The 115343-nt window shown below is 41.4% G+C and carries 109 protein-coding genes, 3 tRNA genes, 1 other RNA gene, 2 pseudogenes and 1 riboswitch (1 of these 116 only partly in view); of the genes and pseudogenes, 64 read left to right on the top strand and 51 right to left on the bottom strand.

The genetic code is table 11. The features are described 5' to 3' along the window. The 5 genes from mreC to C1A47_RS17675 form a co-directional block, all read left to right on the top strand. Positions 1-782, top strand: partial view of a rod shape-determining protein MreC gene (mreC, locus tag C1A47_RS09805; RefSeq protein ID WP_111894840.1) — the 3' portion only. The gene continues 76 nt to the left of window position 1, outside the view; 782 of the gene's 858 nt are visible here — the last part of the coding sequence; its start codon lies off the left edge, out of view; the stop codon is at positions 780-782. Continuing rightward, complete coding sequence (gene mreD / locus C1A47_RS09800; protein WP_111894838.1) at positions 769-1260, top strand: rod shape-determining protein MreD; 492 nt, start codon at positions 769-771, stop codon at positions 1258-1260. The genes mreC and mreD overlap by 14 nt, the downstream gene beginning before the upstream one ends. After that, entirely contained in the window at positions 1248-1814 is a 567-nt protein-coding gene (locus C1A47_RS09795; RefSeq protein WP_111894836.1) for a Maf family nucleotide pyrophosphatase, read from the top strand. Before mreD ends, C1A47_RS09795 begins: the two co-directional genes overlap by 13 nt. A gap of 38 nt (positions 1815-1852) precedes the next feature. Further along, entirely contained in the window at positions 1853-3307 is a 1455-nt protein-coding gene (rng, locus tag C1A47_RS09790; RefSeq protein WP_111894834.1) for a ribonuclease G, read from the top strand. A 126-nt stretch (positions 3308-3433) separates the two neighbouring features. Continuing rightward, a complete protein-coding gene (locus tag C1A47_RS17675) occupies positions 3434-3613 on the top strand; it encodes a PA1571 family protein (RefSeq protein WP_162625932.1) in 180 nt (59 codons plus the stop codon). A 49-nt stretch (positions 3614-3662) separates the two neighbouring features. Here the strand turns inward: C1A47_RS17675 and C1A47_RS09785 are convergent, their stop codons facing one another. Next, a complete protein-coding gene (locus tag C1A47_RS09785; RefSeq protein WP_111894832.1) occupies positions 3663-5060 on the bottom strand; it encodes a WS/DGAT/MGAT family O-acyltransferase in 1398 nt (465 codons plus the stop codon). Between the two features lie 181 nt (positions 5061-5241). Continuing rightward, a complete protein-coding gene (locus C1A47_RS09780) occupies positions 5242-5979 on the bottom strand; it encodes a phosphoadenylyl-sulfate reductase (RefSeq protein WP_111894830.1) in 738 nt (245 codons plus the stop codon). A gap of 491 nt (positions 5980-6470) precedes the next feature. On the opposite strand from C1A47_RS09780, the gene C1A47_RS09775 reads away from it, so the two are divergent. Further along, positions 6471-7664 carry a sugar transporter gene (locus C1A47_RS09775; RefSeq protein ID WP_111894828.1) on the top strand — a complete coding sequence of 398 codons (1194 nt, stop codon included), beginning with the start codon at positions 6471-6473 and terminating at the stop codon, positions 7662-7664. Here the strand turns inward: C1A47_RS09775 and C1A47_RS09770 are convergent. Beyond that, entirely contained in the window at positions 7658-8206 is a 549-nt protein-coding gene (locus C1A47_RS09770; RefSeq protein WP_111894826.1) for a helix-turn-helix domain-containing protein, read from the bottom strand. The genes C1A47_RS09775 and C1A47_RS09770 overlap by 7 nt on opposite strands. A gap of 119 nt (positions 8207-8325) precedes the next feature. Here C1A47_RS09770 and C1A47_RS09765 point away from each other — a divergent pair, with 119 nt between their 5' ends. After that, complete coding sequence (locus C1A47_RS09765; protein WP_111894824.1) at positions 8326-9234, top strand: DMT family transporter; 909 nt, start codon at positions 8326-8328, stop codon at positions 9232-9234. A 494-nt stretch (positions 9235-9728) separates the two neighbouring features. Further along, positions 9729-10316, top strand: a complete 588-nt coding sequence (locus C1A47_RS09760) for a hypothetical protein (RefSeq protein ID WP_111894822.1) — start codon at positions 9729-9731, stop codon at positions 10314-10316. A gap of 79 nt (positions 10317-10395) precedes the next feature. Here C1A47_RS09760 and C1A47_RS09755 read toward each other — a convergent pair. Both C1A47_RS09755 and C1A47_RS09750 read right to left on the bottom strand, forming a co-directional pair. Next, positions 10396-10471, bottom strand: a tRNA-Arg gene (locus tag C1A47_RS09755). Between the two features lie 125 nt (positions 10472-10596). Beyond that, entirely contained in the window at positions 10597-11952 is a 1356-nt protein-coding gene (locus C1A47_RS09750; RefSeq protein ID WP_111894901.1) for an amino acid permease, read from the bottom strand. Positions 11953-12196: 244 nt separating this feature from the next. On the opposite strand from C1A47_RS09750, the gene C1A47_RS09745 reads away from it, so the two are divergent. Next, a complete protein-coding gene (locus C1A47_RS09745; protein ID WP_111894820.1) occupies positions 12197-12538 on the top strand; it encodes a zinc ribbon domain-containing protein YjdM in 342 nt (113 codons plus the stop codon). Between the two features lie 22 nt (positions 12539-12560). Further along, positions 12561-13469, top strand: a complete 909-nt coding sequence (locus tag C1A47_RS09740; RefSeq protein WP_111894900.1) for a polyprenyl synthetase family protein — start codon at positions 12561-12563, stop codon at positions 13467-13469. A 37-nt stretch (positions 13470-13506) separates the two neighbouring features. Here the strand turns inward: C1A47_RS09740 and C1A47_RS09735 are convergent, their stop codons facing one another. The 4 genes and pseudogenes from C1A47_RS09735 to C1A47_RS09720 form a co-directional block, all read right to left on the bottom strand. After that, a complete protein-coding gene (locus C1A47_RS09735) occupies positions 13507-14364 on the bottom strand; it encodes an SPFH domain-containing protein (RefSeq protein WP_111894818.1) in 858 nt (285 codons plus the stop codon). A gap of 2 nt (positions 14365-14366) precedes the next feature. After that, complete coding sequence (locus tag C1A47_RS09730) at positions 14367-14852, bottom strand: NfeD family protein (protein ID WP_111894816.1); 486 nt, start codon at positions 14850-14852, stop codon at positions 14367-14369. Between the two features lie 95 nt (positions 14853-14947). Next, positions 14948-15871: a patatin-like phospholipase family protein gene (locus C1A47_RS09725; protein WP_111894814.1), complete on the bottom strand. Its 924-nt coding sequence runs from the start codon at positions 15869-15871 to the stop codon at positions 14948-14950. 74 nt (positions 15872-15945) lie between these two features. After that, a pseudogene (locus tag C1A47_RS09720) lies at positions 15946-16513 on the bottom strand (1-acyl-sn-glycerol-3-phosphate acyltransferase). A gap of 150 nt (positions 16514-16663) precedes the next feature. Here C1A47_RS09720 and C1A47_RS09715 point away from each other — a divergent pair. The 5 genes from C1A47_RS09715 to C1A47_RS09695 all read left to right on the top strand — a co-directional run bounded on the left by C1A47_RS09715 (position 16664) and on the right by C1A47_RS09695 (position 23503). Then, complete coding sequence (locus C1A47_RS09715) at positions 16664-17887, top strand: MFS transporter (protein WP_111894812.1); 1224 nt, start codon at positions 16664-16666, stop codon at positions 17885-17887. Positions 17888-18126: 239 nt separating this feature from the next. Further along, a complete protein-coding gene (locus tag C1A47_RS09710) occupies positions 18127-19524 on the top strand; it encodes a DcaP family trimeric outer membrane transporter (protein ID WP_111894810.1) in 1398 nt (465 codons plus the stop codon). Positions 19525-19800: 276 nt separating this feature from the next. After that, a complete protein-coding gene (locus C1A47_RS09705; RefSeq protein ID WP_111894808.1) occupies positions 19801-21459 on the top strand; it encodes a phosphoethanolamine transferase in 1659 nt (552 codons plus the stop codon). Between the two features lie 21 nt (positions 21460-21480). Beyond that, positions 21481-22155, top strand: a complete 675-nt coding sequence (locus tag C1A47_RS09700) for a response regulator transcription factor (protein ID WP_111894806.1) — start codon at positions 21481-21483, stop codon at positions 22153-22155. A 13-nt stretch (positions 22156-22168) separates the two neighbouring features. Next, on the top strand, positions 22169-23503 hold the full coding sequence (locus C1A47_RS09695) for an ATP-binding protein (protein WP_171294365.1): 1335 nt from the start codon (positions 22169-22171) through the stop codon (positions 23501-23503). Here the strand turns inward: C1A47_RS09695 and C1A47_RS09690 are convergent. Together C1A47_RS09690 and C1A47_RS09685 are read right to left on the bottom strand one after the other, a co-directional pair. Next, on the bottom strand, positions 23492-24286 hold the full coding sequence (locus tag C1A47_RS09690; protein ID WP_111894804.1) for a hypothetical protein: 795 nt from the start codon (positions 24284-24286) through the stop codon (positions 23492-23494). The two genes, C1A47_RS09695 and C1A47_RS09690, sit on opposite strands and share 12 nt — an antisense overlap. Positions 24287-24446: 160 nt before the next feature. Beyond that, positions 24447-25634: an ammonium transporter gene (locus C1A47_RS09685; protein WP_111894802.1), complete on the bottom strand. Its 1188-nt coding sequence runs from the start codon at positions 25632-25634 to the stop codon at positions 24447-24449. Positions 25635-25911: 277 nt separating this feature from the next. On the opposite strand from C1A47_RS09685, the gene C1A47_RS09680 reads away from it, so the two are divergent. Continuing rightward, a complete protein-coding gene (locus C1A47_RS09680) occupies positions 25912-26271 on the top strand; it encodes a YidH family protein (protein WP_111894800.1) in 360 nt (119 codons plus the stop codon). A gap of 162 nt (positions 26272-26433) precedes the next feature. Here the strand turns inward: C1A47_RS09680 and C1A47_RS09675 are convergent, their stop codons facing one another. Beyond that, entirely contained in the window at positions 26434-27318 is an 885-nt protein-coding gene (locus tag C1A47_RS09675; RefSeq protein ID WP_111894798.1) for a LysR family transcriptional regulator, read from the bottom strand. 99 nt (positions 27319-27417) lie between these two features. On the opposite strand from C1A47_RS09675, the gene C1A47_RS09670 reads away from it, so the two are divergent. From C1A47_RS09670 to C1A47_RS09655, 4 genes are all read left to right on the top strand, one after another. Continuing rightward, entirely contained in the window at positions 27418-28323 is a 906-nt protein-coding gene (locus C1A47_RS09670; protein WP_111894898.1) for an AEC family transporter, read from the top strand. A gap of 341 nt (positions 28324-28664) precedes the next feature. Continuing rightward, positions 28665-30356 carry a sensor domain-containing diguanylate cyclase gene (locus C1A47_RS09665; protein WP_111894796.1) on the top strand — a complete coding sequence of 564 codons (1692 nt, stop codon included), beginning with the start codon at positions 28665-28667 and terminating at the stop codon, positions 30354-30356. Positions 30357-30476: 120 nt separating this feature from the next. Continuing rightward, positions 30477-31499, top strand: a complete 1023-nt coding sequence (locus tag C1A47_RS09660; RefSeq protein ID WP_111894794.1) for a molecular chaperone DnaJ — start codon at positions 30477-30479, stop codon at positions 31497-31499. 126 nt (positions 31500-31625) lie between these two features. Continuing rightward, positions 31626-31991: an endonuclease domain-containing protein gene (locus C1A47_RS09655; RefSeq protein WP_111894792.1), complete on the top strand. Its 366-nt coding sequence runs from the start codon at positions 31626-31628 to the stop codon at positions 31989-31991. 163 nt (positions 31992-32154) lie between these two features. On the opposite strand, the gene C1A47_RS09650 is transcribed toward C1A47_RS09655, so the two are convergent. After that, a complete protein-coding gene (locus tag C1A47_RS09650) occupies positions 32155-33123 on the bottom strand; it encodes a hypothetical protein (RefSeq protein ID WP_162625933.1) in 969 nt (322 codons plus the stop codon). Positions 33124-33189: 66 nt separating this feature from the next. Continuing rightward, on the bottom strand, positions 33190-36096 hold the full coding sequence (locus C1A47_RS09645) for a valine--tRNA ligase (RefSeq protein WP_111894788.1): 2907 nt from the start codon (positions 36094-36096) through the stop codon (positions 33190-33192). 127 nt (positions 36097-36223) lie between these two features. On the opposite strand from C1A47_RS09645, the gene C1A47_RS09640 reads away from it, so the two are divergent. Beyond that, positions 36224-36937 (top strand): hypothetical protein, encoded by a 714-nt coding sequence (locus C1A47_RS09640; RefSeq protein WP_227539764.1) that lies wholly within the window; start codon positions 36224-36226, stop codon positions 36935-36937. 8 nt (positions 36938-36945) lie between these two features. Further along, positions 36946-37749, top strand: coding sequence for an SDR family oxidoreductase (locus C1A47_RS09635; protein ID WP_111894784.1), 804 nt, complete (start codon positions 36946-36948; stop codon positions 37747-37749). 121 nt (positions 37750-37870) lie between these two features. Here C1A47_RS09635 and adeC read toward each other — a convergent pair whose 3' ends face one another. The 6 genes and pseudogenes from adeC to sdsA all read right to left on the bottom strand — a co-directional run bounded on the left by adeC (position 37871) and on the right by sdsA (position 47649). Further along, positions 37871-39325 (bottom strand): AdeC/AdeK/OprM family multidrug efflux complex outer membrane factor, encoded by a 1455-nt coding sequence (gene adeC, locus C1A47_RS09630; RefSeq protein WP_111894782.1) that lies wholly within the window; start codon positions 39323-39325, stop codon positions 37871-37873. Continuing rightward, positions 39325-42504: an efflux RND transporter permease subunit gene (locus tag C1A47_RS09625; RefSeq protein WP_111894780.1), complete on the bottom strand. Its 3180-nt coding sequence runs from the start codon at positions 42502-42504 to the stop codon at positions 39325-39327. Before C1A47_RS09625 ends, adeC begins: the two co-directional genes overlap by 1 nt. A gap of 12 nt (positions 42505-42516) precedes the next feature. Further along, on the bottom strand, positions 42517-43770 hold the full coding sequence (locus tag C1A47_RS09620; protein WP_171294364.1) for an efflux RND transporter periplasmic adaptor subunit: 1254 nt from the start codon (positions 43768-43770) through the stop codon (positions 42517-42519). After that, positions 43757-44409, bottom strand: a pseudogene (locus C1A47_RS09615) (phosphatase PAP2 family protein). Before C1A47_RS09615 ends, C1A47_RS09620 begins: the two are co-directional and overlap by 14 nt. Positions 44410-44617: 208 nt before the next feature. Continuing rightward, the gene (locus tag C1A47_RS09610) at positions 44618-46657 is read right to left on the bottom strand and encodes a site-specific recombinase (RefSeq protein ID WP_111894774.1); all 2040 of its coding nucleotides are present in this window, start codon (positions 46655-46657) and stop codon (positions 44618-44620) included. Between the two features lie 14 nt (positions 46658-46671). After that, positions 46672-47649 (bottom strand): All-trans-nonaprenyl-diphosphate synthase, encoded by a 978-nt coding sequence (gene sdsA / locus C1A47_RS09605; protein WP_111894772.1) that lies wholly within the window; start codon positions 47647-47649, stop codon positions 46672-46674. Positions 47650-47972: 323 nt separating this feature from the next. Here sdsA and rplU point away from each other — a divergent pair, with 323 nt between their 5' ends. The 7 genes from rplU to C1A47_RS09570 all read left to right on the top strand — a co-directional run bounded on the left by rplU (position 47973) and on the right by C1A47_RS09570 (position 53651). Then, positions 47973-48284, top strand: coding sequence for a 50S ribosomal protein L21 (gene rplU / locus C1A47_RS09600; protein ID WP_045792690.1), 312 nt, complete (start codon positions 47973-47975; stop codon positions 48282-48284). Between the two features lie 18 nt (positions 48285-48302). Then, positions 48303-48560 (top strand): 50S ribosomal protein L27, encoded by a 258-nt coding sequence (gene rpmA / locus C1A47_RS09595; RefSeq protein ID WP_004899948.1) that lies wholly within the window; start codon positions 48303-48305, stop codon positions 48558-48560. A 199-nt stretch (positions 48561-48759) separates the two neighbouring features. Further along, positions 48760-49449, top strand: a complete 690-nt coding sequence (lolA, locus tag C1A47_RS09590) for an outer membrane lipoprotein chaperone LolA (RefSeq protein ID WP_111894770.1) — start codon at positions 48760-48762, stop codon at positions 49447-49449. A gap of 170 nt (positions 49450-49619) precedes the next feature. Continuing rightward, entirely contained in the window at positions 49620-50339 is a 720-nt protein-coding gene (locus C1A47_RS09585; protein WP_227539763.1) for an RsiV family protein, read from the top strand. Positions 50340-50444: 105 nt separating this feature from the next. Further along, positions 50445-51716, top strand: coding sequence for a serine--tRNA ligase (gene serS / locus C1A47_RS09580; protein ID WP_111894766.1), 1272 nt, complete (start codon positions 50445-50447; stop codon positions 51714-51716). Positions 51717-51771: 55 nt separating this feature from the next. Continuing rightward, a complete protein-coding gene (gene cysG, locus C1A47_RS09575; protein ID WP_111894764.1) occupies positions 51772-53145 on the top strand; it encodes a siroheme synthase CysG in 1374 nt (457 codons plus the stop codon). Positions 53146-53180: 35 nt separating this feature from the next. Further along, positions 53181-53651, top strand: coding sequence for a tRNA (cytidine(34)-2'-O)-methyltransferase (locus C1A47_RS09570; RefSeq protein WP_111894762.1), 471 nt, complete (start codon positions 53181-53183; stop codon positions 53649-53651). A gap of 16 nt (positions 53652-53667) precedes the next feature. Here C1A47_RS09570 and C1A47_RS09565 read toward each other — a convergent pair whose 3' ends face one another. Beyond that, positions 53668-54048 carry a winged helix-turn-helix transcriptional regulator gene (locus C1A47_RS09565; RefSeq protein ID WP_111894760.1) on the bottom strand — a complete coding sequence of 127 codons (381 nt, stop codon included), beginning with the start codon at positions 54046-54048 and terminating at the stop codon, positions 53668-53670. A 118-nt stretch (positions 54049-54166) separates the two neighbouring features. Between C1A47_RS09565 and C1A47_RS09560 the strand changes: the two genes are divergently transcribed. Then, the gene (locus C1A47_RS09560) at positions 54167-54721 is read left to right on the top strand and encodes a flavodoxin family protein (protein ID WP_413772956.1); all 555 of its coding nucleotides are present in this window, start codon (positions 54167-54169) and stop codon (positions 54719-54721) included. 68 nt (positions 54722-54789) lie between these two features. Here C1A47_RS09560 and C1A47_RS09555 read toward each other — a convergent pair whose 3' ends face one another. The 6 genes from C1A47_RS09555 to rpoD form a co-directional block, all read right to left on the bottom strand. Further along, positions 54790-56196 (bottom strand): APC family permease, encoded by a 1407-nt coding sequence (locus C1A47_RS09555; RefSeq protein ID WP_111894756.1) that lies wholly within the window; start codon positions 56194-56196, stop codon positions 54790-54792. Between the two features lie 244 nt (positions 56197-56440). After that, positions 56441-57625, bottom strand: coding sequence for an iron-containing alcohol dehydrogenase (locus C1A47_RS09550; protein ID WP_111894754.1), 1185 nt, complete (start codon positions 57623-57625; stop codon positions 56441-56443). Positions 57626-57629: 4 nt separating this feature from the next. After that, complete coding sequence (locus C1A47_RS09545) at positions 57630-58133, bottom strand: hypothetical protein (protein ID WP_111894897.1); 504 nt, start codon at positions 58131-58133, stop codon at positions 57630-57632. Positions 58134-58208: 75 nt separating this feature from the next. Beyond that, positions 58209-58877, bottom strand: a complete 669-nt coding sequence (gene lipB / locus C1A47_RS09540) for a lipoyl(octanoyl) transferase LipB (protein WP_111894752.1) — start codon at positions 58875-58877, stop codon at positions 58209-58211. A gap of 58 nt (positions 58878-58935) precedes the next feature. Continuing rightward, a complete protein-coding gene (locus tag C1A47_RS09535) occupies positions 58936-59226 on the bottom strand; it encodes a YbeD family protein (RefSeq protein WP_111894750.1) in 291 nt (96 codons plus the stop codon). A 95-nt stretch (positions 59227-59321) separates the two neighbouring features. Next, a complete protein-coding gene (gene rpoD, locus C1A47_RS09530; RefSeq protein WP_111894748.1) occupies positions 59322-61259 on the bottom strand; it encodes an RNA polymerase sigma factor RpoD in 1938 nt (645 codons plus the stop codon). Positions 61260-61550: 291 nt separating this feature from the next. Here rpoD and C1A47_RS09525 point away from each other — a divergent pair, with 291 nt between their 5' ends. Together C1A47_RS09525 and C1A47_RS09520 are read left to right on the top strand one after the other, a co-directional pair. Then, complete coding sequence (locus C1A47_RS09525; protein WP_111894746.1) at positions 61551-61754, top strand: PA3496 family putative envelope integrity protein; 204 nt, start codon at positions 61551-61553, stop codon at positions 61752-61754. A gap of 69 nt (positions 61755-61823) precedes the next feature. Further along, on the top strand, positions 61824-62348 hold the full coding sequence (locus C1A47_RS09520) for a YecA family protein (protein WP_111894744.1): 525 nt from the start codon (positions 61824-61826) through the stop codon (positions 62346-62348). A gap of 41 nt (positions 62349-62389) precedes the next feature. On the opposite strand, the gene tmpT is transcribed toward C1A47_RS09520, so the two are convergent. After that, a complete protein-coding gene (gene tmpT / locus C1A47_RS09515) occupies positions 62390-63031 on the bottom strand; it encodes a thiopurine S-methyltransferase (protein WP_111894742.1) in 642 nt (213 codons plus the stop codon). A gap of 180 nt (positions 63032-63211) precedes the next feature. Continuing rightward, positions 63212-64144, bottom strand: coding sequence for a rhodanese-related sulfurtransferase (locus C1A47_RS09510; protein ID WP_111894740.1), 933 nt, complete (start codon positions 64142-64144; stop codon positions 63212-63214). A gap of 98 nt (positions 64145-64242) precedes the next feature. Here C1A47_RS09510 and C1A47_RS09505 point away from each other — a divergent pair, with 98 nt between their 5' ends. Further along, the gene (locus C1A47_RS09505) at positions 64243-64725 is read left to right on the top strand and encodes a DUF1289 domain-containing protein (RefSeq protein ID WP_111894738.1); all 483 of its coding nucleotides are present in this window, start codon (positions 64243-64245) and stop codon (positions 64723-64725) included. On the opposite strand, the gene C1A47_RS09500 is transcribed toward C1A47_RS09505, so the two are convergent. After that, on the bottom strand, positions 64722-65273 hold the full coding sequence (locus C1A47_RS09500) for a TetR/AcrR family transcriptional regulator (RefSeq protein WP_111894736.1): 552 nt from the start codon (positions 65271-65273) through the stop codon (positions 64722-64724). The two genes, C1A47_RS09505 and C1A47_RS09500, sit on opposite strands and share 4 nt — an antisense overlap. 86 nt (positions 65274-65359) lie before the next feature. Here C1A47_RS09500 and C1A47_RS09495 point away from each other — a divergent pair, with 86 nt between their 5' ends. Beyond that, positions 65360-65869, top strand: coding sequence for an HPP family protein (locus tag C1A47_RS09495; RefSeq protein ID WP_111894734.1), 510 nt, complete (start codon positions 65360-65362; stop codon positions 65867-65869). 18 nt (positions 65870-65887) lie between these two features. On the opposite strand, the gene ribB is transcribed toward C1A47_RS09495, so the two are convergent. The 9 genes from ribB to C1A47_RS09450 form a co-directional block, all read right to left on the bottom strand. Continuing rightward, entirely contained in the window at positions 65888-66547 is a 660-nt protein-coding gene (gene ribB, locus C1A47_RS09490) for a 3,4-dihydroxy-2-butanone-4-phosphate synthase (protein ID WP_111894732.1), read from the bottom strand. Between the two features lie 96 nt (positions 66548-66643). Further along, positions 66644-66785: riboswitch (FMN riboswitch) on the bottom strand. Between the two features lie 131 nt (positions 66786-66916). Next, positions 66917-67297, bottom strand: coding sequence for an aspartate 1-decarboxylase (panD, locus tag C1A47_RS09485; protein WP_111894730.1), 381 nt, complete (start codon positions 67295-67297; stop codon positions 66917-66919). Between the two features lie 99 nt (positions 67298-67396). Beyond that, complete coding sequence (gene pth / locus C1A47_RS09480; RefSeq protein WP_111894728.1) at positions 67397-67975, bottom strand: aminoacyl-tRNA hydrolase; 579 nt, start codon at positions 67973-67975, stop codon at positions 67397-67399. A 22-nt stretch (positions 67976-67997) separates the two neighbouring features. Beyond that, on the bottom strand, positions 67998-68294 hold the full coding sequence (gene rplY / locus C1A47_RS09475; protein ID WP_111894726.1) for a 50S ribosomal protein L25: 297 nt from the start codon (positions 68292-68294) through the stop codon (positions 67998-68000). Positions 68295-68398: 104 nt separating this feature from the next. Further along, positions 68399-69352, bottom strand: a complete 954-nt coding sequence (locus C1A47_RS09470; protein ID WP_016165799.1) for a ribose-phosphate pyrophosphokinase — start codon at positions 69350-69352, stop codon at positions 68399-68401. 39 nt (positions 69353-69391) lie between these two features. Continuing rightward, positions 69392-69466 (bottom strand) — tRNA-Gln (locus tag C1A47_RS09465). After that, positions 69465-70295, bottom strand: coding sequence for a 4-(cytidine 5'-diphospho)-2-C-methyl-D-erythritol kinase (ispE, locus tag C1A47_RS09460; RefSeq protein ID WP_111894724.1), 831 nt, complete (start codon positions 70293-70295; stop codon positions 69465-69467). Before ispE ends, C1A47_RS09465 begins: the two co-directional genes overlap by 2 nt. A gap of 14 nt (positions 70296-70309) precedes the next feature. Next, a complete protein-coding gene (gene lolB / locus C1A47_RS09455; protein ID WP_111894722.1) occupies positions 70310-70909 on the bottom strand; it encodes a lipoprotein insertase outer membrane protein LolB in 600 nt (199 codons plus the stop codon). After that, a complete protein-coding gene (locus C1A47_RS09450) occupies positions 70893-72599 on the bottom strand; it encodes a tetratricopeptide repeat protein (protein ID WP_111894720.1) in 1707 nt (568 codons plus the stop codon). The genes lolB and C1A47_RS09450 overlap by 17 nt, the downstream gene beginning before the upstream one ends. A gap of 117 nt (positions 72600-72716) precedes the next feature. Between C1A47_RS09450 and hemA the strand changes: the two genes are divergently transcribed. Beyond that, positions 72717-74000, top strand: a complete 1284-nt coding sequence (gene hemA / locus C1A47_RS09445; RefSeq protein ID WP_111894718.1) for a glutamyl-tRNA reductase — start codon at positions 72717-72719, stop codon at positions 73998-74000. A 257-nt stretch (positions 74001-74257) separates the two neighbouring features. Beyond that, positions 74258-74491: a hypothetical protein gene (locus C1A47_RS09440; protein ID WP_111894716.1), complete on the top strand. Its 234-nt coding sequence runs from the start codon at positions 74258-74260 to the stop codon at positions 74489-74491. 39 nt (positions 74492-74530) lie between these two features. Here C1A47_RS09440 and C1A47_RS09435 read toward each other — a convergent pair whose 3' ends face one another. Further along, a complete protein-coding gene (locus C1A47_RS09435) occupies positions 74531-76387 on the bottom strand; it encodes a DNA primase (RefSeq protein ID WP_111894714.1) in 1857 nt (618 codons plus the stop codon). A 112-nt stretch (positions 76388-76499) separates the two neighbouring features. After that, positions 76500-77594 carry an outer membrane protein assembly factor BamD gene (locus tag C1A47_RS09430; RefSeq protein WP_111894712.1) on the bottom strand — a complete coding sequence of 365 codons (1095 nt, stop codon included), beginning with the start codon at positions 77592-77594 and terminating at the stop codon, positions 76500-76502. Between the two features lie 72 nt (positions 77595-77666). Between C1A47_RS09430 and rluD the strand changes: the two genes are divergently transcribed. Genes rluD through C1A47_RS09415 form a run of 3 tightly spaced genes read left to right on the top strand, consistent with a single transcriptional unit; the run spans position 77667 to position 80104 of the window. Then, positions 77667-78719, top strand: a complete 1053-nt coding sequence (gene rluD / locus C1A47_RS09425) for a 23S rRNA pseudouridine(1911/1915/1917) synthase RluD (protein ID WP_111894896.1) — start codon at positions 77667-77669, stop codon at positions 78717-78719. A 39-nt stretch (positions 78720-78758) separates the two neighbouring features. Next, the gene (gene pgeF, locus C1A47_RS09420; RefSeq protein ID WP_111894710.1) at positions 78759-79499 is read left to right on the top strand and encodes a peptidoglycan editing factor PgeF; all 741 of its coding nucleotides are present in this window, start codon (positions 78759-78761) and stop codon (positions 79497-79499) included. 44 nt (positions 79500-79543) lie between these two features. Next, the gene (locus C1A47_RS09415; protein WP_111894708.1) at positions 79544-80104 is read left to right on the top strand and encodes a flavodoxin family protein; all 561 of its coding nucleotides are present in this window, start codon (positions 79544-79546) and stop codon (positions 80102-80104) included. 276 nt (positions 80105-80380) lie between these two features. Here the strand turns inward: C1A47_RS09415 and smpB are convergent, their stop codons facing one another. After that, positions 80381-80857 carry an SsrA-binding protein SmpB gene (gene smpB, locus C1A47_RS09410; protein ID WP_111894706.1) on the bottom strand — a complete coding sequence of 159 codons (477 nt, stop codon included), beginning with the start codon at positions 80855-80857 and terminating at the stop codon, positions 80381-80383. Between the two features lie 145 nt (positions 80858-81002). Between smpB and coaD the strand changes: the two genes are divergently transcribed. From coaD to C1A47_RS09385, 5 genes are all read left to right on the top strand, one after another. Then, positions 81003-81494: a pantetheine-phosphate adenylyltransferase gene (gene coaD / locus C1A47_RS09405; RefSeq protein ID WP_111894704.1), complete on the top strand. Its 492-nt coding sequence runs from the start codon at positions 81003-81005 to the stop codon at positions 81492-81494. Position 81495: 1 nt separating this feature from the next. After that, a complete protein-coding gene (locus C1A47_RS09400) occupies positions 81496-81765 on the top strand; it encodes a YfhL family 4Fe-4S dicluster ferredoxin (protein WP_111894702.1) in 270 nt (89 codons plus the stop codon). Between the two features lie 20 nt (positions 81766-81785). Continuing rightward, positions 81786-82157, top strand: an RNA gene (gene rnpB, locus C1A47_RS09395) — RNase P RNA component class A. 63 nt (positions 82158-82220) lie between these two features. Next, a tRNA-Met gene (locus C1A47_RS09390) sits at positions 82221-82297 on the top strand. Between the two features lie 142 nt (positions 82298-82439). Then, complete coding sequence (locus tag C1A47_RS09385; protein ID WP_111894700.1) at positions 82440-83897, top strand: sensor domain-containing diguanylate cyclase; 1458 nt, start codon at positions 82440-82442, stop codon at positions 83895-83897. On the opposite strand, the gene C1A47_RS09380 is transcribed toward C1A47_RS09385, so the two are convergent. Beyond that, on the bottom strand, positions 83894-84670 hold the full coding sequence (locus C1A47_RS09380; protein ID WP_111894698.1) for a DeoR/GlpR family DNA-binding transcription regulator: 777 nt from the start codon (positions 84668-84670) through the stop codon (positions 83894-83896). The two genes, C1A47_RS09385 and C1A47_RS09380, sit on opposite strands and share 4 nt — an antisense overlap. Positions 84671-84855: 185 nt before the next feature. Between C1A47_RS09380 and C1A47_RS09375 the strand changes: the two genes are divergently transcribed. Continuing rightward, positions 84856-86199, top strand: coding sequence for an aspartate aminotransferase family protein (locus C1A47_RS09375; RefSeq protein ID WP_111894696.1), 1344 nt, complete (start codon positions 84856-84858; stop codon positions 86197-86199). A 154-nt stretch (positions 86200-86353) separates the two neighbouring features. Here the strand turns inward: C1A47_RS09375 and C1A47_RS09370 are convergent, their stop codons facing one another. After that, entirely contained in the window at positions 86354-86746 is a 393-nt protein-coding gene (locus C1A47_RS09370; RefSeq protein WP_111894694.1) for a winged helix-turn-helix transcriptional regulator, read from the bottom strand. A 97-nt stretch (positions 86747-86843) separates the two neighbouring features. Between C1A47_RS09370 and C1A47_RS09365 the strand changes: the two genes are divergently transcribed. Continuing rightward, positions 86844-87857 (top strand): zinc-binding alcohol dehydrogenase family protein, encoded by a 1014-nt coding sequence (locus C1A47_RS09365; protein WP_111894692.1) that lies wholly within the window; start codon positions 86844-86846, stop codon positions 87855-87857. Positions 87858-87865: 8 nt separating this feature from the next. Here the strand turns inward: C1A47_RS09365 and C1A47_RS09360 are convergent, their stop codons facing one another. After that, a complete protein-coding gene (locus C1A47_RS09360; RefSeq protein ID WP_111894690.1) occupies positions 87866-88198 on the bottom strand; it encodes a hypothetical protein in 333 nt (110 codons plus the stop codon). A 198-nt stretch (positions 88199-88396) separates the two neighbouring features. Between C1A47_RS09360 and C1A47_RS09355 the strand changes: the two genes are divergently transcribed. Then, on the top strand, positions 88397-89413 hold the full coding sequence (locus tag C1A47_RS09355) for a T6SS immunity protein Tli4 family protein (RefSeq protein ID WP_111894688.1): 1017 nt from the start codon (positions 88397-88399) through the stop codon (positions 89411-89413). Between the two features lie 92 nt (positions 89414-89505). Here the strand turns inward: C1A47_RS09355 and C1A47_RS09350 are convergent, their stop codons facing one another. Then, positions 89506-90501: an aldo/keto reductase gene (locus tag C1A47_RS09350; RefSeq protein ID WP_111894686.1), complete on the bottom strand. Its 996-nt coding sequence runs from the start codon at positions 90499-90501 to the stop codon at positions 89506-89508. Between the two features lie 101 nt (positions 90502-90602). On the opposite strand from C1A47_RS09350, the gene C1A47_RS09345 reads away from it, so the two are divergent. Continuing rightward, on the top strand, positions 90603-91514 hold the full coding sequence (locus C1A47_RS09345) for a LysR family transcriptional regulator (protein WP_111894684.1): 912 nt from the start codon (positions 90603-90605) through the stop codon (positions 91512-91514). Here C1A47_RS09345 and C1A47_RS09340 read toward each other — a convergent pair. Both C1A47_RS09340 and C1A47_RS09335 read right to left on the bottom strand, forming a co-directional pair. Next, positions 91511-92548, bottom strand: coding sequence for an AraC family transcriptional regulator (locus C1A47_RS09340; protein ID WP_111894895.1), 1038 nt, complete (start codon positions 92546-92548; stop codon positions 91511-91513). The genes C1A47_RS09345 and C1A47_RS09340 overlap by 4 nt on opposite strands. A 242-nt stretch (positions 92549-92790) precedes the next feature. After that, the gene (locus tag C1A47_RS09335; protein ID WP_111894894.1) at positions 92791-93801 is read right to left on the bottom strand and encodes a phosphotransferase enzyme family protein; all 1011 of its coding nucleotides are present in this window, start codon (positions 93799-93801) and stop codon (positions 92791-92793) included. 235 nt (positions 93802-94036) lie between these two features. Between C1A47_RS09335 and eat the strand changes: the two genes are divergently transcribed. Together eat and C1A47_RS09325 are read left to right on the top strand one after the other, a co-directional pair. Continuing rightward, complete coding sequence (eat, locus tag C1A47_RS09330; RefSeq protein WP_111894682.1) at positions 94037-95431, top strand: ethanolamine permease; 1395 nt, start codon at positions 94037-94039, stop codon at positions 95429-95431. A gap of 182 nt (positions 95432-95613) precedes the next feature. After that, positions 95614-96201 carry a DUF4303 domain-containing protein gene (locus C1A47_RS09325; RefSeq protein WP_111894680.1) on the top strand — a complete coding sequence of 196 codons (588 nt, stop codon included), beginning with the start codon at positions 95614-95616 and terminating at the stop codon, positions 96199-96201. Between the two features lie 99 nt (positions 96202-96300). Here the strand turns inward: C1A47_RS09325 and C1A47_RS09320 are convergent, their stop codons facing one another. Further along, positions 96301-97092 (bottom strand): YdcF family protein, encoded by a 792-nt coding sequence (locus C1A47_RS09320; protein ID WP_111894678.1) that lies wholly within the window; start codon positions 97090-97092, stop codon positions 96301-96303. A gap of 142 nt (positions 97093-97234) precedes the next feature. On the opposite strand from C1A47_RS09320, the gene C1A47_RS09315 reads away from it, so the two are divergent. The 9 genes from C1A47_RS09315 (at position 97235) to C1A47_RS09275 (ending at position 108488) form a co-directional block, all read left to right on the top strand. After that, on the top strand, positions 97235-98218 hold the full coding sequence (locus tag C1A47_RS09315; protein ID WP_111894893.1) for a patatin-like phospholipase family protein: 984 nt from the start codon (positions 97235-97237) through the stop codon (positions 98216-98218). A gap of 177 nt (positions 98219-98395) precedes the next feature. Next, entirely contained in the window at positions 98396-98920 is a 525-nt protein-coding gene (locus tag C1A47_RS09310; RefSeq protein ID WP_111894676.1) for an acyl-CoA thioesterase, read from the top strand. Between the two features lie 153 nt (positions 98921-99073). Next, complete coding sequence (locus C1A47_RS09305) at positions 99074-99418, top strand: FKBP-type peptidyl-prolyl cis-trans isomerase (protein WP_171294363.1); 345 nt, start codon at positions 99074-99076, stop codon at positions 99416-99418. 449 nt (positions 99419-99867) lie between these two features. Further along, positions 99868-101862 carry a poly-beta-1,6-N-acetyl-D-glucosamine N-deacetylase PgaB gene (pgaB, locus tag C1A47_RS09300; RefSeq protein WP_111894672.1) on the top strand — a complete coding sequence of 665 codons (1995 nt, stop codon included), beginning with the start codon at positions 99868-99870 and terminating at the stop codon, positions 101860-101862. 13 nt (positions 101863-101875) lie between these two features. Further along, positions 101876-103141, top strand: a complete 1266-nt coding sequence (gene pgaC, locus C1A47_RS09295) for a poly-beta-1,6-N-acetyl-D-glucosamine synthase (protein WP_111894670.1) — start codon at positions 101876-101878, stop codon at positions 103139-103141. Positions 103142-103158: 17 nt separating this feature from the next. Continuing rightward, a complete protein-coding gene (pgaD, locus tag C1A47_RS09290; RefSeq protein ID WP_111894668.1) occupies positions 103159-103572 on the top strand; it encodes a poly-beta-1,6-N-acetyl-D-glucosamine biosynthesis protein PgaD in 414 nt (137 codons plus the stop codon). Positions 103573-103690: 118 nt separating this feature from the next. Beyond that, positions 103691-104812: an acyltransferase family protein gene (locus tag C1A47_RS09285; protein ID WP_111894666.1), complete on the top strand. Its 1122-nt coding sequence runs from the start codon at positions 103691-103693 to the stop codon at positions 104810-104812. A gap of 65 nt (positions 104813-104877) precedes the next feature. Continuing rightward, positions 104878-105465, top strand: a complete 588-nt coding sequence (gene pnuC, locus C1A47_RS09280; protein ID WP_111894664.1) for a nicotinamide riboside transporter PnuC — start codon at positions 104878-104880, stop codon at positions 105463-105465. A 230-nt stretch (positions 105466-105695) separates the two neighbouring features. After that, on the top strand, positions 105696-108488 hold the full coding sequence (locus C1A47_RS09275; RefSeq protein WP_111894662.1) for a M16 family metallopeptidase: 2793 nt from the start codon (positions 105696-105698) through the stop codon (positions 108486-108488). 68 nt (positions 108489-108556) lie between these two features. On the opposite strand, the gene C1A47_RS09270 is transcribed toward C1A47_RS09275, so the two are convergent. Further along, complete coding sequence (locus C1A47_RS09270) at positions 108557-108952, bottom strand: DUF3144 domain-containing protein (RefSeq protein WP_111894660.1); 396 nt, start codon at positions 108950-108952, stop codon at positions 108557-108559. Positions 108953-109056: 104 nt separating this feature from the next. Between C1A47_RS09270 and C1A47_RS09265 the strand changes: the two genes are divergently transcribed. Continuing rightward, entirely contained in the window at positions 109057-109689 is a 633-nt protein-coding gene (locus C1A47_RS09265; RefSeq protein ID WP_111894658.1) for a hypothetical protein, read from the top strand. A 125-nt stretch (positions 109690-109814) separates the two neighbouring features. On the opposite strand, the gene C1A47_RS09260 is transcribed toward C1A47_RS09265, so the two are convergent. Then, the gene (locus C1A47_RS09260; RefSeq protein ID WP_111894656.1) at positions 109815-111239 is read right to left on the bottom strand and encodes a CYTH domain-containing protein; all 1425 of its coding nucleotides are present in this window, start codon (positions 111237-111239) and stop codon (positions 109815-109817) included. A gap of 418 nt (positions 111240-111657) precedes the next feature. On the opposite strand from C1A47_RS09260, the gene C1A47_RS09255 reads away from it, so the two are divergent. The 4 genes from C1A47_RS09255 to C1A47_RS09240 all read left to right on the top strand — a co-directional run bounded on the left by C1A47_RS09255 (position 111658) and on the right by C1A47_RS09240 (position 115286). Beyond that, the gene (locus C1A47_RS09255; protein WP_111894654.1) at positions 111658-112407 is read left to right on the top strand and encodes an OmpW/AlkL family protein; all 750 of its coding nucleotides are present in this window, start codon (positions 111658-111660) and stop codon (positions 112405-112407) included. A gap of 121 nt (positions 112408-112528) precedes the next feature. Continuing rightward, positions 112529-113152, top strand: coding sequence for a thiamine phosphate synthase (gene thiE / locus C1A47_RS09250; RefSeq protein WP_111894652.1), 624 nt, complete (start codon positions 112529-112531; stop codon positions 113150-113152). 26 nt (positions 113153-113178) lie between these two features. After that, positions 113179-114477, top strand: a complete 1299-nt coding sequence (gene hemL, locus C1A47_RS09245; protein ID WP_111894650.1) for a glutamate-1-semialdehyde 2,1-aminomutase — start codon at positions 113179-113181, stop codon at positions 114475-114477. Positions 114478-114641: 164 nt separating this feature from the next. Next, the gene (locus tag C1A47_RS09240; protein WP_111894648.1) at positions 114642-115286 is read left to right on the top strand and encodes an RluA family pseudouridine synthase; all 645 of its coding nucleotides are present in this window, start codon (positions 114642-114644) and stop codon (positions 115284-115286) included. Positions 115287-115343 lie beyond the last annotated feature (57 nt).

Genomic DNA, 115343 nt, shown 5'->3' with positions numbered 1-115343 from the left:
TGCTTTTCTTTGATTGGCGCATGCCTCATGTAGTGCAACCTGCAAGGGATGTCTTGTACGCGGCATATAATCCCATTTATGCCATTGCAAGCTATCCAGTCATGTCGCGAGAGTGGCTGAATCAACAAACCAAGTCTGAAGAACAACTGCGTCGTGAAAATACTGCAATGCGTGCTGAGTTGTTACAAGCACAAGTACGCCTGCAAAAACTCTCTGAACTTTCTGCAGAAAATACCCGTTTGCGTGGTCTGCTTGATACCCCTTTAATTATTGATGGTCGTATGGAAATTGCTGAAGTCATTGGGACCGATGCCGATCCATTACGTCAGATCATTATGATTAACCGCGGTAAAGCAGATCATTTGTATTTGGGGCAAACAGTATTGGATGATCACGGTATCATGGGGCAGATTATTGATGTCTACTCACATAGTGCCCGTGTCTTGTTACTTTCCGATAAAGAAAGCTCGCTGTCGATTCGTATTGAACGGACTGGAATGCGTGCGATTGTGTCGGGGACAGGTGATTCTGGAATCTTGCAAATGCAATATGTTCCAACCAGTGCAGATCTTATGGTGGGTGATCGCGTTTATACTTCAGGTTTGGGTGAACATTTCCCAGCAGGTTATTTAGTGGGAACAGTATCCAAAATTCAGCGCCACAATTCGGGTGAGTTTGCACAGATTAATGTAACTCCAGCAGGACAACTGGCTGGTGGGCATTATGTGGTGGTACTGTTTTCGGACTCGTTAGCGAAGGAGCAGCCTTATGCTAGTCGCTAATTACCGTCCGCAGAAACCCAAAGATCCATTTATCTGGATTGTGATTTCGACATTGCTTGCATCGGTGCTGACGGTTTATCCGTTAGCTTATGATGTTTCGGCATGGCGACCACAGATTATGTTGCTGGTCATGCTATTTTGGGTGCTGTGTCAGCCAACATGGTGTGGAGTCTGGTTTGCATTTGGTTTGGGTATTTTTACTGACCTATTGCTCGATGCACCACTTGGACAAAACGCGCTGATTTATGTCGTGATTACTTTTGCTGCTCGTTATTTTATTCGTGAGCGACGAATTTTATCCTTCCTGAATTTGTGGGTGATTGCATTTCTTGCGATTATTGCCTATGTGGTCTTTATATGGATCACGCAGGTCATGGTTGGGGTGAACTATCCGATCATGCGCCGCTGGCCTCCATTAATCAGCAGTGTTTTTACTTGGCCTGTGTTATATTATCTCTTGAAAAGATGGCGCATTTAATTTTAGCTTCGAGCTCACCTCGTCGCCAAGAGTTGTTGTTACAGCTTGGTTTGACGTTTGAGGTGTTTAGTCCTGAAATTGATGAAAGTGTGCTGCCAGATGAAAATGCTGTGCAGTATGTTGCGCGTTTGGCTCAAGCGAAAGCGTGGGCAGTCTTACAAAAATTTCCCGACGCAACAGTGATTGCCGCAGATACCAGTTTATCGGTCGATGGTGAAATTATTGGAAAACCCGAATCTAAAGCTCATGCTTTTGCTATTTGGCAAAAACTGTCAGGGCGTTGTCATGATGTTTTGACAGGGGTTTGTGTTACAAATGCCAAACAGTCAGTAGATCGGGTTGTCCAGACACAAGTCGAGTTTCAACAGCTCACGCCAAATGATATGGAAAATTATTGGGCAACAGGGGAACCAGTGGGGAAAGCAGGTGCCTATGCCATACAAGGGCAGGCAGCGCAGTATATTCCTCGCATTATCGGCAGTTATACCAATGTGGTTGGACTGCCATTGCATGAGACTATTCAGCTATTACAAGCGGTCGATGCATTAAACTGATCGCTTTACAAAAATTCTTATAATGTTTTGAGTCTATTATGTCAGATGAATTGCTGATTAATGTCACGCCGATGGAATGCCGCGTCGCATTAATTGAAAATGGAACCGTCAACGAACTCTTTGTTGAACGTACAGTCAAACGTGGTTTAGTCGGAAATATTTATAAAGGTAAAGTCGTGCGTGTCCTTCCGGGTATGCAAGCTGCTTTTGTCGATATTGGATTGTCGAGAACAGCATTCTTACATATCAACGATATGGTCTGGCCACGAAATCAACCAACACCCAATGTTTTTGATCTACTTCAACCTGGGCAAATCCTCACCGTTCAGGTGATGAAAGACATGCTCGGCACGAAAGGGGCTCGTCTCAGTACCGACCTCTCGATTCCTTCACGTTATTTGGTACTCATGCCATTTGGGAACCATATCGGGGTTTCTCAGCGTATTGAGTCTGAAGAAGAACGTGATCGTTTGCGTACCTTAATCGAAAAAATCCAGAAAGAACATCAGCTCCCAGGTAGTGTGATTGTACGTACTGCAGCAGAAGGGATTGATGAAGCTTCGATTGCCCAAGATATGAATTATCTGGCAAAGCTTTGGGAATATATTCAGCGTAAGCAAAAAATAATTGCAGTACCTTCACTGATTTTTGAAGAATTACCATTACATCAACGGATTGTGCGTGATCTGGCCTCTGAATCAACCAGTAAGATTTGTATTGATTCACGTGAAATTCATGCCAAGCTCAAAGACTTTATTCAGGAATTTATGCCTGAAATGCAAAGTCGCCTGATTCATTATCCAGGTGAGCGTCCTTTATTTGACTTGTACAATGTCGAAGAAGATATTCAAAAGGCCTTGCAAACACGTGTAGCGCTCAAATCTGGCGGTTATTTGATGATCGACCAGACTGAAGCCATGACCACGATTGATGTGAATACAGGCTCTTATGTCGGTGGTCGTAGCTTAGAAGACACTGTCTTTAAAACCAATATGGAAGCGACTCAAGTCATAGCACGTCAGCTCCGTTTGCGTAATTTGGGTGGCATCATCATTATTGACTTTATCGACATGCAGGAAGCAACGCATCGCGATGAAGTCATGAAACAGTTCGAGCGCATGCTAGAGCGTGATCATGCCAAAACCAAGATTACCCAAGTCTCTGAGCTTGGGCTTGTGGAAATGACGCGTAAACGGACGCGTGAATCATTAGAGCATTTGCTGTGTGAGTCATGTCCAACCTGTCAGGGGCGTGGTTTTGTCAAAACGGCAGAAACCGTATGTTATGAAATCTTCCGTGAAATTTTACGTTATGCACGTGCCTATCAGTCACAAGCGGGATTTACCGTTGTTGCACATCCATCTGTGATTGATAAATTGTTAACAGCGGAAGCGCCAGCAGTGGCCGATTTAGAGCACTTTATTAACCGAATAATCAAATTTCAGGTGGAAAACCTCTATACGCAAGAGCAATACGATATCATTCTTAGTTGATTTTGTAACAGAATTTCGCATAAGCCTTGTTACAACTCACTGTTTACTTTCATTATGCATTTCTCAATACTATACCTAAGCCAGTAGTCAAAGACCTTTTAGTCTGAGCCAGATGGGGAGTTGAAAATGCATATGAGAGAAGACATTAATTTGACAAATCATACCCAACCAAATCCAGAACAGCATCCTGTTAAAAATGATTGTTATATGGTGGACGAGCACGGTAAAGAAGTGCAAATCACCACTTCAATGGTACAAGATATTTGTATTAAATTGCTTGAGCAATGCCGTACAGTAAAAAGCTAAAATAAAAGGGCGATTGAGACGCCCTTTTATTTTGTCTGATTGGTTCTCTTTAACCGACCTGTTTTAAATGTGTTTTATGATGACTGTTTTGAGATGGTTCTAATTCTAGGCAACGCTCGTAATTTTGAATCTCTTGTTCAAGCAACACCAGTAAACTTTGCACTTTCGGTAAAGTATTACGACATGCCACAATTCCCACTTCAAGTTTATTTAAATAACTGGTTAAGGTAATGTTGAGTGCCTGACCATCAAAGACTACCGAAGCAGGGTAAAGAGCTTCGAGTTTCGCACCATTCCAGTATAAAGGCTCACGTGGGCCAGGAACGTTGGAAATCACCAAGTTAAACGCCTGATGCTTTGGCATGAGTCCAGAAATGATATTTAAGCCTGCTGCTGCATAGACAAAAGCGCTATAACCTAGGATTTGCTCTTGGTTCATGCGCTTAAAACGATTTTTTGAATTGCTGACGCTGCGAGAAATGATTTTGGCACGTTCAACTGGATCACTGATATGCGTTGCAAGATTGGCAAGTATCATCGTGATGCGATTGCTGGTATCAGAGTCATCAGAACGGATTGATGTTGGCACCATCGCAATTAACGGTTTTTCAGGCAAGCTATTTAAACTGAGCAAGTATTCCCGAAGTGCGCCTGAACAAACCGATAAAATAACATCATTGAGTGTAATTTGCAGCGCTTTTGCAATGCGACGGAATCGGTCAAGGTTAAAGGATTGAGCTGCAAAGCGGCGTGAAGCACTAACCCGTTGGTTTAGAATACAGGCAGGGGCTTGAAAACTTGAAACATAGTCAGGGTCATGACGACGATCATGTACTGCCTGAGCCAGTTCATGGTAAACACCAGGCACAATGCTCATTTTTTGCTTGAAATGGGTGAATTTCGAGTTGAGTTGGCGAATCGGATTCTTTTTATCTGACTGTGACCGACGTTTTTCAATACACCATGGTGGAACAATGCTATGGATATTCGGATCTTTGGCGAAAGATTTTTCCATCAGACGCATACTGGCTACACCATCCACCATGGCATGATGGATTTTGAAGTACATGGCAAAGCGATTGCCTTCAATCCCTTCAATAATGGTACAAGTCCAAAGCGGCTTGGCACGATCAATTAAAGTGCCATGTTCTTGTGAAATATAGACCAGTAACTCACGGATACGCCCAGGGTGTGGCAGGGCGATATGTCGGAAATGATGATCTAGATCAAAATCTTCATCTTCATCCCAGAACAGACCATTGACCTTGTTGTTAAATGGTGGAACAGGTTTACATTTTGAATTGCGAATATCTGCAACCAAATCTTGAATAAAGGTCGAAGGTGAATTCTTCGGAATCTGGAATAAAAACAGTCCTCCCACATGCATAGGCTGCTGTCTTTTTTCTAAAGATAAAAAAATAAAGTCGATTGGGTGTAATGGTCGCATTACGTTGTGCCTCACTGCCTATGCATCTCTATCAGTATATGACTGATTGCCATTCTATTTTTGCTGACTTTTGTTATAAGTAAAACGATACATGCTGAAAAATCAGTTTATACGCTCGAACTTTCAGTATAGATAAAAAACCACTGCAAAGCAGTGGTGATATGTAAGGATCTACGACAAATTATGGTTTTAAATTGCCTGCATGTAAGCCACATTCTTTGTGGGTGGCTTCTTCCCACCACCAGCGACCTTCACGTTCATGTTGATTTGGAAGAACTGGGCGAGTACATGGTTCACAACCAATCGAGGTAAAGCCACGTTCATGCAGTGAGTTGTATGGAATTTCCATCATGCGGATATAGTTCCAGACATCGGCACTTGACCAGTTCGCAAGCGGATTGTACTTAATCAGTTGCTTACCTGGGCCTGAGAAACCAGCATCGGCTTGAATTACAGGGATTTCATTTCGTGTACCTGGGCTTTGGTCTTTGCGTTGACCTGTGATCCAGCCATCAAGCGTTGCGAGTTTTTTGCGAAGTGGCTGAACCTTGCGAATGCCACAACATTCTTTGTGGTCATCTTGATAGAAACTGAACATGCCTTTTTCTGTGACCAGTTTTTGTACCGCTTCAGCTTCAGGGAAGCAAATTTCAATATCAATTTTATAAAATTTACGAACAGCTTCGAGGAACTGGTAAGTTTCTGGGTGTAGGCGTCCAGTGTCGAGGCTAAACACACGAAATGGCTTACGCAGGCGATAGGCCATGTCAATCAGCACCACATCTTCTGCACCTGAAAAAGAAATGGCAACTTCACCTTGTTGGTTTAAAGCAAGCTCAAGAATTTCACTTGGCGATTTGTCTGTGTATTCAGCAGCAAGTGCATCAATCAGATCAATAGATGGAATGGTGTCGGTCATGGTTATTCCTGGCTGTTGGCTTGGAGGCTCATCAATAAGACAGAGATAAAGTCAAAATGAATTTAAGTAAAGCACAAAATGCGATGATAAATAAAAGGTAAATACTTATAAGTAAAATCGGTTTAATTAATATCATCTTAAATTGAGAAAGCTGTTGCTATGATACCTAAATTCTTAATGCTTCTCGATATTGGATCAGCAATAAAAAAACAGCGTGTTTTCTTTATCATTTTTTAAAATTCGGATGCTGATAAAAAATAGGCTGAGTTATTTTTTTTAAGATAAGTCATGAGTTTATGTGTTTTCTAAGATGGAAAAATCAAGTAGATTGATTCAATTTTTGCTCAATGAAAAGCATTCGGAGTTAAAAGAAAACTAGAACTAAAAACCAAGTGAATTAATCAACTTTTTTATGTAAAAAGCATACTGTATTTTTGACTTAACGCTATAATTAAACAGCAAACTTGGCCCTTAATTTTTTAGCGAATTTTATGTCTATATCTACACAGCCAGCGCAGCAAGGAAGCTGGATTAGTGTTATTGCACTCGCTTTGGCCGCTTTTATTTTTAATACCACTGAATTTGTGCCAGTTGCTCTCTTGAGTGACATTGCACAAAGTTTCAATATGCGGGCTGCAGAAGTCGGCATTATGCTCACCATTTATGCATGGGTTGTGGCTTTAGCGTCACTTCCCATGATGCTGATTACCCGTAATATGGAGCGTAAAGCTTTATTATTATCGATTTTTTTGTTGTTTATGATGAGTCATCTGCTTTCCAGTGTGGCTCATAATTTTGTGATTTTATTGATTAGTCGAATTGGGATTGCTTTTGCGCATGCCATTTTCTGGTCAATTACGGCTTCTCTTGCTGTTCGGGTTGCACCTGTCGGGAAGGGCGTTCAGGCATTGGGTTTACTGTCTACAGGAACCGTGTTGGCATTGGTGCTAGGAATTCCTTTTGGGCGCGTGGTGGGTGAGTTATTTGGTTGGCGCAATACTTTTGCACTGATTGCAGCTTTGGCGCTATTTACCATGTTGGTGCTGGCGACAACACTGCCAAAATTACCGAGTCAAAATTCGGGTTCATTTAGTAGCTTACCTGTGCTCATGAAACGTCCTGCATTGGTGCTTCTGTATTTGGCAACGATTGTGGTGATTACGGCACAATTTACGGCTTATAGCTATATTGAACCCTTTACATTGCATATCGCGCATTTTCAATCGACTCAGACCACAGCAATTTTATTGATTTATGGTGGTTCGGGTATTTTGGCCTCGATTTTATTTAGCCGTTTTAGTCGAAAACTACCACGAACTTTTGTGATGGCATCCAGTTTAGGCATCAGCATTTCCATGTTGCTGCTTTTACCCTTTGCATCTCATGTCATGAGTTTAATGGGCTTAACCGTGTTGTGGGGCATTGCCATTATGAGTTTTGGCTTGTCTTTACAATCACGTGTATTGCAACTGGCATCCGATGCCACGGATGTTGCCATGTCGCTATTTTCAGGACTCTATAATGTCGGAATTGGTGGTGGAGCATTACTCGGTAGTATCATTAGTCTGCATTATGGCTTGCAATCAATTGGCATGGTGGGCGGCTGTCTAGGCTTGCTCGGTTGTATTCTCTGCTTTTTGATGGTGAAGCGTCCTGATTTTATGTCAGCACCTTCAAATCAATAAGCCACAGTACGCGTAAAGAGCAACGGTTCAGTTCCTAAATTGGCATAGCGATAGGGAACTGAACTGGCATAAACAAAGGATGAACCTGCACCGAGTTGGTGTTGTACTTTGTCTAAAGTAAGTGTTAGCGTGCCGTGTACTACATATAACAATTCACTCCAGCCTTGTGGGTCGGCTTCGGCTTCATAGACTTCACCACTTGCTAAAGACCATGTCCAAAGTTCAACTTGCTGCTGCGCGGGCGCGGAGCAGTTGAGTTCTGCAAAACTTTTTCCATTGGCACTTTGCCATGTTTTGACTTGATGAATATGTGGATTTTTTGCCGCTGGTGAACTGACCAATTCTGCAAAAGAAACATCTAAGACACTGGCAATTGCAGCCAGTTTGGTCAGGCTAATGTTCATTTCCCCAGATTCTAAACCTGCAATGGTACGTCGACTGACACTAGCAAGGTCAGCTAATTGTTGCTGACTTAATTGATGCTGTTCGCGTAAGCGTTTCAGGTTGTCACTGACATATTCCAAAATTCCCTGTTGTGTCATGTCATTTTACCGTTGAGCTGTCTGCGAAAAATCGCAGTGTAGCACAGCTGTGCAATATATTGCACAAAAGATAAAATGCTTATATGATGTGCAATATATTGCACACTTTAGATCCTGTCATGTCAAAATCATTCATACAGCGTTATGCGCCTCAATTGTCCTTGATTGTCATCACCATCGTGTGGGGCGGGACTTTTTTAGTGGTACAACATGCATTGACTGCAAGCTCACCGATGTTCTTCGTTGGCTGTCGTTTTGCTGCAGCCGCAAGCATCATGTTGCTATTGTCTTGGAAGTTGCTCAAAGGAATGACTCGACAGGATATGGTCGCAGGAGTTGGTATTGGTTTAATGATCGCGATTGGCTATGGGTCTCAAACGATTGGTTTAAAAACGATTCCCAGTAGTGAGTCGGCATTTTTAACTGCATTGTATGTGCCGATGGTCCCGATTTTACAATTGCTGATTTTTAAGAAATATCCAAAACCTATGATGTGGTGTGCAGCGGCTTTAGCGTTTGTGGGCTTGATGCTTTTAACAGGGAATGGCTTTTCATCCATTCAGTTAAATTCAGGTCAAATCGTCACTTTATTTGGTGCAATCGCGATTGCCATGGAAATTATTTGGATTGGGCATTTTGCAGGGAAGGTCAATGCACAGCGTGTCACCGTGATTCAGCTTGCAATTGCATCATTATGTGCCTTTATCAGTATGCCTGTGATCGGAGAAACGCATATTCCTGCTTTTAGTTGGACATTATGCCTTACGGCTATTGGTATGGGCTTGGCAAGTGCTGCGATTCAACTCACCATGAACTGGGCACAACGTTCAGTGGATTCTGCTCAAGCTGCAATTATTTATGCGGGGGAACCTGTGTGGGCTGGTATATTTGGGCGTTTAGCTGGGGAACGTTTGGGTGTTATGGCATTACTTGGTGGATTGTGTGTGGTGTTCGGCGTAATTTTAAGTGAAATGAAGTGGACTCGTAAAAAGAAAGTGAAAGTGGCTTGTGAGGATCCAAGCATTTAGGATTTATATCTAATTGGATCTAAATACGACTCATAAAGTCACGTGATTGATTCAATTCTTAAGGATGATTTAAAAGAAAGTTAACGTGTTTACATCGCAATGAAAAGTTTATTTTAAGGCCGTTAAGCACACTGAAATTCTTTAGATCATTCTTTTTTGCATCGCGAAAATATCAAGTTATATATCACTTAACTTTTAAAGCATATAGCTTATTTTGGTTTGTAAGTTACTGTGTATTAATAATTTTATTTGTTATAGATCTTTCGGTTTATCGTCCATTGAGTTGACGAAAAAATAAAAATGAATAAAAAATAATCAGGATCTGGCGAATCTATATTTTCTTTTTAGACATTAATAAAACAAATAGAGTTCGCCTTTTAAAACATGCTTATGTGGCTACTTATCTATGGAATTTAGAGTTGTTGCATAGCGAATGTTTTGTCAATTTAACGCTATTGATGAAATGGTTCTATTCACAATACAAGGAGCGTGTGATGAATTTTTCCAAAGTATTGATTGTTGCGGCTAGTGTAATGCTGGCAACATCAGTGACTTATGCAGATGAAGCAATGCATAGTAAACATATGTCGAGTTGGAAAGCTTCAATGCAGAAAAAACATATGATTGCGAGTGCGATGAGTGCAGCACCTAAAAAAGTCAGTGCAATGGCAACTATCGTTTTTATAGATGCTCAGGGTCATATGCAGACTTTGCGTAAAGGACACAATAATTTTACCTGTATGCCAGATAACCCAACAACACCTGGGCCAGACCCGATGTGTATGGATCCAGCTTCATTGGAGTGGGCTAATGCATGGATGATGCACAAGACTCCTCCAAAAGGAAAAATGGGGTTGATGTATATGCTCGCAGGTGGAACAGATGCGAGTAATATTGATCCTTATGCAACTAAACCAACGGCTGGCAATCACTGGATTAAAACGGGCCCACATATCATGATTGTTGGTGCATCTCAAAGCTTTTACGATATGTATCCTAAACATAAACAACCCGATACTTCGGTTCCATATGTGATGTGGTTTGGAACACCTTACGAGCATTTAATGATTCCGATTAAATAGGAGAGGATGCAGTAGATTGATGATATGTATTATTTTTAAGTAATACTGAGCTAAAGCATAGCTCAAGATATGTTGGAAATGGTGCGGTCTGCGGGACTCGAACCCACGTCGGTCGCTTAGGAGGCAACTGCTCTATCCAGTTAAGCTAAGACCGCAACTCAGGCATTACTCTACCGTAAACTTAAATAAAAAAAAAGTTATTGTATGACAATAACTTTTTAAAAATACTCAGAAAATTGGGTTTATTCATTTTCTCAAATCGTGAATAAACCCATTCTCATCAAGATTTTTTCGCTGCAAGCATTTTATAGAGTACAAACATGAGCACGATCCAGATTGGAATCATAATCACCGACTCTTTAAAGCCTTGCATCCACATAATGTAGAGTACAACAGCAATAAACCCTAAAACGATGTAGTTCGTGATTGGGTATAAGAATGATGGATATTTGGTTTTAATCCCTTCAGCAATAACCACTTTTTTGAAGTTCAAGTGAGTCAAGGCAATCATTGCCCAGTTCAGTACCAAAGCACCGACCACGATATACATCAAGTGTCCTAAAGCATCTTCAGGAACAAAGTAGTTCAGCAATACACACGCGAAAATCAACAATGCAGAGAACAACACCGCAGGAATTGGTGTGCCGCTTTTATTGACTTTCAGGAACACTTTTGGCGCATTACCTTGTTCAGCTAGACCAAACAACATACGGCTATTGGCATACATACCACTGTTATACACAGAAAGTGCAGCCGTTAAGATAATGAAGTTTAAAATACTTGCTGCCCAGCCAATACCTAACTGGCTGAAAATCATCACGAATGGGCTTTTATCTAAACCACCAAGTTCCAGTTTATCCCAAGGCACAAGCGATAATAAAATCGTCAGTGAACCGACATAGAAAATCAGAACACGGAAAACCACCTGATTAATGGCTTTCGGAATGGTTTTCTCTGGCTGTTCAGCTTCGGCTGCTGCCATCCCGATCAGTTCAATCCCGCCGAAGGCAAACATAATGAAGGCCAGCATGTAAAATAAGCCATCAAAACCTTTCGGGAAGAAACCGCCATGTGTCCAAAGGTTAGTAATGGTTGAACCTGAGCTTGGATCAGCCGTTACCAATAGCACGATGCCGAAAATAATCATGGCAATCACAGCCGTGACTTTAATGATCGCCAGCCAGAATTCAGATTCTCCATAGAATTTGACATTACCCAAGTTCACAAGGGTAATGACAATAAAGAAGAACAATACTGACACCCACGCAGGGATAAATGGCCACCAATAGTTAATATATTTAGCAACAGCGGTCAGTTCGGACATTGCTACCAGAATATATAAAATCCAGTAATTCCAGCCTGTTAAGAAGCCTGGAAAATTTCCCCAATACTTATACGCAAAGTGACTGAACGAACCTGTTGTTGGTTCATGAACAATCATTTCCCCCAGTTGACGCATAATTAAAAAAGCAATTAAACCACCAATTGCATAGCCTAAAATAATTGATGGCCCAGCAGATTGGATGACTTGTGCGGAGCCTAGAAACAGACCCGTACCAATTGCACCACCCATTGCAATCAGTTGGATATGTCTGTTCTTTAAGCCACGCTGTAATTTCGATGACTCGTTACTCAAAATCGTATGCTCAGTAATCCACAAGATTTTGTATTGTAATAGATTGCTATAATTTAGCCTAGCGTTAAGCGTGACTCATCGATGTGCGACCTTTGTATTATAACTTTTTGAAAAACATCAATATTTTTTGATTAAAAAATGTCCGTTTTGAAGCTTAAGTTGTACATTTTATTAGAGATGTTCAGATATTTTTGAAAAAAATCAACATTCAGGCGATAATGCCTTTTATTTTGAGGTTGATTACATGACCATTCCTGCTTGCCCAAAGTGTCAGTCAGAATATACCTATGCTGATGGTGATTTATTGATCTGTCCAGAATGTTCTTATGAATGGAAAGAAGGCGAAGCAGCGACTGAAAGCAGCGCACAGATTGTAGATGCACATGGTCAACCCTTACAAGATGGTGACAGCGTTACAGTCATCAAAGATTTAAAAGTTAAAGGTTCATCTTCAGTCGTTAAAGTCGGTACAAAAGTTAAAAATATTCGCTTACTTGCCGATGCCACTGATGGTCACAATATTGACTGTAAAATCACAGGGATTGGCGCCATGAAACTTAAATCAGAATTCGTCAAAAAAGCGTAATTTCTATATGTCCGAGGCAGATGTGTCAACACTCGCATCCATATCCGCAGACGTTTTAAAATCTGCACAGCAACAAATTCAGCAAGACCTCACTTTAGCGCTGGATGCTTTTGCATTGCCAGAACCTTTAAAAGGGGCGGTCTATCATGCAGTCATGCTGGGCGGTAAGCGAGTGCGTCCTGCACTGTGTTATGCCACAGCCGCTTTACAGACTCATGCACCATCGGCGGCAGTACGCCGTGCTGCGGTTGCAGTGGAACTGATTCACTGCTATTCATTGGCACATGATGATTTGCCATGTATGGACAATGACTCATTGCGCCGTGGACAGCCAACTTGTCATGTCGCTTTTGGGGAAGATACGGCTTTGCTGGCTGGTGATGTGTTGCAGTCGATGGCGTATGAAGTACTTGGTAGCCGTTTATTCGATACAGGTGTCGTGATTGAGCCAAGTATTGTTTTAAAACAAATGCAGATTTTGGCGACTGCCAGTTCAAAAATGGTCAGTGGTCAAGTGCTTGATTTACAAGCTGAAGGAAAGCGGGTTGATCAGGAAGCACTGGAAAATATTCACCGCAACAAAACAGGTGCTCTGATTCAGGCGGCAATCATGATGGCGGCGGTGACTATTTTTAAAGGTACAGATCCTGCTATTCCTCAATTGCGTCAGTTTGGTCAGGCGATTGGTCTGGCCTTTCAAGTGCAAGATGATATTTTGGATATTACAGCCGATACTGAAGTCTTAGGTAAGACGGCAGGGAAAGATCTTGAAGTTGAGAAATCGACTTACCCTGCATTGTTGGGCTTAGATGCTGCACAAGCCTATGCACAGCAACTCCATGACCAAGCCCTAAAAGCCTTAAGCCATTTTGGTGAAGATGCTCAGCAACTCTATGCAATTACCCAGTTTTTACTGGCAAGAGCACATTAAAAAAGCGGCATCAGCCGCTTTTTTATTTTCTAAGTGATTATCTTAGGTCACGTCCCATAATCCCGCGGATGGTGTTGAGTACATCGGCAGGAAGCACCACAGTTTTGGCATTATTGGATTTCGACATGTCTTGCATGGCTTTAATGTACTGTTCACCGAGCAAGTAAGACACAGGAATTTCTTTTTCACCTACGGCAGAGCTGACCATAGTAATCGCTTTTTGCGAAGCTTCAGCCAAGACGACTTGGGCTTCGGCATCACGACGTGATGCTTCCAAACGACCCTCAGCTTCTAAAATCGCTGCTTGTTTCTCACCATCTGCTTTGGTTACCGCCGCGCGGCGTTGACGTTCCGCTGCTGCTTGGGCTTCCATGGCAGCTTGCATCGTTGGAGATGGTTGAATATCTTGAATTTCAACCGTTTTTAAAGTAATTCCCCAGTCAGCAATATCATCAGAAATGGCTGCTTTCAGTTTTGCTTTAATATGATCACGTGATGATAAAGCATCATCCAGATCCATTTCACCAACAATCGAACGCAACGATGTTTGTACCAAGTTCTGAATCGCAATACTAAAATTATCAATCCCGTAAACTGCTTTTTCAGGTGTCGTTAAGTTGATATAAGCAAAGGCATTCATGAGTAATACCGCATTGTCACGAGTGATGACTTCTTGAGAAGGAATGTCCAGCACAATATCTTTGGTGGTGACTTTGTAGGCAATATCATCAATATAAGGAATGATAATGCTTAAGCCAGGGCCAAGTGTGGTGTGATATTTACCAAGACGTTGCACAATCCACTTGTTCCCTTGAGGCACAATACGGACACCTTTAAAAATCGTCACTGCAACAAAAACTAAAACGGCTAAAAAAATAATACTTGGAATCGACATTGTTATTTTCCTTGTGGTGAAGATGAAGTGCTTGATGAATAGCTTTGTACGACCAACTCGTTTCCTAAAATGTCAGTGACAATCACGCGATCGCCCACTTGAACAGTAGAAGTGGTACGGCAAGTCCATTCATCAGCGCCGAGTACAGGAAGGGAAAATCTCACTTTAATTTGATCGTGATTGAGTCCAGTCTGGATCACCATCCCGATTTGCCCGATGGTCGCTTCGCGAGGCAAACCTGCTTTGGTTTTATCAATCGATAAAGGTTTGATGAATTTAAACCAAAGCACAGTGCACAGGATCGAAAAAATGCTCCATGTCACTAATTGGGTGGCTAAACCCATCCATGGGAAAATCCAAGATAAAATACTGACCATAATTGCAGCAATGCCAAACCAAATCGCGGCAAAAGTCGGCACAATCAGTTCAATGAGCATTAAAGCAATGCCTAAAACAAACCAGTGCCAAGGTTCTATTACGATATGCATACGTTTTCTCTGTATTTTTTGGTTTTATTTTGCAGCACCTGCATCAGCTTAATTTAGCAGATGATGCAGGTAAAGAATATGTTTATTGAATATTTTTAGAAGCGAGGGCGAGGTGCAGGGCGTAGTGCAGCAGGGGATTTTTTAAAGTTAGCAATTGCAGCTTCAATCGCAGGAATCTTGGCTTGAGCCGCTTGTTCACCTTCCAAGATAGCATTCTGGCTCTCATTTAAATCGAGGACACCTAAATTGCCGACTTTGGGCTGAATCACCACAGTTGCTTGCTGTAGTTCTTGTCGAATACTTTGCTGTCCCATAATATTAATGGTTTGATCAAGTAAGCCAAACATATTGCCTGCACCAGTTTTACTTGGACGTGCAGAAATATCGACTGCAATCACAATATCTGCGCCCATACTTTTGGCGGTGCTGACAGGAATTGGGCTGACCAATCCACCATCGACATATTTCACACCCGCAATGGTGGCAGGTACGAATACGTTGGGAATACTGCAAGAGGCACGAACCGCTTGACCCGCATTGCCTCGAATAAATTCGGTTTTTTTGCCGTTGTCTAAGCGAGTTGCCACTGCGGAAAATCGAATCGGAAATTGCTGAATTTGTTTATTTCCCACATTGGCGTTGACATAGTCTTGGAGTTTTTGACCCAAGACAACTCCCTGACGGTTAAAGGTCAGGTCACGTAGATCGGACTCTTTTAACTTAAAAGCAAGTTGTTGTAACTGATACGGGGTTTTGCCACTCGCATACAGGCTGCCGACGAAGCTGCCTGCACTGGTTCCCGTTACGATCTTTGGCTTAATGCCATGAGATTCAAGAACTTTAATCACGCCAATATGTGCAAAACCTTTGGCACCACCTCCGCCCAATGCAAGTGCAATTACAGGTTCGCGAGGTTTCACTGTGGGCGTAGGCACTTTTTTAGAACCTAGCGTATCACAGCCTAAAAGCCCTGTGCCGAGTAGGGCAATGCAAGACCAGCGTATTATGTTGGGTGTCATAGGAACGAGCATCGTGTGCGTGAAAAAACGAGAGCGCATATCTCAGCAAACTTTTCAGATATTGACCAGTATTTTTACAAAAGTTTGCGTAAAGGCTCAGATAACCATTGTTTATTTTTAGGGGAAAATTGCCCTCGATAGCAGCTTAAAATCTTCTCTAAATCCTGTTCGTAATTTCCACTAGGTTGTATAAAACCAAGGCAACCTAAGGTTTTATCTTGATAGTTGAGTGCAAACATCACAATCGGTACGCCTGCAGCCAGCTGCAATATGATAAAACCCTGTCTTAATCTGCCGAGCATGTTTACGAGTCCCTTCGGGAGCAAGACCTAACCAGATTTTCTCACGGGATTGAAGGATTTTTATGGCTTGTTCAGTAAATCCACTGTTTTTGTTGCGTTGAACGGGGATGACATCAACATGTTCAAGCAGGGGTTTAAGTGGGGTTTTAAACAGAGAATCTTTCCCCAAAACTGAAATTTTCATCCCCAAACCTAAAATGCTGATCAGGGCATACCATGCATCATAATTCGACGAATGCGGCATTAAAATGGTGATACCTTTAGGTAAATCTGGAATTTCTCTTTCAAAACTCCAGCCTTGCAGGTAAAAGAACTGGCGGAACCAAGCCCGACTTTGCACTGTGCCACGTGCAGGTCATTGAGTGGGTAATGTTGGAAAACGTTTTACTTTCATGTTGATAGATCAATGCATTTTAGACAGGAAAGCATTGTAAACTGATGTGCTGATCATGCTTTTACAAATTGTAAATCTCGTGCTTCACCGAATGGAATGGCTATGCCCAATATATACGTCTTGTTATTTTCACTGTACTGGGCACAGGGCTTGCCTGTTGGGTTTATGACACATGCCTTGCCTGTATTGCTTCGCGCAGAAGGAGTGTCTTTGGCAAAAATTGGTGGTTTTGGTTTATTGATGATGCCTTGGGCAATTAAAGCCCTTTGGGCACCTTGGGTTGATCAGTGGGGGCACTTTCGCCGCTGGATTTTAGTGACTCAATTTTTAAGTATTATATTTCTTGTTGTATTGGCTAAGTTTCCACTCTCTGTTTTGCATCAGCCATCTCAATTGTATGTGTTTTTTATTCTACTTTTTTTGCTGAATAGTGCGGGTGCAACGCAGGATATTGCAACGGATGGTTTGGCAGTGAAGTTGCTCAAACAGCAGCAACAGCACTGGGGAAATAGCTTGCAAGTCATGGGCTCACGTTTGGGTTTTATTGTGGGTGGTGGTGCAATGCTCTGGGCGGTTGGGGATTTTGGCTGGCAGTCTAGTTTTATGTGCCTTGCTGGCTTGGTTCTTTTAAATACAATTCCGATGGTGTTGTATCGGGATCAATCTCCAAATTCTATCCATCATATAGCGAAAGTTGATCAAATTAATTGGCGAACCTATTTACCTTATTTTTTAGATCAAAAAGAAATACGTGCATGGTTACTGGTTCTACTCACTTTTAAAGTCGCAGATGGCTTGTTTGGCCCGATGTCGAAAACCATTATGGTGGATTTGGGGCTGTCACTGTTGCAGATTGGTTTTTATATTTCGATTTTAGGGGCGGTGAGTGCACTTTTAGGATCTTTGGTTGCAGCTTGGATATTGCGAGTTTGGTCTCGGAATCGGGCCTTATATTGGTTTAGTGTTTTTAAGGTACTGAGTTTATTGGGAATGGCATGGTTGGCGATGCAGTTGCAAACGTTCAATTCTGTCTCGCATCTGACGATTTATGTATTACATGCTTTTGAAGAATTTTGTTCAGCCATGCTTTTGGTGGTGATGTTAACGCTCATTATGCAGTATTGCAGACCACAATTTGCAGCTACAGATTTCACATTACAAGTATCAATCATGGCACTCGTGAGTGGAATAAGTTATGTGTTTGGTGGATTTTTAACCGAAAATATGGGGTATTGGCATATGAGCATCCTTGTTCTATTTATTGTTTTTATAAATATGTTTTTTATTTATAAATGGGGAACCAGATATTCAAAGAACTGAATTGAATAAAAAATAGACAAAAATAAGCAATTTACAAATTTGTTTTTAGAAACATCTTGGAATAATTTTAATTTAAAGTTATTTTTTTGTGTAATTCTACGACTTAAGCTGTATAGAAATATATGGAATAAGTAAGGATTATTAAATTTCTTAAGGGATTGTCATAATTTTGTTACCTTAGTTTGGAATAGTAGCGATACTTTCAAAACAACAAGTTTTTTTATTGGATGGAGAATACTGTGGTCAAAGTTAAAACGTTAGCACTTTCTGTAAGCGCAGCTTTAGCATGGGGAGCAATGGGTTCAGCTCAAGCAGCAACAACTTCACAACAAGTTGCTGACTTAAAGGAACAAGTTGCAGAACTTCAACAAATGGTTCAAACACTTTCTGGCCAACAACAACAACAAGCAGTACAGTTGCAACAACAAGCTGAAATGGCTGCTGCTAAACCAGCACCAGTTGCACCAATGGCTTCAAGCTCTAAACCAGGTTGGTTTACACTTCCAGATGGTCAAACTCAAGTTAAACTCTACGGTAGCGTACGTGTAGATGGTACATACGATACGAAAGCTAACCCATCACCAAACATTAACAACAATACAAACTCAGTACCTTTAAATTCTGCAAATGGCACTAAAGATAACTTAAACGTTACTGCTGCAACTTCACGTATTGGTTTAGACATCGTTCGTCCAACTCAATATGGTGATTTGATTGGTAAAATCGAAGCTGACTTTATGGGTAGCAGTGGTGGGACAAACAGTGACGGCCAATTCCGTGTACGTCATGCCTATATGTCTTTAAACAAATGGTTAGTGGGTCAAACCACATCTCCATTCGTAAATGCTGACACTATGCCTGAAACTGTTGACTTCAACGGTGCAATGGGTGGTGGTACGAAACGTACAGTTCAAGTCCGTTATACACAGCCTGTAACAGCTAACCAAAAATTATTGTTAGCATTAGAAGGCGGTGATGTTGATGGTATTAACTCTTCAGCCTCAACAGCAACTGTAACAGCTATTACTACAACAGGAACTACAAGTTCAGGTGGTAACCGCCTACCTGCATTGACTGCACGTTATGATATTGCAACTGCAGACAAAAAAGGTCTTTTACAAGTGCATGGTTTGCTACATGAAAACCGTGTTTCATTGAGTGACAGTGTTGATGAAACAAAATTAGGTTGGGGCGTAGGTCTTGGTGCAAAATATAGCTTTACACCAAACGATACAGTATTTGCTAACTATTACCACGTAAAAGGCGATAGCAAATATATGCTTTATTCAAACCCAGCGTATGCTACTGGAGTTGATGGCACAGATGTTATTATTGCTGAATCTGAATTTGACTCAGGTTTGATTGGCTATGCACATAAATGGTCACCAAAATGGCGTTCAACTGTAGCGGCTGGTGGTATCTGGTATAAAAACAGCAATGATTATGCTGATTTTGCAAAAACAACAAGCTCTACAAGTTTGAACAAGAGTATGTATAACATCATCGCAAACAGCTTCTACTCACCAGTTCCTGGTGTAGATTTGGGTGTAGAATACACTTACGGTCAACGTAAAACATTCCTTAATGAAAAAGGCGACTACTCTCGCGTAAACTTGATGGCTAAATATAACTTCTAATTCTTCTTATAGAATTTAAAGTGATGAAAACCGCAGTCAGTTGACTGCGGTTTTTTTATGATTTTAATAAATATAAATAATGTTAAGTATCATTTTATAGATACAATACCCACCTGATTTTTACTCAGCACAACAACAAGCAATTTCAGCATCAAGCGTTGATTCTATTGAGCAATTGATATCGATGCTTTGCTGTCTATTTTTCTTATAAGTTGTTGTTTAAGCGTTTTTTAAGTTAGTCCTTATACATTGCAATTTCCATACGGAAGAATAAGTATGTTGAATTTTTTTAGTCAGTTTAGAACTCGATTACGGCCAATAAGCCTGAGTCGTTTTAATTTGATTATCGCGGTTTGGTTAGCCATCGCATTGAACTTTACATTTTATCGGCAGGCATTGATCTACGCTAATTTGAGTAGTTTAAAAAGTTTGATGTTTGGTGGGACACTCGCACTGGTTTTAACACTTTATTATTTCGTGTGTTTACAGATTTTATCTTGGCAGTGGAACAAAAAATGGTTAGCTGCCATTTTACTGGTGATTGCAGGTTGCAGTGCATATTTTGTAAATAGTATGGGAATTATGATTACCCCAGAACAAATTCAAAATATGATGCAGACTGACCGAACTGAAGCCATGAATTTATTATCATGGCAATATTTGGTTTGGCTGGCTTTTATGGTGATTTTACCAATCGCTATAATGGCTGTATTGCCCGTAAAGAAAGAGCCGATCTTGGGTCAGCTCTGGAAAAAAGTTGCCAGTATTGTGGTTGCTTTGGTGATTGTAGGTGGGGCAGTTTACTTAAACTATATTAATTTCACGTCGTTGTTTCGAGGACATCGTGAAGTTAAAAACCTGATCTCTCCAAATAATGTGTTTAGTTCAGGTTTGAGTTACTACAAGAAGTTGTCGTATAAACCATTACCTTTGGTGCAATATGGTTTGGATGCTAAACGTAATATTGCTGTGACTGCAAATCAAAAAGCCAAGTTGATGGTTTTGGTAGTTGGCGAAACAGCGCGTGCAGAAAGTTTCTCGTTGAATGGCTATAGGAAAAATACCAATCCAGAACTAGCGAAAGTGGAGAATTTGATTAATTTCACTCAGGCAAGTTCTTGTGGTACAGCAACTGCGGTTTCGGTTCCATGTATGTTCTCGGGTATGCCGCGTAAGGATTATGATGAACGTTTGGCTTCGCATCGGGAAGGTTTACTCGATGTTGCTCAACATGCAGGTTATAAAGTCACTTGGATTGAGAATGATTCAGGGTGTAAAGGGACTTGTGATCGGGTCAATAATTTTGTTATTCCTGACGATATTAAGAAAAAATATTGTGAGAATCGGGATTATTGTCTAGATGGTGTTTTATTAGAAAGTTTGCAGCGTTATTTACAAAGTATTCCTGCAACTGACCAGACACCGCAACTGGTGGTATTACATCAGATTGGGAGTCATGGTCCTGCCTATTATCAGCGGTCGACTGCTGAATTTTCACCTTTCCAGCCGAGTTGCAATACGACTGCAATTCAAAGCTGTGAACGGTCAAAATTGATCAATAGCTATGATAATAGTATTGTTTATACAGATCATATTTTAAGCGAAGTAATTCGTGTTTTAGCAAATAATGATAAATACCAAACCGGTTTTTGGTATTTGTCAGATCATGGCGAGTCCACAGGTGAAAATGGATTGTATCTGCATGGCGCACCGTATGCTTTAGCACCGTCACAGCAGACACATATTCCAATGATGATGTGGTTCTCTCCAGAATGGCGTAGCAATCATCCGCAACAAGTGGCGTGTTTGTTGCAACAGCGACAGGCCAAACGAGGGCAGGATAATTTGTTCCCAACCTTGTTGAGTTTGTTAGATATTGACAGTCAAGTCATTCAACCCGAATTAAATATGTTGGCACAGTGTGCCAACACCTAAATTGTAATTAGAGTGCATCGCATGTCCAAGATCTTAATTATTGAAGATGATTTCATGATTGCAGAGTCCACCATTACCCTATTGAAATATCATGGTTTTGATGTTGAATGGGTCAACAATGGTGTTGATGGTCTGACAGAATTGTCTAAGCAAGCGTTTGATATCGTGTTGCTTGATCTTGGCTTGCCCTTGATGGATGGCATGCAGGTACTCAAGCAGATTCGTCAGCGCACGCAAATTCCAGTCCTGATTATTTCTGCTCGTGATCAACTGGAAAATCGTGTGGATGGTTTAAACCAAGGGGCAGATGATTACTTGGTTAAACCTTATGAATTTGAAGAGTTATTTGCTCGAATTCAGGCATTGTTGCGCCGTGCTGGTGTTGGCGTAAAAACGACAAGTAACGATAAAGTTCTCACAAATGGTGACTTGATGCTCGATATCGAGCAACATATTGCTAAATATAAAGGTCAAATCATCGAATTGTCTAATCGTGAATGGGCGATTTTGACCCCACTGATGACGCATCCCAATAAGATTTTTTCAAAATCTAATTTGGAAGACAAACTGTATGATTTTGACAGTGAAGTTTCGAGTAATACGATAGAAGTTTATATTCACCATTTGCGTGCCAAACTGGGGAAAGACTTTATTCGTACGATTCGCGGCTTGGGTTATCGTCTAGGACATAACTGAGTTTGAGTGCAATATGCAAAAGCGCAAGTCTTTAGGGTCAAAACTGGTTGTCCTGACATCACTGATGAGTTTGGTGATGGCATGTATTTTGATGTTTTCGACCTATCATATTGCACTAAAAGAACTCACTCGCATTTTGGACACCCAAATGCAGTTTTTGGCCACTCGCGCCACAACATTTAATCTTAAAAGTAACCATAGTAGTTTTAACCTCGACCATGAATATCAGCGTCAAGAAGTATTCATGGATATTTGGGCTTATGATGATCCCAATCAGCTAAAATCCAATCAGCTCCTTGTTCCTAGGGTGAGTAAAGCAGGTTTCTATAAGCGCGAAACGGATAATGGTACGTGGTACACTTATGTGTTACCCACAGCAAAATTCCAGATTCAGGTCAGTCAGCATGAACGGACTCGACAGGTTCTGGCATTGGAGCTGGCTGGAAGTATGGTATTGCCCTATATTCTGATTATGCCATTTGTGCTGTTTATTATTTTCTGGATTATTCGTGGGAGTTTAAAACCACTGGATGATTTAAAAAGTGAACTGGCTCAGCGTGATTCAAATGAGTTAAGTCATATTTCTGAAGAACAATATCCAATCGAATTGTTACCAGCAGTCAATGAAATTAACTACTTGTTTGATCGTATTTCAAAGACACAACAGGAACAGAAACAATTTATAGCCGATGCTGCGCATGAGTTGCGTACGCCAATTACTGCGCTGAATTTGCAGACCAAAATTCTGCTGAGAGATTTTCCCGAAAATACCGCTTTGATTAATCTCAGCAAAGGTTTGGCACGGATCCAGCATTTGGTAAGTCAATTGTTGGCGTTGGCGAAACAGGATGCATCACTCAATACTTTGGATATGTCGAAAAAATTCCGTCTCAATGATGTTGCATTGAACTGTGTGGAACAGCTCATGAATTTGGCGATGGAAAAAGATATTGATCTGGGCTTTGAGCGCAATGAAGAAGTGATTCTGCAAAACTATGAACCAACAGTACATTCAATTATTTATAATCTGATTGATAATGCGATTAAGTACACACCGACAGCAGGTGTAATTAATATTGCCGTTTATCCAGATGAGCAGCAACAAGTTGCTTATGTCTGTATTGAGGATAGTGGGCCAGGGATTCCACAAGAGCAATATGAACAGGTGCTTAAGCGCTTTTACCGCGTCCATCACCATTTAGAGGTGGGCAGTGGCTTGGGCTTATCAATTGTGCAAAAAGCCATTCAGCATGTCGGTGGCACGCTGAGCTTTGATCAAAGTCTGGAGCTGGGTGGTTTAAAAGTCTTGGTAAGATTACCGACACATCTTCATATTTTAAACGGATGAGATCGGTTTTAAATTTTTCAGAAAAATCAGAAAAATCTTCATTCGTTTCCCATCATTTCCCGTTTTTTCTACGCCAATGCGGTTGAGCCATGCAAAGCGATGTCCCACTTTGCCAAGCTGAAACAAAATGTCCTGACGATCTTTAAGCTCATGTTTGACCATTTGCTCAATTTCAGGACGCTCTTGCTCATTAAATCGAAAAGCCGTTGAAAATAAAAGACATAACCAGTCACGTGCCTGACATGTCTCGAGATCCAGCGTACTGCGTGGGTCTGTTTCAAAGTCAATAAATGAAATATTCTGCTGGCTATCAACCAAAATATTGCGGGCAAAGGCTTCGCTCAAATAACTGTTTTTAGCATGAATCTGTTTTAAGGCATATAGCGCGGTTTCAAATAACGCTTTGCGTTGTGAAAAATTGGATTCACGGGCCAAGGCATGATCAAGCTGCATCAGTTTTTGATCATCATGTGCAATATCTTGAATCAGTAACCCTGATTTTGACTCAGCAAGCACTTTGGGAACAGAAATGCCGATTTGCTCTAACTGACGAATACGCTGTGCTTCACAGTGAATCGCATCTGAACCACCATAATTGGGTACAGGTGCTAAAATCTGTAAATTCAAAAGCTTAGAAAACCATTGCAAAGGTAAATACAACCACCAAGGATGGCGCTTCGACGCTTTCTTGAGCCATACCTTTAATCCATCAATCACATAAGGCTGAATCGATCGGCTTTGTGTAGAGGCGGTGTGTTCCAAGAACTCTTGATATTTGTGCATACGAACAACGACACCTTATTCAGGTGGTGAGTGAAAACAAGCGGGAATGAAAATGTATCTCAGTTTTCCCGATAAGTATAGGGTTATCTTACAGTATTGTCATATCACATTGAAAATGTCATGAAAGGCAAACTTAAAAGGAGTTTGCCCAAAGACTGCCTTAGAACTTACTTTCCTCGGCATTTGCAGAAATTTTATGAATAGATAAGTCAGCACCGCGATATTCTTCTTCTTGGGTTAGGCGAATTCCCATGGTGACTTTCAATAAGCCATAAACACCGAATCCACCTGCAAGTGCAATTGCAATCGCAAGGAGTGTACCGATGATTTGTGCAACGAAAGATACACCACCTAGACCACCTAAAGTGGTTTGTCCAAAAATACCCGCAGCAATACCACCTAATGCACCACAAACCCCATGCATTGGCCAAACCCCAAGCACATCATCGACTTTGAGTTTGTTTTGGGTATAGGTAAAGAGTTGTACAAACACGATACCTGCGATACCACCAATCACCAGTGCGCCAATCGGATGAACAATATCTGAACCTGCACAGATTGCAACCAGACCTGCAAGCGGGCCATTGTGCAAGAAACCAGGGTCATCTTTGCCCATATAGTTAGCTGTAATCGTACCGCCAACCATTGCCATCAGTGAGTTGATGGCAACTAATCCTGAAATAGCATCTAAGCGTTGGGCACTCATCACATTAAAGCCGAACCAGCCAACCATGAGAACCCATGAGCCCAGTGCCAGAAAGGGAATAGATGATGGTGGGTGTGCAGCAATAGCACCATCTTTACGATAGCGACCATAACGTGGTCCCAGTAAGATGACAGCAGCTAAAGCGATCCAGCCTCCCATTGCATGGACAACGACTGAACCTGCGAAGTCATGAAAACTTGCGCCAAAAGTTTGTTGTAGCCAGTTTTGTAAGCCTAAATTGCCATTCCAGATCAATCCTTCAAAAAAAGGATAAACAAGTCCGACCAGTAATAAAGTCGCAATGGCTTGGGTACGCATCTTCGCGCGTTCTGCAATACCACCTGAGATAATCGCAGGAATTGCTGCGGCAAAGGTGAGTAGGAAGAAGCAGCGCATCAGGTTGTAACCATGCTGTTCAGCTAGTACATTACCTGAATGGAAAAAGTGCTGCCCATAAGCAATGTAATACCCGATAAAAAAGTAAGCTATCGCTGAGATTGCAAAATCCGATAAGATTTTACTCAGAGCATTGACCTGATTTTTATGCCGAACTGTCCCCAGCTCAAGAAATGCGAAGCCCGCATGCATGGCAAGAACCAGAACTGCGCCGAGCAATAAAAATAAAATATCGAAATTTTGCATTATGGTCGCTTAAAAATAGTGCTAATTTGGAAATGTGCACAAGTATAGCGATGCAAGTTGCACCAATATAGGTATTGTTAGATGGAAATTTTAATCATGAAAATATGAAAATACGCAAGACTCGATATAAAGCAATTTGTGCACTAAAACAGATTAAATGCACAAATGTGGTGCTTTTTAGGCGGTATTGGAAAATAAACTTGCATGAAGTTTAATTATTGCAAGAAATTGAATAACTTTTTAAAGTTCATAGAAATGCTTTTAACAGTAGGTAAAAATGTCCAATTTACAAGACCCTCGTGTATTTTTTGCTTTAGAGCGCACCTTATTGGCTTGGAACAGAACGAGCTTAGGATTGATCGCTTTTGGGTTTCTTCTGGAGCGTTCAACCGTGCTTGCACATCTTCTTGATCCCAAAAACTATGCAACTAAAATCCTTTTAAGCAAAATTTTTGCGGTCATTGTTATTTTGTTTGGAATGGGCTTAAGTCTTTTATCTGCCCGTCAGTATAAAGTCGCCCTGAAGTCACTCAGTCAAGTGGAGTTGATTGAAGGTTATCGAACTGACTTGCCGATGATGCTCACCATCTTTAATGTCTTATGTGGCATTTTTCTAGTGATTACATTTTTTATTTAATAGACTTCATTCATCAGTTACTTTTAAAACGATAAATGACAATAAGGATACCCTCATTCCAAAGGGAGAGGGAACTTTCAAGAGGACTTTGATGAATCATGAGTGAATGATCATTTTCTGATTGTTGAAATTGATCTTAATATTTGGCATATAAACTCTGTTTTATGCTGATTGCCAGACCTGCTGGGCAATTTGTATGAATGCTTTGGTCGCAGGACTGAGATGTTTATTGTTCTTGACCGCAAGCCCAATACTGCGTTTTAAATTGGGTGAAAAAGGACGTTTCACGACATTGGGGTAGAGCGCTAGTAACTTTTGAGTCAACACCATATCCGAAACGACAGAAATTCCTAGTTGGTTGTTGACCATGCTGATGATGCTGAGAATCTGGGAAATGCGATATTTAATTTTAGGTTGCACCTGAAACTGCTGAAAAATCAGTTCCACTTGTTTCTGGCTGCCTGCCAAAGTCATTATGAAAGATTCTTGTGCCAGTTGCTCGGGCTGAATCGTACTGTATTTTGCCAAGTGATGGGTTTTGGGAATTAAAGCCACAAAAATATCATTCAGTAACGGTACACAATCAAACTGTGTATTCGGCAATAAAACAAAACCGACATCAATCCGCCTTTCCTGAAGCCACTGACAAACGTCCTGATCATCACCTTCATCAATATAAATTTCGATATTGGGATACTGCTGCTGAAAGATTTCTAAAATTTCAGGCAAAAGCAAAATTGAAGACGATGCACCAAAAGAGCCAATGCGAAGTGTACCCTGATTAAGTCCATGCAAAGCTTGTACTTCTTGTTCCAGAGTATGCGAAATACTCAGTAACTCTTTGACATGGATCAGGAGTTGCTGTCCTGTTGCGGTGAGTTCGACTTGGTTGTTATGACGGGCAATCAGATTAACCTGCCAGTCTTGTTCCAAACTTTTCAGTGCATGTGAGACAGCCGATTGGGTAATTCCCAGCTTCTCCGCAGTTGCGGTAAAGCTACGCAGTTCTGCAATCCATGCAAAAATTTCTAATTGGCTAAAGGTCATGGCAAGGCACGACATCATGAGGAAAAGCTCATTTTAGCATGAGCACAAATCTTGTTTAAACTTGATTTATGACAAGATGAAATGCTGAGGCAAAGCATGTTGCAGCAAATGATGCTTGCAGTGATTCCATTAATCGTGCTGATCGCAACAGGTTATGGATTAAAGCAGGTGAATTTTTTTGAAGATGGGTTCTGGCACGGTGCAGAGAAGCTGAATTATTATCTGTTGTTTCCAGCGCTCTTGTTGCACACTACCCTAACAGCACACATTGAGTTTTCTCAACTCAAACGTCCGATTCTCAGCATGTTTGTGGTCGTGGCTTCGGCAAGTACATTTTTATATGCACTGCGGATGTTTAAGCCAATGTCCGCAGCACGTTTTGGGGTGCATATGCAAAGTGTGGTGCGCTTCAATACCTATATTGGTCTGGCACTCGTAGCGGCATTGTATGCCAAACAGGGCATGGCCATCTTGGCGGTCTTGTTAGCATTATGCATTCCTGTGGTAAACGTCATTTCGGTATTGTCTCTAATGGAACGTCAGCACATGGCATTGCGTCCTGTGTTATTGTCACTGCTAAAAAATCCGTTAATTTTGTCCTGTGCTGTCGGAATCAGTTTGAATCTGCTGAATGTTCCAATCTGGCAGGGCATTCTACAAGTCCTTAAAATTAGTGCAGCATCGAGTTTGCCATTAGGTTTATTCTGTGTGGGTGCAGCTTTGCAGTTTAAGCAACTCCATAAGGATCTTTGGGCGTTGTCTCTAGATACGTTCGCACGTTTATTGTTGATGCCTGCTTTGGCCTATACGGTAGCGAACCACTTTGCTGTGCCCCAACTCAGCCTGCAAGTCATGGTCATTTTCTTTGCATTGCCAACGGCTTCGGCTTCTTACATTTTAACCAAAGTACTCAATGGTGATAGTCAGCTCATGGCTGCGGTGATTAGCTTTCAAACCGTTTGTGCGGCACTGACTTTACCGCTTGTGATTTGGTGTATGACCTAAATCAGCAATCTCGACTAAGGCAAGAAGCACTTGTTCATGGATATGAATCATGATGATTCGAGCACCCGAATTATTCCGACCAAATTAATCAAGTTTTGGTTTTATGTTGCTATTGAACAATGTTTTAATAGTCATGCCTAGAAGATGTTCAGTTTTGATCGGTTTTGAATCTCTCAAAATAGAAAAGTGAGTTCCCAAAATGTCATTTGACTATTTTCATCTCTGATAATTGTGTGGCTGAAAGGGCATTTTTTGATGCTGTGTTTGGGTTAAATGATGTAATACACGGCATAACTACTTTTTAAATTAAAACAATTGCTTATTTAAAGGGGCTGGTACGCGTGCTTCAAATAGACTCCTTTCGAAATCGTCTACTGATTTTATTTACAGGTTTAGCTTTTACTTTAGGCCTATGTATTACGCTGTATATTGGTCAAATTGCTTCAGCGCAAATGACCAAAGCCAATGGTCAAGCTTTATATATCTCAGCAAAGAATATCAGTAATACGCTGGCGACATCGTTGACGGAACGAGAGCGGGAAATGGTACTGCTCGGTCAGTCGCCATTTTTTGCGGAGGCCGATTTTCACAACCCGCGTGTTCAGATACAACTCGATCAGGTCAAAAAGTCCTATCAATATTATGCGTGGCTTGGCATAGCCAATCTTGATGGCAAGGTTGAGGTTGCAGCCAACCATCTGCTTGAAGGCGCAGACGTTTCAGAGCGTCCGTGGTTTATTAATGGTTCCAAACATGTCTATTTGGGCGATGTCCATAAAGCGGTATTGCTTGCCAAGCAGATTAAAGCGGTGAACCCGAATGAACCGATGCGCTTTATTGACTTTGCAACGCCGATTTATGACCCTGTGACGCACAAAGTCAAAGGGGTTCTTGCGGCACATGCTGACTGGAGTTGGGCAGGACATGTTTTAAATAGTGCACTTTCACAAGATGCGGTGGAGCAAGGCATTGAAGTATTTATTGTGAACTCCAGTGGTGACATTTTATATCCGTTTAAAAGTATTGGACAGGTTAAACCTCCTGCGTATAGCAAGCAGCGACCAATGTATTTTCTTGATCATTGGCATGAAGATAAAGCCTATTTAACCGTTGATATTCCAGTGGTCTCGAAAACCACGACCAATTTGGGGTGGCATGTGGTGATTCGCCAACCTGTGGCAATTGCTTTAATGAATGTTCGTTCGCTACAACATCAGATTTTGCTGATAGGTTTTATTCTTTCATTGGTGCTGCTATTCATTACTTATAAGCTCGCCAATAAGTTTAGCCATCCAATCGAAAAATTAGCGCAAAAGGCACATGCAGTTGAACAGGGTCAGGACAATGTGCACTTTGAAACCACAACCACCATTCGTGAAATTCAAGGCTTGTCACAATCTTTAGAAAGCATGACCGAAACCTTGTTGTCACAGCAGCAGCAGCTTCAAGACACCAATGCCAATCTGGAACAGAAAGTTGAAGAACGGACTCAAGCGTTAAAGCAAGCCAATTTAGAGCTGGAAAAACTGGCTCGTTATGATGCGTTGACAGGATTACACAACCGCCGTGCTTGCAATGCGTATTTGGACTATTTATTTGAGCAGTTGCACCGCTCTCAGCAAGTTTATGCCGTATTGCTGATGGATATCGACTTCTTTAAGAAAGTGAATGATACCTTCGGGCATGAAATGGGCGATTATGTCTTGCAAAGTGTGGCTAAATTGTTGCCAACAGCACTGAGAACGACCGATTTTGTCGCACGTTTTGGTGGTGAGGAATTTGTCGTTTTATTGCCAGATACATCGCTGAAAGGTGCAGTCGTTTTGGCTGAAAAAATCCGCCAAGTGATTGCAGATGCCGTCATTATTGATCATCACCCCATCACCATGAGTATCGGGGTGACTGTAGCAAGTCTAGAAGATGTCGATGTGAATACTGCCATTCGCCGTGCGGATAAAAACTTGTATTCTGCCAAGGAACAGGGGCGTAATTGTGTGGTGTCTTCAAAAGAACTCATCGAAGCGAGCGAATAGTCATTCTTTTGTTGAGCATGGGGCAGATCGCAAAATCACAATCAGCTCCATGCTTGTGTCTCGCTACTGCGTCACATTGCCAATCTTGCTATAGTGTTGCTTTTGCAAGTGTGATTGGCGATGACTTCTGATCTCAAAGTAACGATACAGAAAAAGACTGAACTTTCCCCACAGCAGAAAAAGCTCAATCGCCTGATCGACAAAATCGAACAGCAAAAAATCAGTCTGGTGACATGGCAAAATGCGCAGGATGAGATTCAGCAGCACACCCGCCAAAAACTTTACCCTGTCTATGCCGAATTGCATACGGTGCTGTTTCAGCAAATGCAGCAGCTTTGGAATATGCTGCATAGCCACGAATTTTCTAAAGCAGAAATACAGCAACTCGATGAGAAAATTGCCAGTCTTGGAAAGATCCTCAAACATTCTAAAGTTCTGTCTGCCGAGCAATATACTCAAGTTGCTCAAATAAATACCTTTTATCAGCAGGTTATAGCACAATCGAATGCTAAAAAAAGCAAAAAGTCGCAGAATGTCCGTCTAGAAAATCAGGAAACTCCTCAGCAAGATGAGTTTGATATAGAGCAAGACTTTGAACAATATGCTGCCGAGCAGCAACAGGCACGAGAACACGCCAAGCAGCAACGACTGCAACAAAAACGTGAGCAAGCGGAGCAGATGGCAGCTCAGTCTTTGAAAACCGTGTACTTAAAAATTGCTGCGATGATTCACCCTGACCGTGAACAAGATGAAAGCAAGAAAGCCGAAAAAACTGCGTTGTTTCAGAAGGCAAGTCAGGCGTATGAGCAGCAGGATTTGTTTTATTTACTGAAAATGCAGTTACAGCTTGAGCAGAATAAGAGCGTAACTTCAAAAGAACTCTCGCCTGAGCAAGTAAAGTTTTATCAGTTGGCATTGGATGCTCAAAGTCAGCAGCTTGAAAGCCAAATTGCGGAAATTTTAGATTCTTTTCAGTTAGCGAAGAATGTGAAAGCGGAGCATGTGCAGATCAGTGATGTGTATAAAGCCATAGATGCCGATTGTGCTGGGTTAAAGCAGCAGTTGAAGTGGGAAAAAGAGCGTTTAAAGCATATGAAAAAGGTGAGTGGTGTGGAGATGTTGTTGGGGCATGGGGCACTTTGATTTTCCCTCACCCCAACCCTCTGCCTGAGGGAGAGGGAGTAGCAAGTGATTATATGTCTGCATCAAATTTATAATGAACATTCCCTCTCCTTTTAGGAGAGGGCTAGGGAGAGGTAATAATAAAAAATGAAACTAGACCCACAATTATTAGAATTCGCTAAAACCATGCGGAGCAATGCCACAGATGCAGAACACCTCATGTGGCAACTACTTCGTGCTAAACGATTTATGAATCTTAAATTTCGCAGACAGCATGTGATTGCTCCCTATATTGTAGATTTTTACTGTCATGAGTTGGGATTGGTTATTGAGCTAGATGGTAGTCAGCACAATACGGAAGATGGAAAAACCTATGATGCTGAACGAACCAAGTTTTTAGAGGCTTTGGATTTAAAAGTTGTACGGTTTTGGAATCATGATGTATTGAAGAATATGGAAGCAGTTTTAGGGGATTTGTGGAGTATATGTTTTGGTTTAAAAGAGAACATGTAGTAAGTTCTCCTTCTCCCTTTGGGAGAAGGTTAGGATGAGGGATTGAAGTTATAATGGAAAAAATTCAGAAGTACCTCTCCCTAACCCTCTCCTAGGAGGAGAGGGGATTTTATCTGTATTAGTTCAAATCATCATTTGATAGATATTACTTGGTTCTCATATTTTAAATACAAACAGACATTGCACGGATTCTAAGAGCAGGGCCTTCTATATAAATATCCAGTAATAAGTTAATAATTGAGAAAACGGTATCTTTTAATTCTTTTAACTTGGAAATTTTATCTTCTAACACTTCTAAATTTTGAAGATTTTTTTTCGTCTCTACAAATACAGTTATACGCTCAACGATAGTTAATAAAGGTGTAATAATATTTCGTTGAAGCAAATTTATTCTTTCATCTGATGTAATGTTTTTAGTTATTTTGCCTATAACTGTGAAATTGCCATCGTTTAATTGAGACTTTAACTTACTTGGATCTATATTATCTAGGTCTAAATCTATTACACCTATACATTTATTATCCTTGAACATAAGCATTTCTAGTAAATTTGATTCTAAGTAGCTCTTTTCTAACTCTACAATTAGATTTTTAATGATCTCTATCAGGTCATTATTTAATGATTGTTGAGCTGATGGATTTCTCTTGTTTGTATTGTTAGTATTTTTTTTATTCAGAAGTGCCACGAAATATTTTAATTGAGGAGTAAGCATTTTTAATATTTGTAATAGCTCGAAGAAATCTACTGGTTGTAAATCTGCCTCAATAGATATATATGGTTTTTTCTTTAAGTTTTCCTCAAAATTTTTAAAATTATGGATTAAGCCTTCTTCATATAGCTTTTTGAGTGCTTTCATATGTATAGCACCTAAAGTAATATTTTTGACCGAATTTGATGAAAGACTAGAATTATTTCTTGTAATCAGGCCTGCATTGAGTTTCCCATCAGCCTGAGCTATTAAATCAACTATTCCATTTGTTTTGGCAGTACCTTCAATGTCTAGGTTTTTATCTGAATGATTTTCATCGGCTTGGTGAATTTCTTTACTTAACTCTATTCCATCAAATAGATAACTTGCACAGTTGAGTAACATCTTTTCATTAAGATAAATTGGTTCTAATAGTTCTTTCATTTTTAAAATAATAAAGGGCTGAATAATCAGCCCTTTATACACAAAATAGATTAAATTAACAACACCTTACAGCGCTGCAATCTGCTCCATATTCGCTTTAATTTTCGCTAACTGGTCAGCAAACTCAGCCAATTTCGCTTTTTCACCTTCAACGACAGCCGCAGGTGCTTTCGCTACAAAACCTTCATTGCCAAGTTTAGTCGCAATTTGGTCATGCTGCTTTTGAACTTTGTCTAAGTCTTTTTGTAAACGACCCAATTCCGCTTTCGGGTCAATTAAACCCTTCATTGGAACGAATACAGATACGTGACCCACAACAGATGAAGAAGACAATGGTGGTTGTTCAGCATCAGCCAAGAATGTAATGCTTTCCACTTTTGCTAAAGCTTTAAACAATGCTTCAATACGGGTGATCTGTGCTTTTTCAGCATCAGTGGTGTTTTGAAGCAACACTGGTAATAAACGCGCATTACCTAAGCCCATTTCACCACGGATGTTACGCACCGCACCAATCAGACCTTGCAGCCATTGCATATCTGCTTCAGCCTGTTCGTTTACACGCTCAGGGTTCGCAACAGGGTATTGCGCAAGCATAATGGTTTCGCCAGCAATACCGAGTTTCGGTGCAAGCGTCTGCCAAATTTCTTCAGTCAAATACGGCATAAGCGGATGCGCAAGACGTAAAGATGCTTCCATCACGGCAAGTAACACGCGACGAACTTCCGCTTTACGCTCTTCAGACACTTCAGCATCGTTCAGAACTGGTTTGGTTAACTCGACATACCAGTCGCAGTATTCATTCCAGATAAATTCGTAAATTGCTTGTGCAGCCAAGTCTAAACGGTAAGTCGCAAAGGCTTGTTGTACCGCAGCTTCGGCTTTTTGCAGACGGCTGATGATCCATTGTTCAGGCAATTCCCACAGATCAGGACGTGCTTCAGCACCAATCGTTTGACCTTCAACATTCATCATCACGAAACGGGTCGCGTTCCAGATTTTATTGGCAAAGTTACGGTAACCTTCAACACGTTTCATGTCGAACTTAATGTCACGACCAGTATTGGCTAGCGCACAGAACGTGAAACGAACCGCATCTGTACCGTAAGCCTGAATGCCTTCTGGGAATTCTTTACGAGTCGATTTTTCAATCTTCGCCGCTTGTTTCGGGTTCATCAAACCCGTAGTACGTTTTTGTACCAAGGTTTCAAGATCTACACCGTCAATCAAATCTAATGGGTCAAGTACGTTACCCTTAGATTTAGACATCTTCTGACCTTCGCCATCGCGTACTAAACCATGGACATACACAGTTTTGAACGGAACTTGCGGCGTACCATCTTCATTTTTCATGAAGTGCATGGTCATCATGATCATGCGCGCTACCCAGAAGAAGATAATGTCAAAACCAGTGACTAATACATCTGTCGGGTGGAAAGTCTTGAGGAAATAGTTTTCCGCATCTTTCTTGGCATCACCTGTCCAATCTAAAGTCGAGAACGTCCAAAGTGCAGATGAGAACCATGTATCCAATACGTCTTCATCTTGGTTCAATGCAACATCAGCAGGGATGTTGTTTTTCGCACGGACTTCTGCTTCGTCACGACCCACAAATACATTACCTTGTGCATCGTACCAAGCTGGAATACGGTGACCCCACCAAAGCTGACGTGAAATACACCAGTCTTGAATGTTGTTCATCCACGCCATGTACATGTTGCTGTACTGTTCTGGTACGAATTTGATGCGACCATCTTTCACCGCTTCAATCGCAGGTTCAGCCAGTGGTGCAATTTTTACATACCATTGGTCGGTCAATAATGGCTCAACAATCACGCCTGAACGGTCACCGCGTGGTGGCTTCAAGGTGTACGGTTGAATTTGATCTAACCAGCCTTCAGCTTCTGCTTGCTCAACCAATTTCTTACGTGCAGCAAAACGCTCTAAACCCACATAGTCAGCAGGGGCTGCGATGGTTTTAGAAATTTGCTCGCCCGCTTTGGCGATGTATTCAAACTCAGCCAATACTTCCGCATTTTTGTTGAAGATATTGATGATTGGGAGTTCGCAGCGTTTGCCGACTTCATAGTCGTTAAAGTCGTGCGCAGGGGTAATTTTTACACAGCCTGTACCGAATTCTTTGTCGACATATTCATCTTTAACGATTGGAACTGCACGACCTGTAATTGGCAGAATGATGTTCTGACCGACAAGGTGCGTATAACGCTCATCATCCAGTGCCACTGCAACCGCAGTATCACCGAGCAATGTTTCTGGACGCGTGGTTGCGACAACGATGTGATCTTTGCCATCGTGCGTGCGCAAGTTTTTATCTTCAAAGAAATATTTGAAGTGCCACAATGAACCGGCTTCTTCTTTGTCTGACTCAACTTCTAAGTCAGAAAGCGCGGTTTGCAGTTTCGGATCCCAGTTCACCAGACGTTTACCACGGTAAATCAAACCGTCTTCGTGCAGTTTTACGAAAACTTCTTTTACCGCATTAGATAAACCTTCATCCATGGTAAAGCGTTCACGAGACCAGTCTACTGAAGAACCTAAACGACGGATTTGACGAGTAATATTCCCGCCAGACTGTTCTTTCCATTCCCAAACTTTGTCGATGAACTGTTCACGACCCAAATCATGACGGCTGATATTTTGCGCAGCAAGTTGGCGTTCAACCACCATTTGGGTTGCGATACCCGCATGGTCAGTCCCGGGTTGCCATAAGGTATTTTTACCTGACATACGGTTGTAGCGTGTCAAGGCATCCATAATGGCATTGTTAAAACCATGACCCATGTGCAAGCTACCCGTGACATTTGGCGGCGGAATCATGATACAGAATGATTCACCTTGTTGAGATGGCTTAAAGTAGCCTTTCTCTTCCCAAGTTTGGTACCATTTTTTCTCGATCTCGGTAGGATCGTAAGTTGTAGCAATATTCTGAGCGGAATTCGCAGTTGCGTCAGTCATAGTTAACAGATCAAAAGTGCAAAAAAAATTGGTTTCATTGTAGCAAAAAAATCCACAAGATTAAGCTACAAAGCGTCGGCAATCTGCGGCATATCATGCGACAATGTTCAGTTAAGCGATAAATTGGATGTTTGAAGCAGGATTTTCTATGGGGTATGTGGTCAGTTTGCAGGTCAACCCGCAAAGTTATGCAGAGTTTTTGACATTACAACAGCAGTTCAATGCTGCAACCAAACATAAACTGGCACATGAATTGGGACAACTTCTTGCCGATGTTGCCGTACAAATTATCCAGCAGGTGTTTGTCGATTTGCTGATGCAGCAAAAGAAGCGTGTGCAGCGCCCAGAAGGGCATAAGATTGCCCAAGAGTCTGAAAAAGTCGTGCAGCATGTGCTCGATGCCTTAAAAAAATATTTACCGTGGTCGGTGGCGCTGCTTAGTAATGCGCGTTTGGCAGGCATTGTTAATTATTTTGCGGAATGTATTGTCTTGGAACAGGATCAGGTGTTTTTACGCTATCCTGTATCCGATGCATTGGTTGATCAAACTTTAACATTCATTCAAAAGATTCAGGCAGGTGATGCCAGTCAGATTAGTCCTGCCTTTCATGCACTGACTGAAATTATTGACCAAGGGGTGACACATCTCATTCGTATTCCCAAAGAAATGCTTGATTTTAACTTTGTGGTGGATAAAACCTTAAATGGCGTGATACAAATGACCACGCACATGGGCTATAAGCGTTTACAGGGACTGGGTAATGAAGTGGATTTACATGTTGCGCCCTATTATATAGAGCATTTCCTGAGGTTTTTGATTTTTGACGAGCATGTTCAATAAGGTACTTTATGAAAACACAAAATTTGCAAGATCAAGTGGTTTGGGTCACAGGGGCATCTTCTGGCATTGGACAGGCTTTGGCGATAGCCTTTGCTGAATTGGGTGCACAATTGGTTTTGTCTGCGCGTCGTGACAGTGAGTTGCAACGGGTCAAAGCATTGCTGCCAAATCAGGACAAGCATTTATGTATTCCGCTTGATATTACCAATGCAGGGCAAATTGAACAGGCTTTACAGCAGGTTTTGGCTGAAAAAGGCAAAATTGACTGGCTGATCAATAATGCAGGTCTCAGTCAGCGCGCACTGATTCAAGACACCTCAATGGAAACTGAACGAAAAATCATGGAAGTAGATTATTTTGCCCATGTGGCCATGACCAAAGCGGTTTTGCCGACTTTACTGAAGCAAAAATCTGGTCATGTGGTGTTTATTTCCAGTGTGGCAGGGCTGATCGGAACACAATATCGTGCGACTTATTCGGCAGCCAAAGCCGCGATTCATATGTGGGCAAACAGTTTACGTGCCGAGGTGGCTGCACAGGGTATTGATGTTTCAGTGGTGTTCCCAGGTTTTGTCAAAACCAATGTGTCACTCAATGCATTGACGGGTAACGGTGAAGCACAAGGTTTTCAAGATCAAGCGATTGAACATGGCTTGGATGCTGATGAGTTTGCTGAACAGACCGTGAAAGCATTATTGCAAAAGCAGGAATATATTGTGATTGGTGGGCGTAAGGAAAAACTGGGTGTGATGTTGTCTCGCTTAGCTCCAAGCATTTTGTATAAACAAATTCGTAAAGCTGAAGTGAAATAATCTAAGTTTGAAGAATATTGCTCATAAATTGGATACGTGAAAATCTGATCTGTAACTGTTTGAGCTAAACGAAAAGTCATAAAAAAGCCCACTTTAACGTGGGCTTTTTTATTGGAGAGAATTATTTTTTCTGATAACGCTCTGCACTTGAAGCAGGGTACTGTACCTGATCTGAAGTGTTGGCTTTTACACCACCACCGAGAGTTTTGTACAGTTCAATCTGATTATTCAGATTGGTCTGTTCAAGCGCAAGTAAACCTTGAGCCGCAGAGTAGTTGGAACGCTGTGCATCCAGTACCGTCAAGTAGTTATCAATCCCAGCACGGAAACGTGCTGTTGAAAGCGCATAGTTCTTGTTGGTCGCTTGAACCAGACTACGCTGTGCAGCCAAACGCTCATTGATGTGTGCACGGGTTGCCAATACATCATTCACTTCGCGGAAAGCGGTTTGAATCGATTTTTCATAAGCAGTCAAATACAGTTGTTGATCGACTTTTGAAATTTTGACATTGGTTTTACGTGTGCCCCAGTCAAAGATTGGGAGATCAAGCGTAGGTGCAAACTGCCAGATGGTTGAACCTGATTTGAACAAGTCGCTTAACTGGTAGCTTGCCAGACCCGCACTTGCAGTCAAGCTAATGGTTGGGAACATCGCTGCTTTAGCCGCCCCAATATTTGCACCTGCTGCACTTAACTGATATTCAGCCGACATAATGTCTGGACGGTTATTCAGCAAGTCACTTGGTAAACCAGCCGCCAATACTTTCTGTGAAGTGATTTGTTTCACGGTATCGGTTGGCAACAACTCGTTTGGCACAATTTTACCCACTAAGACATCTAGCAAGTTTTTCGCTTGTTCGAGTTGAGTTTGATAGTTCCCAACATCACTACGTGCGGTTTCAACAGAAATCTGTGATTGACGAAGTGGAACTTCGCTATCAATACCGACATCGAAGCGTTTCTTGTTAAGGTTATACGATTCTTGTTGAGCTTTCAGGGTTTGCTGAGCCAGTTTGAGGTTGGCATTGGCATACGAGTAGCTTACCCATGCTTCTGCAACCTGACTGATTAGGCTGATTTGGGTCGAGTCTTTGGCTGCACGAGTCGACAAATAGGTATCTAGCGCAGCATCTTTTAAACTGCGGACGCGTCCCCAGAAGTCTAATTCATACGATGTTACACCTAAACTTACTTGGTACAGTGAGTAAGGTTTCCAGCTTGAGCTGGCTGTTTGAGCACGCGTATAACTGACATCTGTACCCACAGTTGGTAACTGATTGAGTTCAGTGACGTGATATTGCAATTGCGCTTTTTGAATATTCAATGCAGCAGTACGCAAATCACGGTTATTTTCCAAACTCATTTCAATGACTTTCAACAGACGTGGGTCTGAGAAGTAATCTTTGTAGCCTTGCTCAGCAACAGATGTACCTGCCGTAGCTTTCGATGCAAACTGATTTGGAATATCAGGTTTTGCTACAGGCTCTGGCCCACGCATGCTTTGGCAGGCAGCCAAAGCAAACGCAAGTGTGGAGACGGCAATGCTACGACCTGTAAGAGACCATATGTTTTGCATCACGATTTATGCTCCTGAATATTTGTATTCTTTGGTTTGTATTTAAAAATACTACGAATCCAAACGAAGAATACAGGAATAAAGAAAATACCCAATAGTGTCGAACTAAGGACACCACCGATGACACCATAACCTACCGAGTGTTGGCTACCAGCACCAGCACCTGTAGACAGTGCAAGCGGTAATACACCAAAACCAAATGCCAATGTCGTCATAATAATTGGACGTAGACGCAATTTAGCAGCGTGCATAGTTGCTGTAAATAATTCCTCGCCTTTCTCTTGGAGCTCTTTGGCAAACTCTACAATCAAGATCGCATTTTTCGCAGAAAGACCAATTACAGCAACAATCGCGACTTTGAAGTAAATGTTATTGGATAAGTTAGGGTTTCCTAGCAGCTTCATGCCACAGTAAGTCAGCACAACCGCACCAATAAGGCCTAGTGGAACAACGAGAAGGACTGAAAATGGAATTGACCAACTTTCATAAAGTGCTGCCAAAATGAAGAATACAAGTAACAGTGATAATGCATACAATGCAAACGTTTGATTACCAGAATCCTGCTCTTCTAATGAAAGACCTGTCCACTCATAATCATAACCTTTAAAGCCCATAGATGGCAGCTTTTGCATGATTTCTTCCATGGCTTTCATTGCTTCGCCTGAACTTACACCAGCAGCAGGTGAGCCTTGGATGTTCACAGAAGAAACACCATTGTAACGCTCAAGACGTGGAGAACCATAAGTCCAGTGACCTGTTGCAAAGCTTGAGAAAGGCACCATTTGTCCGCTGGAATTTCGCACATACCATTTGTTTAAATCTTCAGGCATCATGCGGGAATCTGCTTGACCTTGTAAGTAAACTTTCTTGATACGACCACGGTCAACAAAGTCATTTACATAGCTACTACCCCAAGCAATACTCATCGTATTGTTGATATCACTCACTGTTACGCCTTGAGCAGTTGCTTTGGCCTGATCAATGTCGATTTTATACTGAGGCGTATCTTGCATACCATTTGGACGTACAGCCATAAGACGTTTATCTTGTGCAGCCAATCCTAATATTGCATTACGGGCAGCCATGAGTTTTTCATGACCCTGACCATTGGCGTCCTTTAACATGAAGTCAAAGCCTGAACTTACACCGAGTTCTGGCATCGCAGGTAACTGTAATGGGAAGATCATAGAGGCATCTTTGATCATGCCATTCAGCGCCATTGAACGACCAATGAGCGCACCGATCTGTGTTTCTGGTGTTTTACGCTGGCTCCAGTCTTTTAACTTAACAAAGTTAAGACCTTGGTTTTGTCCCTGACCTGTGAAGGAGAAACCTGCAACACTAAATACTGACTGTACACTGTCTTTCTCTTGATTTAAGAAATGCTGTGTAATGGTATCGAGTGTCTTGGTTGTTCTCTCTAGGGTTGCGTTATTTGGTAGCTGAACTAACGTCATAATCACGCCCTGATCTTCATCAGGAAGGAATGATGTTGGTAACGCTTTAAACAAGAACCCTAAGATGCCAATAATAACAGCATAGAACAACCCTGAAAGAAGTTTGCTATGCGTCATACGGCCTACACCGTTCTGATAGCTATGCGATAATTTGTCAAAGCTATGGTTAAAGCCACGGAAGAACCGAGCAACAATACTGTTACTTTCAGGTTTATTTGGATCATGCTGTTTGAGGATGGTTGCACATAGTGCAGGTGTAAAGGTCAGTGCAATGACTAAAGATAAAATCATGGCAGAGACGAGCGTTAGTGAGAACTGACGATAAATTACACCTGTCGTACCACTGAAGAAGGCCATTGGGAAGAATACGGCAGTCAAAACACTGGTAATACCAATCAATGCCCCTGTAATTTGCCCCATCGACTTTTCGGTCGCCGTGACAGGATCCAGATGTTCTTCCTGCATGACACGTTCGACGTTTTCCACGACAACAATCGCATCATCCACCAACAGACCAATCGCCAGTACCATGGCAAACATGGATAACGTATTAATTGAGAAACCAAACAGGTTAATAATTGCAAACGTACCCAGTACAACCACTGGAACTGCCAAAGTTGGAATAATGGTTGCTCGCCAGTTTTGTAAGAACAAGAACATGACGATAAACACTAAAACAATCGCTTCAACAAGGGTATGAACCACGTTTTCAATCGAAAGTTTTACGAATGGTGTTGTATCGTAAGCAATATCGTCTTTTAAACCAGCAGGGTAGTTTGGACGCAATTTTTCTAGCGCAGCTTCAACATTTTTTGCTGTGTCTAATGCATTTGCACCTGTTGCTAAACGAATTGCAATACCACCAGCAGGTTTACCATTGAATTTTGATTCAAACTGATAGTTTTCAGCACCAAGTTCAACACGTGCAACATCTTTGAGAAGAACTTTTGCACCAGATGACGTTGTTTTAACAATGATATTTTCAAACTGCTCTGGCGTTTGAAGCATACCTTGTGTATTCACGGTTGCATTAATCACCTGACCTTTAACAGCAGGTGCACCACCGATTTGACCGACAGAAATTTGTGAGTTCTGTGCAGTAATTGCAGAGCTAACATCACTTGGTGTCAATTGATAGTTGGTCAATTTTGCTGGATCTAGCCAAATACGCATTGCATATTGACCACCAAAGACTTGAACCTCACCAACCCCTTGGACACGGCTTAAAGGATCTTTAATGTTTGAGTTTACATAGTCTTTAATGTAGGCATCAGACAAACTGTTGTTTGGTGAATAGAATGCAATTACTTGCAAGAAACTTGCACCAGATTTTTTGATGGTAATGCCCTGACGTTGTACAGCTTCAGGCAAAGAGGCTGTTGCTGTTTGCACTTTGTTCTGTACTTGAACTTGCGCAATATCAGCATTAACACCTTGCTTAAAGTTTACATCGATAGTAACAGAACCATTAGACATACTCTGTGAGCTGATATAGCGTAGGCCATCCAGTCCGTTGAGCTGCTGTTCAATCACCTGAGTTACTGTATTTTCAATCGTTTCAGCCGAAGCACCAGTATAAGTTGCAGAGATACTAATCTTAGGTGGTGCAATGGTTGGATATTGTGCAATAGGCATTTGCGTCAAGGAAATGATCCCTGCCAGCATAATGACTAATGCAATCACCCATGCAAAAATTGGGCGATGAATAAAAAAGCGAGCCATTCAATCTACCCCTTAAGCATGTGCTTGCTGTTTAGATGAGCTTTGGGCTTGTGAAGCAGCATTTGCTGGTTTTGGAACTGGGTTGTTGGGTGTTGTTGCAGGCGCTGCCACAGGTTGATACGGTGTGGTTTTGACTTCCTGACCTTCTTTGATTTTTGCAACGCCATCGACTACGACTTTGTCGCCTGATTTTAAACCACCAGTGACAATCCAGTTTTGACCTTGAGTACTTGAAGTTTGGATGATGCGTGTTTCTACAACCCCTTTCGCATTGACTACAAATACTGTCGCTTGACCTGCTGGTGTACGAGAGACCGCAATTTGTGGCACAAGGTAGGCATTTGGAATCACACCTTCCACAATTTGCGCTGTTGTATACATACCAGGAAGGAGCAAGTGATCAGGGTTCGAGAATACTGCACGAATCGTAATGCTGCCTGTGCCGCTATCAACACTGGCATCAGCAAATGCTAAATTACCTTCAGTGCTATAGAAGCTGCCATCTTCAAGTTTGAGTTTGACCTTGGCATTGTTACTGTTGTCTAGGCTGCCTTTTTTCAATTCTTGGCGTAGACGTAACAAGTCACTACTTGACTGGGTAATGTCGACATAAATCGGGTCTAGACGCTGGATTTTGACCAAAGCATCACTTTGTCCTGCGGTGACGAGTGCACCCGCAGTGAACGATGAGCGGTCAGTTTGACCTGAAATCGGTGCGCGAATCGTTGAGTATCCAAGATTGATTTGAGCCGTATCTAATGCTGCACGTGCTGCTTCGACTTGGGCTTTAGCAACTTTCACTTCACCAACGAGGTCATCATAGTCCTGTTTGGCAACAGCATTAATGCCAACCAACTGGTTATAACGATTCATCTTGGTGGTCAAGCTATTCAAGTTTGCTTCTTGTTGAAGCAAAGATGCTTTAGAGTTTTCTACACTGGCACGGTTAGCACGAGAGTCAATTTGATAAAGTGGTTGCCCAGCTTTGACATAACTGCCTTCTGCAAATAGACGTTTCAAGATAACACCGCCAGTTTGAGGTCGAACCTCTGAGACTTCATAAGGCGATGTTCGACCTGCGAGTTCAACTGTTTTTTCCACATTTTGCGGTTGCGCAACAATAACACCAACTTCAACCATTGGTGCTTGTTGGGAAGCGGCAGCTTGCTGCGCATCCTTTTTGTCATTGCTACAACCAACAAGTGCGATACTTGTTGCTAATGCGCAAGCAGTAAGGGTTGGAACCCAAAGCTTAGCTGACATCATTCTTCCACCTCTTTTAGATTTTTTCTAAAAATGAAATTACTGTTTACTCACGTGAATCCGTTTGAATCCAAGCCAGATGAGGGCAGTCCAAAAACAGCCTATTCCCCAACCAGCCAATACATCTGTTGGGTAGTGTACGCCTAAATATACTCTTGAAATTCCCATAAATATGAACCAGATGCAGGACATCAGTGCAATACTGTGGAAATGTTGATGCTGTTGGTAAATCATGATTGCAAGGCATGCAAGTGTGGCTGCATATACGCTATGAGCACTGGGAAAAGATGCACCATAACTATTGACCATATGGTAAATGGAAGCGGGACGTGGACGATTAAAAGACCACTTTAAAATCCAGCCAAAAATACCACTTCCAGTTACAGCGAATATGATCGTGAAGGCTAACGCATAGTGTTGAATACGGAACCAATATACACACCAAAGTGTGGTAAATATCAATACAAAAGGCATGCCACCAACATAAGACAAACACTTTGCAATGGGATCTAACCACTCAATTCGATGCTGGCTCAATATTCTGACAATTTGATTATCTAAGATTTGAGTGTGCGTCAAATTCAGTACACTGACACTGAAAATAAAAAAAACACAACCAATACAGAGTATTAGATAGGGCATGCAGAAACCTTGCAATTTAGGTTAACAAACATCGGCATTTTAGAGTTGTAAAGTGTACTTTCCAGTACACTTTTTTTCAAGTCTGAAAATTTATAGTAATTTTATTTCAAGTTTTTTTTAACATTAAGCAAACAAACATAACAAAAAAGAGTTCTATTCCCTGAAATGTAAAACCTGATTAAAGAATTGTTTCCACAATTTTTTACGGTTATTTTTGTGCATTATTTGTGGATTCGGGTAAGGTTTTTGGCGGCCAAATAAAATCAATTGGTCGAGTGAAAAAATGGGTAAGTACTAGTTTGGCAAGCGGCTTCCATTGTTCAAAGCGGACTTGTCGAGCACGAAGCGCCACAATAATCGTCAGTGTGAAACTGACAAACAAGTTGGTGAGTCCAATCAATAATACACCAAGACTTGAGATCAAAATCAGTCCTAAATCGGGTGTTTCATTAATCGACATTAAACCTTGGACTAAATTTGCAGAAGCAAAAGCAATATGGCGAATATCTAAGGGCAATCCTAAAATAAAGCCAATGGTTCCCATACTGCCCAACATGATGCCAAAAAGGAAGTTACCTGCCAGTGCCCCGAGATTACGTTCGATATAATCTGCGAATTTGATTTGCTGCTTTTCTCCAAGCCAGTGTCGTAAACCTTGATGTGCTTTAAGGCGTGGACCTATTTTTCGATAAATAGCCATGTTATCGAAGTAACCTGCAATTAAGCCTGATAAAAACAAGCAGACGCCAGCAATCGCTGCATGAGGAATCGCCAGTGATGTAAATGGATCAAGGCTATGCAATAAATCGGCAGCTTTGGCATGTTTCATTAATGGTTTATCAAGAACATGTTGCCAGAACCAGGTGATGAGCGCAGCAATCGGGATTGCGATTGAAATATTGCCCAAAATCGCGATGAACTGAGTTCGGATAATATTCACAATGAGCTCAGCCAGTTCAGCAAGTTGTGCTGTACGTGAACCTTTACGCTGTTGAACTGTTGCGGCAAGAGCTGCTGCGGTCATCGCGGGCTGTTTGGTTGCAACCGTAAAATGCAGGATATGAATAAAGACGAAACCAAATGCATAATTCAGGCTATAGCTGAGTGCATGTGTGAACGGAGCAAGGGTGAGACGTGACAATAGAATCTTTAATGTGGCCATAAAGGCGATGATACAGCCTGCACCTGCAGCTGCCCAATACATCTCAAAGAAGCCTTTTTTGTCACTACTCACATAATGTTCACCCGTTTTACTGGCATTTTCTGTCACCTGAAAAGCAAGAAGTTCGCTGTTTGCAGAGAGTAATGCCCCGACACTTTTTTCATTGTGATTGGCTGTAACCAAGTCATTAATTAGTTCATGAATCGCATCTGCCCGTTGTTCTGTTTGGCCGTGAAGTAGTTTAAGTAATAGCTCTAGACGTTCTAGACTCTGTTCCAAAACAGTCAATAGATAGGTCAGGTTTAGGCTGACACCAATACGCTTGGTGGATTTTCGAATATTGCTCACAATCACTAAGCATTGTTCGATCATCACAAATGCTTGTGCTGCATCGGGCGGGCTATACACTCCGATTTGATGAGAATGAGAAAATGATTGGTTGAATTTATCAATAAAACCAACAATTTCTCGGTTTTGAGCAATAAAAGGAGATTCGTATTCTGTGAGTTTTGGTTCTGCGTAAATGAGTTCTGGAAATAAACCAATGCCGCTAATGCGGTAACTAAGTACATTAATGGCCTTAATCAGGTCTTGTTTGAGCAGGTTTTTTTGTTGCTGGTTGTTTTGATTGCTGTCAAAAAGCTGAAATAACATTTGCCATTGGACTGGCTCAATTTGTTCTAACCAGAAACGATCTGTTGCCAGATAGAAAACTTTCTCAAGCAAATTCTGTAACTGAGTTTGATCACTGACAGGAGGCAAGATGCGAGAGACAAAGCGTTGACCAAGCTGATTCCAGAAGCCATCTAGTGATAAAATTCCACTATCGGCATAGAGTTTGGTTTGGCGATATTGCAGTAAAAGTCGTAGTAAATATTGTTGTAGGCTCACCACACTATGCGGAGTTTGTAGCAAGGCATGAAGTAAAGCACTAAATTTTAATTTGATTTCTTGCCCATTGTGAGGGTTTTCTGGGCGTAGATGTTGAACGAGATCAATCAGTATTTGTTCATGAACAGCAGTTTGAGGATGCTCAAGCTGCTGTTGAAGGGAAATCAGGATTTGGGTGACAGATTGTTGGGTCATCTCAACGCAGTCTATTATTGAATACGATCCAGCGCGAGCATGGCTAGATTATATAAAGCCTGACGAGCAACGCTCTCTGGTAAAATGGTTAAAGCATCAATCGCAAGTTGGGTTTCTTGTTGAGCACGCAAACGACAATAATCCAAAGCACCAGAATTTTGAACAATATGAATGACGTGTTCAAGATCAGATAAACCGCCAGTTGCAATGCTCTTACGAATAATCTCGTGGTCTGAACCTGAGGTTTTATTTAATGCTGAGATTAATGGCAAAGTCGGTTTACCTTCCATTAAATCATCACCGATATTTTTACCTAATGTTTCAGCATCAGAGGTATAGTCCAAAATATCATCAATAATTTGGAAAGCATTTCCAAAATGTCCTGCATAAGCTTGAAGTGCCTGACGGTATTCTGATTTACCCGCCAAAATCGCTGCGCCTTCGGTAGCCAATTGGAATAAACGCGAAGTTTTACCATGAATAATGCTGAGATAGGTTTCTTCAGTCGTGTCAGGTTGGTGTTGAGCTTGCAGCTGAAGGACTTCACCCTCGGCAATTTCGCATGTGCCTGTAGAAAAGTCTTTCAATAAGGTCATATTGTTGAGATCGACCAATAAGTCAAAAGAGCGTGCGATCAGGAAGTCACCAACTAATACCGCGGTTTGATTGTTCCATGTCGCATTGGCTGTTGGGCGACCACGACGCAAGTTGGATTCATCGACCACATCATCATGCACTAAAGTCGCCGTATGTAACATTTCAATGACTGCAGCGAGGCGTTGAGTGCGTGTTAAATCAGTTTCACCGCAGGCTTGGGCAGCAAGTAAACACATAATAGGACGCATGCGTTTACCACCAGCTTCCACAACATGTTTGCTTACGGACATGACCAAAGCGACTTTTGAGCTAATTCCTTCATTGATGAATGTATCCATTGCAGCAAAGTCAGCAGCAACAGGGGCGAGAATATCTTGCTTAAAATCGATGGCCATAAACATAAAACCTGAAATCTATTTAAAACGTTTTTATACTGCTTGTCACAAGCAAGTACGTTGTGACTGAAAGCATGATTTATACCATAAAATAGATGTTTTTCTTAGCTCTTGGTTTTTTATTTAAAAATAATAATTAAAAAAATATAAAAAACATGTATTTAGGTTATTTTAAGTTTTTCTTTATAAAAATAAATATGCCTACTTGTTGTTTGTATGTTTTTTACTTAAAATACTAGCCCTTTATATCCCCAGTGGCGTTCGTTTTAAGATCAATATATCCCTTTATTGACACGACGACACGGGCTAGGTTGGAGTACGTTATGTACGCAGTAATCCAAAGCGGTGGTAAACAGCACCGTGTGGTTGAGGGTGAAACCCTTAAAGTAGAATTGTTAAAAGCTGAAACTGGTTCAACTGTTACATTTGACGATGTACTTATGGTTGTAAACGGCGAAAGCATTCAAATCGGTGCTCCAGTTGTTGCTGGCGCTAAAGTAACTGCAGAAGTGGTTGGTCATGGTCGTCACGACAAAATCCGCATCGTAAAAATGCGTCGTCGTAAACACTACCGTAAACAACAAGGTCACCGTCAATGGTTTACCGAGTTGAAAATTACTGGTATTTCAGGCTAATCACGAGGAGTAAGAGACATGGCTCACAAGAAAGCCGGTGGTTCGACACGTAACGGTCGTGATTCAAACCCAAAAATGCTAGGTGTTAAAGCTTACGGTGGTCAAACTGTAACTGCTGGAAGCATCATCGTTCGTCAACGTGGTACAGAATTCCACGCTGGTGCAAATGTTGGTATGGGCCGCGACCATACTTTATTTGCTACTGCTGACGGCGTAGTAAAATTCGAAGTGAAAGGTCAGTTTGGCCGTCGCTACGTAAAAATTGAAGCTGTATAAGCTTTGATTGAAAAAAGCCTGCTTTTGCAGGCTTTTTTTATGTCTTAATTTTTCATATTTTATTCATAAGTAGATAAAATGCTCACAAACAGGCGCTATAACAAATACAAAATTGCTTATATTCTGTGTTCTTAGATCTTCTGAACTGGGTTAGTATGACACCCAATGCAACTGCATTTATAAAGAAAAAGGTGAATCAATGAATATGCTTCGTAAAACATTTTGTGCTGTGGCACTTGGTGCTGTCACTTTAGCTCCAGTAGTAAGTACAACGGTTTTCGCAGCACCAGCTTCAGAACAACAGGCAACTCAGAACTTGGTAAAACAGCTCAGTAGCTTGCATAGTATGACTGCCAATTTCGAACAAACGACCAAAAGCAGTGGTAAAAAAACGGTTCAGAAAAAAGGTTTGACTGCTCAGCATCTAAATCAGACCTTTCGTGGTGTTATGAAAGTTTCTCGTCCAGGTAAATTCTTCTGGGAAACAACGGTTCCATCGAAACAGACCATTGTGACAACAGGTAAAACCGTTTGGATTTATGATCCAGATTTACAGCAAGCTGTTCGTCAAAGCTTGAGCGATCAGGTTGCCAATACACCTGCATTGCTTTTATCTGGTAATACCAGTCAGATTATGAAATCTTACCGTGTAACCCAGCCTGATCATAATAAAACGTATTACACACTGACACCTAAAGCAAAAGACAGCGCATTTCAGAATTTAAGTATTAGCTTCGCGGGCAATGGCACACCAGCCTATATGGTATTGAATGATTCTTTAGGTCAAACAACAACCATCCGCTTCACGAATGCGGCGAAGAATGTCAGTATTCCAGCATCGACCTTTAACTTTACACCGCCTAAAGGAACCGACATTATTGATCAATAATGTTGTTTTTAAATTAGAAAAACCTGCCAAGTGCAGGTTTTTTTGTTTAGCAAGAATGCAACATAGTTGTCTGCTGAAATCACTTATAGTGACAGAACTGCTGAATTTGTGAGAATTGTATGTTGAATCATAAGCATAAGATACTAAGCTGCTGTGCAGGGCTAATATTTGTGAGCTTATTGAGTGCTTGCCATGAGTCTAGTCATAGCTCTGGGGCAAAGTCGGATGCTGCTAGTGTTCAGACTCAATCCAAAGAACAAGATATTCCTCTGATTCAAGCAAAAACTCAGCCGATTGTTTTACCTAAAGTTGAAGTGTGTGAAAAAGACGAATGTACCGCTTATCAATTGGCAACCATAAAAACCAATGTAGACTGGATTGATCAGTTCTTTTTGAAACGATTGCAAAAAGACTTGCCTATGGCATTTAACCCACCAGCTTCTGAACCAACGGTGAGTCAAGCTGCACATTTAACGCAAAGTTCGAATACTTATACTGTGCGTTATTTGGGGCAAAATGCCAATATTGCATCATTTGTGATTGAGTCTGAAACTTATAATCAAGGTGCAGCCCACGGCATGTATCACAAGGAATATGTGATTTTTGATTTAAAAACCAAAAAGCGAATTATGGTTGATGATCTGTTACAAACTCAGGTGCAGCAGAAACTTCTCAATGCTTTATACGAAGCCAATCAAAACTGGTTTGCCCAGCATCATCTTGCCAAAAATAAGTTAGAAATTACCGATAACTTCTATTTTGGTGTGCATGGAATTGTCTTTGTTTATCCATTGTATGAATTGGCACCTTATTCAGAAGGAATGACCGAGTTAACACTGCCATATTCACAGGCGAAAGGTTTGATTGATTCCGAATACTTACCAAAATGATCTGAGCGCATCACGTGCTGCTGCATGATTCATCACAGGTGACTGTATTTTTTAGAATGAACCGCTTACACTATACCCAGTCTATTTTATGCAATTTGATTGGTTATGATTGACCCGAAATTACTGAGAAATAATATTGAGGCGGTAAATGCAGCGCTTGCCAAACGTGGTGTTCAACTGAATGTTGAAGAATGGGCGGCTTTAGAATCTCGTCGTAAACAAATTCAGTCGAACACTGAAAACTTACAAGCAGAACGTAACGCAGGCGCTAAACAAGTCGGGCAAATCAAAAAAGCGGGTGGCGATGCCTCCGAAATCATGACCCGTATGCAGGCTATTTCTGATGAAATTAAAGCGGCTGAAGTTGAGCTTGCTGAATTGCAAAATGAAATCGAGCAAAAAGCCTTGTCGATTCCAAACTTGCCCGATGAATCTGTGCCAAATGGTAAAGATGAAAGCGATAATGTCGAAGTCTATAAGTGGGGTACACCTCGCGAATTTAATTTTGAAATTAAAGATCATACCGACCTAGGCGAGTGGATGGGTGGTTTAGAGTTTGAAACTGCAACCAAATTAACAGGTTCACGTTTCAGTGTACTCAAAGGGCCGCTTGCTCGTTTACAACGTGCTTTGACCCAGTTCATGCTCGACACACATACACTGAAAAATGGTTATACCGAAGCGTATGTACCTTATTTGGTGAATGCTGATACTTTACGTGGTACTGGTCAATTGCCTAAATTTGAAGAAGATTTATTCAAATTAAAAGGTGAGAAAGAATATTATCTGATCCCAACAGCAGAAGTGCCAATCACCAACTTTGTTCGTGATGAGATCATTGATGCAGATCGCTTACCGCTAAAATACACGGCACATACTCCATGTTTCCGTAGTGAAGCGGGTTCTTATGGACGTGATACACGCGGTCTAATTCGTCAGCATCAGTTCGACAAAGTTGAAATGGTGCAAATCGTGAAGCCTGAAACTTCGATGCAAGCCTTGGAAGAATTGACTTCACATGCCGAAGGTATCTTGCAAGCATTGGGCCTACCGTATCGCAAGATCGTTCTTTGTGGTGGTGACATGGGCTTTGGTGCAACCAAAACTTATGATCTGGAAGTTTGGGTGCCAAGCCAAAACACGTACCGTGAAATTTCAAGCTGCTCAAACATGGGTGACTTCCAAGCACGCCGTATGAAAGCACGTTATCGTGTCGATCAAAAGAAACTTGAATTGGTTCATACTTTAAATGGTTCAGGTTTGGCAGTAGGCCGTACCTTGTTGGCTGTGATGGAAAACTATCAACAAGCCGATGGTAAAATTACTGTTCCTGAAGTTTTACGCCCGTATATGGGTGGTGCGGAATATATTGATTAATTTCGTGCACGATTCTTGCTTGAAAACGATCAGATTAAAGGACTAGAGGTTTGCTGTGGAAATTTTCCCAATTTCACTTAAGTTGCAGCAGCAACGCTGTTTGATCGTGGGCGGTGGGCGAATTGCCTACCGTAAAGCGGTTTTGTTACACAAGGCAGGGGCAATCATTGATGTGGTTGCACCTGAGATCGATGCCAATTTGCTTGAGATTGTTGAGCAATCTTCAGGACAGTTTTTGCAGCATGCATTTACTGAAAATGACCTTTTGCATCCTTATCGCTTGGTGATCGCAGCCACCAATGTTCCAGATGTCAATCACCGTGTATTTACTTTAGGTGAACAGCACAATTTGCTGGTCAATAGTGTGGATGATATTCCGCATTGTCGTTTCATGATGCCCGCAATTATTGACCGTTCGCCTTTGGTGGTTTCTGTCGCTTCAAATGGTGCATCTCCTGTACTCTCTCGTCAGCTACGTACACAAATTGAAGCATTGTTGCCACATGCTTTAGGTAAGCTTGCCCAATTCTCAGGGCATTGGCGTAAACAGGTCAAAGAAAAAATTCCGAACCCTGACCAGCGCCGCGTGTTTTGGGAAGATTTGTATGCAAGCCCACTCAAAGAGCAAGTCTTTAATGATAATTTAGATGTTGCAGATCACATGCTGCAACAGGCATTGGCTGAGTGGACTGCACCCAAAGGTGAAGTGTATTTGGTTGGTGCAGGGCCTGGTGATCCAGAGCTGCTAACCCTTAAAGCATTACGTCTTATGCAGCAAGCGGATGTGGTGATTTACGATCGTCTGGTGTCTAAACCGATCTTAGAACTGTGTCGCCGCGATGCTGAAAAAGTCTATGTGGGTAAAGCGCGCTCTAACCATAGTGTGCCGCAGGATGGAATTAATGCACTCTTGGTGCAATATGCTCAGCAAGGTAAACGTGTCTGTCGCTTAAAAGGTGGAGATCCCTTTATTTTTGGGCGAGGTGGCGAAGAAATTCAGGAACTATTTGCAGCAGGTGTGCCATTCCAAGTGGTACCAGGAATTACAGCCGCTTCTGGTTGTTCTGCGTATGCAGGGATTCCGCTTACACATCGTGACTATGCGCAAAGTGTACGTTTTCTGACAGGTCATTTAAAGGAAGGTTCACCAGAACTACCTTGGAATGAACTGGTTTATGAAAACCAAACGTTAGTGCTTTATATGGGTTTGGTGGGTTTAGAGAAAATTAGCCAAGAGTTAATTGCACATGGGCAACGTCCAGATATGCCTGTGGCGCTGATTTCCAAAGGTACAACGCCAGAGCAAAAAGTATTGGTCGGAACACTGGCTGATATTGCCAGTAAAGTTGCCGAATATGAAATTCATGCACCAACCCTGACGATTATTGGGGAAGTGGTGCGTTTACGTGAACAGTTACAGTGGCAATAATGGCTGTAACGCTCTAGATAAAGTCGAGAAATGTTGTGATTCATGTGGTTTTGTACGAGCCTGAAATTCCAAGTAATACAGGAAATATTATTCGTTTATGTGCCAATACAGGTGCGCAGTTACATCTGGTCAAACCATTAGGTTTTGAGCTCGATGATAAAAAATTAAAGCGCGCTGGTTTGGACTATCACGAATATGCTCGTATGAAAATTTGGGATAATTTTGAGCAATGCCTTGAGAACTTGCACAGTCAGGGCATAGAGCATATTTTCCCACTGACCACTAAGGGTTCAGCAACACCACATACAGTCGATTTGAATCGTCCTGTAGCTTTGTTGATGGGGCCTGAAACACGTGGTTTGCCTGAGCATGTCCGTTTGATGTTTCCACAAGAACAGTGGATTCGTTTACCTATGGCAGAAAATTCTCGCAGCTTGAATTTGTCTAACGCGACAGCAGTCATTGTATACGAAGCTTGGCGCCAACAAGGCTTTAAACCGCTCTAATAGATTGATTTCTCAATCAGGCTTCGGCTTGATTGAGTACATCGTAACGTTGTTGGGCTTGTAGTACATGCTCAATATTTGACTCAGCCCATTCCTTCATCTGATACGCTGTCCTTGCGAAATCTAAACCAAATTCAGTGAGCGAATACTCAACTCGTAAAGTCGATGTTTCGATTACTTTACGCTGAATAAATCCATCTCGTTCTAGCTTTTTGAGTTTTTGTGACAAGACTTTGGGGGAAATGCCCTCAATATTTTTCTTTAATAAATTGAAATGCTTAGGTCCTTTCTCTAAGCCATTCATAATGAGTAATACCCATTTATCTGCCAAAGTTTCAAAAAATAACCGAGCAGGGCAATTTTGCTGATATACATTATAACAGAGCGCTTGATTCATACGCTTTAACCTCTCGTATGTTTTAGAAGTATCTAGTTACTACTAGGTAACTAATTGACACCTAGTTTCTAAAATATATTATATAACGATTCTTTGATAAAAACATAGGTTCATACTCATGGCAAAAGTGGCAGTGGTTTATTTTTCTGGTTATGGTCATACGAAAGTGGTTGCAGAAACTTTCGCAAATGAAATTGCAGCACAATTGATCGCAATCGATGCAAATGGAGATATTCAGGAAGCAGATTGGGAAACACTAAATCAGGCAGATGCGATTGTATTTGGTGCACCAACGTATATGGGAACAGCACCTTGGCAGTTTAAGAAATTTGCTGATGCGACTTCAAAAGCATGGTTCACTCAAGCTTGGAAAGATAAAGTATTTGCAGGTTTTACCAATAGCGCAAGTCTTGGTGGGGATAAGCAAGTTACACTCATTCAATTACAAACTTTGGCATCACAGCATGGTGGCCTTTGGGTAAGTTTAGGCTTGCTACCTTCCAATACTAAAGCTGCAACGCGTCAAGATATCAATAACCTAGGTGGTTCAGTTGGTCTTTTAGTACAGTCTCCAGCAGATGCAAGCGTTGATGAAATTCCATCGGGGGATTTAGACACTGCAAAAGCATATGCAAAACGTGTTTTAGCGATTACTGAAAAGTTAGTGGGCTAATTCAAAGCTCAGGCTTAAAAATGAAAGCAATAAAAAACCAGCCTAGTGCTGGTTTTTTATTGAATGGTTTAGTCGTGTTTATACTGCGGTGGTGGAATTTTAAAGCCTTTGGTTTTATAGCCAAGGAATAAGATACCAATCACAGCCCAAACAAGACCCCATTGCAATGCAGTGTGATTGATCTGAATCCACAAAGCACCAATCGAGATAAAACCAAGCATTGGAATGACCAAGTAGCGGAAAATATCAGCTGGTGTTTTGGTGCGGCCTTCACGTAATACATACTGTGAAACCACGCAGAGGTTTACAAAACTAAATGCAGTGAGTGCACCAAAGCTAATCAAGTTGATGACATGGTCAAGATCTGTAAAACCCGCAGAAAGTGCAATCACACCCACTAGAATAATGTTGAATGTAGGAGCATGGCTTTTTGAACTCAGGTGGCCAAAATATTTTTTGTTAAAAATACCATCACGACCCATAACATACATTAAGCGTGAAACACCTGCATGTGCAGAAATCCCTGATGCCATGACGGTCACAATTGCAAATGACAGAATTACAGATTTGAACATTTCACCACCGACAATCCGTAAGATGTCAGGCTGGGTTGCATTGACGTCTGAGAAGTACTGTGCTGGATTGCCAGGGAAATATAACTGCATAAAGTAAGTCGCGACTATAAACACAACTCCTGCAATGAGTGCAGTTAGGAAAATCGCTTTAGGCAATACTTTATCTGTTTCATGGGTTTCTTCAGCCAAAGAGCTTAAAGCATCAAAGCCAGTGAATGAGAAGCATAAAATGGTAGCACCAGAAATTAATGCACCCAGTTTTGCGTTATCGCTCCAAAAAGGCGATGTTGAAGCCAAGGTACCATTATTTGCTGTTGATAAGCCCATTGCAGTTTGTGCGGTATGACCGAGGGATAAGTCTTTGACAATCAAAAATACAAAGATCCCAATAACCAACATTTGGAAGAAGACAATCAAACCATTAAAGTTGGCGACAAACTTAATACCACGCAAGTTGACCCATGTCATAAATGCAGTCAGTCCAATGACCCAAACCCAGTGATTGACACTTGGGAACATGTCGGTCAAATAAATGACTGCCAATAAAATATTGACCATTGGACTGAGAATATAGTCGAGCAGGGATGACCAACCCACCATAAAACCTGCATTCGGATGCACCGCACGCTGTACATAAGTATATGCTGATCCAGAAGATGGATAGCGTTTAATCATATAACCATAGCTAAGTGCTGTGAATAGCACTGCTAACAAGGCAACAAAATAAGAAGTGGGTACATGTTGAGCACTTGCTTCAGATACCATTCCGAAAGTATCGAATAAGGTCATTGGCTGGATATAGGCAAGACCTATAACAATGACATGGCCCAATAAAAGAGATTTTTGCAGTTTCGCTGCCGATGGAGTCCCAGAAGAATTTGTCAACGGCGTTATCCTCATTATCGTTGATCAAGGATCAGCTATCATTTTTAGGATCGTTTAGGACGAACGATCCCCCCATTTTTTAATAAAGAGCGCAACTTTATCGTAAAGTGATGTATGTTGTCAGCAATTAATTCAGTATTACTTTAGCAATTTCTCTGCCAATTTTACGATTTTTGATTTTGACTGATTGGTTAAATTAAAAAAAACGTCCAAAGCAAAAATAACAGTGGACGTTTTTTCTAGCAAACAGTTTTTTGAATTACCAAGCCTTTTGTAAAATCTCACGTAATTGCGTCAAGGAAGCTTCTTTAGGGTTATAAATAATAGAGCCATCATTGAGTGCTTTTTCAGCAACTTCATCAAGCTGAGCTTCGCTGACTTTGCTTGTTTCACGTAATGTACGCGGTAATTTGGTTAATTCGAAGAGATGGTCACGGATACTGAAAAGCGTTTCAATGGTTTTATCAGTGCGCTGATCAGCAGGCGTTTGTGAGTAAATATCAGGGCCTGCTAGTGGTAGCAGCAATTCAGCAATTTTGTCACCATTGACCGATTTATTGTATTCAAGCACATAAGGCAAGAACAGGTTCATACATAAACCATGGGGTAAGTGGGCCACTGCCCCAAGCGCGTGTCCAAGAGAATGTACTAATCCAACCATCGAGTTAGAGAATGCAATGCCTGCCATAGTCGATGCTTGTGCGAGTTCTAAGCGGGCTTCGGCATCTTTTGGATTTTCTAGGACTTTAAACAGGTTTTGGCTAATTTTTTTGATAGCGCCTGTTGCATAGGCATCACTCAGAGGATTAGCCGCCATACACGTATAGGCTTCTATCGCATGGGTCATGGCATCCATTGCGGTCATTGCTGTTAAATGTGCAGGCAAGGTCTGCGTCATGCGAGGATCAAGAATCGCGGCATGAGGCATTAAGTAATATGAGGCAAACGCCATTTTGACATTTTTAACAGGATCGGAAACCACAGCTACCATAGTTACTTCAGAACCCGTACCTGATGTTGTTGGTATCACAAAAAATGGTTTAAGCGGTTTTGGTAAGTTATGTGCACCTGAATATTTGAGTAAGTCATCACCACCTTCAGTCACCAAAATATTTGTCGCTTTGGCAGTATCAATTACAGAACCACCACCCACAGCAATCAGAGCATCACATTGATGTTCACGATAATAGGCTGCGGCTTTTTTTACCGTTTCCAGGCTAGAGTCAGGGGGGACTTCATCAAAAACAAAACCGATTTCAGCATCGGTTGAGCTAAATGCAGTTTCAATTGGCTCAAGTAAACCATTGGTACGAACGCCTTTATCGGTAATAATCAGTGGGCGCTTTGCACCTAAAGTCGCGAGTTCAAAAGGAATATGCTCTAAAGCAGCGTGACCTGCAATGACTTTGACTGGACAGAAAAATTCATAATATGCTTTTGTCATGTGCTTATGCGCTCCGTTTTAGAAAGGATTGTGCAAGTTTTAAATAGATCAGGCTGGCATTCGATATTTTTTCTTTGAAGCCGAGTTGTTCTGGGTATTCTTTGACTGCTAAAGATGCAATGAGCTTTGGTAAAATCAGCGATTCCATTTTATTGAGACATCGAACTAAACGGATGGCATAGGACAAGTCACCATCGGCAATCATGCGGTCATTGGCAAAAGCCCGTGCAGTGCTTTCCTGAAATGAAAACACTAAAAAAGCATGTTCAAGATGTTTGAAAATAATACAAAGATCGGGGTTGCCTTCTAGTTCATCCACCAATTCGAGTTGTTTTTGCTGATTGACTCTGGCAATAAAAGCAGGGCCATGTGGAAAAACTTTCATGGAAAGCGTGAAATTTTCAGGAAATTTAGCAATCTCTTGTTGAATTTCAGGATCGACGTGGCTTGCAACCACCAAGCCTTTGCCAATCACGCTCATCATGAGCTTGACATATGCTTGCTGCATTGCGGGTTTTAATGGCTTGGTGAACACGTTCAGTTTCCTTTTTGTATTTATATAAGAACGAGGTCAGGAAGAAACTTATTCTTCGAGAATAACCTCAATTTCTTTAAAGTACTGAGTTTGTGTTAAATATTCAATCACGTCTTCACAGAGTTGTGTAAATTTTGGATGATTTTCGACAAGATCTTGGATACGCACCATTTCTAAACCAGGATAACCACAAGGGTTGATGGTCTGGAAACCGTGAAGATTACAATCCAGATTCAATGATAGGCCATGATAGCTACGACCTCGACGAATTTTAAAACCTAAAGAACCAATTTTACGACCATCGACATAAACTCCAGGTGCATCAGGTTTAGCATAGGCTTCAATGTCATAAATTTTAAGCAGATCAATCATGAGTTGTTCAGCAAAGCTGACCAAGGTGCGAACATGCCATTTTAGGCGATTGAGATCAAATAGAAAGTAAGCAATCATTTGTCCAGGGCCATGCCATGTGACTTGACCACCACGATCAGACTGTACGACAGGAATATTACTACTGATTAAAATATGTTCAGGTTTTCCAGATTGTCCTTGTGTGAGGACATCATTGTGTTGCAGTAACCACAGTTCATCATCGCTTGTTGTTTCTCGATTTTCGGTAAAGGTTTTCATTTCATTAAACTTGGTTTGATAATCTTGCAAGCTCTTGAAAATACGAATAATGAGTTTTGGCGATTGTTGAAGGGTGGTAGCATCCATGTGTTGAGAAACCTTAAGTAAGAAAACAAAAACCAGATGCTTGGCATCTGGTTTAGGATTAAAGCGCAGTTCGGATGTGAGGGCAAGCTGCTAAGTCTGCATAAAGCGCATGAACTTGCTCAAGTTCCTCAAAACGTAGTTGAGCAGTAATGGAATGATATTTCCCAGTACGTGATGGCTGAACGGCCAGAGTTGCTTCATCAAACTCAGGGAAATGTTTAACTAAAATTTCCACCACTGCAACACGAAGTTCTACACCTGCATTGCCAATGAGTTTAATTGGATAGTCCATTGGGAATACCCAAAGATCTTCGCGAAGTTCACGAGAAGGTGTGCGGTCTTCTAACATATGTGCCTCAGGAGTTGAAACGCCTGCAAGCGCAGGCGTTTTTTTATGCTTAATGAATAAAATGGGGCAATTTACTGAAAAATCAAGCAGCCCGATTAGTCATTTTCCAAGAATGAACGCAAGTGTTCAGAGCGTGAAGGATGACGAAGTTTACGTAATGCTTTTGCTTCAATCTGACGGATACGTTCACGTGTAACGTCAAACTGTTTACCCACTTCTTCAAGGGTATGATCAGTTGGCATATCAATACCAAAACGCATTTTCAAAACTTTGGCTTCACGTTCAGTTAAGTTTTCAAGGACTTCACGTGTTGCTTCTTTTAAGCCTTCTGAAGTCGCAGCATCTACTGGAGAAGTGATGTTTTGATCTTCAATGAAATCGCCAAGATGCGAATCTTCATCATCACCAATTGGCGTTTCCATAGAAATCGGTTCTTTGGCAATTTTCAGCACTTTACGAACTTTCACTTCGTCCATTTCTAGACGTTCACCGAGTTCTTCAGGTGTTGGCTCACGTCCCATTTCTTGGAGTAACTGGCGAGATACACGGTTGATCTTGTTGATGGTCTCAATCATATGCACAGGAATACGAATAGTACGCGCCTGATCGGCAATCGAACGGGTAATCGCCTGACGAATCCACCATGTTGCATAAGTTGAGAACTTGTAACCACGGCGGTATTCAAATTTATCAACCGCTTTCATCAAGCCGATGTTACCTTCTTGAATCAAGTCGAGGAATTGCAAACCACGGTTGGTATATTTTTTCGCAATTGAGATTACCAAACGTAAGTTGGCTTCAACCATTTCCTTTTTCGCACGGCGAGCTTTTGCTTCACCAATGGCCATACGCTTAGAAATATCTTTAATTTCTTGAACGTTTAAACCCAACTCAGTTTCGATATCTGCAATTTTTTGCTGGAAAGCCAAAATGTCTGGACGTACTTTCTCAAGGTGAGGTTTCACGTCTGGAGAAGCTTTAGCAAGTTGTGCATCGAGCCAAGTAGGGTTTGATTCTTGTTTCGGGAATGTGGTACGGAATTGCGTACGATCCATACGACCACGACGTACAGCATAACGCATGATTTCACGTTCAGCAGTACGAATACGGTCGTGTGTCCCACGAATCATTTCAGAAATGAGATCGAACAAGCGAGGGGTAAATTTGAACATCATGAACACTGTTGCAAGTGTCGATAATGCTTCATTCGCTTCTTTCGAGTTGCGACCATGTTGCTGAATTGCAACTTTAGTTTTGTTCCAAGCTTGTTCTAACTCGGCAAAACGAACTTTTGCAACTTCAGGATCTGGACCTGAATCGCCTTCAGAGTCATCATCACCTTCAGACTCTTCTTCTTCGTCATCATCGTCTAGTTTGACATCTTTGGTTGGTTTCGATGAATCTTCTTCTTCATCGTCCAACTCAGATTCTTCTTCTTCGAGGACTTCTGGAATGTCATCGTCGGTTTCAGGGTCAAGATAGCCTGATAAAATATCGGCTAAACGGCGTTCACCAGTATTAAAGTCTTCATATTCTTGGAGAACAACTTCAACTGCATTTGGCCAGTAAGCAATCGCATTTAAAACATCACGAATCCCTTCTTCGATTCGTTTTGCAATGCTAATTTCACCTTCGCGGGTAAGGAGTTCAACAGTTCCCATTTCACGCATGTACATACGAACTGGGTCAGTGGTACGACCTGGTTCATTTTCAACTGACGCCAGTACCGCAGCGGCTTCTTCCTCAGCAACTTCATCGGCAGCTTCGGTTGATTCGCCAAACATGGTATCGTCAGATTCAGGCGCACGTTCATGAACAGGAATGCCCACGTCTTGAAGCATTTGAATAATGTCTTCAATCTGTTCGCTTTCTGTGATTGAGTCCGGGAGATGATCGTTAACCTCAGCGTAAGTTAAGTAACCTTGCTCTTTGCCTCGGCTAATCAGAGCCGCTACTTGAGAAGTAGGGGAATGCATATCGCTCATCTTTTGCTTACTCTTTGTTGAATCTGGTGGCAGTGAAAAACCGTGCATGATAGCACAATTTGCTCAAAAATTTCAGAAATCATGGAACATGCTCTCAATTCCTGAAATCTTTTTTAGTTAAAGTAGAATGAATATTGTGTCTTTTTTAATTTTTTCAAGTCCATGCTATTTTGCGATGAAAAAGTCCTGATTATTAATAAATACACAAAAAAAACGCAGAAAAAAAGTCGATTTTAGTGAGAATGTTAAAAATATAAATGCATAAAAAGCTTGACAAAAAACTGTAGTCGAGATAAATAGCGCGTAAAACATTTATATTTTTATGTTGAGGTAGTTTGAGTGTCTTCTACAGATTTTGAACTAGATGATAACTACGATGATGACGTAAGCTTTGATGAGGCATCGAATAAAATCAGTGCCAAAGAGTCATTAGAAAAACGTCGTTTAATTGATGACTTGCTTGCGCAACGCCGTTTGGAGCGCGAGTTAAAAGACTTTGATTACGACTTTGACGATGATGATTCAGACGATGATGATGCGTAAAAGCATTTAGGATATCATCGCGATCAATGCTATGCTCGCATATCAGTAGTAACCAATAATGGAATCAGAATGAGTTCTTTAAATTTAGATCAGTTAAGTGATTATTTAGATGGTGACCAAAACGAATATGGTCTAGATTTTGCGGCAACTCATGGATTTTTATGTGCCATTGCTGTTGGGCCAAAATTTGATACTTGGCTAGATGCATTGTTTGATGGAAGTCCAAATAAAGTTCCGAGTGAAATTATTGCACAAGTCAAATTGTGGCTTGAGCAATTGCGCCAAAACCTTGCAAATGAAGAAGGAATTGAGTTTCCTTTTGAAATTGAAGAAGCGGATGTGGATTCAAGTCTTGGTGACTGGAGCGTTGGTTTTGTGGATGCTATGTTTTTAAATGAAGAAGCATGGTTTACCCCAGAATTCGAAGAACAGTTGGTTGATCTGACTTTGCCAGTGATGGTGTTTAGCGGCATTGATGAAGAAGATCCACAAATGGAGTCTTTCCGTCGTAATGGTCAGTTGATGGATGAACTCGCAGAAGAAATTCCAGAAAACTTGAATGAACTTTATTTGATGTATCACACACCAAACTAAGTTCACTTCAGTGATAAAAAAGCACCTCAATGGGTGCTTTTTTATTTTGTGTGAGGAGATAAAGACCAAACAGTATCTTGTACTTCAATGTTGTTGAAGTGTTGTGCAGAAGATGATGAAAATAAAATTTTTAGGCAGTAATCCTTTGCATATAAGCGTTCAACTTCTGCACGATTCACACAAAAGGGTGGGCCTTCAAAGAGCGTCTGGTCGTATTCATAGCTAATTAAAAACTGGGGTGCTGTGTGGGTAATTTTAATCAGATGTTGTGCATACTGACTGCGCATGTTCTCAGGTAAAGCCACCAGTGCAGCCCGATCATAAATAGCATTTACTGACCCAAGTTGAGCTTCGCTGAGTTGAAAAAAATCACCTGAAAAAATTTCAATTTGGGGATGATAATAATGGGTAAGGGTTCCTGAAGTTGAGATCTCAAATTGAAGCCCAAGCTGTTCAATTAATGCATCCACTGCAATTTGGCTCAATTCTATTGCGACGACCCGACAACCTTGTGCAAGTAACCAACTAATGTCCAAAGTTTTTCCACTTAAAGGAACAAAAATACGGGCATGAGGTTTTACGTTTAATGCTGAAAAATATTCAATTAGAAAGGGATTAGGCTTTATTTGATGAAAGCCAATTTGATTGTTTTCCCAGCGTTTATGCCAAAACTCTTCTTGCATGAGAATTCCATTTGTAGATGATTTAAACGATGAATTGGGGATTGTCAGATTCTTATAGTAAATCTCCCAAAAAAATAAAGCGATGAAATTTCCATCGCTTTATTGAATTTAGAACTTTTGAGTACTTTGCGTATTGAGATTTTTCATTCACATAATGCGCGATGAAAAATCTTCAATCAATTACAAACGCTTGCGTTTTGCCGCAGCAATTTGAGATTGGCGCATACGGAAACCAGATTTTTGTTTTTCGCTGGTTTTGTCAATGCAGTACACACAAGAAACACCATGTTCATAGCTTGGTAGTACTGATTCAGCAGGCGTCAGTGGCCAGCCACAAGCGTGACACTTGATGTTTTGACCTTCTTCAACACCGTGAGTCACGGCTGTACGGCCATCAAACACGAAACATTCACCTTCCCACATGCTTTCTTCAGCAGGGGTTTCTTCGAGGTATTTTAAGATACCGCCTTTGAGGTGATAAACTTCGTCAAAGCCTTCTTGAAGCAACAATGATGTTGATTTTTCACAGCGAATACCGCCTGTACAGAACATGGCAATTTTCTTGTCTTTGTGTTGTTCAAGTTCTTTTTTTACGTATTCAGGGAATTCGCGGAAAGTTTCAGTTTTTGGATCAATCGCGCCTTTGAACGTTCCTGCTTTGTATTCGTAATCGTTACGTGTATCGATTAGGATCACGTCATCACGTGCGATCAGCTCATTCCATTCTTTTGGGTCTAAATAATGACCCACTAAATCACGTGGCTTAACTTCAACACCCAAAGTGACAATTTCATTTTTGAGTTTGATTTTCATTTTACGGAATGGTTTGTCAGAGCTGAGAGACTCTTTGTATTCCATTGCAGAAAAACCTTCATTCAATAGGAATTGATGAATTTTATCAATGGCTTGTCGGTCACCAGCAACCGTACCGTTGATGCCTTCACCCGCAACAATCAGAGTTCCGCATAGATTGATTGTTTTCACTAAATCAAGCAGACGTTGCTGTAAATCAGCAGCATCTTGAACTTCTTTAAATTGATATAGTGCGGCAACAACCCAATCTGTGGTCGCTTGCTGTTCTACAGGTGCAAGCTGTTCTACAGTAGCGTTCATGCGAGACTCCAAATGTATTAAGATATAAAATTAAGGCGCGTATTTTAGCGTGATTTTAGAAATTAAGCGAGAATAGCTCTTGCTAAGGAGAGATTGGTTTGAGTAAAGATCGTCGCATTGCGACACTCACCCCATGTGCAGGGCGTTGCTCGACTGTATTTGGTGATCATGTCTGTCGAGGTTGCCGACGTTTTAATCATGAAGTGATTCAATGGAATACTTACACTGCGGAACAACAACATGCGGTTTGGAAGCGTTTGGATGCACAATTAGACCAAATTTTAGTGCCGATGTTACCCCATGCAAATTTAAGGCATGTGGAGGGCTTTATTGTATCAAAACGTACAAAGCTGCTACCTGATGCGTCGGTCGGTCGTAAGTTGTATCAAGCACTCAAAATTTGTGAGAAACACCGCCAGTTTGCTGAAGACAGTGGTCTAGGTATTCAACAGGCTCAAGTCAAACCTTTGTGGGATGAATTTGAGCGTCGTGTACTCGCACTGGCTAAAGCAAGCTATGAATTTGCGTGGTTACGTGCCGATGGTATTCATCATAGCCTGTTGCAGTTGGCAGATGATTAAGCCTGTAAACTTTTGATCAGGTTCAACATTAGTTGCTTATTTTGCTCGGCAATTTCTGCTTGAAAGCCATCGATTAAAAATCGGCTAATCAATCCTTCTAAAAAGTTGTAACATAATTCGGTGACTGCTTTAGGCTGTTTAAAGTTGTGTGTGTATTGTGCAATAAATCCATATAACCAGCGTTTATGCTGTTGAGAAAGATCAAGAATTTCATGGTCTTGCTGTGAAGACTCTCCCGCTGCACGGACAAATAAACAGCCTTTGAAATGATCTTGCTGAAACCACAGCACATGCCAATCAAATATTCGCTCAAGCGCAGCCAAGTCCTGAGTATCTCCAACAAAATCGGACAGACTTTGTCTGAACTGCGCATCGCGTTTTTGTAAAACAGCAGCCACCAATTGCTGTTTATTCTTAAAATAGGTGTAGAGCGTGGTTTTAGAACAGCCTGATTCATCCCGAATTAAATCGACACCGACCGCATTAAAACTATGCTGATTAAATAACTGTTCTGCGGTGCTTAGAATTTTGGCTGCGGATTTAGACATACTTTTTTCTCTTGAAAATAGTACAGATCTGTACTATTTTGATTTTAGCGCGCACATCAACAAAAATCAATTCAAGGAGTAGAGTGATGTTAAAGTCCTCTCCGTATTCAATTTCTGATTTAATCAAGACATTGTTTGGTGCAAGTTTGAGTATTATGGTTTTACTGTATTTGACCCAGCTTTCGCATCAATTATGGATTATGGCGCCGTTTGGTGCGACCTGTGTGCTGTTGTATGCAGCCGCTCAGTCACCTTTGGCTCAACCGAAAAATGTGATTGTGGGACATATAGTGTCTGCTGCGATAGGTTTGGTCTTTGCGCATTACTTACCAATTAATATGATCACTATCGCGCTGGCGGTTGCTTTGGCGATTGTACTCATGCAACTTTTGGGATGTGTGCATCCACCTGCAGGGGCGAATCCATTGTTGATTTTATTGAGTGCATCCTCTATGCATTACACTTGGAGTTTTTTGATTTTTCCAGTATTCACAGGTGCTGTACTTTTGGTGGTAATTGCGCGTTTGATTCATATCTTGCAACAGCAATGCATCAAATATTGGGTGCAAGAGAAAGATGCATCACCATCGTTGTAATGATGATGCTGAAAAGTATTAGATGTTATTGGCTAAGCGGTATTGAACCAGTTCTTCAATGGTAATGACGGTGAGGTGATGGGTTTGTGCATAAGACAAGACTTGAATCCCTGATGCCATGGTTCCATCTGGGTTGGTCACTTCACACAGTACACCCGCAGCTTTTAAACCAGCTAAACGGGCTAAGTCAATGGTTGCTTCTGTATGACCACGACGAGTCAACACACCACCTTCACGCGCACGTAAGGGGAAAACATGCCCAGGGCGATTGAGGTCGCTCGCGACAGCACCATCTTTGGTTGCAGCGCGAATAGTCGTTACACGGTCTTTTGCGGAAACGCCAGTGGTTACATCTTCAGCCGCTTCGATGGTCACGGTAAATGCAGTATGAAAATGGCTTGAATTGTTGCTCACCATCGGTGGAAGTTCTAGATGATCTGCCAATTGTTCAGTTAAGCATAAACATACAATGCCTGAGCCATCACGAATCATCCGTGCCATAGTTTCGACATTCAGCGTTTCTGCTGCAATCACCAAATCGGCTTCATTTTCACGGTCAAAATCATCCATCACCAAAACAGGTTTGCCTTGGCGGATATCTTCTAAGGCTTGTTGAATGCGTTGTTCAGCAGGGGATAGGCTAGAAAAGAATAATTCGGGTTGAATTAGAATAGACATAATGAAACGCTCACGTAATTTAGATACAGGAACATTTCAGGACTGATCGAAAAAATGGGGTCGTGACAAAAGTTTGAAAAAATGAATCTTCTGAAACGTCGACTTCTTTCATCCGGACTATACCGTCGGCTTTGGATTTGCACCAAATCTGCAAATGACACAGGTCATTGGCTCGCGGGCTTACTCAAAGAGTTGAGCTTACCGCCGGTGGGGAATTGCGCCCCGCCCTGAAGCGATGTGCCAAAATTATAGCGTCATTTTTTGTGAAAAATCATCCTTTCTATAGAATGATTCGTACTATAAATAGCAGTTTATTTGCTATAGCAGAGATAATCTGAGCATATCGAAATATGCTCATGATTGAGAAATTTAAGCAACTTGGACTGGAATGCAGTTAGAGGTGTGGTTGACCGTATTGTCTGGGTTGGCATAGACAAGACGAGGCTTATGTGCATTGGCTTCTTGTTCATTAAAGTCAGCAAATGTGGCAATAATGACAATATCACCGACTTCAGCCTGATGTGCTGCGCCACCATTGACAGAAATAATGCCTGATTGATCTTCACCACGGATGGCATAGGTTGTAAAACGTTTGCCATTGGTGACATTCCAAACATGAATTTCTTCATATTCACGAATACCTGCCAAATCCATTAAAACACCATCAATCGCACAAGAACCTTCATAATGAAGTTCTGCATGGGTCACTATTGCACGATGGATTTTGCATTTTAATAAACGGGATAACATGCAAATATCTCCTTAATTTGCTCAGTTTGCTAGAAAAAAGGCATTCAAAGACTTAAGAGATGTGCACAAAGATGCCATCAGAGATTGAATTTACTTACTTTACGGTTTGTAGGCGTTGATTTGATTCATCGCTTGAGAAACTTGACCTTCAACAAGAAGAGAAGTTTTCGATAGTGCATGATGAATCGCAGCATCCATGAGGTCTTGTTCACTTTTAGGTGCTTTACCTAAAACATGACCTGAAACACGCTCTTTAGAACCAGGATGACCGATTCCAATACGTAGGCGATGAAAGTTTGAGCCAATATGTGGAACAATGTCGCGTAGACCATTGTGACCACCATGACCACCTCCAGTTTTGAGGCGAATCACACCAGGATTCATATCGAGTTCATCATGCGCAACTAAGATTGCTTCAGGTTGAATTTGATAGAATTTGGCAAAAGGCACAACACTTTGCCCAGAACGGTTCATAAATGTGCTAGGAAGTAACAGGCGAACATCATGACCTTCGATGTTGCCACGACCACTGATTCCATGGAATTTAGGGTCTGCTTTTAAACTGATTCCATAACGGTCTGCGAGTTGCTCAACAAACCAGAAACCAGCATTATGTCGGGTTTGGGCATATTCCTTACCCGGATTGCCCAAACCGACAATGAGCGAAATTTTAGTCACGAAACTACGCTCTCACTTACAATTACGCGCGTTTGAAGTCAGCGTGCATTGGAGTGTTTTTAGCAGGGTGGCGTTGAAGCGCTTGGATTTTAACGCTTTCAGTTTTGTCGCCAACTTTGATTTCAATAACTTCAGCAAAGAAAGCGTTGTTTTCTAAAGCTTTAACAAGCTCACGAAGTTCTAAAGTTACAGCTACAGGTTCTGCTTCACCACCGTAGATGATTGCAGGAACTAGTGCTTCACGACGAAGGCGGCGGCTCGAACCTTTCCCTTGTTTCTCTTCAGCACGTGCTTGAGCATTTAATACGAAATTAGCCATGAGATATCCTCATTAAGTTACGAAATAGCCAGATTTACGACCAATCTGACCAATAGAAAGCCCCGCATTATAGCAGGGCTTTTAGAAAATTGCGCGGCTATTTATTATAAATAGCTGTCAAACATTGCGCTGATTGATTCTTCGTTGTTAATACGACGAATAGTTTCAGCAACCATGCTTGCAACAGAAACTTGACGAATTTTACCAAGCTGTTGTGCTTCTTCAGAAAGCGGAATTGTATCTGTTACAACGAGTTCGTCGATCACAGAGTTTTTCAAATTCTCGATTGCTTTGCCTGAAAGTACTGGGTGAGTTGCATAGGCAACAACACGGCGCGCACCAAAAGTTTTAAGTGCATCAGCAGCTTTACATAAAGTACCTGCTGTATCGACCATATCGTCAACAATGACGCAGTCACGACCTTTTACATCACCAATCAAATGCATCACTTGTGATTCATTCGCTTTTTGACGACGTTTATCGATGATCGCAAGATCAATATCACCCATTTGTTTTGCAACAGCGCGTGCACGAACAACACCACCCACGTCTGGTGAAACAACCATTAGGTTGTCATGAGACTGTTGGCGTAAGTCAGCAAGTAATGCTGGCGTACCATAGATGTTGTCTACAGGGATATCGAAGAAACCTTGGATTTGGTCTGCATGTAGGTCGATCATCACAACACGGTCAATCCCTACAGTAGTCAGCATGTCTGCGACAACTTTTGCAGTGATTGGAACACGAGATGAACGTGGACGACGGTCTTGACGTGCATAACCGAAGTAAGGAATGACAGCAGTAATACGACCAGCACTTGCGCGACGTAATGCGTCAGCCATCACCAAGATTTCCATCAGGTTATCATTGGTTGGGGCACAAGTAGGTTGTACGATAAATACGTCTTTACCACGGACATTTTCAGTGATTTCAACAGCAATTTCACCATCAGAGAAGGTAGAAACTGAGGCTGCACCTAAAGGAATGTGCAAATGGCTTACGACTTTTTGAGCGAATTGTGGATGAGCAGTTCCACTAAAAACGACAAGATTGGGCATGAAGCACCCTTGGCGGTTGGTATGGTGTTTGGAAGAATATGGCAGGGGCGGCTGGATTCGAACCAACGGATGGCGAGATCAAAACCCGCTGCCTTACCACTTGGCGACGCCCCTATCGAACTTTAAAATGTCGTAATGGAGATTCGTTTAAACTGTTGACCAAGTAAGCTTTACATGGTGCATGTTTAAGAATTTCATTAACGTGCATTTCAGTAGTTACTTCAGTAAAAACACAAGCACCTGTACCTGTAAGTTTTGCAACACCGAACTGATCTAAATATTGCATCGCTTCATCGACTTCAGGATATAAGTTTCTTGCCAAAGGCTCAAAATTATTTCCAAAGTCAGATGGCTTTATCTGATAGGCGCAGAATTTAGATGGCTTCGAGTTTCTTGTCAATGTTTTTTGTGAAAAAAGTAGTTGAGTGCTGATAAAACAGTCAGGTTTAAGCACGATGTATTGTTTTTGATCTAAGTCTATGAATGTTAAGTGTTCGCCAATACCCTCAGCCCATGCATTATGTCCGTGAACAAACACAGGAACATCCGCTCCTAAACTTTGCCCAATATCGGCAAGTTGCTTAATGTTTAAGCTACATTGCCAAATTTGATTAAGTGCGATTAAGGTACTTGCTGCATTGGATGAGCCACCGCCTAAACCTGCACCCATTGGAATGTGCTTTTCTAAATGGATATTTATTCCACAAAATTTTTGAGCATAAGGCTTGAGTTTTTCCGCAGCCTTATAAATCAGATTGTCTTTTTGTTTGACACTTGATAAACCATCAAGAATAATCTCATTAGTTCCATTCGGTTCAAACTCTAGCCAGTCATATAAATCAATGAGTTGAAAAATGGTTTGCAACTCATGATAGCCATCCGTTCGTTGACCAGTAATGTGCAAAAAAAGGTTAAGTTTTGCGGGAGAAGGGATACGAATCATAAGTAGAATTTTGGCTAGCGGTCTTGAATGACCATTGTAATACGATTTTCCTGACCATCATCAAGTTGCTGTTTTAAAATTAGTTTATTGGGTAAACGTGCAGCATCATTATAGCTGAGGTTAACTGTCCAGCCATCTTCAATAAATTGAGTTGGACGTTGTTCCTGATCTTTCTCAATCTGTGCTTGTGTTGTTGCAGGTTGTGCGAGAACCCAATGGACTAAATCTGTGATTGGTGCTTGCCAACCTGTTGCTTTTTCTAACAATTCTTCAGGTGTTTCTGCGTGAATGAGACCTGTTTTTGCGCTGTTAAGTGTGACTTGACCTGGTGTGCCTTGAATATGGGTTTTGCCAATTCCTAATGCGCCGCTCAGTTCGATATCAAAATTATCTTGTTGTTGTTCCCAAGTGAAGAAGGCACTCCCAGATTGTTTTGGGGTGCGAACACCAAGTTTACCTTGCAGGGCAAAATTGGTTTCTTGGCTGGGTTGTGCTGCAGATTGCTCTGGAACAGTCGTTACCATTTGCTGAGGTTTGCGGTATTGCTGGCAACCCGTGAGAATGAGGCTACTGCTGGTCAATACGCCTAGACCAATTTTAGTGAACAGATGCATGATGAACTAAACTCATTTTTTGCTGTTGTGGTAATAACAAAGAATTTAATTGAATTACCTGTGGATTGTTCGGATACTTTTGTTTGAGTTGTTGTAACACTGATGTAAATTTTTCAGTATTCCCTTGTAGATAAAGCGCTTTTGCTAGGCGTATACCTGTGCTGGGATTGTCATTCAACATGTAAGCCTTTTGTAATACAGGAATGGCTGTTGCGAAGTCATTCTGTAAAAATGCAATTAAACCGTAGGTATCTAAAATCGAAGCTTGGTCTGGTGCATATTCAAGTGCATGCTCAACATATTTTCGAGCATCTTCTAAACGACGATTCTGTAATGCCAAGGTGTAAGCATAAGCATTGAGATAGGTTGGACTGTTGGGCTCAATACTGAGTAATTTATCTAAATCCTGTTCTAAACGATCTCGATCTTGATAAGGATCCAGCAACAAGACTTGTGCATAAATGAGATCAGGGTCATCAGGTAGGTTGTGAATCGCCTCATCAAGCAATTCAATCGCAGCAAGTTTATGATTCAGTTTTTTGAGAATTTCAGCCTGTAACTGATATAAAAAACTGGCATGTTGTGGATAGTTGACACGTTCTTGTGTCAGGAAACGCAAGGCATCACTGAGCTTTCCTTCTTTATCGTAGATTGTAACGAGACTACGACGGGACACCGTATACAGACTGCCATCGACCAAACGATAGTAGGCTTTTGCAGTTTCATAGTGCTGTTTACGTTCGGCATTAATTGCCAAATAGTAATATGCATCATTTTGATATTGCGAAGAATCTTTAAGTTGCAATAAGAAGCCTTCTGCTTGGTCGTAACGCTTTAAGTCGATACTGGTTAAACCTGCAATAAAAATTGCTTCATCGGCCGAAGGCCAGCTACGAATAATACTTTCGAGCTTCTTTAACCCAAGTTCAGTTTGGCCAATTTTAATCAGGTACTTGGCTTCGGCAAGACGCACTTCAAGATTAAAGCGATGTTGCCGACTTGATTTTGCATACCATTTTATTGTGGCATCCTGATCGCCTGAAGCCTCAAGCAGATTGGCTTTTAGTAAGATGAAACTGGTGACATTTGGACGTTTACGCAGTGCACGTTGTATATCTTTTAAAGCTTGTTCAAGCTGATTATCTTGAGCCTCAAGACTAGCAATCATGACTAAAACTGAAGGATTACTTCTGGCTTTACTGCTACGCAGAGCTTTGATCAGTGTTGTGCGGTCTTCTGTTGAATCAGGGGCAATTCCCGCAACAATTTTGGCAAGATCTGCATCGGGATCAATGTTTAAAATTTTATCAAGTGTTTGAGCTGTCAATTCATACTTGTGTGCTTTTAGTGCAATGTGTGCTAAATAGAACAAAGCAGGGACATCACTTGGATCTTGATTGACCCAGTGTGTTGCGATGTCGAGTGCAGCTAAAGTGTCATTTTCATCAAGTGCAATGTCGAGGGCCCGTTGTTTTATGGCTGTTGAGTCACTATGAATTGCGAGAGCCGTATAGTTGTGTAATGCTGTAGCGGTTTGCTGATATTGCAATGCAAATTCTGCAATCATGGTTTGTTGTAACGGTAGTGGGTTGTAGCGAATCACTGGATTTTGCGCATATGTGTAACTATAAGCAGATAAGGTGATGCTACCTAGCAATAAGACTGTGCTAGAATACCGTCGTATTAACATACATGATTGTTGGCGAATTACTTGCTGCAAAGTTTCTTTATCCAAATATTTATGCTTATTATGACACCGATGATGCACAATAACACATGCATAGTTTTAGTGAAATGATGATCTGACATGACGTTCTTTGCCTTAGGTGTCAACCATCAAACAGCTTCAGTTGAATTGCGCGAACGTGTTGCGTTTAATGCGGAACGTTTGCGTGCATTATTGGCTGATCAAAGTCATCAGAGTCATTTAAATGATTTAGTGGTGGTGTCGACCTGTAACCGTACAGAAGTCTATGCCATCACCGACGAAGCAGACATGCTATTAAATTGGCTGGCTCAATCAAATGGCATTGATGTTAACCAATTGTTTAATCATGTATATCGTTATGAAGATATTCAGGCGGTATCCCACCTTATGCGCGTCGCCAGTGGCCTAGATTCACTGATGCTTGGCGAACCACAAATTTTAGGGCAAGTGAAATCGGCTTTGGCTCTAGCAAAAGAGTCTGGTACGGTTTCTGGACATTTAAACCGTGTCTTTGAATATGCGTTTTATGCAGCAAAGCGAGTTCGTTCTGAAACAGCTGTAGGCAGTCATGCAGTTTCGATGGGTTATGCAGTTGCCCAGCTTGCTCAACAAGTCTTTAGCCACCCTGAAAAACTGGTGGTGTTGATGGTTGCCGCAGGTGAAATGAATAGCTTGGTTGCCAAGCACATGGCGGATTTAGGGGTTGCAAAAATCCTGATTTGTAACCGTGGTCGTGAACGTGCAGAAAAACTGGCCAGTGAAATTACCGCATTTGTGGATGTTGAAATTATTCCATTTAATGAGCTGTCAGAGCATTTGTATCGTGCTGATGTCATTTCAAGTTGTACAGGCAGCTTGCATCAGGTGATTGCTTACCAAGATGTCAAAACAGCCTTAAAGAAGCGCCGCTATCAGCAAATGCTGATGGTTGATTTGGCTGTTCCACGTGACATTGACTCCAAAGTGGAAAGTCTCGATGGTGTCTATTTATATGGTGTCGATGATCTGCAAAGCGTGATTGATGAGAATTTGGCACAACGTCGTCAAGCGGCGGTTGAAGCTGAAGTGATGGTTAATCAACTTGCAACGCAGCTTTTAACCCAAGAAAAGGTTAAAGAAGCAGGGCACTCCATTTGCGCCTATCGCGAAGCAGGGCAGCAAATGCAACAAGAAGAAGTGGATCATGCTTTACAGTGCTTGCATGAAGGTGAGTCACCAGAAAAAGTGATTCAGGAACTCGCCCATCGTCTCACACATAAGTTATTACATCCGACTTCAATGTTGTTGCGGGAAGCTGCACAAACGGAAGATCCTGAATATTTGGAATGGATTCAGGATCACTTGCAACGAGTATTGGAACATCGTCGTAAACCCAAAAGCTAAAGCTTCTACATGGTGAGAGGTGACGACATAGTCATTTCTCATGATGGAGCAAATTTATAAAAAAATAAGAGTTATAATTCAATAGAATAAGTAGAAAAATCTTGTCAAGTCAGCGTCTTTTGATCTGCATTTATAGTCATTTGAGATTTTTATCTGTCTGAATTTCGGTTTTATACTATGTCCGCTGTAAAATCTCCGAAAGGGATATTGGTTGATTTTCACTGCTCGCATTCGATTTTTAGCGGTAGGAGATTGACATGAAATATCGCACCAGTTCTGCATCCTCATATACACGATTCCAACAGGCTTGTTTGCATCCGTTGCATTTTAGCAAAATGCAAATGGCACAGTATTTACCTGATTTACGAAGTGTTTCAATCGGCATTTTTGATGGAGAATTTGAAGATGCCCAAACTCGTCGGCAGCAAGTGCAACGGCTTGGTGTACACAAGTGTTTTCAGTCGACATATCAGCGTTTATTCTTTTATTAAATAACACATTTTAATCAAGCAGATGCATCATGTATCTGCTTAATGTAAGAGTCTAAGGCTAATTTGTTTGGTCAGCTCATTGAGCTGCATGCGTAAGTTTTGTGATTCCTGTAAAGAAGCAGGACGTTTCATTCGTTGTTTGAGTAACTTTTCTTGTAATGCCAATGCATTTTCTTTAGCAAAATTAAATGTTCGTTCTGGCGAATTTAAAATCTCAAGTACATTGGTGCGTTGCAGTAATTCAGCGATTTCTCCACGATAGGCATAGCATGCACCTAGCACATAATAAATCGCACGTTCCTGATCATCAGGCAGTTTGTCAAAAACCTGATCAAGCACGGCTAAAATCTCGGCCAATAAATCATCTTGCTGAATATAAGCGCGCAGTTGCTCAAAATGTGTATAGAGAAATGGGTTGCTCATCAGCAAGGCGACTGCAAAGTCTTCATCTCGGGTACGGATGTTAAATGATAACGACGCATCATGACTGACCTTAGGCGTAAAGCGTTTGCCGAGTCCGAGTTTCTCTCGAAATGCCTGACTGAGCAAATAACGATAAGAGCCTTGTGGTGGCAGCAATTGAGTCAGATTTTTGAGTTCACCCATCACCTGACTTTTACCTTCAGGCGTGCTGACATCGTGTTGCTGTGTCAGTAAAGCGAATAAGAAGTCAGATAGCAGAGGGGCTTGTTGCCAGAGTTGTTGGAATCTTTCCACGCCTTCCTGACGGATTAACGAGTCAGGGTCATGGTCATTGGGCAAAATAAAAAATTTCAGCTCACGACCATCATTCAGTAAAGGTAATGCAATTTCTAATGTGCGACGAGCTGCTTTTTGCCCTGCGCTATCTCCATCAAAAGCGATGGTAATCCGATGATTACGTTTAAATAAAATATTTAAGTGTTCGGTATTACTGGCAGTTCCAAGTGTTGCAACACCACCATGAATGCCTGCCTGATGCAATGCAATCACATCCATATAACCTTCGACCAAAAGCCAGTCTTGGGCTTTAAATTTCGTGCCTTCATATAGCCCATAGAGCAACTGGTTTTTATGAAAGACTTCCGAGTCAGGCGAGTTAATGTATTTGGGCTTGATTTCATCATTCAGTGCACGACCACCAAAACCGACAACACGACCTTTAGCGTCACGAATCGGGAAAATGACCCGATCACGTAACAGGTCAAAATCACGTCCGCTGTCACTGGTACGAATCAAACCGAGCTGTTTTAAACCATCAATATCTTGCGGGAAAGCATGTTCTAGATGCTGCCAGTCTTCAGGCGCATAACCTAAACGCCAATCTTGGATGGTTGTAGGACTTAAACCACGCTGTTTGAAATAACGCTGTGCAGAAGCACTTTTGGGTAACTGTTGCTGATAAAACTGAGCAATATTTTCCAGTAAGTCATATAGGTTACCTTCTTGGGTAATTTCGGAAAACTGCTGGTCGGCAAAGAAAAAGGGATCATCCTGTGGAAATGGATACGGCTCAAACTCCTGCATGGCATCTGGGGGAGATACAGGCAGACTCGGTGCAGGGCTGGTTTGAGGTGCTGGAGTCGCTGTTTTTTTATAGATGAGTTTTTTACTGTCCTGATTGTCTTTTGGAAGTTCTATGCCAGTTTGGCTGGCGAGGTCTTTCATCACCTCGATAAAACTACGATTGTCGATGTCCATTAAAAATTTAATGGCATTGCCATTGGCTTGACAACCAAAGCAGTGATAGTACTGCTTGTCACGATAGACGTGGAAAGACGGGCTTTTTTCCTGATGAAATGGGCAGCAACCTGAATATGTACGTCCAGTTTTTTTAAGTTTGACACGTTGCCCAATCAGATCAACCAGATCTGTACGGTCAAGAATTTGGTCAATCGTTTGTTGTGGAATCGCCATAATCAGGGATGTAAAAATACAATGCAGGTTGATCAGTGTAGCAAATTTTCCAGTTACACAACATATAAAAGGCGAGCACATGGCCCGCCTTTTATGAATCAGACATCTGAAATCAGTTGCTTTCAGGTTTGTCGAGTAAACCAAAGCTAAGACGATTGATCCAGCTACGTTTTGGCTTCTCTTCAGAAGTTGTAACTGGCGCAGCAACTGGTTCAGATGTAACAGCAGCAGGTGCGGCAGTTTGTTCCTGCTCAGGCTTGTCGAGCATGCCGAAGCTTAAGCGGTTGGTCCAGCTACGTTTTTCGGTGCTCTCTTGAGCAGCTTCTTGACTATGATTTATATTGCTTTCAGAGCTACGACCAAAAATACCTAAAGTGGCTTTATTCCACCAGCTACCTTCTTTACGAGCGGCAGCAAGGTCAACCGTACCATTGGCTTTCACTAGATTTGGATAGTTCAACTTAAGAAGATTGATATATTGCTGTGCACTTTGTTGGTCGCCCAATTGGTTGTAACCATAAGCAATCGTTGCCAATGCTTCAGGAATTTGTGGCGTATTTGGGTAATGTTCGACAACCCACTGACCGCGTTCAATTGCAGCAACCCATGCTTGACGCTCAACATTAAAACGTGCAGCCGTCATTTCATGTTCTGCAAGTTCCTCGCCAATATACTTCATACGCTGTGCTGCATCGACAGAGTATTGGCTTGAAGGGAAACGACGAATGAGATCAACAAAGTTTTGATAAGCCAGTTTTAAATAGTTCACATCGCGATGAGATTGTTTGAGCGATGTATAACGAGCGATACCATCATAGTTTTGTTCCATGTTGGCAACGCCACGTGCATAGTAAGCATAAGCAACATTCGGATGGTCTGGATTCAAACGAATAAAACGGTCCGCGGCAGTTACAACACCTGGATAATCTTTTTGTTGGAACTTCACATAAATTAAATCCAACTGTGCTTTTTGGGCATGTGTCCCAGTTGGAAAATAAGTATCAATCGCTTGGAGATTTTTTGCCGCTTCATTATATTGACCTTTATTCAGCGCTTGTTCAGCTGAATCAAAATAGGCTTGTTCGCTGCTTTGTGGTCCAAGATCGACAACTTCTTTTTTTGATGGATTGCTGCTACAGCCCACAAATGTACCTGCAATGCCTAAACAAAGCACAAGCATAGTAACTTTATAACGTGGTAGCGACATAAAAATTCCTCAGTTAATACGGGCAATGAGCTACAATGGCATTATTAAACCATTATTGTCTTAATGAGCCAAATGACTTCAACACAATCTTCTCATTCTAATTTCACTGAAACAGATTTCAATTTACTTGAAGATGCTGAGGATGCAGATAATCATACTTCGGGCGTAACTGCAACACATTTATCGTTGCAATTTCAGTTGGATGAACAATACCTTGGACTGCGAATTGATCAGGTCGCAGCCACCGTTTGGTCTGATTTTTCACGAGAAAAACTCAAACAATGGATGAAAGATGGGCATCTGCTTGTCGATGGTAACAAAATTAAACCGAAATATCGCTGTGAAGGGCGTGAGCTGCTCACACTTGAGGTTGAACTTGAGCCACAAACCCATAACCAGCCTGAAAATATCCCACTCGATATTGTCTATGAAGATGATGATATTTTAGTCATTAACAAGCCTGTGGGTATGGTGGTGCATCCAGGTGCGGGCAATGGCTCAGGCACACTGGTGAATGCCTTGCTGTATCATTATCCAAAATCGGCAGAATTGTCGCGTGCAGGACTGGTGCATCGTATTGATAAAGACACCAGTGGTTTGTTGGTTGTTGCGAAAAATCTTGAAGCACAATTTTCATTGACCAAACAGCTGGGTGATAAATCGGTTTACCGAGTTTATGATCTTGTGGTGTATGGCAATATTATTGCAGGCGGCACGATTGATGAGCCGATTAAGCGCCACCCTGTTGATCGTGTCAAAATGACGGTATTGCCTGGTGGTCGTGATGCAGTAACTCATTACAATGTCAAAGAGCGTTTCCAGCACTTTACCCGTGTACAAGCACAACTTGAAACAGGTCGTACCCATCAGATTCGTGTGCATTTTACTTATATTGGACATGGTTTAGTGGGCGATACCGTCTATGTCAATCGTGTGCGTGTGCCAGCAGGTGCTTCAGAACTTCTCGCGAGTACTTTGCGCGCTTTCCGCCGTCAAGCCTTACATGCAGCTAAACTGGGTCTGGTGCATCCTCGTACTCAAGAGGAAATGCTATTTGAAGCACCGTGGCCAGAAGACTTCAAACATTTAGTCCAAGTCCTTCGTGAAGAAAATGCAGCTTATTAATAAGCTGTATCATTGACCTCGTAACTGGAGAATTTAAGCATGCAATTTGTTCAAGGTTTACCCCAAGGTGTTTATGTGGGACAAACCCATGTGCAACATCCTAAAAGTTTGTCGAGTGAACGAGCTGAACTGTCAGGGTTTAATTTGGCATTGCATGTGCAGGATGATCCAGTGCGCGTTCAGCAACATCGTATGGCATTACTCAATGAGTTTGCGCAGCACGGAGTAAATAAACTGACGTGGATGACTCAAACCCATAGCACGATTTGCCATACGGTGAATGAGCAAGTGTATTTTGAACCATTGGTGGGTGATGGTTTGGTCACACAGCAAAAAGGTCATGCAATTTTGATGATGACAGCAGACTGTTTGCCTGTGGTGCTTGGGAATGCCGATGGCACTGAAGTCGCTAATCTACATGCGGGCTGGCGTGGTCTGGCAGGTGGCATCATTGAAAACACCATTACCAGTATGCAAACTCAGCCAACTTGGGCATGGCTCGGAGCCTGTATTAGTCAGCCTTGCTTTGAGATTGGTGCAGAAGTTAAACAGGCATTTTGTGAAAAATATCCGTTGGAGTTTGCTTTTAAAGCAGGCGAGCAAGCAGGGAAATACTATGCTGATCTGTATGCAATTGCGCGTTATATCTTAGAGCAGCATGGCGTGACTTTGGTGTCAGGCGGTGATCAGTGTACTTATACTCAAACTGAAGATTATTTTTCTTATCGCCGTCATGCAAAAACAGGGCGCATGGCGACATTCGTATTTATGCAAGATTAATTCATGCTAAACTGCTCGGGATTTTTTGCTATTGATTCTCAATAATGACAACACTGCCGAAATCCCTTGCGATTGTTTACCACAGCCCTTATGGGCATACCGCAAAAGTTGCGCAATATATTGCTAAAGGTGCAATGCAAATTGGTGTGACTGTGCATGTCATGTCGATTGAACATATTGATTGGGACAAGCTGGATCAGGCACATGGCATTATTTTAGGTTGTCCAACCTATATGGGAAGTGTCACAGGCCCATTTAAAATGTTTATGGACTCGACTTCGAAGCGCTGGATTAACCGTTTATGGCAGGGCAAACTTGCCGCAGGCTTTACCAATTCGGGTGGCTTAAGTGGAGATAAACTATCTGTTTTACAACAAATTAATCTGTTTTCCATGCAGCATGGCATGTTGTGGACAGGTTTACCGTTATTGTCAACAGGGCAAAAAGATACCGATTTAAACCGTTTAGCCAGCCATTTGGGACTCATGACCCAATCTAATAATGCACCTATAGAAATTACCCCACCACAAGGTGATTTAGATACTGCAATGTGGTTTGGTGAATATGTAGCTTTGATGTTGAATCGGATCAATCATTCTGCCTAAATTTGCTTCTCACAGTATTGGGCACTTTCATAAGTCATTTTTTGAACAAAAAATCACAATGAGGGCATTTTCATCCTCTTGCGGAACAGTGTTCCTCATCCCAAAGGGAGAATGAACTTTCAGTATTAATTGCCAATCACAATTTTCGTTTATCGAGTTGACCACCTATAGTTTGAATCGGTATTAAAAGAGTGATTGTAAATAGAATAAGTTTAAAAAAAGAGCTTGCATAAAAAACGAGATATCAAATCTCGCTTTAATCATATCAGTTGTGATTTAGCGGTGGAAAATACGCGCCTTGTCACGTTGCCAGTCACGGTCTTTTTCACTGGCACGCTTGTCGTGAAGTTGTTTACCTTTCACCAGTGCAATTTCCAGTTTAGCTAAATGACCTTTCCAGTAACAGGCTAAAGGGACACAAGAGTAACCTTTCTGGTTGACTGCGCCTGTTAGCTTTTCAAGTTCACGACGCGACAATAACAGCTTGCGAGTACGAGTTGCTTCAGGTACCACATGTGTAGAAGCCGAGAGTAATGGCTGAATTTGTGCACCAAATAAAAACGCTTCGCCATTTTTAAAAATAATATAACTTTCAACTAGACTCATCCGTCCAGCGCGCAGAGATTTGACTTCCCAACCTTGGAGGGACATTCCTGCTTCAAATTTTTCTTCGATAAAATAATCATGGCGGGCACGCTTATTTTGAGCGATAGTTCCGCCATTATTTTTCTTGACTACAGTTGCTTTCGTCATAATTAAATCATTCCAAAACTGCGTCTATTGTGCCGCAAACTGTTCACAAGGTGAAGCTTTTCTACAGAAAACAAAGCATTCCTTCGCTAAAAAACAACTTTTTGCTAGAATAGCGACATCTAAGCGGAAACTAGAGAAGATGAGGATGTCGAAATCACGCATCATTTACCCAGGGACGTTCGATCCGATTACCAAAGGTCATATTGATTTGGTTGTGCGTGCAGCCAAAATGTTTGATGAGGTTGTGGTTGCAATCGCTGTCGGACATCACAAAAACCCCGTTTTTTCTCTTGAAGAACGTGTTGACTTGGCGAAGCAGTCATTGAGTCATCTGGATAATGTTGAATTTATGGGCTTTGATGGCTTGTTGGTCAATTTTTTTAATGAGCAAAAAGCGACAGCCGTGTTGCGTGGTTTACGCGCAGTGTCGGACTTTGAATATGAGTTTCAACTCGCCAATATGAATCGTACTTTAGATGCAAGTTTTGAAACCGTGTTTTTGACGCCAGCAGAGCAATATTCTTTTATTTCATCGACGATGGTACGTGAGATAGCGCGCTTAAAAGGGGACGTTTCAAAATTTGTTCCTCAGCATGTCGTTGAAGCTTTTCAGCGTAAACATCAGCAAGGTTGGTAAAGTGTCTTTATATATTACCGAAGAATGCATTAACTGTGATGTTTGTGAGCCTGTCTGCCCCAATGAAGCGATTTACTTCGGGGAACTGATTTATGAAATTAACCCCGACTTATGCACTGAGTGCGTGGGGCATCATGACAAACCACAGTGTCAGTTGTTCTGCCCAGTCGATTGTATTCCACTCGATCCGAATCATGCAGAAACGCAAGAACAGCTCATGGAAAAGTATGAACGACTAACTGCTCAAAAAAACGCAAGCAATTCTGAATAAGATTTGCTACTATACGCGCCGAAGTGAGCTGGACGGTCGCTGCTGTGGAGGTCTTCGTGACTGAAGCAGGAGAGGAAAGTCCGGGCTTCAAAGGGCAGGGTGCCAGGTAACGCCTGGGCGGCGCGAGCCGACGGAAAGTGCAGCAGAGAGTAGACCGCCAATTCCTCCGATTCTCGGTAGGATTTGGTAAGGGTGAAAGGGTGCGGTAAGAGCGCACCGCGTGTCTGGTAACAGTTCACGGCATGGTAAACCCCACCAGAAGCAAGACCAAATAGGAATCCTGAGGTACGGCCCGTACTGGATTCGGGTAGGTCGCTTGAGCGTATGAGTGATTGTACGCCTAGAGGAATGATCGTCCTCGACAGAACCCGGCTTACAGGCTCACTTCTCCAATTTTTTTTGAAAAAAAGCTTGACGCTGTTACAAAAAGTAAAGATAATGCGCGCACAGTTTTCGGCTATGTAGCTCAGTTGGTTAGAGCACCGCACTCATAATGCGGGGGTCACAAGTTCAAGTCTCGTCATAGCCACCATTTTATAAATCACGCTCCTGCGTGATTTTTTTTTGAAATTTTTTACATTTAAACCTAAGTTTTGATTTTTCTTGATCTTGTGAGTATGGTATTACAAAGAATAACCCTACACATTTCACATTTATAACAATAAGGACAAAGCATGCCACAACTTGATGCTATCAATTCATTTCATATTTTTCAGCTTGCTCCAATTGCCATGTGGATTGAAGACTGGAGTGAGATTGGTCATCTGTTTGATCAGTGGAGAACACAAGGTATTACCGATTTGCGAGAGTTTTTGTTAGAAGATTTAGAGCATGTACGTCAATGTGTGGAAAAAATCCGAATTCTGGATGTTAATCAGGCGACGCTAACTTTATTTGAGGCTCGAGATTTGGCGCATTTATCGGCACATTTGCCTGAAATTTTTAGGGATGAAATGTATAACTTGCAAATTGATGGGCTGGTTGCAGTGTGGAATGGAGAATTACAATTTGCCAGTGAACAGGTGAATTATTCCATTACGGGAAAGCGGATTGATATCCAGCTACGCGGGCAGATTTTACCTGATGCAGAACATGACTTAAGTTTGATCTTAGTCACAACAGAAGATATCACTGCTTATCAAAATGCACGTCGGCAGGAGTTTAAAAATCGGTCTTTGGCAGAAGCGCGTTTTATTTATTCTCCAGCAGCGCTCTGGGTCGAAGATTTTAGTGAAATTAAATTAAAACTCGATCAGCTTAGAAGAATCGGCATTGAAGACTTGCGCACTTTTTTGGATGTGCATCCTGAATTTATCCGAGACAGTATAGCGAGTATTCGGGTACTTGATATTAATCAGAAAACTTTAGATTTGTTTCTTGCACCTAATCGCCATACTTTGATGGAAAATGTGGATAAAATTTTAGGTGGCCCAGAAATGCTCAATTCGTTTCGTGAGCAACTGATGGAGCTTTGGGAAGGAAATCTGTTTCATCAACGCGAAGTGGTGAATTATGCACTCGATGGTTCAGAGCGGCATGTGTTACTGCAATTTTCCATTTTCCCAAGTTATGAACATGACTGGTCACTGGTTCAATTGGCCATGACCGATATTACGGCACGTAAAAAAGCAGAATCTTATTTGGAGTATTTGGGCAAACATGATGTATTGACCAAGCTCTACAATCGGGCATTTTTCCATGAAGAACTTAAGCGTCTCACCCGCCAAAAAATATTTCCTGTGTCACTTATTTATTTAGATCTGAATGCATTAAAGAACGTCAATGATGAGTTTGGACACGATGCAGGTGATGATGTTTTAAGACGGACGGGTGAAATTCTACAACAGGCGATTAGTCCACCTTATTCGGGTTCACGTATAGGAGGAGATGAATTTGTGGTGTTGTTGCCACGTGCAGATCAACAAACTGCCGAAAAACTGGTGGTGACATTGAAAGAATTATTTCGTTTAGACAACCAGTTTCATGCCAGTTTAAAGATGAGTGTTGCAATTGGCATGGCAACCAGTGAACCTTATGAAAGTCTGGAAGAACTGCTCAAGCGTGCGGATCATCAAATGTATCTGGATAAGAAAAACTACTATTCAAATCAACGTGTAGTTTCTCAACTTTAGACAAAAAGCAGTTGTTGAAAATGTTGCTGATAAGCTGCAAGATCAATCTCTGATTTGGCTTCCTGATTGCTAATTAGCATCGAAACTTCATGACTTTGTGCATAGCGTACGCGACTGACAATGCCTAATTTGCTTTGATCTGCCAAAATAAAGGTTTGCTTTGCTTGTTTGACCATGGCTTGAGCAATATTGGCTTCTTCACTATAAAAACTGCTTGCGCCGTATTGCGGATCAATGCCAACGGGTGAGAGTAGAGCTACATCTGCCTGATAACGATAAATCTCTGAAATCACCAAATCGCCTTGGGTTTGTGGGCGCTGCAGTACCCGTCCGCCAAGTAAAATAATTTCATGGGGGGGGGCTTCATGTTCATAACCAATCGTGAGATTGAAAACTGCTTGTAGACTGTTGGTGATGATGGTCAGCCCTGACAATGTTCGTAATTCTTCCGCCAAAATTGAAGTGGTGCTGCCAGCATCTAAAAATATGGTTTGTCCTGTGTGTAAATGTTGCAGTGCAGCTCGGGCAATGGCGCGTTTTTCTTTTGCCATTTGGGTATGGCGCACATTGAGTGGGGCTTCAACGGCAACACTATCCACTGCCACAATTCCGCCATGCACACGTTTGGCAACCCCTAGAGCTTCCAGTTCAATAATGTCACGTCGTGCAGTTTCCCGAGAAATATCCAGTTCTTGCATCACGCGTTCCGTGCTGATGCGTTGTATTTTTTTCAGGAGTGCCTGAATTCGGTGTAAGCGTTCTTGCTGCAACATGCCTGTTCTCAATCATGATTTTTTCTAGGGTTCATCTTACTGAGTATTGGGGAGAAAATCGAGTCGAAATGTGTATAAAAAAGTATTTGTGTATTTTATTGCATTTTTAAAAAAAGCGGATTATGATCAAAACATGCAGAAAAATTAACCTCAGTCAGTATGAAACAGGTTTCAGGAGAATACGCATGAATACACGCTCAACGATTATGGATACCAACAGCTTCCGTGCTGAACATGCGGATGCTCTCGATACAGAAACACGTAAACTCACGGATAAACGCAGCAAAATTCTGGGTGATTCATATCGTCTGTTTTACCGTAACCCTGTGCATTTGGTTCGCGGTGAAGGGCAGTATTTGTGGGATGCTGCGGGCAACCAGTATTTGGATGTGTATAACAATGTGGCAAGCATTGGGCACTGTCACCCTGCGGTGATCGAAGCAGTCAATGCCCAAATGAAAATGCTCAATACACACACACGTTATTTGCATGAAAATATTTTGGATTACACGGAAGAATTACTCAAAACAGTGCCAAGTGAAGTCGATCGTGCCATGTATATGTGTACAGGTTCAGAAGCCAATGACTTGGCGATTCGTATTGCGCGTGAATACAGTGGCGGTACAGGGATTATTGTGTCGCAAGAAGCCTATCATGGCACCAGCAGTTTAACGTCTGGCTGTTCACCTGCGTTGGGTACAGGTCAAGCTTTGGATGCAACCACGCGTTTAGTGCCTGCACCTGATTATTACCGTATTCAAACTGAAGATTTAGGCGATTGGTTTGCTGCTCAAATCCAACAACAAATTGATGATATGAAAGCCCATGGCATTAAATTTGCGGGCTTCCTTGCCGATTCGATTTTCTCATCCGATGGTGTAATGCCAAACCCAGTCGGTTTCTTGAAAAAAGCAGTAGATGTTGTGCATGCCAATGGCGGGATTTTTATTGCCGACGAAGTGCAACCTGGCTTTGCGCGCACAGGTGATGCGTTCTGGGGCTTTGCTCGCCACGGTATTGTTCCTGATGTGATTACGACAGGTAAACCAATGGGGAATGGTATTCCTGTGTCTGGTTTGCTGGCAAAAGGTGATGTTTTGGCGGCATTTAGCGACCAGATTCCATATTTCAATACCTTTGGTGGTAACCCTGTGTCCATGGCTGCGGCACAAGCGGTATTGAAAGTGATTCAGGAAGAAGAATTGCAAGCGCATAGCCAAAAAGTCGGTGCATTGTTACAGGCTGAACTGGCAAAACTGATGGATAAACACGAATGTGTGGGTGATGTGCGTGGTGCGGGTCTGTTTATTGGTTTTGAATTGGTCAAAGACCGTGACAGCAAAACACCTGATAAAGCGTTAGCACTCGATTTGATTGAGGAATTGCGTAATACGCATCGTGTATTGACTTCAGTGGCAGGCCCTTACGGCAATGTCTTGAAACTTCGTCCACCACTAGCGTTCCAAGCACATGACATTGACTGGTTGGTGAATGCGCTGGATCAAGCGATTACCAAACTCAAAGGCTAAGCTCTAAAGCATTTCATTGCAAAAAAAGCCCGATCAGTAGATGGGGCTTTTTTTATGCGGGTTCTTTCATCACTATATAGCCTCATCCTAGCTTTCTCCCAAAGGAAGAAGAAATGTACAGTGCAAGAAAAATAAAAGGCTCGGTGAGAGAAATTTAGGATGTTTCTAGTTTGACATTTTCAGGAGTATCTTGCGGATTCGGTTTACCATATAAACCGATATGGGTTTCTCCCCATTCTTTTAAAGCAACTAAAATAGGTTCTAAACTTTGTCCCAATTCTGACAGTTGATATTCCACTTTGGGTGGAACTTGCGGGTAAACCGTGCGAATAATCAAGCCATCTTCTTCAAGTTCACGCAATTGATTGGTCAGCATACGTGGAGTGACATTTGGAATACTTTTACGAATTTCATTAAATCGCATGACTTTCAATTTGAGTAAATGCCATAGCACAATACATTTCCATTTACCATCTAACAACCCGATTGCTGCTTCCACCGAACAGCCTGGACTACAATTAAAGCGAGAATGTTTTACCTTGCTCATGACAGTATCCTTTTTGACACTATGTATGAAATTTGTCTGTATAACCAAAAAATGAGCTTAGGGTATGCTGTAGTCTTTCGCAAGTGGAGATCAAAAAATGAAAGTAGTCGCGTATCAGCAACAAGGGGCGATTGATCGTGCCGATGCCTTGGTCGATGTTGAGCTTCCAATCCCTGAAGCTCAAGGCTATGACCTGCTCGTCAAAGTTGCAGCGATTTCAGTCAATCCTGTCGATACCAAAGTGCGCCGTAATCTGTCTGCCGAGGCAGGGCAATGGAAAGTACTCGGTTGGGATGCAACAGGTACGGTGGTTGCCGTTGGAGATAAAGTGGGTAATTTTAAGGTAGGCGATGAGGTTTGGTATGCGGGAGATTTTACCCGTGCAGGCACCAATGCCGAATATCATGTGGTCGATGAGCGAATTGTCGGGCATAAACCGCAATCTTTATCGTTTGCCGAAGCGGCTGCCTTACCACTCACCGCCATTACTGCATGGGAAATGCTCTTTGACCGTTTACGGGTTCAAGACGCTGTGGCAGGGGCTGCACCGAGTATTTTGGTCATTGGTGCGGCGGGTGGGGTTGGTTCAGTCACCTTGCAATTGCTGAAAGCTAAAACTGATTTACAGATTATTGCCACAGCTTCGCGCCCTGAAACTCAAGCATGGGTCAAACAGCTCGGTGCAGATGTGGTACTGAATCATCATCAACCCTTAAAGCCACAATTTGAACAACTTGGGCTACTTGCCCCAAGTTTTGTATTTTCGATTCAGCATAGCCATGATTATGTGGCACAAATTGCGGAACTGATTGCACCGCAAGGCCGCTTTGGTCTGATTGATGATCCTGAACATTTAAATATCATGCCATTTAAGCGCAAATCGGTATCGATTCATTGGGAGTCGATGTTTACCCGTTCGACTTTTCAAACGGCTGATATCAGCAAGCAGTCTGAACTGCTGAATGAAGTGGCGGCATTGGTTGATGCAGGCAAAATCAGTACTACATTGACCGAAGTCTTTGGCAGGATTAATGCGGAAAATTTGAAACAAATCCATGCCTTGCTTGAGCAGGGTGTTGTAAAAGGCAAAATTGTTTTAGAGGGCTTTTAAGCTTTCGATCAAGTTGGGCAGTAGTAGTGCATTTGGTAATTGAGTAAAGGTGCATGCTGCTGCAAAGCCTCTGTAATTATAGATAAGTCGACTTCAAGCTGAGCGGGCAAGACTTTTAAATAGGCAATAAATCGTTCAGGAGAAGACTGGATGTCGACAGATTGTGCCAAAATTTGAAAATGCTGCTGATGTAAAGAAGCTTTCAACGCTTCAGCAAGCTGTTCATCCCAGAAAATATCCAGATTGCTGAGTGAACAATACGCAGTGAAATCGTGTAGTGGAATGTGCAGATAGATGTCGATAGGTTGTAAATAGGTGAGGGATAGCTGCGTTGAAGTCATTGTCTTTGAGTGTGATTCTAGGTTTGATATTAAATAAATCATCAGAAATTTATTGGTTTAATTACATAATATTTTATACTGGCTTCGTTTTATTTATATCAATAAGTAAAATATTTTATTAAAAGATATATAGATTCATATACATATTCTTATTTTATAAGTGAATTTGGAATTCCTCTAAAATTTTGAGCAATCATAATGAATAAAATTTTATTTGCGCTATTCATCACAAATATTTTTACGCTTTCTAGCTGTTCTTATGCAGAGAGTCGAAATGACCCTGTAGCAGATAGAACGAATAATTTGAATGAAATGCAAAATTGGTGTATTGGACGGTACACGTTTCAGTTGCCTAAAGAAGCTTCTTTAATTGGAGGTAATGATAAATATGATTCATTTATGATCAAGAGCCAGCTCAATGCAAAGAAATCTGATTTTGAGAGTGAAATACAAGAAATTCAAAAAAAATATAGCACCAAGGAGGATTTTATTAAGAATCAAACTCCTATTGAAAAACAGGGGAGGACTCTCACAAAAATTATTTGGGGACATTCAACTTTTGCAAGAGGTACCTTACCCGTAGATGTTTACGCATTTGTCTATGATCAATCAACACAGACGTTTTTTAAAATTACTGGTGGTTATTCAAAAAAATATGAAGAAGAAAGTATTGCAGCTATTAATCACTTAGTTAAAAATTTAGTTGGTCGAGATAATGCTGAAATGCCAAATCAAGCAGGTATATGTATTATTAATGGTTTTATTAAGGATTCAGGGCAACCTTTCAGACATAGCAATCAAAGCATTGGATTTGAGTTTAAATCAGCTCCAAGTTTACATGTTGTTATGGAGTCAGAATCGACAAAAGAAGTATTGGAAAATCTCGTAGATAGAACAACAAATAATATCAAAAAGACATCATTTGCTGCGAGTGTATTTACAGGCATACAGACAATTCGAAAGGGGCAGAAGAATCAGGATAATGATCACTCCTTGTCTGGTTATGAATGGATTATTTCCGCACATATGAAAGGAAGAGATGGTATTGATGCAAAATGGGAGCATACAGGTACTGCAGCAAATGCCTTAGACCCATTAATTCAGTTAGAGTTGAATAGTGGATTTCGCAATATTGAAACGGACTCATCGAGTTTAAGTCAAAAAGAAGCGATGTCGTTATATGAAAAAATACTTCATTCAATTAAGAGATTTTAGTTACTCAAGAATTAAAAGTTGAACTGAGTTGTTGTACTTTAAAACCCGTATCGGCAGAAACCAATACGGATTCTTAGAATTAAGATATTGAATTAATTATCGAGAAAAACCAGTTCTTTCTCTGAATAGCGTTCACCATAAATAGCGCTTGGTTTAAAAATGTCGTCTAGTTGCTGTAGTGTTTCAAGGGAAAGGATGAGCTCAACCGCCTGTACATTATCTTGTAAATGCCCAATTTTTCGAATCCCTGGAATTGGAACAAGGTGTTCATGTTTGTTAAGCATCCATGCCAGTGCCAGTTGAGCCAGAGAACATTGATATTGAGTTGCAATTTCTTGCATCTGCTGTAAAAGTTGCTGGTTATGCTGAGCAGCTTCAGATTGAAAACGTGGTAAACCTTTACGGAAATCATCTTCAGCCAGTTGGCTTGTGTCCAATTTACCTGTCAAGAAGCCTCGACCGAGTGGGCTATAAGGTACAAAGCCAATATTTAATTCCTTACATACAGGCAATATGGTGGTTTCAACATCGCGTGTCCACAACGAATATTCACTTTGTACGGCAGTAATCGGGTGAATTGCATGGGCTTTGCGTAAGGTTTTTTCTGAAACTTCGCATAGTCCGAGGTGTTTCACTTTACCTGCTTTGACTAGATCTGACATCGTGCCAACGACATCTTCAATCGGTACATTTGGGTCTAAACGGTGCTGATAGAGTAAATCAATAGTGTCAATCTCTAAGCGTTGTAGGCTACCTTCAACCGCTTGTCGAATATGGTCAGGATGACTGTTTACACCGTTAATTTGATTAACTCCTTGTTGAGTCGGATCAATTAAAAAACCAAATTTTGTGGCAATTTGCAGTTGATCCCGACGACCTTTAATGGCTTTTGCCAAGAGTTTTTCATTGTCAAAAGGCCCATAAACTTCTGCGCTATCAAAGAATGTAATCCCCGAATCAATCGCTTGATGAATCGTATGGATTGCTTGTCGTTCTTCCATGCCACCATAGGCAAAGCTCATGCCCATACAACCAAAACCTAAGGCGGAGACTTGAAAATTATCTTGTCCGAGTGTGCGTGTTTTCATTTCTTTTCCATGTTTCATGAGAGATGTTTAGTTAAGGTAGTCCAGAGAAAAATGTTCTACAATTTATTAAAAATAAATACAGAGTTTAGGTTTATTGAATAATGAAGAAGCTTCCCGATATTCAGCACATACAGGTGTTCATTCATATTGTGAAGAATGCGAGCTTTATCAAAGCAGCAAAAGAACTGAATCTAAGTCCGCCAGCAATTACCAATACCATGAATGCTTTGGAGGATAATTTAGGCATTCGCTTGCTCAACCGTTCTACTCGAAGTGTGTCTTTAACGCCTGAAGGTGAGGTGTTGTTTAATGCTGTTGAGTCTATTTATCTCAATTATTTAGAAGCGATTGATCAGCTTAACTTTTATCGTGATACACCACAGGGACAAATTCGAATTACGATTCCTCGTATTGTGCAAGATCTGTTTTTTAAATCGATTTTTTTGCCATTTAAACAGCAATATCCTGACATTCACTTAGAAATATTGGTCTCAGATCAATTGGTGAATATTGTCGATGAGGGGATTGACTTTGGCATCAGATTTAATGAACAAGTTCAGCAAGACATGATTGCTTTGCCTTTTAGTCAGGCTGTTGGGCTTTATCCATTTGCCACACCTCAGTTTATTGAAAAATTTGGTGAACCTGAAAATATTGAGGATTTAGCGCGCTTTAATTGTATTCAGCGAAAATTTCCTAGTGGAGCGTTGTACGCGTGGGAATTTATCGTAGATGGAAAATGTATTGAAAAGAAAGTGATGGGCGATCTAACGGTGAATACCGACCAAATGGCGATTGAGGCGGGTTTGCAACATTTGGGAATTATTTATGTTTATGAAGATTTAGTTCAACACTATGAACAACAAGGCTTATTAAAACGTGTGTTGACGCAATATGACTACCCAAAAGAGCCATTTTATCTTTATTACTCCAGTAAAAAATATATGTCGACGACGCTTAGGGTGTTTATTGAATGGGTTAAAAATCTGAGTACTTCATCAGATCAATTTTAATTACGCCACTGTCTTGGGTTAATCCCAAACCAGCGTTTAAAGGCACGTGAAAAGGCACTGACTTCTGAATAACCCAGTAAAAATGCCATTTCAGAAATCGGGATATTTTTCTGTTTCATATAATGTTCAGCAAGCTCACAGCGTACGCCATCGACCAGTGATGTGAAGGTCATGCCTTCCGATTTTAGGCGGCGGGTCAGAGAACAGCTCGACATCCCCAAATCATCCGCAATATGTTCCAAATTGGGTTCACCTTCGCTCAGCGCCAGTTGAATCTGTGAACGAACCTGATCGCTTAAACCTTGTGTGGTGTTGGACTGGTTTAAGAGTTGCAAGGTATCTTGCATCATGGTCAGTAGCAGAGGGTCGCTACTTGGCATATCACGCATTAAATCTTTTTTGGGAATTACAATCGAGTTAAATGGCTGATCAAAATACACGGCTGAATTAAACAACTTGCTGTGTTCTTGCCAGTATTCTGGGCGGGTATGCTCAAAGTGAATTTCACGTGGAGAATAGTGTGAACCCAATACGCCACGAATCACATTCATAAACATGCCAATGGTCAATTCAGCATCTTGGCGGCGCGTTAAAATTGCACCATGTTGGACTTGGTAGTCCAGTCGCCAGCAATCTTGCTGTTCAACCAGGCGGGTTAATGTGTCTTTCTGATGCAGATGAAAATAGCTCACCATATTGCGGAGTGCAGTTTCTAGGGTCGCGGAGCACAGACCAATATAGCCAATTAACCCAAGTTCTTTGGGTTGAAACTGTTGCCCATAGTGCAAGCCAAAGTTGTCACAGCCTGAAATGTGAGCGGCTTGTTCTAAAACTTTACAATAATTAGGAAGTTGCAAGCTTAATGTTGGGCTTGAGAGTAACTCAGGATTGATTCCGCTGATGCCAAAGACACGGTCGACATCGGCACCTTTTTGCACAATAAAGTCGCTCAAACCTGATGCCGCAGCCGACAGCACGCCTTGATTACCCATATTAGACTGAAAAAGTTGCGAAGAACTGGCGATGTGACGCATCTGAATCATATGAAATCTCCATATATCACATATTCATTAGATTAAGCAAAATGCATACCAACTGAGGAATCCTGAAATGGCAGTGGTATGCATTTGCTTAAAAGGGGAATCACCTGTCCGTGGTGATTAAATATTCAATATGAAAATATAACAGACTTCTTTCATCCTTGTTGACACCTGCTTTACATTTCTCCCACAAGGAAAAATCAAGGCTTGATGACAGAAGTTTCATCAAACAAGATTTATGCAGCACCAACAGGCAGTTGTTGATGGTTCATATATTTTTTGCACAGGCGAACGGTGTGATCTGCCCAATCAGTGCCTAAACTGAGCGCCATTTCGGTTTGTGCATGTGAGCCAACCCACGCCATCATCTGAATACGTCGTTGCATAATGAATGTTGGAATCAGTGCATATTCTTCATTGCTGATATGGGCTTCACGCTCATAACCTTCAATCCAGTTGTCTACCCATTCTGGTGCAGCAGCATGATGTTCATTAAAACTAATCGCCGCTGCCAAGTCGTGCATAAACCAGCTCATGCCACAGTCATCAAAATCAATCACACCAATACGGTCATTTTGCAGCAGTAGGTTGGTCAGGCGTAAGTCGGCATGAATCAGACCATAACGATCGGCAGATTGCCCAAACGTACTTAAGTCACTGCCAATACGTGCCACTGCCTCTTCAATAATCTCATGATCCGATTTTTTCAAATACGGTGCATTGCGCCAGTCGCCCCAATGACCCTCTGCACTGAGCATGGTGTCGTGATTCCAGATAATGCGCTGGAAATTGTCAGGCATTTGCCAAGTTTTGCTGTGGCGGTGCAGTTTCGCCGTGATTTGTCCAAGTTGCTGAAATGCAGTCGGGTCAACTTCTGTGGTTGGCATGTCGCCTTCAACCCAGTTAAACAGGGCTGCATAACGGGTTGTTCCATCGTTTAACGCCAGTGTCAGCACTCGTTCGCCTTGCTCATTCAAAATGGCTTGAGGTACAGCAATTCCGCTTTCAGTGAGTGCATCAAGCCAGTGTAGCTCGCTCTCAATATCTTGTTTGCTGTGATAGTTCGGGCGATGAATGCGTAAAGCATAGCGGGCTTTATCGGTCCGCACTAAAAATGTCGCATTTTCAGATTGGCAAAGCAGTTTGACCTGTCCTTGGTAGGCTTTTGGATATTGCAAAATTGCTTGTTCAGCAAGCATTAGGAGCGTATTTGCATCTAAATATTCGTTTTGTTCTACGTGATTCATACTGTGCTGACCTCGTCTGTTCACCATGTCGCGTTGATTTGGGCATGGGAAGATTTCCATGATTTGTATACAGCGTATGCGAGATTGATTTTTGTCGACTTGACAATAAACCGATAAAACTCGTCATTTAAAGTCAAGTTTTCTGATTGTTGCTCGACGCATTATCTAGACAAGGATGTGCAACAGGGGTGTTGCATCAAACAATTTCTATTCTTCTGTTGAGAGGAGTGCTGCAATGAGTCATCAGCTAAAACCGACACTAGGAACCTTTCATTTGTGGGGGATTGCCGTTGGTCTCGTGATTTCAGGTGAGTATTTCGGCTGGAGTTACGGTTGGGGAGTCGCGGGTACACTGGGCTTTTTAGTCACAACGCTCATCGTTGCGACCATGTATACCTGTTTTATTTTTAGTTTTACTGAGTTAACCACTGCGATTCCACATGCAGGCGGGCCTTTTGCTTATAGTCGCAAAGCCTTTGGCGAAACAGGGGGATTCCTTGCAGGAATTGCCACATTAATCGAATTTGTCTTTGCACCACCTGCAATTGCGATGGCCATCGGGGCTTATCTGAATGTGCAATTTCCAGATATTAATCCCAAAATGATTGCACTTGGTGCCTATGTTGTCTTTATGGGACTCAATATTGTGGGGGTACAGATCGCTGCAACTTTTGAACTCATCGTGACTGTTTTAGCGGTGATTGAGCTACTGGTGTTTATTGGGGTGGTACAACCAGGCTTTAGTTTTTCAAATTTTGTGCTGAATGGTTGGGCGGGTTCAAATCATTTTAGCGGGACTGCAATGTCAGGTATTTTTGCAGCTATTCCATTTGCGATCTGGTTCTTCTTGGCAATTGAAGGCGCAGCGATGGCAGCCGAAGAAGCCAAAGATCCGAAACGTACCATTCCACGTGCCTATATCACAGGTATTTTGACACTGGTGGTATTGGCATTCTTGGTGATGGTTTTTGCAGGCGGTGTTGGTGACTGGAGCAAACTGTCTAATATTAATGATCCATTACCACAAGCCATGAAAGCAGTTGTCGGCAACAATTCATCTTGGATGCATATGTTGGTGTGGATTGGTTTATTTGGTTTGGTGGCAAGTTTCCACGGCATTATTTTAGGATATTCACGTCAAATCTTTGCCTTGGGTCGTGCAGGGTTTTTACCAAAAAACTTGGCAAAACTTTCTCGATTCAATACACCGCATCGTGCGATTATTGCGGGTGGTGTGGTCGGAATCGCTGCAATCTTTAGTGATAACATCATCAATATTCAAGGGATGAGCTTAACGGCTGCGATTGTTACCATGGCGTGTTTCGGTGCATTGCTCATGTACATCATGAGTATGCTCAGTTTGTTCAAGCTTCGCCGTTCTGAGCCAAACCTAAATCGTTCATTTATGGCACCAGGTTATCCAATTATTCCTGGGATTGCGTTAGTCATTGCTGTGGTGTGTTTTGTGGCGATGTTCTATTACAACGGCACGATTGGTGAGATTTTTGTCGGGTTCTTGGTTGTGGGTTATGTGTATTTCTTGGCAACCAAAAAACAGCGCGAACTGAGTGAGGAAAATCAACAACTTTTGAATGAAGCGAATGTACAACAACTTCCTGAACATTCATAAAATATGATGATGTTGAGCGTTGAGTGAGCGCAAAAGCCCGAGTTTCTCGGGCTTTTTTATGTGATGCTGATATGCATGCCAAATAAAAAAGAGGGTGTAAACAAAGATGAAACGAGTCTAATATAAGCACCGCAAAAAAAGATCAAAATGAATGATAATTTTTTATATAGAAGAGAAGAAAGATGACTTTATCCCCATTTTATCCTGAACTGGATGCCGCTATTCGTCGTTATGTTCAGGCTGCAACGCAACATTATCTTGAGCAGTATCAAGATCAAAAATTTTATGCCCTTGCTTTGGGCATGGTTGAGGATATTTGCGGTTTCTTTATCGTTGGAAATACGTTGGAGCAACTGGCAAATGGCTGCTCAGAAGAAGATGAAGCTTACCAATATTGGTATATTTCGGAGTGGTGTAGCAATGAATTCGAAGGCTTACCCAACTTAGTCCACGATGTTGTAACCCATATTGCGAAAAATACCGATCACGACGCGGAAGACTTCTGCCTACGCCAAGCTTATCAAAACCATATCTTGGCGGTATTGGCAGATTTACGGGCACAAGGTCAACTGCGTAATGCTCAAGGTGAGGAACTGTTGGTCTGGGTACAATATGCCGATGCTTCTGATGAGAATTTTGATGACATTAGCTTTGCTCATCTCAATAGTCCTGAACTGACTGAATTATTTATTCAGCGGTTTAATTCTGAGCAGGACAATTTGACTGGGCATTTGCGTCAGCAGATGCAGAAACTGGGTTATTTAAATTAAAAAATATTCGACTTCTTTCATGGATCTATTTTCTTTTTATCTTAAATGAAAATAAAAGGGACTTGTGAAAGAAGTCAAACATTTAAATGAGAAAAAGGATTAATATTCCTGCAAAATTTTTCCACTAATAAACGCAAAATATTCTCGAAGCCATGCGTTATAACGCGTTTCTAACGGGGTCTCTGCTGCCAGCATAATGCTATGAATGTAGTCCTGTTTTTTGGCAATCGCTTGTGCACGAATGGTATGGAAATCACTGGTGACAATTGCAATTGGCATATCTTTCGTAATCTGATGCTGTGCTAATAAAATTGCACTATTTTTGAGATTTAATTCGGTGCTGGTGCTTTGTTTATCCAGTAGCATGCGCTGTGCCGATAATCCGTATTTTTGCTGTAAATAAGTTGCCATGATCTGTGCTTCGGGATCTTTTTCGCTAAAATCCAGACCACCTGAAAGGACGAGCCATGCTTGAGGCTGCTGTTGGGCCAGTTGGGCAGCACGATCAAGACGACGAGCCAAAGTTGGGCTAGGTTGTCCCTGAAAGGTGCCACTACCCAAGACAATAATGGCTTTGACAGGTTGGTTGATGGTTTGGTTTTGAATGTGCGTTTTTAGTTGATAGGCAAAAATTGCCAAAGTTATGAGCCAGATGACAAACAGTCCCCAAAGCAGAAAATACACATACTCAATTTTTGGGTGCTGATTTAAATAATGGTGAATCTGAATCCATGCTAGCGCAATAGCTAGAAAACCCACACCAATCAAAAGGGGCAGTACAATTCCAATATGAATTTTCCCCTGTAACAATAAATATAAGCTGTCTGCGATTAAAAGACCCGCAATCAAAAATAAAATAATTCTAAAACAATCTATTAGAAAAACGTGCATAGAAATCCAGTTGTTTTTTTGCAAAAAGCAACAATTAATTATATGGAAACAATACTGTAAAGAAACAGTTTAAATCGGATTATTCTTTCACAGTAGAATGCCTGCGATTGCCTTTTTTGTTGTAATTTCGGTGATGTTGACTATGAAACACCTGATTCTTTCTGCGACTTGTTTAGCCATGCTCTCAGCATGTCAAAGCATGCCATATAGCGTTGCACAACCTGCACCATTGACCACGGATATTGTCAATGAAGCTATAGCAGAACAAGCGCAGGCACGTCCAAATTTAATTAATTTTGAGAAAATTAAACAGCAACAGCATCGACCAATTGTCGCTTTAGTACTTGGGAGTGGTGGCGCGCGTGGTTATGCGCATATCGGGGCGATTCAGGTTTTGGAAGAACATGGAATTCGTCCTGATTTTATTGTGGGAACCAGTGCAGGGAGTATCGTTGGTGCACTTTATGCAAGTGGTAAAACGCCTGAGCAAATTAAAGACATTGCGCTGAACATGAAAGCAAAAGATGTCCGTGAAATCACACTGCGTAAAAATGGATTTTTAGATGGAGCCAAGGTTGAAGACTTTATCAATGATCAGATTGATAATACGCCTTTAGAAAAAATGAAAATCCCATTGTTTGTGGTTGCGACTGAACTGAAAGATGGTAAAAAAGTCGTCTTTAATTATGGCAATACAGGTCAGGCAGTACGCGCATCTTCAGCCATTCCTAGTATGTTTGTACCAGCCATGATTGGAAATAAAGAATATGTCGATGGAGGGCTGGTCAGTCCTGTCCCTGTCGATGTTGCGCGACAGTTGGGTGCAGATGTGGTGATTGCGGTGGATATTTTGGCGCAACCGCAATATACCGAAACTGCCAATATGTGGGGATTGTTCAATCAGAACATTAATATTATGCAGCAACAATTATCCAGAATTGAACTTAAACATGCCGATGTTGTCATACAGCCAGACCTACGTGAAAAGGCGCATATTTTTGATGTGACTGAACGGGATCACACGCGTTTGGCAGGGGTTTATGCGACACAAGCCAAAATTCAGGACATCGAGCAGGCAATTCATGATAAGGAAGAACAGTTACTTGCAACCTCTCGAATGCAATAGATTAAAATTAAGGCATTGATTCTATAAAAATATCATAAATACAGCATATTTTGATAAGATATGCTGTATAATTCTGACCGTTTCTATCTGAAATAGTGATAAATAATCGGACTTATCATTCTAAAAATCGGCTATAATTGCTAACTGTCAATTATTCTTTAGTCGAAGAGTGTTTTAATGTCACCTTTAGATCAAGTTCTACAGTCAGCGGATGACCAATCTGAATTAACCATGACGGTTCTTATGACACCTGATATGGCAAATTTCTCAGGGAATGTACATGGTGGAGCCGTCTTAAAATTACTTGACCAAGTGGCGTATGCATGTGCAAGCCGTTATTCAGGTAGTTATGTTGTGACTTTGTCTGTCGATAAAGTAACGTTTAAAGAACCGATTTATGTAGGTGAATTGGTCACGTTCCTTGCAAGTGTGAACCATGTGGGTCGTACTTCAATGGAAATCGGGATTCGTGTAGAAGCACAAAATATTCGTAGCCGTAGCATGCGTCATACCAATAGCTGCTTCTTTACCATGGTTGCAGTAGATGAACATGGTCAGCCACAAGCAGTACCACCTTTAAAATTGGATAACGACTGGAAGCGTTGTCGTTTTGAAGCTGCTGAACAACGTAAGAAATTACGCTTGCAAGAGAATCATCATCAATCTTGTAGTATTTATAAAGAGAGCGTAAAACAAGGCTAAGTCTTGAAATATGCAAGTAGAAGGCTGTTGGTCATTATACCCTCAGCCTTTTTTATTTGAAGATGTCTAAGAATTGGCAGGGCAATATTTGATTTTTTATAAAATTGCGCAGCCTATATATTAGAATAATTTTTCGTTTTATTTTGAATTGGAATGGTTATGCAAGAATTAGAAATTATTGATTTAAAAGTCGGTGAAGGTAAAGAGGCAGTTAAAGGTGCATTGATTACGACCCACTACACAGGCTGGTTGGAAGACGGCACGCAATTCGATTCATCAATTGATCGTGGTCAATACTTTGAGTGTGTGATTGGCACTGGTCGTGTCATTAAAGGTTGGGATCAGGGTATTATGGGAATGCGTGTTGGTGGCAAACGTAAATTGCTTGTTCCAGCGCATTTGGCATATGGCGATCGTAAGATTGGAAAAATTATTCCAGCCAATTCAAATCTGATTTTTGAGATAGAGTTATTTGATGTCAAAACACGTGATGAGTAACTCATTGCACACAAGTCACTTGGTTTGAACTAGGTGACTTGATGGTAAAAAGGTAAATATTTAAGTGTTAATGTATGTTGCAAAAATATTTTAAATTGTACGATTGTTTATTGAATATGAAGTTGGTTCTCAGATTCTTCTATACTTTTGCCGATTTTAATTTTTTGAAATATTTATGTGTCAAAATAGGCATATGAATTGTTTAAATTTTATCATTCAATTTTGTCTTTTTTCATGGTTTATCAGTCTTGATATAATCATGTAGAAAGTGTCTGAACATATGGTGTGGAGTGCCAAAATTTTAAGCTAGTTTTCAGTTTAATTTTTGAAAATACGCCACACTAACTAATCTGAATAGTCATGCAATATATAAGAGATTGCTCCAGCGACTTGAGTGTTTGAAGTGTAATGTCAGATTGGTCAAATCACGTTTTTTAAACAGGCATATTATGTTTAATCGCTTTTTAAGTTCGATGCTTGCAACTTGTGTTGGCATGGCAGCTTTTGGTGTGACTCAAATTGCTTCAGCGAAGCAACCAAAAATCAATCCAACGACACTCACAGTAATTGGTTATCATGAAGTTACCGATGATAAAGATGCACTAATTCCAGAATATTCGGTAACGACTGCTCATTTTGAAGAGCAAGTTCGCTATTTACAACAAAATGGTTTCCACTTTATTAGTGTAGACCAGCTTTTAAAAGCACATGCAGGTAAAATGGTTTTGCCAGAAAAGCCTGTATTATTAACTGTTGATGACGGTTATGAAAACTTTTATCAAAATGTTTACCCATTTGTAAAAGCCAATAAAATTCCTGTGGTCTTGGCTGTAGTGGGTTCATGGCTTGAACCAGCAGCAGATCAGATGGTGAGTTTTGGTGATGAAGAAATCTCTCGCGATAAAATTTTAACTTGGGCTCAACTTAAAGAGATGAGCAAAAGTGGCTATGTTGAAATCGCAAGCCATAGTTACAATCTGCACCGCGGTATTTTGGGTAACCCACAAGGTAACTCAGAACCTGCTGCAACAACACGTTTGTATGACCCAGAAACCAAAACATATGAAGGTGATGGTGCATATGCTAAACGTATTTATGACGATTTAAAGAAAAATAGTGACCTAATTAAAGCACATGGTATTCCTGCACCACGTGTTATGGTTTGGCCGTATGGTCGTTACAACTTGGAAACTGTACGTATTGCCAAAGAATTGGGCATGCCAATTACAGTAAGTTTAGATGACGGTCCTGTCTATCTGAAAAAGTCATTAGGCGCGATCAACCGTATTTTGGTTGAACATGATATGACTCTGGATAGCTTGGCACGGGAAATTGAGGTTCGTGATCAGAATTTGGGAGATAACCATCGTCCACAAAAAATCATGCATGTCGATTTAGACGATATTTACGATCCAGATCCTGCACAGCAAGAACGTAACTTGGGCGACTTGCTTGACCGTATTCAGAAAATGCACATCACTACAGTGTATTTACAAGCATTCTCTGATCCAGATGCCAACGGTTCTGCCGATATGGTGTATTTCCCGAATCGCTATGTTCCAATGCGTGCAGACCTATTTAACCGTGTTTCTTGGCAAATTCAAAGTCGTACACAAGTGACTCGTTTATATGCGTGGATGCCGCTTCTTGCTTGGGAATTGCCAAAAGAAAATCCTGTATCGAAAGATTTGGTTGTTACACAGCAGCCCAAAAACAGTGATCACTTAAACATGGGTTATATCCGTTTAAGTCCGTTCTCTGCACCTGCTCGTCGTGTGATTGAAGGCTTGTATCAGGATTTAGGGAAATCATCGACGTTTAACGGCATTTTATTCCATGATGATACCACGTTGTCTGATTATGAAGATGCAAGTCCAGAGGCACTCACCGCATATGCTGCTGCAGGATTACCGACAGACTTAGAAGAAGTTCGTCACAATGATGCAGAGTTACAGAAATGGACGCAGTTCAAAACCAATTATATCGATAACTTTGCATTGCAGTTGGCTGGTGAAGTTCGTCAGTATCAGCCATTTTTAATGACTGCGCGTAATCTTTATGCTCAAGTTGCGCTGAATCCTTACGCAGAGAACTGGTACTCACAGTCACTCGAACAGTCATTAAAACGTTATGATTTCACAGCAATTATGGCAATGCCATACATGGAACAGGCGGAAGATAAAGACAAGTTCTACCAAGATATTGTTAATCGCGTGAAATCTTATCCAAATGGATTGTATAAAACTGTGTTTGAGTTGCAAGCAGAGAACTGGCGTACCAATCAGCCTGTCCCATCTGAGGAAATGGCGGATACGATCAAGTCGTTGTACAAACAAGGTGCATTACATATTGCATATTATCCTGATGATCCAATCAAAGGGCATCCAGATGTTGAAATTATGCGTCAGGTGTTTGATTCCAAACCTGACCGAATTGTCCCTTAGGAGCTAAAGGAATATGTCTGCGTTACAGCACTTTTGGCATTCTGCCTTAGAGTTCGTGTTTTATTATCCGTTGTTTATGTCCTATTTATGGATGATCGGGGCAATTGTGTTCTACATGAAAGAGCGCAAAGAACCTGTTTATACTCAACCTAAGGATTTGCCTTCTTACCCGAAGGTCGCGGTGCTTATCCCTTGTTTTAATGAAGGTGATAATGCTGAAGAAACCATTAGCCATGCCTTGAAGCTGGATTATCCAGATTTTGAAGTGATTGCAATTAATGATGGTAGTTCAGATAACACGGGCGAAGTGCTGGATCGCTTGGCAGAGCGTTATGAAAAATTGCGTGTAGTCCATTTGGCACAAAACCAAGGTAAAGCGATGGGTCTTCAAGCAGGAAGTCTGCTCACAGATGCAGAATTCCTGATCGGAATCGATGGTGATGCCTTGCTTGATCCGCACGCTGCAAAGTGGATGGTTCGTCATTTCCTTGCCGATGAAAAAGTTGCAGCGGTTACGGGGAATCCTCGTATTCGTACCCGTTCAACCCTGCTTGGACGTATTCAGGTAGGTGAGTTTTCATCGATTGTTGGCATGATTAAACGTGCTCAGCGCGTGTTTGGACGTCTATTTACGGTTTCTGGGGTTGTGACTGCATTTCGTAAAAGTGCGGTTCATGAAGTTGGCTATTGGTCTCCAAATATGCTGACTGAAGATATTGATATTACTTGGAAATTGCAACGTGCAGGCTGGGATGTCGAGTTTGAACCAAATGCTTTGGTTTGGATTTTGATGCCTGAAACACTCAAAGGTTTGTATAAACAACGTCTACGCTGGGCGATGGGCGGTGCGCAAGTTCTGATTAAGAATTTTGATGTCATGTTTAGACCGGGTTTGAACTTCTTGTGGCCATTGATGATTGAGTTATTACTCACATTGGTCTGGTCATATTTAATGTTATTGGTGGCTTGTATCTGGTTAGTGAATCTTATTATTCCTAACCATTTCTTACCTGTCATGAGCTCACCATTTCTCCCATATGGCACAGGTATCTTGTTAGGTGCGACCTGCTTATTCCAATTCATGATCAGTAAATGGATGGATAGTCGTTATGAACCAGGTCTACTTAAAAACTATTACTGGATGATTTGGTATCCATTCGTATTTTGGCTGATTACTGTTACGGCTAGCATTCTTGCCTTCCCAAAAGTGTTGATGAGAGGGGATGGTAAACGTGCGCGCTGGGTAAGCCCAGATCGCGGCATCCGTTCAAATCCATAATTTAGGTTAGAGGCTTCATGAGTACAAATTCGTTAATTATTGACTTGCGCGCGCAGTTACCTTGGCATAGACGTTATATGTCAACCACTTCTACAGCAATGCTTTGGGGTGTCTGGTTTTTACTTTGGCGCCCGATGGTGGTGTTATTTACACTAATCAGCGCCAACAAACCTTATGGATTCCACCGTTTGTTTAATGCATTCTGGTTCGGTTTACAAATGGACATGGTGACTTTGCTGGCGTGTGCAGCAGTGCTTTGTTTGTGGTGTAAGCTGATTCCGGCACATAGCGTGAAACATGCGAAAAAGAAAACCATCAATGACTATGCACGTTATTTCGACTTGCCTGAACAGGAACTTGCACAAGGTCGTCAGCAAAAAATATGTGTCGTTCACCATAATGAAAATGGTGAAATTGTTCGTGTTGAATAATTCAATCAATGTGTGACAAAAGCCCCTAATGCTGGGGCTTTTGTGATTTATTCTTGCATGCGTATTGATTCAGTCCTATTCTTTGCACGTTTTCTCACTTATTTCATTGCTCCCCACTATGGCAAAATTAAACGCAGCGGAAAGTATTCGTGGCTTGGCATGTCTCGCTGTGGTGTTCTCACACCTGTCTTTAAGCTTCTATCCTTATCTGCATCATTTTAGTCCAGATGACCGAGCACATGGCCAATGGGATTATTTTATCCATCATTCGCCGTTTGCATTTTGGTACTCGGGTACAGCAGCCGTTTTTGTGTTTTTTGTATTGAGTGGCTTTGTTTTAAGTTATGCCATTTTAAGACACCAAAATGTCCCTAAAAAAGTGGCAGAAATGGCGATCAAACGTTACCCGCGTTTAGCGATTCCTGCATTTTTTTCCTGTATTTTGGCATGGCTGGCGCTGAGCTATACGGATATTAACAGTGACCTCGTCAATGGCTGGCTACAAGCTTATGCGACTCAGGATGTTAGCTTGCAGCAGGCTGCTTATGAGGGAAGTATCGGCGCATTTTTATTTGCAGATAGTGGCAGTAACTGGGTGCTCTGGACGATGCAAATTGAGCTGTTCGGCTCAATTATGCTGTTTGTATTATTGCTGATGTATTATTACAAAAAGCCATTGTTCTATATCGCCTCAGTCCTTTTGCCCTTATGCGGCTTGTGGGATGATGAACGGTTTTTCTTGGGAATGCTGAGCTTTGTGATTGGTTGTTATTTCTATTTATATGGAAAACAGATGAAACCAATCTTGGCATGGGGATTGTTTATTGCAGGTCTGTATTTTGCTGGGGCGCATAACAATAGTCATGCCTATCACTGGCTGTATCGCATTTTGGGCTGGAGAACTTATGACTATAGCAACTTCTTCTCAGGGGTTCTGATTGTCTCTAGTATTATGCTCTGCAACCAGTTATCGGATATTTTTGATAAAAAACCATTGGTTTATTTAGGTAAGCTCTCGTTCTCCATTTATCTATTACATCTGATGCTCATTTACCTCGTCTGTATTCCTGCATTTAACTGGTTCATGGGCATGGGGCTGAATTACGATCTGTCCGTATTGTTGGCGGTGATCGCATGTTTGGGGAGCGTACTTTTGGCATCTGCACTGTATAGTGAATATGTAGATGCGCTTTCAATCAAAGTGAGTAATGCATTGGCCAAATGGGCAATGCGATCTTAAAAGTTTGACTCACATGTAGTGAATTGAACTGCATGTCAGCACAACGTTTATAGTGATATTTTTTCATGTCAAATTTAGAAATTTTTGCGGTCATTATTAGCCTGATTGGCGTGGGACTGACTATCGTTCGTAATATGTGGTGCTGGCCATTTAACATGCTGGCTTACATTTTATATGGCTATTTGTTTTTTACTTACCAGTTGTATGGTGAAGTGATTCTGCAAATTTTCTTCTCTGTGATGAACTTTTACGGTTTTTATGTTTGGCTGAAAGGCAAACAGGTCGATCATGACATTAAAATTGAACCGCTGGCAATATCTAAAATTGTGGTGCAATTGATTGGTTCTGCAATCGCAGGTCTGGCATTCGGTTTGATTCTGAAAAACTTCACCAATGCGGCCGTTCCGATGCTGGATGCCCAGTTAGCGGCTTTTAGTTTGCTCGCTACTTATTGGACAAGTCGTAAACATATTGCAACTTGGGTGCTTTGGGTTGTAGTCGATATTATCTATGTCGGGATGTTTATTTATAAAGACTTGTACTTAACCGCAGGTTTATATGCGGCCTTTGTGGTGATGGCTGCTTATGGCTGGTATCAGTGGCTACGTGTACAAGATCAGCAAAATGAAGGCGTAGCGCAGCCAACAGAATAATAAATGTATCACTTGGGCAGTCATGAGATTGCCCAATGTTTTTATAATCATCGACTTCTTTCATTATTGTTTACACCCTCTTGATGTTTCTTCCTACGGGAAAAAGAAAAGGAATTGAAGAAAGAAGTCGAATAAGAATTTGATTTTGCAAAATCTCACTATAATTTTCTACATGCTTTTCCTACCATAGCCAACTTGAGTTGCCACATTTTGTCTGATTGGACTTTTTTATGTTTATACGTTTGAAACAACTGACTTGGTCGTTGTGTTTAATAGGATTAACGACAACTGTATTTGCCGAAACGGTTGTGGTTCATAATCAGAATAATATTACTGAATATCAATTGGATAATGGTTTAAGGGTAATTTTGGCCCCGAATAATAATGAAAACAAAGTTTTTATGAATACCATTTATTTGACAGGTTCTTTGAACGACCCGAAAGGTAAGGGGGGCTTAGCGCATTTGCTGGAACATTTGGCCTTTAAAGGAACACAAGATGTACAAGGTGAGGAGTTCCAACGCAGACTAGATCAGTACACCCTGTCGACCAACGCCAGCACTGATTATTACTCCACAAAATATACCAATATTGTCCGACCAGACCAAAATGCGATTGATCAGGTACTTTATCTTGAATCGCAACGTATGGATAAACTGGTATTGCAGCAAAAATTTGTACCAACAGAAATTCAAACCGTGCGCCGTGAACGAGAGTTACGTCTTGATCAGCCATTTGCCGTATTAATAGATCAGATGTTGAAAGCAGCGTATGGCAATCGAGATTTGGGGCGTTTAGCTATTGGTGATTTAGATGAGCTGAAATCGATTAAAGTCAATGAACTCAATCAGTTTTATCACACATGGTATGCACCGAATAATGCGGTGTTGGTCGTGACAGGAAAGTTTGATCAGACACGTGTGTTGCAAAAAATTGAGCAAGATTTTGGCAATATTCGGGCACATGCTGTACCTGCGATGGCAAAAGTGCCTGTGCTCAATGCTGCAAAAATTCAGCAGCGCCAATTGAGTGTGCAAAAGGGCAGTGATCTGATTAAGGTTAATATGTACTTGAACGGTCGTAATGTACAGATTCAACCTGTGCTTGCGCTAGCCCCTTATTTATATACCTTGCAACCGAGCGGTCAATTGTACAAAGCTATGGTGGAAACAGGCATGACCACAACAGTGCAGTCAACCACATGGCTCGATCAAGATTTTAATGTCGTGTTTATGGCTGCGGTGTATGCACCGACTCAACATGGGCAGCAGATTGAAAAAAATCTGACTCAAGACGTTGAGAGACCTGCACATTTTGATGATGCTGACCTCAATCGCGTCAAAAGCTTATTTAAAAATCAGACTGACAGTATTGAAACCAATTCAGTCGCATTGGGTGGTCGTTTAAGTGATTATGTGGTGTCATCACAGGGGCATTGGGAACAATATTTTAAAGATGTACAAGCGGTGCAAAAACTGACGGTACAACAAGTCAATCAAACGCTGAATCAGTTCTTCCAGCCTCAGCATCGTCTTGAGGGCGATATCAAGCCAACGCCAGATTCACAGAAAAAAGCGATGCAACTACAAGCATCAGCTTTAGATAGCAAGGCAACACTTCCGCAAGAGACTGACAAAGAGCCTGTGAAAGATATTCAACAATATCAGAGAGAAACACAGGATTATCTGGCACATTCAAAACAATATTTACAAAGCACCGAGCGGAAAATTCAGCGCGGCACTTTAAAAAATGGCTTGCACTATGCGCTATTTCCAACAGCAACCTATGACAATAAAGTTTATGCCACTATCAGTCTCAATTTCGGAACTGACAAATCTTTATTTAATAAAGGGCAAGTACTGGATTTAATGTCTTATTTATTATTGCGAGGGTCAGATCAGCAAACTTTACAGCAAGTCATTGACCGATCTATTGCAGCAGATGGTCAGGCGGCTGCGGTCAGTCAGGACAATGGTATCGAAATCCAGATTCGAGCAAACAAGCAGCATTTTGCAGAATATTTTAAATATATCATTGGGATTATGCAGCATCCGAGCTTTGAGCAAAGCCAGTTTGACCTGATCAAATCACAAAGTCTGGATAGTTTGAATCGACCCTATACCGAACCTGAAACCGTCGCAGCATTAACCCTGTCTCGTTTGGTTGAGCAGTATTCGGCAGGGGATTTGCGTTATCACTTTGAGCCGCCCTTGGCTAAACAGCAACTTGAAGCAGTAACCCAATCTCAGGTTAAGCAGCTATATCAACAGTTCATGGGCTTTAATCATGCGCAGTTAGCCATTACGGGGAACTTTGATCCAACGCAAATGCGTCAGTTGATTACACAGCAGTTTGGTTCTTGGTCATCTCCACAAAAATATCAGCGTTTATCTTCAACCTATCAAGCTTATCCAGCCCAAAAAGTGCATGCTTTGGCAGAGCAACGTGAGTTTGGTAATTATCAAGGTTTACTGGTTTTACCTGTTGGCTTGAATGATGCAGATGCGCCAGCGTTGCAAGTGCTGAGTTATATTTTGGGCGACTCTCAGCTATCTTCACGTTTAGGGCAGGCGCTGCGTGAAAAGAACCATTTGGTCTATGGATTCTCCAGTGATTTGAACTTGGATTTACACGACTCGGTTGGTGCACTCACCATTGAGGCAAATTATACGGCCAATAAAGCGGCACAAACTTCACAGGCTGTTCATGAAGTTCTGCAAGATTTAGTGCAACATGGAATTACGCCACAAGAGCTTGCTGCGGCGAAGGCCAATATTCTCAAACAGCGTGTCACCAGTCTGGAAGATAGTCGAATTATCCATCAAATGTTGAATAGTCAGCTTGAACGCAATCAGACTATGCTTGATCGTGAGCAACGTGATCAGGCGATTGCCAGATTAAGCAAGGCAGATGTTGATGCTGTCATTAAAAAATACATTCACTTGGATCATTATATTGAAGTAATGGCTGACCCATACGGTCAAGCTCAAACAGCTTTGAAAGCGCAAGCAAAAGCACAATAGACTCGATCTGAAGATAAAAAAATGAGCTGAATATCAGCTCATTTTTTATTACAGGCACAACCAATCATTTAGTGATTGTGGTCATGATCATGCTTGTGAGTATGAAAATCTTCGTTTTTACGGAAACGTAAATAGTTGTCAAACTGCTCGCAATATTCATCATAGTTGTCTTCAAGCATCATGTGAAATTGCTGCATGAGATATGACATGACTTGTTCTTTGGCATCACGCATTTCATTGCCATCTTTAAAATTATTGGCAGCGACCCACGTATTGAAACGGGCAGTGGCAAAAAGCATTGCGGCACTGACTTGCCCACGCAACTCGGCAGGTTGAGGTTTTTCACCTTTCTCAGGACGACAAAACTCGTTTGCCAGTTTGATAAATTCATCGGTACGTTCGAAAAAGACCGCATTTTGTGCTTCTTCTTCAGTAATATCCGTCGCTTGAATTTTTTGAGTCATAAGAAAGTTCCAGCACAAAAAGACAGCCTATTATAGGCAAAGCCTTGCAGAAACTAAACAGTTGACTTAATCTTTAAATAGCCTAAGCATAACGAGTCAAATGCATGCAAGATTCCATTGCGATTCAGAATTTAAAACAAGATATTCAATTATTACGTCAGCAAATTTGGCCGCCAGAACAACTAGAGCATGTTGAAGGTTTGCCAATTTATTATGCTCCTCAAGCAGAGGCGGAACAGTATTTTAGTCAGTGGCAAGAACTGATCGAGCGCGCACAGCAACTTTGTCAGCCTTTTTTAGAAGATGAAGTGATTGATGCGATTCATTTACCGAGTCATTTGAATTTACCATTATTTTTCTTTCATGTAGATCGTATTCGCATTAATAAAACCCGCGCAAAAGAATCCAAAACCTTTCGTGGGGTACTGAGTCTGGTAGAAAAATGCGGGCAATTTGAACCAGATCACATGTTAGCCATGAAAGCTTGGCTCGAAAGCGATGACACGGCTGCTTTGGTTGCACATCGTGAATTTATCGACTTAAGAACCTATGTGTTTCAACATGGACAAAGTGAATATACCCGCACACGGTTTTATAACAACGGCATTGTTTTGGGTGGGGAAAAACATTTTAAAGTCGTTGATGCTCGGGAAAAACCACGTAAACAGCGCAGTGATAGTTATAGTGATCCACTTGCGGATAATGGGGTTTGGAAAGTTTTTGGAAAATACCGCTAAAATTTAGCTGAGTTGCTCCACATTCGGTTTATTTCATCGTGGTTTTTTAATCTCTGATACCTTCTCCCAAAGGGAGAAGGAATTTGCTGATGATGAATGCTGACCGTTTTACTGATAAATGCGGCCTAAGCATCCATTTTTTTCTGTAATTTCTTAAATGTTACTTCAAGTTGGGCTTGTTGCTGAGGAATTTGGTTAGCCAGCCAGCCTAAAACAAAAAACTGTTGTTCAGGTGAAGTTAAATAACTGGTCGCATATTGCTGAGCAATCCATAAATCGAAACTTTCATTCAACTCTGGTTGTAATTGTACATAGAGCGCCAAATGTTTTTTCATGGTAAATGGCGTACACAAGGCCAGTGCATCACCCCAAGATTGAATATGGCTTAAAGTCTGACATTTCTCACCAGAATTCAGTTGGGCAAATTGTTTAAGGTCTTTGTTAAATAGAGCAATTTGCTGTTTAAATTGCTTTTTAACGCTATTTTTGACTTTGGACTGAGGTTCAGTCTCAGTTTCATCTAAACTAAATGCCAAAAGATCCAGTATTAATAATGTTGAGCCAGTTTGGGTAAATAAATGATTTGCATGGCTTAAATCTAAATGAACAGGATCTGCTTGTTCAGTTAGCAATAAAATGGCAGGGTAGAGCGTTGTTGCAACGTAGGCCTGATGAACAGTTTTTAGCATCTGTTGAAAATGTGCAATATGTTCAAGGAGTTTGGTTGGTGCGAAATCTTGAAATAATTGCAAGCTACTGTTGAGTTGACGTAGTGCTAAGTAAGCTTGGTAATAATGTTCAGATTCGGCAACCTGATCAGCAATTGCAGCAAGATTTGGCAAGGCATGTCGTAAACCCGCCGCAATCAGTGATTTTAAAATGACTTCAGGTTGCGCTTTCTTGTCATATTTTGCTGAGGATGCTGTTGTTGCAGGGCTGACTAGTAAGTGTTGTGCCAGTAAATTGCCACGTTCAGCCTTACTGCGAACATCAATCCAAATATGGTATTTTTTAACCCATTGCTGTGTCAGCTGAATCAGATCAGAAACTTTTCCTTGTTGTAATTCGAATTCAATTTCAAAAATTTCACGTTTTTCATCGGTGTCCTGAACAACACCACGGTCAAGGCAAACTTCAATTTTAGAATCATTGAGTTGAACAATGCGGTAAGCACGTTGCACAATGGTTTCAAATTTTAAAGTTAAAGCGCCTAAGTCATCACCGAGTGCTTTTTTGAGTAATTGACGTGCATGAGGTTCTTGCTCATAAACGGATAAATCCAGTTCAGGAGCTTGATCTGCTTCTCCTAAATTGACCTCATGCTCATAACGTTGAAGATGATTTTCACCCGCACCTTTCAGCGTCTGAATCCAGACACTGCCTTCTTTACGAATTCGAATGGCAATATGATGAGCTGCGAGTTTTGAATCGGCTGTGTCGAAGTAACGAGCATGTAAATCAATATACCGAGTGGTTTTTGTTTCGAAGGCCTTGATGAGCGCAGCGCGTTTCTGCTCAGGAATTTGTAGTTTTAATTCAATTTCATGCATGAGCTAAACCCTATGAGTTCTTTTAAAGATAATGTTCACTATAGACCGAGATGACACTATTGAACATTTAAAAAAGTGGATTTCGACTATTTTTTTATCTGTATTTATGTGTATTTTAAGCATACTTCACGAAAATTTTCATATGAAATTTAAATTTTTATATTTTATAGTTACTTACACAATTTTTTGAGGTTTAAAAGATAAGCATTTGAAATTATAGCGACTACTGAGTAATATTTATTAAGTAATTGATTGTATTGTTCTTTATTTTTAATGGAGCAAGTTTCGACTCATTGGTAAATAAATATTCAGTTTATCGTATTGCTATTTAAAGCAATTATTCTAATATTAAAAGCAAATGATGAAGGCTTGGAAGCCTCGTGAACGTTGTTTAACCATGATGATGGAATCTTAATTTATGAAAAAATTTGCTAAAGCATTAATTCCTGCTGCTTTATTTGCGGTAAGTTTTGCAACACATGCTGAAAATTCAAATGGCCAGGTTTTAGCAGTTTCTGCTGGATGGGCGCATATTATGCCACAGGGTACTAAACAAGGTGTATCGACTCAATTGGCAAGCACTGGTACTTATTTACCTTTTACCTCATCAGCAGGCTTTGAACTAAAAGACTCCGATACTGCTGAATTTAAATTTGATTATCTCGTAAATGATAATGTCAGTGTAGGCTTAATTTTGGGCGTACCACCAACTTTCGATATTAAAGGTAAAGGAAGTTTATTAAGTGGTCTTTTAAATTTAGATAACTATAGTAAAGTTGGTGATGTTAAAGTCTATAGCCCAGTTGTAACAGGCAAGTATACTTTTGGAACTGTGGATTCTAAGCTACGCCCATATGCTGGTGCGGGCTTTATGTATGCTCACTTTAGTAATTTTAAATTAGACTCTGCTGTAAGTTCATATTTAGGTAATTATGGTGCAAGTATTCGTAATGTAAAAATTGATGATGCAGTAGCACCTGTCGCATTTATTGGTGCAGACTACAATATTACGAAAAACTGGTTTGCAACAGCATCTGTGAGTTATGTTCACTTGAGTACGAATGCAAAATTAGATGTATATTCAGGGAATAATAAATATGTAGAAGGTAAGAGTAAAATCGAGATCAACCCAATCGTAACTTACCTTGGTGTTGGTTACCGTTTCTAAGATTAACCAAAGTTAGTCAATCAACCGAGAAGTTTACTTCTCGGTTTTTTCATTTGTAGTTTGAGCTTCAGAGAGTCGAGCGTTACACTAAATGCAAATTTGTTTGTGATTTAGAGCTTTTATGCGCGGTTTATATCTCATTACCAATGATGACCCTTTAGAAACATTACTCGAAAAACTCGATGCGGCATTGGCGACAGCTCAGGTGGCAATTTTGCAATATCGCCGTAAAAAAGTGGCTAAATCAGATCAGCCCGCTGAAGTTGAACAAATCAAACAACTCTGTGAAAAATATCAAATACCATTTGTGATTAATGATGATTTGAAACTGGCAGCCCAATTTGGTCTGGGTGTGCATTTGGGTCAAACAGACGGTGAAATTACCGATGCGAAAGCCCAATTGGCTGATGGTGCAATTATTGGTCGGACATGTGCCAATTCACTTGAACTGGCTGAGCTGGCAATTGCACAAGGGGCAACCTATGTTGCATTCGGTGCAATCTACGCAACATCGACCAAACCTGAAGCAGGTAACATCGGTTTAGAGACTTTAAAGCAAGCATCATCGCAGTTTAAAAATGTGCCAATCTGTGCGATTGGTGGCTTAAGCGTTGAGAATTCTCAAGTTGTGGTCGACTCAGGTGCAGACTTATGTGCGGTGATTAGTGATATATTAGGTCGGTCGGTCGCTGAGATTCCTGCACGTGTGAATGCATGGGCAAGTTTATTTGTCAAACATTCCTAAATCATTCAATCCATTTGAGTAATGCTATGAGCCTTTCTGCAAAACAACAGCAACTTTTTAAACAAGCCAGCAAACATATTCCTGGTGGGGTCAATTCGCCAGTGCGTGCATTTAATGGTGTCGGTGGAACGCCTGTTTTTATTGAAAAAGCACAAGGTGCATATCTGTGGGATGTCGATGGTAAACGCTATGTCGACTATATCGGTTCATGGGGGCCGATGATTTTGGGGCATTCTCATCCTGCAATTGTTGCAGCAGTACAAGCGGCAGCACAAGACGGTTTAAGCTTTGGTGCGCCAACCGTTCATGAAACGACTTTAGCCGATGTGATCTGCGAGATCATGCCATCCATTGAAATGGTGCGTATGACCAATTCTGGTACAGAAGCGACTATGTCAGCGATCCGTTTGGCACGTGGTTATACGGGGCGTGATAAAATCGTGAAGTTTGAAGGTTGCTATCATGGACACTCAGATTCACTGCTCGTAAAAGCGGGTTCAGGCATGTTGACTTTGGGTGAACCTACGTCTAAAGGTGTACCTGCTGACTTTGCCAAACACACCATTACCTTGCCATACAATGACATTGAAGCAGTTAAAGCATGTTTTGCCAAATTTGGTGGTGAGATTGCAGGGGTGATTGTTGAACCAGTTGCGGGCAACATGAACTTGGTGAAACCGATTGCAGGTTTCTTGGAAACCATCCGTGAAATGTGTGATGAATACAAATCTGTCTTTATTATTGATGAAGTGATGACAGGTTTCCGTGTTGCATTGGGCGGTGCGCAATCGGTGTATAACGTTAAACCAGATTTAACCACTTTAGGTAAAATTATTGGTGCTGGCTTGCCAGTAGGTGCATTTGGCGGTAAACGCGAAATCATGGAATGCATCGCGCCACTTGGTGGTGTCTATCAGGCAGGTACATTGTCAGGTAACCCATTGGCTATGCGTGCAGGCATTGAAATGTTCAAACATTTGCGCCAAGAAAACTTCTATAGCGATTTGTCTGCAAAGTTGGCGAAATTACTTGCAGGTTTCAAACAAGTGGCTCAGGAAGAGGGCATTGCACTGAAAACTGAACAAATTGGTGGAATGTTTGGTTTGTACTTTACGGATCAAACTGAAATCACTAGCTTCGATGATATTTTGAAATGTGATGTGAATGCCTTTAAACAGTTCTTCCACGGCATGTTAGATCATGGCATTCATTTTGCACCGTCTGCATTTGAAGCGGGCTTTATCTCATCTGCACATAGTGATGAAGATATTGCCTATACCATTGCGGCAGCCAAAGCGGTCTTTGCCGAGATGAAACAGGCATAAGCCAGTGCCATCAAAACGGAATCAACAGATTCCGTTTTTTATTGGGCATACTTTCGGATGAAATATCGGGAATTTATGCTTTTGTTGCAGATTGTCTATTGTATTTCAGTCCTAAGCTTTTTATTATTGCCCGCTTGTTTTCGCGATCAGCCTGGGATTAAATTTTGAGTAATTTTTTAACCGATCATCTGATTCATCGAGATGAAGATTTTATGGTCATCCATAAACCGGCAGGGTTACTCAGCGTACCGGGAAAGGGCGAAGCTTTACAAGACAGTATGCTCACCCGTTTGGTGGCACTTGAGCCGAAAACTTTGCTGATCCATCGTCTAGATCGAGATACCTCAGGCATCTTAGTCTTTGGCTTGTCTCGCTTAGGGCAAAACCGTATTTCACGGCAGTTCCAAGAACGCCAAACTGATAAAACCTATCAAGCTTTGGTGGCTGGTGCACTTTCAGGTCAGGGAACGATTGATATTCCTGTGGTCTATGATCCGAGCCGACCACCACTTCACATGGTCGATCCACAACATTCCAAGCCAGCACTCACCGAGTGGCAAGCACTCGAGCAGTTTGAACTGGCAGGTCAGGTGGTGACACGTGTCAAATTAACTCCAATTACTGGGCGTTCACATCAACTTCGTGTACATATGCAATACTTAGGACATCCGATTGTCGGAGATACTCTGTATGCAACAGCGCAACACCAGCAATTGACCGATCGCCTGTGTTTACATGCACAGCAGCTCAGTTTTTATCATCCCAAAACAGATGAATTGCTAAACTTTGAATGTGCCGTACCGTTTTAAAAAATCAGCAGCATAACCTGACGTTTTGTTATGCTTTGTGCGAAAATATTTAGATTG

The organism is Acinetobacter sp. MB5, assembly GCF_003261585.1.
Classification (GTDB): Bacteria; Pseudomonadota; Gammaproteobacteria; order Pseudomonadales; family Moraxellaceae; genus Acinetobacter.
The sequence above is the reverse complement of the archived record's forward strand: the minus strand, read 5'-3'. Positions and strand labels throughout refer to the sequence as shown.

Bases quoted from the DNA above. Each gene is read 5' to 3' on its own strand.
- mreD (WP_111894838.1), top strand. From the start codon at position 769: ATGCTAGTCGCTAATTACCGTCCGCAGAAACCCAAAGATCCATTTATC.
- C1A47_RS09795 (WP_111894836.1), top strand. From the start codon at position 1,248: ATGGCGCATTTAATTTTAGCTTCGAGCTCACCTCGTCGCCAAGAGTTG.
- rng (WP_111894834.1), top strand. From the start codon at position 1,853: ATGTCAGATGAATTGCTGATTAATGTCACGCCGATGGAATGCCGCGTC.
- C1A47_RS17675 (WP_162625932.1), top strand. From the start codon at position 3,434: ATGCATATGAGAGAAGACATTAATTTGACAAATCATACCCAACCAAAT.
- C1A47_RS09785 (WP_111894832.1), bottom strand. From the start codon at position 5,060: ATGCGACCATTACACCCAATCGACTTTATTTTTTTATCTTTAGAAAAA.
- C1A47_RS09780 (WP_111894830.1), bottom strand. From the start codon at position 5,979: ATGACCGACACCATTCCATCTATTGATCTGATTGATGCACTTGCTGCT.
- C1A47_RS09775 (WP_111894828.1), top strand. From the start codon at position 6,471: ATGTCTATATCTACACAGCCAGCGCAGCAAGGAAGCTGGATTAGTGTT.
- C1A47_RS09770 (WP_111894826.1), bottom strand. From the start codon at position 8,206: ATGACACAACAGGGAATTTTGGAATATGTCAGTGACAACCTGAAACGC.
- C1A47_RS09765 (WP_111894824.1), top strand. From the start codon at position 8,326: ATGTCAAAATCATTCATACAGCGTTATGCGCCTCAATTGTCCTTGATT.
- C1A47_RS09760 (WP_111894822.1), top strand. From the start codon at position 9,729: ATGAATTTTTCCAAAGTATTGATTGTTGCGGCTAGTGTAATGCTGGCA.
- C1A47_RS09745 (WP_111894820.1), top strand. From the start codon at position 12,197: ATGACCATTCCTGCTTGCCCAAAGTGTCAGTCAGAATATACCTATGCT.
- C1A47_RS09735 (WP_111894818.1), bottom strand. From the start codon at position 14,364: ATGTCGATTCCAAGTATTATTTTTTTAGCCGTTTTAGTTTTTGTTGCA.
- C1A47_RS09730 (WP_111894816.1), bottom strand. From the start codon at position 14,852: ATGCATATCGTAATAGAACCTTGGCACTGGTTTGTTTTAGGCATTGCT.
- C1A47_RS09725 (WP_111894814.1), bottom strand. From the start codon at position 15,871: ATGACACCCAACATAATACGCTGGTCTTGCATTGCCCTACTCGGCACA.
- C1A47_RS09715 (WP_111894812.1), top strand. From the start codon at position 16,664: ATGGCTATGCCCAATATATACGTCTTGTTATTTTCACTGTACTGGGCA.
- C1A47_RS09705 (WP_111894808.1), top strand. From the start codon at position 19,801: ATGTTGAATTTTTTTAGTCAGTTTAGAACTCGATTACGGCCAATAAGC.
- C1A47_RS09700 (WP_111894806.1), top strand. From the start codon at position 21,481: ATGTCCAAGATCTTAATTATTGAAGATGATTTCATGATTGCAGAGTCC.
- C1A47_RS09695 (WP_171294365.1), top strand. From the start codon at position 22,169: ATGCAAAAGCGCAAGTCTTTAGGGTCAAAACTGGTTGTCCTGACATCA.
- C1A47_RS09690 (WP_111894804.1), bottom strand. From the start codon at position 24,286: ATGCACAAATATCAAGAGTTCTTGGAACACACCGCCTCTACACAAAGC.
- C1A47_RS09685 (WP_111894802.1), bottom strand. From the start codon at position 25,634: ATGCAAAATTTCGATATTTTATTTTTATTGCTCGGCGCAGTTCTGGTT.
- C1A47_RS09680 (WP_111894800.1), top strand. From the start codon at position 25,912: ATGTCCAATTTACAAGACCCTCGTGTATTTTTTGCTTTAGAGCGCACC.
- C1A47_RS09675 (WP_111894798.1), bottom strand. From the start codon at position 27,318: ATGACCTTTAGCCAATTAGAAATTTTTGCATGGATTGCAGAACTGCGT.
- C1A47_RS09660 (WP_111894794.1), top strand. From the start codon at position 30,477: ATGACTTCTGATCTCAAAGTAACGATACAGAAAAAGACTGAACTTTCC.
- C1A47_RS09655 (WP_111894792.1), top strand. From the start codon at position 31,626: ATGAAACTAGACCCACAATTATTAGAATTCGCTAAAACCATGCGGAGC.
- C1A47_RS09650 (WP_162625933.1), bottom strand. From the start codon at position 33,123: ATGAAAGAACTATTAGAACCAATTTATCTTAATGAAAAGATGTTACTC.
- C1A47_RS09645 (WP_111894788.1), bottom strand. From the start codon at position 36,096: ATGACTGACGCAACTGCGAATTCCGCTCAGAATATTGCTACAACTTAC.
- C1A47_RS09640 (WP_227539764.1), top strand. From the start codon at position 36,224: ATGTTTGAAGCAGGATTTTCTATGGGGTATGTGGTCAGTTTGCAGGTC.
- C1A47_RS09635 (WP_111894784.1), top strand. From the start codon at position 36,946: ATGAAAACACAAAATTTGCAAGATCAAGTGGTTTGGGTCACAGGGGCA.
- adeC (WP_111894782.1), bottom strand. From the start codon at position 39,325: ATGCAAAACATATGGTCTCTTACAGGTCGTAGCATTGCCGTCTCCACA.
- C1A47_RS09625 (WP_111894780.1), bottom strand. From the start codon at position 42,504: ATGGCTCGCTTTTTTATTCATCGCCCAATTTTTGCATGGGTGATTGCA.
- C1A47_RS09620 (WP_171294364.1), bottom strand. From the start codon at position 43,770: ATGATGTCAGCTAAGCTTTGGGTTCCAACCCTTACTGCTTGCGCATTA.
- C1A47_RS09610 (WP_111894774.1), bottom strand. From the start codon at position 46,657: ATGACCCAACAATCTGTCACCCAAATCCTGATTTCCCTTCAACAGCAG.
- sdsA (WP_111894772.1), bottom strand. From the start codon at position 47,649: ATGGCCATCGATTTTAAGCAAGATATTCTCGCCCCTGTTGCTGCTGAC.
- rplU (WP_045792690.1), top strand. From the start codon at position 47,973: ATGTACGCAGTAATCCAAAGCGGTGGTAAACAGCACCGTGTGGTTGAG.
- rpmA (WP_004899948.1), top strand. From the start codon at position 48,303: ATGGCTCACAAGAAAGCCGGTGGTTCGACACGTAACGGTCGTGATTCA.
- lolA (WP_111894770.1), top strand. From the start codon at position 48,760: ATGAATATGCTTCGTAAAACATTTTGTGCTGTGGCACTTGGTGCTGTC.
- serS (WP_111894766.1), top strand. From the start codon at position 50,445: ATGATTGACCCGAAATTACTGAGAAATAATATTGAGGCGGTAAATGCA.
- C1A47_RS09565 (WP_111894760.1), bottom strand. From the start codon at position 54,048: ATGAATCAAGCGCTCTGTTATAATGTATATCAGCAAAATTGCCCTGCT.
- C1A47_RS09560 (WP_413772956.1), top strand. From the start codon at position 54,167: ATGGCAAAAGTGGCAGTGGTTTATTTTTCTGGTTATGGTCATACGAAA.
- C1A47_RS09555 (WP_111894756.1), bottom strand. From the start codon at position 56,196: ATGAGGATAACGCCGTTGACAAATTCTTCTGGGACTCCATCGGCAGCG.
- C1A47_RS09550 (WP_111894754.1), bottom strand. From the start codon at position 57,625: ATGACAAAAGCATATTATGAATTTTTCTGTCCAGTCAAAGTCATTGCA.
- C1A47_RS09545 (WP_111894897.1), bottom strand. From the start codon at position 58,133: ATGCAGCAAGCATATGTCAAGCTCATGATGAGCGTGATTGGCAAAGGC.
- lipB (WP_111894752.1), bottom strand. From the start codon at position 58,877: ATGGATGCTACCACCCTTCAACAATCGCCAAAACTCATTATTCGTATT.
- C1A47_RS09535 (WP_111894750.1), bottom strand. From the start codon at position 59,226: ATGTTAGAAGACCGCACACCTTCTCGTGAACTTCGCGAAGATCTTTGG.
- rpoD (WP_111894748.1), bottom strand. From the start codon at position 61,259: ATGCACGGTTTTTCACTGCCACCAGATTCAACAAAGAGTAAGCAAAAG.
- C1A47_RS09520 (WP_111894744.1), top strand. From the start codon at position 61,824: ATGAGTTCTTTAAATTTAGATCAGTTAAGTGATTATTTAGATGGTGAC.
- tmpT (WP_111894742.1), bottom strand. From the start codon at position 63,031: ATGCAAGAAGAGTTTTGGCATAAACGCTGGGAAAACAATCAAATTGGC.
- C1A47_RS09510 (WP_111894740.1), bottom strand. From the start codon at position 64,144: ATGAACGCTACTGTAGAACAGCTTGCACCTGTAGAACAGCAAGCGACC.
- C1A47_RS09500 (WP_111894736.1), bottom strand. From the start codon at position 65,273: ATGTCTAAATCCGCAGCCAAAATTCTAAGCACCGCAGAACAGTTATTT.
- C1A47_RS09495 (WP_111894734.1), top strand. From the start codon at position 65,360: ATGTTAAAGTCCTCTCCGTATTCAATTTCTGATTTAATCAAGACATTG.
- ribB (WP_111894732.1), bottom strand. From the start codon at position 66,547: ATGTCTATTCTAATTCAACCCGAATTATTCTTTTCTAGCCTATCCCCT.
- panD (WP_111894730.1), bottom strand. From the start codon at position 67,297: ATGTTATCCCGTTTATTAAAATGCAAAATCCATCGTGCAATAGTGACC.
- rplY (WP_111894726.1), bottom strand. From the start codon at position 68,294: ATGGCTAATTTCGTATTAAATGCTCAAGCACGTGCTGAAGAGAAACAA.
- C1A47_RS09470 (WP_016165799.1), bottom strand. From the start codon at position 69,352: ATGCCCAATCTTGTCGTTTTTAGTGGAACTGCTCATCCACAATTCGCT.
- ispE (WP_111894724.1), bottom strand. From the start codon at position 70,295: ATGATTCGTATCCCTTCTCCCGCAAAACTTAACCTTTTTTTGCACATT.
- lolB (WP_111894722.1), bottom strand. From the start codon at position 70,909: ATGCATCTGTTCACTAAAATTGGTCTAGGCGTATTGACCAGCAGTAGC.
- C1A47_RS09450 (WP_111894720.1), bottom strand. From the start codon at position 72,599: ATGTTAATACGACGGTATTCTAGCACAGTCTTATTGCTAGGTAGCATC.
- hemA (WP_111894718.1), top strand. From the start codon at position 72,717: ATGACGTTCTTTGCCTTAGGTGTCAACCATCAAACAGCTTCAGTTGAA.
- C1A47_RS09440 (WP_111894716.1), top strand. From the start codon at position 74,258: ATGAAATATCGCACCAGTTCTGCATCCTCATATACACGATTCCAACAG.
- C1A47_RS09435 (WP_111894714.1), bottom strand. From the start codon at position 76,387: ATGGCGATTCCACAACAAACGATTGACCAAATTCTTGACCGTACAGAT.
- C1A47_RS09430 (WP_111894712.1), bottom strand. From the start codon at position 77,594: ATGTCGCTACCACGTTATAAAGTTACTATGCTTGTGCTTTGTTTAGGC.
- rluD (WP_111894896.1), top strand. From the start codon at position 77,667: ATGACTTCAACACAATCTTCTCATTCTAATTTCACTGAAACAGATTTC.
- pgeF (WP_111894710.1), top strand. From the start codon at position 78,759: ATGCAATTTGTTCAAGGTTTACCCCAAGGTGTTTATGTGGGACAAACC.
- C1A47_RS09415 (WP_111894708.1), top strand. From the start codon at position 79,544: ATGACAACACTGCCGAAATCCCTTGCGATTGTTTACCACAGCCCTTAT.
- smpB (WP_111894706.1), bottom strand. From the start codon at position 80,857: ATGACGAAAGCAACTGTAGTCAAGAAAAATAATGGCGGAACTATCGCT.
- coaD (WP_111894704.1), top strand. From the start codon at position 81,003: ATGTCGAAATCACGCATCATTTACCCAGGGACGTTCGATCCGATTACC.
- C1A47_RS09385 (WP_111894700.1), top strand. From the start codon at position 82,440: ATGCCACAACTTGATGCTATCAATTCATTTCATATTTTTCAGCTTGCT.
- C1A47_RS09380 (WP_111894698.1), bottom strand. From the start codon at position 84,670: ATGTTGCAGCAAGAACGCTTACACCGAATTCAGGCACTCCTGAAAAAA.
- C1A47_RS09375 (WP_111894696.1), top strand. From the start codon at position 84,856: ATGAATACACGCTCAACGATTATGGATACCAACAGCTTCCGTGCTGAA.
- C1A47_RS09370 (WP_111894694.1), bottom strand. From the start codon at position 86,746: ATGAGCAAGGTAAAACATTCTCGCTTTAATTGTAGTCCAGGCTGTTCG.
- C1A47_RS09365 (WP_111894692.1), top strand. From the start codon at position 86,844: ATGAAAGTAGTCGCGTATCAGCAACAAGGGGCGATTGATCGTGCCGAT.
- C1A47_RS09360 (WP_111894690.1), bottom strand. From the start codon at position 88,198: ATGACTTCAACGCAGCTATCCCTCACCTATTTACAACCTATCGACATC.
- C1A47_RS09355 (WP_111894688.1), top strand. From the start codon at position 88,397: ATGAATAAAATTTTATTTGCGCTATTCATCACAAATATTTTTACGCTT.
- C1A47_RS09350 (WP_111894686.1), bottom strand. From the start codon at position 90,501: ATGAAAACACGCACACTCGGACAAGATAATTTTCAAGTCTCCGCCTTA.
- C1A47_RS09345 (WP_111894684.1), top strand. From the start codon at position 90,603: ATGAAGAAGCTTCCCGATATTCAGCACATACAGGTGTTCATTCATATT.
- C1A47_RS09340 (WP_111894895.1), bottom strand. From the start codon at position 92,548: ATGCGTCACATCGCCAGTTCTTCGCAACTTTTTCAGTCTAATATGGGT.
- C1A47_RS09335 (WP_111894894.1), bottom strand. From the start codon at position 93,801: ATGAATCACGTAGAACAAAACGAATATTTAGATGCAAATACGCTCCTA.
- eat (WP_111894682.1), top strand. From the start codon at position 94,037: ATGAGTCATCAGCTAAAACCGACACTAGGAACCTTTCATTTGTGGGGG.
- C1A47_RS09325 (WP_111894680.1), top strand. From the start codon at position 95,614: ATGACTTTATCCCCATTTTATCCTGAACTGGATGCCGCTATTCGTCGT.
- C1A47_RS09320 (WP_111894678.1), bottom strand. From the start codon at position 97,092: ATGCACGTTTTTCTAATAGATTGTTTTAGAATTATTTTATTTTTGATT.
- C1A47_RS09315 (WP_111894893.1), top strand. From the start codon at position 97,235: ATGAAACACCTGATTCTTTCTGCGACTTGTTTAGCCATGCTCTCAGCA.
- C1A47_RS09310 (WP_111894676.1), top strand. From the start codon at position 98,396: ATGTCACCTTTAGATCAAGTTCTACAGTCAGCGGATGACCAATCTGAA.
- C1A47_RS09305 (WP_171294363.1), top strand. From the start codon at position 99,074: ATGGTTATGCAAGAATTAGAAATTATTGATTTAAAAGTCGGTGAAGGT.
- pgaB (WP_111894672.1), top strand. From the start codon at position 99,868: ATGTTTAATCGCTTTTTAAGTTCGATGCTTGCAACTTGTGTTGGCATG.
- pgaC (WP_111894670.1), top strand. From the start codon at position 101,876: ATGTCTGCGTTACAGCACTTTTGGCATTCTGCCTTAGAGTTCGTGTTT.
- pgaD (WP_111894668.1), top strand. From the start codon at position 103,159: ATGAGTACAAATTCGTTAATTATTGACTTGCGCGCGCAGTTACCTTGG.
- C1A47_RS09285 (WP_111894666.1), top strand. From the start codon at position 103,691: ATGGCAAAATTAAACGCAGCGGAAAGTATTCGTGGCTTGGCATGTCTC.
- pnuC (WP_111894664.1), top strand. From the start codon at position 104,878: ATGTCAAATTTAGAAATTTTTGCGGTCATTATTAGCCTGATTGGCGTG.
- C1A47_RS09275 (WP_111894662.1), top strand. From the start codon at position 105,696: ATGTTTATACGTTTGAAACAACTGACTTGGTCGTTGTGTTTAATAGGA.
- C1A47_RS09270 (WP_111894660.1), bottom strand. From the start codon at position 108,952: ATGACTCAAAAAATTCAAGCGACGGATATTACTGAAGAAGAAGCACAA.
- C1A47_RS09265 (WP_111894658.1), top strand. From the start codon at position 109,057: ATGCAAGATTCCATTGCGATTCAGAATTTAAAACAAGATATTCAATTA.
- C1A47_RS09260 (WP_111894656.1), bottom strand. From the start codon at position 111,239: ATGCATGAAATTGAATTAAAACTACAAATTCCTGAGCAGAAACGCGCT.
- C1A47_RS09255 (WP_111894654.1), top strand. From the start codon at position 111,658: ATGAAAAAATTTGCTAAAGCATTAATTCCTGCTGCTTTATTTGCGGTA.
- thiE (WP_111894652.1), top strand. From the start codon at position 112,529: ATGCGCGGTTTATATCTCATTACCAATGATGACCCTTTAGAAACATTA.
- hemL (WP_111894650.1), top strand. From the start codon at position 113,179: ATGAGCCTTTCTGCAAAACAACAGCAACTTTTTAAACAAGCCAGCAAA.